104 protein-coding genes, 8 tRNA genes and 2 pseudogenes (2 of these 114 only partly in view) are annotated in these 115343 nt (G+C 40.2%); 44 read left to right on the forward strand and 70 right to left on the reverse strand.

Annotated features, from left to right (window positions below):
* The 7 genes from mfd to KPF51_RS06890 all read right to left on the reverse strand — a co-directional run.
* Positions 1-1872, reverse strand: partial view of a transcription-repair coupling factor gene (gene mfd / locus KPF51_RS06860; RefSeq protein WP_061405895.1) — the 5' portion only. 1566 nt of this gene lie to the left of the window's left edge; 1872 of the gene's 3438 nt are visible here — the first part of the coding sequence; its start codon is at positions 1870-1872; the stop codon falls past the left edge of the window.
* Positions 1873-2013: 141 nt separating this feature from the next.
* Positions 2014-3645, reverse strand: coding sequence for a phosphoethanolamine transferase (locus KPF51_RS06865; RefSeq protein ID WP_005723175.1), 1632 nt, complete (start codon positions 3643-3645; stop codon positions 2014-2016).
* 119 nt (positions 3646-3764) lie between these two features.
* The gene (locus tag KPF51_RS06870) at positions 3765-3956 is read right to left on the reverse strand and encodes a DUF5363 family protein (RefSeq protein WP_005723177.1); all 192 of its coding nucleotides are present in this window, start codon (positions 3954-3956) and stop codon (positions 3765-3767) included.
* A 30-nt stretch (positions 3957-3986) separates the two neighbouring features.
* Complete coding sequence (locus tag KPF51_RS06875; protein WP_005723180.1) at positions 3987-5942, reverse strand: tRNA(Met) cytidine acetyltransferase TmcA; 1956 nt, start codon at positions 5940-5942, stop codon at positions 3987-3989.
* Between the two features lie 18 nt (positions 5943-5960).
* Entirely contained in the window at positions 5961-6689 is a 729-nt protein-coding gene (locus tag KPF51_RS06880; protein ID WP_005723182.1) for a DUF5358 family protein, read from the reverse strand.
* Between the two features lie 116 nt (positions 6690-6805).
* Positions 6806-7282 (reverse strand): rRNA maturation RNase YbeY, encoded by a 477-nt coding sequence (gene ybeY / locus KPF51_RS06885; protein ID WP_005723184.1) that lies wholly within the window; start codon positions 7280-7282, stop codon positions 6806-6808.
* Positions 7283-8401, reverse strand: a complete 1119-nt coding sequence (locus KPF51_RS06890; protein WP_005751777.1) for a PhoH family protein — start codon at positions 8399-8401, stop codon at positions 7283-7285.
* Between the two features lie 193 nt (positions 8402-8594).
* On the opposite strand from KPF51_RS06890, the gene KPF51_RS06895 reads away from it, so the two are divergent.
* Positions 8595-9425 (forward strand): HAD-IIB family hydrolase, encoded by an 831-nt coding sequence (locus KPF51_RS06895; protein ID WP_005723188.1) that lies wholly within the window; start codon positions 8595-8597, stop codon positions 9423-9425.
* 57 nt (positions 9426-9482) lie between these two features.
* Here the strand turns inward: KPF51_RS06895 and gshAB are convergent, their stop codons facing one another.
* The 4 genes from gshAB to dapA form a co-directional block, all read right to left on the reverse strand.
* On the reverse strand, positions 9483-11756 hold the full coding sequence (gene gshAB / locus KPF51_RS06900; protein WP_005723190.1) for a bifunctional glutamate--cysteine ligase/glutathione synthetase: 2274 nt from the start codon (positions 11754-11756) through the stop codon (positions 9483-9485).
* A 145-nt stretch (positions 11757-11901) separates the two neighbouring features.
* On the reverse strand, positions 11902-12810 hold the full coding sequence (locus KPF51_RS06905) for a DMT family transporter (protein WP_005723192.1): 909 nt from the start codon (positions 12808-12810) through the stop codon (positions 11902-11904).
* A 10-nt stretch (positions 12811-12820) separates the two neighbouring features.
* On the reverse strand, positions 12821-13834 hold the full coding sequence (gene bamC / locus KPF51_RS06910) for an outer membrane protein assembly factor BamC (protein WP_064661149.1): 1014 nt from the start codon (positions 13832-13834) through the stop codon (positions 12821-12823).
* 106 nt (positions 13835-13940) lie between these two features.
* Complete coding sequence (dapA, locus tag KPF51_RS06915) at positions 13941-14837, reverse strand: 4-hydroxy-tetrahydrodipicolinate synthase (RefSeq protein WP_061405894.1); 897 nt, start codon at positions 14835-14837, stop codon at positions 13941-13943.
* Positions 14838-15011: 174 nt separating this feature from the next.
* On the opposite strand from dapA, the gene bcp reads away from it, so the two are divergent.
* Entirely contained in the window at positions 15012-15479 is a 468-nt protein-coding gene (gene bcp, locus KPF51_RS06920; RefSeq protein WP_005754548.1) for a thioredoxin-dependent thiol peroxidase, read from the forward strand.
* 50 nt (positions 15480-15529) lie between these two features.
* Here the strand turns inward: bcp and purT are convergent, their stop codons facing one another.
* From purT to KPF51_RS06945, 5 genes are all read right to left on the reverse strand, one after another.
* The gene (purT, locus tag KPF51_RS06925; protein ID WP_005723197.1) at positions 15530-16711 is read right to left on the reverse strand and encodes a formate-dependent phosphoribosylglycinamide formyltransferase; all 1182 of its coding nucleotides are present in this window, start codon (positions 16709-16711) and stop codon (positions 15530-15532) included.
* A 37-nt stretch (positions 16712-16748) separates the two neighbouring features.
* Positions 16749-17255 (reverse strand): S-ribosylhomocysteine lyase, encoded by a 507-nt coding sequence (gene luxS / locus KPF51_RS06930; RefSeq protein ID WP_005723200.1) that lies wholly within the window; start codon positions 17253-17255, stop codon positions 16749-16751.
* A 173-nt stretch (positions 17256-17428) separates the two neighbouring features.
* Complete coding sequence (locus KPF51_RS06935; protein ID WP_005723202.1) at positions 17429-17908, reverse strand: YqaA family protein; 480 nt, start codon at positions 17906-17908, stop codon at positions 17429-17431.
* Positions 17901-18512, reverse strand: coding sequence for a sugar O-acetyltransferase (locus tag KPF51_RS06940; protein WP_005754552.1), 612 nt, complete (start codon positions 18510-18512; stop codon positions 17901-17903). The genes KPF51_RS06935 and KPF51_RS06940 overlap by 8 nt, the downstream gene beginning before the upstream one ends.
* 5 nt (positions 18513-18517) lie before the next feature.
* On the reverse strand, positions 18518-19117 hold the full coding sequence (locus tag KPF51_RS06945) for a beta-phosphoglucomutase family hydrolase (protein ID WP_064972567.1): 600 nt from the start codon (positions 19115-19117) through the stop codon (positions 18518-18520).
* A gap of 123 nt (positions 19118-19240) precedes the next feature.
* Between KPF51_RS06945 and KPF51_RS06950 the strand changes: the two genes are divergently transcribed.
* Positions 19241-19621: a PRD domain-containing protein gene (locus tag KPF51_RS06950; protein WP_005723207.1), complete on the forward strand. Its 381-nt coding sequence runs from the start codon at positions 19241-19243 to the stop codon at positions 19619-19621.
* Between the two features lie 135 nt (positions 19622-19756).
* On the opposite strand, the gene KPF51_RS06955 is transcribed toward KPF51_RS06950, so the two are convergent.
* From KPF51_RS06955 to KPF51_RS06975, 5 genes are all read right to left on the reverse strand, one after another.
* Positions 19757-19833, reverse strand: a tRNA-Arg gene (locus KPF51_RS06955).
* A 65-nt stretch (positions 19834-19898) separates the two neighbouring features.
* Positions 19899-19975, reverse strand: a tRNA-Arg gene (locus tag KPF51_RS06960).
* A gap of 50 nt (positions 19976-20025) precedes the next feature.
* A tRNA-Ser gene (locus KPF51_RS06965) sits at positions 20026-20118 on the reverse strand.
* A 118-nt stretch (positions 20119-20236) separates the two neighbouring features.
* Positions 20237-22252, reverse strand: coding sequence for a DNA helicase Rep (gene rep / locus KPF51_RS06970; RefSeq protein ID WP_005723209.1), 2016 nt, complete (start codon positions 22250-22252; stop codon positions 20237-20239).
* Positions 22253-22259: 7 nt separating this feature from the next.
* Positions 22260-22481 carry a YceK/YidQ family lipoprotein gene (locus KPF51_RS06975; protein WP_005717374.1) on the reverse strand — a complete coding sequence of 74 codons (222 nt, stop codon included), beginning with the start codon at positions 22479-22481 and terminating at the stop codon, positions 22260-22262.
* A 282-nt stretch (positions 22482-22763) separates the two neighbouring features.
* On the opposite strand from KPF51_RS06975, the gene KPF51_RS06980 reads away from it, so the two are divergent.
* The 3 genes from KPF51_RS06980 to KPF51_RS06990 all read left to right on the forward strand — a co-directional run bounded on the left by KPF51_RS06980 (position 22764) and on the right by KPF51_RS06990 (position 26423).
* Entirely contained in the window at positions 22764-24638 is a 1875-nt protein-coding gene (locus KPF51_RS06980) for a PTS mannitol transporter subunit IICBA (RefSeq protein WP_005723212.1), read from the forward strand.
* Positions 24639-24704: 66 nt separating this feature from the next.
* A complete protein-coding gene (locus KPF51_RS06985) occupies positions 24705-25862 on the forward strand; it encodes a mannitol-1-phosphate 5-dehydrogenase (RefSeq protein ID WP_005723214.1) in 1158 nt (385 codons plus the stop codon).
* A gap of 42 nt (positions 25863-25904) precedes the next feature.
* Positions 25905-26423 carry an MltR family transcriptional regulator gene (locus KPF51_RS06990; protein WP_005723216.1) on the forward strand — a complete coding sequence of 173 codons (519 nt, stop codon included), beginning with the start codon at positions 25905-25907 and terminating at the stop codon, positions 26421-26423.
* A 61-nt stretch (positions 26424-26484) separates the two neighbouring features.
* On the opposite strand, the pseudogene KPF51_RS06995 reads toward KPF51_RS06990, so the two are convergent.
* A pseudogene (locus tag KPF51_RS06995) lies at positions 26485-27303 on the reverse strand (5'-nucleotidase, lipoprotein e(P4) family).
* A gap of 246 nt (positions 27304-27549) precedes the next feature.
* Here KPF51_RS06995 and polA point away from each other — a divergent pair.
* Positions 27550-30342: a DNA polymerase I gene (gene polA, locus KPF51_RS07000; RefSeq protein ID WP_061405893.1), complete on the forward strand. Its 2793-nt coding sequence runs from the start codon at positions 27550-27552 to the stop codon at positions 30340-30342.
* Positions 30343-30395: 53 nt separating this feature from the next.
* On the opposite strand, the gene KPF51_RS07005 is transcribed toward polA, so the two are convergent.
* The 4 genes from KPF51_RS07005 to KPF51_RS07020 all read right to left on the reverse strand — a co-directional run bounded on the left by KPF51_RS07005 (position 30396) and on the right by KPF51_RS07020 (position 33747).
* Complete coding sequence (locus KPF51_RS07005; protein ID WP_005717387.1) at positions 30396-31124, reverse strand: TerC family protein; 729 nt, start codon at positions 31122-31124, stop codon at positions 30396-30398.
* A 65-nt stretch (positions 31125-31189) separates the two neighbouring features.
* Positions 31190-31858 (reverse strand): DNA mismatch repair endonuclease MutH, encoded by a 669-nt coding sequence (gene mutH / locus KPF51_RS07010; protein WP_005757181.1) that lies wholly within the window; start codon positions 31856-31858, stop codon positions 31190-31192.
* A 9-nt stretch (positions 31859-31867) separates the two neighbouring features.
* The gene (locus KPF51_RS07015; RefSeq protein WP_064661148.1) at positions 31868-32410 is read right to left on the reverse strand and encodes a methylated-DNA--[protein]-cysteine S-methyltransferase; all 543 of its coding nucleotides are present in this window, start codon (positions 32408-32410) and stop codon (positions 31868-31870) included.
* A gap of 62 nt (positions 32411-32472) precedes the next feature.
* A complete protein-coding gene (locus KPF51_RS07020; RefSeq protein WP_046333826.1) occupies positions 32473-33747 on the reverse strand; it encodes an outer membrane protein transport protein in 1275 nt (424 codons plus the stop codon).
* A gap of 244 nt (positions 33748-33991) precedes the next feature.
* On the opposite strand from KPF51_RS07020, the gene KPF51_RS07025 reads away from it, so the two are divergent.
* Positions 33992-34282, forward strand: coding sequence for a YfcZ/YiiS family protein (locus KPF51_RS07025; RefSeq protein ID WP_005723236.1), 291 nt, complete (start codon positions 33992-33994; stop codon positions 34280-34282).
* A gap of 48 nt (positions 34283-34330) precedes the next feature.
* On the opposite strand, the gene KPF51_RS07030 is transcribed toward KPF51_RS07025, so the two are convergent.
* Positions 34331-35992, reverse strand: coding sequence for a putative transporter (locus tag KPF51_RS07030; protein ID WP_005723238.1), 1662 nt, complete (start codon positions 35990-35992; stop codon positions 34331-34333).
* Between the two features lie 184 nt (positions 35993-36176).
* On the opposite strand from KPF51_RS07030, the gene KPF51_RS07035 reads away from it, so the two are divergent.
* From KPF51_RS07035 to KPF51_RS07045, 3 genes are all read left to right on the forward strand, one after another.
* On the forward strand, positions 36177-37934 hold the full coding sequence (locus KPF51_RS07035; RefSeq protein ID WP_061405891.1) for an ABC transporter ATP-binding protein/permease: 1758 nt from the start codon (positions 36177-36179) through the stop codon (positions 37932-37934).
* 146 nt (positions 37935-38080) lie between these two features.
* Positions 38081-38635 (forward strand): DUF5358 domain-containing protein, encoded by a 555-nt coding sequence (locus tag KPF51_RS07040; RefSeq protein ID WP_005723242.1) that lies wholly within the window; start codon positions 38081-38083, stop codon positions 38633-38635.
* A gap of 197 nt (positions 38636-38832) precedes the next feature.
* Complete coding sequence (locus KPF51_RS07045) at positions 38833-40488, forward strand: phospho-sugar mutase (protein WP_005723244.1); 1656 nt, start codon at positions 38833-38835, stop codon at positions 40486-40488.
* Positions 40489-40577: 89 nt separating this feature from the next.
* On the opposite strand, the gene KPF51_RS07050 is transcribed toward KPF51_RS07045, so the two are convergent.
* The gene (locus KPF51_RS07050; protein ID WP_061405890.1) at positions 40578-41657 is read right to left on the reverse strand and encodes an endonuclease/exonuclease/phosphatase family protein; all 1080 of its coding nucleotides are present in this window, start codon (positions 41655-41657) and stop codon (positions 40578-40580) included.
* 474 nt (positions 41658-42131) lie between these two features.
* Between KPF51_RS07050 and KPF51_RS07055 the strand changes: the two genes are divergently transcribed.
* From KPF51_RS07055 to KPF51_RS07070, 4 genes are all read left to right on the forward strand, one after another.
* The gene (locus KPF51_RS07055; protein ID WP_061405889.1) at positions 42132-42686 is read left to right on the forward strand and encodes a hypothetical protein; all 555 of its coding nucleotides are present in this window, start codon (positions 42132-42134) and stop codon (positions 42684-42686) included.
* A 308-nt stretch (positions 42687-42994) separates the two neighbouring features.
* On the forward strand, positions 42995-43783 hold the full coding sequence (locus tag KPF51_RS07060; RefSeq protein ID WP_061405888.1) for a hemin ABC transporter substrate-binding protein: 789 nt from the start codon (positions 42995-42997) through the stop codon (positions 43781-43783).
* A 12-nt stretch (positions 43784-43795) separates the two neighbouring features.
* The gene (locus KPF51_RS07065; protein ID WP_005757196.1) at positions 43796-44740 is read left to right on the forward strand and encodes an iron ABC transporter permease; all 945 of its coding nucleotides are present in this window, start codon (positions 43796-43798) and stop codon (positions 44738-44740) included.
* Between the two features lie 11 nt (positions 44741-44751).
* Positions 44752-45489 carry an ABC transporter ATP-binding protein gene (locus KPF51_RS07070; RefSeq protein WP_005723258.1) on the forward strand — a complete coding sequence of 246 codons (738 nt, stop codon included), beginning with the start codon at positions 44752-44754 and terminating at the stop codon, positions 45487-45489.
* Between the two features lie 145 nt (positions 45490-45634).
* Here the strand turns inward: KPF51_RS07070 and KPF51_RS07075 are convergent, their stop codons facing one another.
* From KPF51_RS07075 to KPF51_RS07165, 19 genes and pseudogenes are all read right to left on the reverse strand, one after another.
* Positions 45635-48028 (reverse strand): TonB-dependent receptor, encoded by a 2394-nt coding sequence (locus KPF51_RS07075; protein ID WP_231102468.1) that lies wholly within the window; start codon positions 48026-48028, stop codon positions 45635-45637.
* A 500-nt stretch (positions 48029-48528) separates the two neighbouring features.
* Entirely contained in the window at positions 48529-49554 is a 1026-nt protein-coding gene (locus KPF51_RS07080) for a hypothetical protein (RefSeq protein WP_061405886.1), read from the reverse strand.
* Positions 49555-49613: 59 nt separating this feature from the next.
* On the reverse strand, positions 49614-50075 hold the full coding sequence (locus KPF51_RS07085) for a hypothetical protein (RefSeq protein WP_061405885.1): 462 nt from the start codon (positions 50073-50075) through the stop codon (positions 49614-49616).
* A 737-nt stretch (positions 50076-50812) separates the two neighbouring features.
* Complete coding sequence (locus KPF51_RS07090; protein ID WP_061405884.1) at positions 50813-51253, reverse strand: hypothetical protein; 441 nt, start codon at positions 51251-51253, stop codon at positions 50813-50815.
* Positions 51240-51659 carry a hypothetical protein gene (locus KPF51_RS07095; RefSeq protein ID WP_061405883.1) on the reverse strand — a complete coding sequence of 140 codons (420 nt, stop codon included), beginning with the start codon at positions 51657-51659 and terminating at the stop codon, positions 51240-51242. The genes KPF51_RS07090 and KPF51_RS07095 overlap by 14 nt, the downstream gene beginning before the upstream one ends.
* Entirely contained in the window at positions 51656-52300 is a 645-nt protein-coding gene (locus KPF51_RS07100) for a nucleotidyltransferase domain-containing protein (protein WP_061405882.1), read from the reverse strand. Before KPF51_RS07100 ends, KPF51_RS07095 begins: the two co-directional genes overlap by 4 nt.
* Positions 52301-52434: 134 nt before the next feature.
* A complete protein-coding gene (gene purL, locus KPF51_RS07105) occupies positions 52435-56328 on the reverse strand; it encodes a phosphoribosylformylglycinamidine synthase (RefSeq protein WP_061405881.1) in 3894 nt (1297 codons plus the stop codon).
* Positions 56329-56553: 225 nt separating this feature from the next.
* Positions 56554-56853 carry a DNA-binding transcriptional regulator Fis gene (gene fis / locus KPF51_RS07110; RefSeq protein WP_005723276.1) on the reverse strand — a complete coding sequence of 100 codons (300 nt, stop codon included), beginning with the start codon at positions 56851-56853 and terminating at the stop codon, positions 56554-56556.
* Positions 56834-57832, reverse strand: coding sequence for a tRNA dihydrouridine synthase DusB (dusB, locus tag KPF51_RS07115; protein ID WP_014667812.1), 999 nt, complete (start codon positions 57830-57832; stop codon positions 56834-56836). The genes fis and dusB overlap by 20 nt, the downstream gene beginning before the upstream one ends.
* 282 nt (positions 57833-58114) lie before the next feature.
* On the reverse strand, positions 58115-58996 hold the full coding sequence (prmA, locus tag KPF51_RS07120; protein WP_005717441.1) for a 50S ribosomal protein L11 methyltransferase: 882 nt from the start codon (positions 58994-58996) through the stop codon (positions 58115-58117).
* 142 nt (positions 58997-59138) lie between these two features.
* Positions 59139-60572, reverse strand: a complete 1434-nt coding sequence (gene panF / locus KPF51_RS07125) for a sodium/pantothenate symporter (RefSeq protein WP_130561992.1) — start codon at positions 60570-60572, stop codon at positions 59139-59141.
* A complete protein-coding gene (locus tag KPF51_RS07130; protein ID WP_046333819.1) occupies positions 60562-60813 on the reverse strand; it encodes a YhdT family protein in 252 nt (83 codons plus the stop codon). The genes panF and KPF51_RS07130 overlap by 11 nt, the downstream gene beginning before the upstream one ends.
* An 82-nt stretch (positions 60814-60895) precedes the next feature.
* Complete coding sequence (gene accC, locus KPF51_RS07135; RefSeq protein ID WP_005723284.1) at positions 60896-62242, reverse strand: acetyl-CoA carboxylase biotin carboxylase subunit; 1347 nt, start codon at positions 62240-62242, stop codon at positions 60896-60898.
* A 101-nt stretch (positions 62243-62343) separates the two neighbouring features.
* On the reverse strand, positions 62344-62805 hold the full coding sequence (gene accB, locus KPF51_RS07140; RefSeq protein WP_005717446.1) for an acetyl-CoA carboxylase biotin carboxyl carrier protein: 462 nt from the start codon (positions 62803-62805) through the stop codon (positions 62344-62346).
* A 154-nt stretch (positions 62806-62959) separates the two neighbouring features.
* A complete protein-coding gene (gene aroQ, locus KPF51_RS07145; protein WP_005717447.1) occupies positions 62960-63406 on the reverse strand; it encodes a type II 3-dehydroquinate dehydratase in 447 nt (148 codons plus the stop codon).
* 70 nt (positions 63407-63476) lie between these two features.
* Positions 63477-64490, reverse strand: coding sequence for an o-succinylbenzoate synthase (gene menC, locus KPF51_RS07150; protein WP_005723287.1), 1014 nt, complete (start codon positions 64488-64490; stop codon positions 63477-63479).
* Entirely contained in the window at positions 64487-64660 is a 174-nt protein-coding gene (locus tag KPF51_RS07155) for a hypothetical protein (RefSeq protein WP_014667810.1), read from the reverse strand. The genes menC and KPF51_RS07155 overlap by 4 nt, the downstream gene beginning before the upstream one ends.
* Before the next feature lie 82 nt (positions 64661-64742).
* Positions 64743-65600, reverse strand: coding sequence for a 1,4-dihydroxy-2-naphthoyl-CoA synthase (menB, locus tag KPF51_RS07160; RefSeq protein ID WP_005723289.1), 858 nt, complete (start codon positions 65598-65600; stop codon positions 64743-64745).
* 110 nt (positions 65601-65710) lie between these two features.
* Positions 65711-66963 (reverse strand): annotated as a pseudogene (locus KPF51_RS07165) (DUF2254 domain-containing protein).
* Between the two features lie 281 nt (positions 66964-67244).
* Here KPF51_RS07165 and glyQ point away from each other — a divergent pair.
* The 5 genes from glyQ to glyS all read left to right on the forward strand — a co-directional run bounded on the left by glyQ (position 67245) and on the right by glyS (position 71692).
* The gene (gene glyQ, locus KPF51_RS07170; RefSeq protein ID WP_005723293.1) at positions 67245-68147 is read left to right on the forward strand and encodes a glycine--tRNA ligase subunit alpha; all 903 of its coding nucleotides are present in this window, start codon (positions 67245-67247) and stop codon (positions 68145-68147) included.
* Between the two features lie 30 nt (positions 68148-68177).
* The gene (locus tag KPF51_RS07175; RefSeq protein WP_005723295.1) at positions 68178-68441 is read left to right on the forward strand and encodes a hypothetical protein; all 264 of its coding nucleotides are present in this window, start codon (positions 68178-68180) and stop codon (positions 68439-68441) included.
* A gap of 17 nt (positions 68442-68458) precedes the next feature.
* Entirely contained in the window at positions 68459-69082 is a 624-nt protein-coding gene (locus tag KPF51_RS07180) for a glutathione S-transferase N-terminal domain-containing protein (protein ID WP_005723298.1), read from the forward strand.
* Between the two features lie 130 nt (positions 69083-69212).
* Entirely contained in the window at positions 69213-69593 is a 381-nt protein-coding gene (locus KPF51_RS07185; protein ID WP_005723300.1) for a hypothetical protein, read from the forward strand.
* A 29-nt stretch (positions 69594-69622) separates the two neighbouring features.
* Complete coding sequence (glyS, locus tag KPF51_RS07190) at positions 69623-71692, forward strand: glycine--tRNA ligase subunit beta (protein ID WP_061405880.1); 2070 nt, start codon at positions 69623-69625, stop codon at positions 71690-71692.
* Between the two features lie 135 nt (positions 71693-71827).
* Here glyS and aspA read toward each other — a convergent pair whose 3' ends face one another.
* Entirely contained in the window at positions 71828-73246 is a 1419-nt protein-coding gene (gene aspA, locus KPF51_RS07195; RefSeq protein WP_005754612.1) for an aspartate ammonia-lyase, read from the reverse strand.
* 328 nt (positions 73247-73574) lie between these two features.
* Here aspA and KPF51_RS07200 point away from each other — a divergent pair, with 328 nt between their 5' ends.
* From KPF51_RS07200 to modD, 8 genes are all read left to right on the forward strand, one after another.
* Positions 73575-75146, forward strand: a complete 1572-nt coding sequence (locus KPF51_RS07200) for an AbgT family transporter (protein ID WP_005723307.1) — start codon at positions 73575-73577, stop codon at positions 75144-75146.
* Between the two features lie 132 nt (positions 75147-75278).
* Positions 75279-75749, forward strand: a complete 471-nt coding sequence (locus KPF51_RS07205; protein ID WP_005717460.1) for an FxsA family protein — start codon at positions 75279-75281, stop codon at positions 75747-75749.
* A gap of 88 nt (positions 75750-75837) precedes the next feature.
* Entirely contained in the window at positions 75838-76128 is a 291-nt protein-coding gene (locus KPF51_RS07210) for a co-chaperone GroES (RefSeq protein ID WP_005717461.1), read from the forward strand.
* A gap of 95 nt (positions 76129-76223) precedes the next feature.
* Positions 76224-77867, forward strand: a complete 1644-nt coding sequence (gene groL / locus KPF51_RS07215; protein ID WP_061405879.1) for a chaperonin GroEL — start codon at positions 76224-76226, stop codon at positions 77865-77867.
* Between the two features lie 135 nt (positions 77868-78002).
* On the forward strand, positions 78003-78740 hold the full coding sequence (gene modA, locus KPF51_RS07220; protein WP_005723309.1) for a molybdate ABC transporter substrate-binding protein: 738 nt from the start codon (positions 78003-78005) through the stop codon (positions 78738-78740).
* On the forward strand, positions 78715-79512 hold the full coding sequence (locus KPF51_RS07225) for an ABC transporter permease (RefSeq protein WP_061405878.1): 798 nt from the start codon (positions 78715-78717) through the stop codon (positions 79510-79512). Before modA ends, KPF51_RS07225 begins: the two co-directional genes overlap by 26 nt.
* A gap of 1 nt (position 79513) precedes the next feature.
* On the forward strand, positions 79514-80113 hold the full coding sequence (locus KPF51_RS07230) for an ABC transporter ATP-binding protein (protein ID WP_005723312.1): 600 nt from the start codon (positions 79514-79516) through the stop codon (positions 80111-80113).
* A 17-nt stretch (positions 80114-80130) separates the two neighbouring features.
* Positions 80131-80979: a ModD protein gene (gene modD / locus KPF51_RS07235; RefSeq protein ID WP_061405877.1), complete on the forward strand. Its 849-nt coding sequence runs from the start codon at positions 80131-80133 to the stop codon at positions 80977-80979.
* A gap of 99 nt (positions 80980-81078) precedes the next feature.
* On the opposite strand, the gene KPF51_RS07240 is transcribed toward modD, so the two are convergent.
* The 5 genes from KPF51_RS07240 to gltX form a co-directional block, all read right to left on the reverse strand.
* A complete protein-coding gene (locus KPF51_RS07240; RefSeq protein WP_005754621.1) occupies positions 81079-82911 on the reverse strand; it encodes a DEAD/DEAH box helicase in 1833 nt (610 codons plus the stop codon).
* A gap of 107 nt (positions 82912-83018) precedes the next feature.
* On the reverse strand, positions 83019-83915 hold the full coding sequence (gene nlpI / locus KPF51_RS07245) for a lipoprotein NlpI (RefSeq protein ID WP_010907022.1): 897 nt from the start codon (positions 83913-83915) through the stop codon (positions 83019-83021).
* A gap of 83 nt (positions 83916-83998) precedes the next feature.
* Complete coding sequence (gene pnp / locus KPF51_RS07250; RefSeq protein ID WP_061405876.1) at positions 83999-86143, reverse strand: polyribonucleotide nucleotidyltransferase; 2145 nt, start codon at positions 86141-86143, stop codon at positions 83999-84001.
* A 284-nt stretch (positions 86144-86427) separates the two neighbouring features.
* A tRNA-Ala gene (locus tag KPF51_RS07255) sits at positions 86428-86503 on the reverse strand.
* A gap of 88 nt (positions 86504-86591) precedes the next feature.
* Entirely contained in the window at positions 86592-88034 is a 1443-nt protein-coding gene (gene gltX / locus KPF51_RS07260; RefSeq protein ID WP_042742661.1) for a glutamate--tRNA ligase, read from the reverse strand.
* Positions 88035-88217: 183 nt separating this feature from the next.
* Here gltX and KPF51_RS07265 point away from each other — a divergent pair.
* From KPF51_RS07265 to KPF51_RS07285, 5 genes are all read left to right on the forward strand, one after another.
* A tRNA-Val gene (locus tag KPF51_RS07265) sits at positions 88218-88293 on the forward strand.
* A gap of 41 nt (positions 88294-88334) precedes the next feature.
* A tRNA-Val gene (locus KPF51_RS07270) sits at positions 88335-88410 on the forward strand.
* 51 nt (positions 88411-88461) lie between these two features.
* Positions 88462-88537 (forward strand) — tRNA-Val (locus KPF51_RS07275).
* A 63-nt stretch (positions 88538-88600) separates the two neighbouring features.
* Positions 88601-88676 (forward strand) — tRNA-Val (locus KPF51_RS07280).
* A 110-nt stretch (positions 88677-88786) separates the two neighbouring features.
* The gene (locus tag KPF51_RS07285; RefSeq protein ID WP_005723324.1) at positions 88787-89575 is read left to right on the forward strand and encodes a glycosyltransferase family 32 protein; all 789 of its coding nucleotides are present in this window, start codon (positions 88787-88789) and stop codon (positions 89573-89575) included.
* A gap of 85 nt (positions 89576-89660) precedes the next feature.
* On the opposite strand, the gene argE is transcribed toward KPF51_RS07285, so the two are convergent.
* Complete coding sequence (gene argE, locus KPF51_RS07290) at positions 89661-90809, reverse strand: acetylornithine deacetylase (protein ID WP_005723326.1); 1149 nt, start codon at positions 90807-90809, stop codon at positions 89661-89663.
* A gap of 107 nt (positions 90810-90916) precedes the next feature.
* Here argE and argC point away from each other — a divergent pair, with 107 nt between their 5' ends.
* The 3 genes from argC to argH are packed head-to-tail and all read left to right on the forward strand — an operon-like array spanning position 90917 to position 94087.
* Positions 90917-91924, forward strand: a complete 1008-nt coding sequence (argC, locus tag KPF51_RS07295) for an N-acetyl-gamma-glutamyl-phosphate reductase (protein WP_005723328.1) — start codon at positions 90917-90919, stop codon at positions 91922-91924.
* Positions 91925-92698 carry an acetylglutamate kinase gene (gene argB, locus KPF51_RS07300; protein WP_005723330.1) on the forward strand — a complete coding sequence of 258 codons (774 nt, stop codon included), beginning with the start codon at positions 91925-91927 and terminating at the stop codon, positions 92696-92698.
* Positions 92699-92713: 15 nt separating this feature from the next.
* Positions 92714-94087: an argininosuccinate lyase gene (gene argH, locus KPF51_RS07305; RefSeq protein ID WP_061405875.1), complete on the forward strand. Its 1374-nt coding sequence runs from the start codon at positions 92714-92716 to the stop codon at positions 94085-94087.
* A gap of 50 nt (positions 94088-94137) precedes the next feature.
* On the opposite strand, the gene KPF51_RS07310 is transcribed toward argH, so the two are convergent.
* The 3 genes from KPF51_RS07310 to arsC all read right to left on the reverse strand — a co-directional run bounded on the left by KPF51_RS07310 (position 94138) and on the right by arsC (position 95140).
* Entirely contained in the window at positions 94138-94431 is a 294-nt protein-coding gene (locus KPF51_RS07310) for a DUF5377 domain-containing protein (protein ID WP_005723337.1), read from the reverse strand.
* Between the two features lie 4 nt (positions 94432-94435).
* On the reverse strand, positions 94436-94717 hold the full coding sequence (locus KPF51_RS07315) for an alternative ribosome-rescue factor A (RefSeq protein WP_005723343.1): 282 nt from the start codon (positions 94715-94717) through the stop codon (positions 94436-94438).
* A 72-nt stretch (positions 94718-94789) separates the two neighbouring features.
* Entirely contained in the window at positions 94790-95140 is a 351-nt protein-coding gene (arsC, locus tag KPF51_RS07320; protein ID WP_005717494.1) for an arsenate reductase (glutaredoxin), read from the reverse strand.
* A gap of 79 nt (positions 95141-95219) precedes the next feature.
* On the opposite strand from arsC, the gene KPF51_RS07325 reads away from it, so the two are divergent.
* The gene (locus KPF51_RS07325) at positions 95220-96284 is read left to right on the forward strand and encodes an AI-2E family transporter (protein WP_005751840.1); all 1065 of its coding nucleotides are present in this window, start codon (positions 95220-95222) and stop codon (positions 96282-96284) included.
* A 58-nt stretch (positions 96285-96342) separates the two neighbouring features.
* Here the strand turns inward: KPF51_RS07325 and KPF51_RS07330 are convergent, their stop codons facing one another.
* The 6 genes from KPF51_RS07330 to priA form a co-directional block, all read right to left on the reverse strand.
* Positions 96343-99441: an efflux RND transporter permease subunit gene (locus KPF51_RS07330; RefSeq protein WP_005754646.1), complete on the reverse strand. Its 3099-nt coding sequence runs from the start codon at positions 99439-99441 to the stop codon at positions 96343-96345.
* A 9-nt stretch (positions 99442-99450) separates the two neighbouring features.
* The gene (locus tag KPF51_RS07335) at positions 99451-99894 is read right to left on the reverse strand and encodes a GAF domain-containing protein (RefSeq protein WP_005751843.1); all 444 of its coding nucleotides are present in this window, start codon (positions 99892-99894) and stop codon (positions 99451-99453) included.
* Between the two features lie 27 nt (positions 99895-99921).
* Positions 99922-101133: an efflux RND transporter periplasmic adaptor subunit gene (locus KPF51_RS07340; protein ID WP_005751844.1), complete on the reverse strand. Its 1212-nt coding sequence runs from the start codon at positions 101131-101133 to the stop codon at positions 99922-99924.
* A gap of 29 nt (positions 101134-101162) precedes the next feature.
* The gene (locus KPF51_RS07345; protein WP_061405874.1) at positions 101163-101726 is read right to left on the reverse strand and encodes a TetR/AcrR family transcriptional regulator; all 564 of its coding nucleotides are present in this window, start codon (positions 101724-101726) and stop codon (positions 101163-101165) included.
* A gap of 153 nt (positions 101727-101879) precedes the next feature.
* The gene (gene ftsN, locus KPF51_RS07350; RefSeq protein WP_081106277.1) at positions 101880-102689 is read right to left on the reverse strand and encodes a cell division protein FtsN; all 810 of its coding nucleotides are present in this window, start codon (positions 102687-102689) and stop codon (positions 101880-101882) included.
* Between the two features lie 77 nt (positions 102690-102766).
* The gene (gene priA / locus KPF51_RS07355) at positions 102767-104980 is read right to left on the reverse strand and encodes a primosomal protein N' (RefSeq protein ID WP_061405872.1); all 2214 of its coding nucleotides are present in this window, start codon (positions 104978-104980) and stop codon (positions 102767-102769) included.
* Between the two features lie 221 nt (positions 104981-105201).
* On the opposite strand from priA, the gene rpmE reads away from it, so the two are divergent.
* From rpmE to KPF51_RS07390, 7 genes are all read left to right on the forward strand, one after another.
* Positions 105202-105414 (forward strand): 50S ribosomal protein L31, encoded by a 213-nt coding sequence (rpmE, locus tag KPF51_RS07360; protein ID WP_005723499.1) that lies wholly within the window; start codon positions 105202-105204, stop codon positions 105412-105414.
* Between the two features lie 112 nt (positions 105415-105526).
* Positions 105527-106285 (forward strand): LicD family protein, encoded by a 759-nt coding sequence (locus KPF51_RS07365; RefSeq protein WP_005754656.1) that lies wholly within the window; start codon positions 105527-105529, stop codon positions 106283-106285.
* Positions 106286-106308: 23 nt separating this feature from the next.
* Positions 106309-107190, forward strand: coding sequence for a choline/ethanolamine kinase family protein (locus tag KPF51_RS07370; protein WP_081106263.1), 882 nt, complete (start codon positions 106309-106311; stop codon positions 107188-107190).
* Positions 107187-108098, forward strand: coding sequence for a DMT family transporter (locus tag KPF51_RS07375; RefSeq protein ID WP_032851676.1), 912 nt, complete (start codon positions 107187-107189; stop codon positions 108096-108098). Before KPF51_RS07370 ends, KPF51_RS07375 begins: the two co-directional genes overlap by 4 nt.
* Positions 108095-108787, forward strand: a complete 693-nt coding sequence (locus KPF51_RS07380; protein WP_005754661.1) for an NTP transferase domain-containing protein — start codon at positions 108095-108097, stop codon at positions 108785-108787. Before KPF51_RS07375 ends, KPF51_RS07380 begins: the two co-directional genes overlap by 4 nt.
* Before the next feature lie 8 nt (positions 108788-108795).
* Entirely contained in the window at positions 108796-109473 is a 678-nt protein-coding gene (locus tag KPF51_RS07385) for a glycosyltransferase family 25 protein (protein ID WP_005754663.1), read from the forward strand.
* 8 nt (positions 109474-109481) lie between these two features.
* Positions 109482-110501 carry a glycosyltransferase family 9 protein gene (locus KPF51_RS07390; RefSeq protein WP_371743744.1) on the forward strand — a complete coding sequence of 340 codons (1020 nt, stop codon included), beginning with the start codon at positions 109482-109484 and terminating at the stop codon, positions 110499-110501.
* 2 nt (positions 110502-110503) lie between these two features.
* On the opposite strand, the gene mutM is transcribed toward KPF51_RS07390, so the two are convergent.
* The 7 genes from mutM to rpmB all read right to left on the reverse strand — a co-directional run.
* A complete protein-coding gene (gene mutM / locus KPF51_RS07395; protein ID WP_061405870.1) occupies positions 110504-111316 on the reverse strand; it encodes a bifunctional DNA-formamidopyrimidine glycosylase/DNA-(apurinic or apyrimidinic site) lyase in 813 nt (270 codons plus the stop codon).
* 48 nt (positions 111317-111364) lie between these two features.
* Positions 111365-112090 (reverse strand): molybdate ABC transporter substrate-binding protein, encoded by a 726-nt coding sequence (locus KPF51_RS07400; protein WP_061405869.1) that lies wholly within the window; start codon positions 112088-112090, stop codon positions 111365-111367.
* 9 nt (positions 112091-112099) lie between these two features.
* Complete coding sequence (locus KPF51_RS07405; RefSeq protein WP_061405868.1) at positions 112100-112840, reverse strand: ABC transporter ATP-binding protein; 741 nt, start codon at positions 112838-112840, stop codon at positions 112100-112102.
* Positions 112837-113850 carry an iron ABC transporter permease gene (locus KPF51_RS07410; protein ID WP_005757292.1) on the reverse strand — a complete coding sequence of 338 codons (1014 nt, stop codon included), beginning with the start codon at positions 113848-113850 and terminating at the stop codon, positions 112837-112839. The genes KPF51_RS07405 and KPF51_RS07410 overlap by 4 nt, the downstream gene beginning before the upstream one ends.
* Before the next feature lie 14 nt (positions 113851-113864).
* A complete protein-coding gene (locus KPF51_RS07415) occupies positions 113865-114917 on the reverse strand; it encodes an ABC transporter substrate-binding protein (RefSeq protein WP_005754675.1) in 1053 nt (350 codons plus the stop codon).
* 196 nt (positions 114918-115113) lie between these two features.
* Entirely contained in the window at positions 115114-115284 is a 171-nt protein-coding gene (rpmG, locus tag KPF51_RS07420) for a 50S ribosomal protein L33 (RefSeq protein ID WP_005733905.1), read from the reverse strand.
* A gap of 11 nt (positions 115285-115295) precedes the next feature.
* Positions 115296-115343: the end of a 50S ribosomal protein L28 gene (gene rpmB, locus KPF51_RS07425; protein WP_005717521.1), read on the reverse strand. The gene runs 189 nt beyond the window's last position; the window shows 48 of its 237 coding nt (coding positions 190-237); its start codon lies off the right edge, out of view; its stop codon occupies positions 115296-115298.

Below are 115343 nucleotides of genomic sequence, written 5' to 3' on the forward strand. Positions count from 1 at the left end.
GTCCATGGCTTTTGGTTGGCACATATCTGCAATCACCGCGTTAATCGCCATTTCTTGATCTACCGTTTCTTCAAACGGGAACGTCGCTGCAAATTGTTGAAACGCTTCACGATCATAATGGAAAGCAAAGCCTTTTTGAGCTTCACGTTGGGCATACACATCCAACAATTCCGCAGCCACATCACGAATTTTTTCCGCGGCTTTTTGACGTGCACGTACCCATGCATCACTCCCTAATTTATGTAATGGTGCCGTTTCATCAGCCCCCCCCACATAGCGACTAATCAGATGCAAAGAGGATACGGGGACATATAATTTAGATTCATTAGCATAATTTAACAGCAAATATTCGGCCGTAATGCCTCCATTTTCAAGTGTCACTAATCCCGCATAACGCCCTACACCATGATCTAAATGCACTACCGGCTGCCCAATTTTGAGTTCCGCGAGATTACGAATTAGAGTATCAGGATTGACTGATTTACGTTTATCTCGACTGCGCTGCTGTACTCGCTCACCAAGCAACTCGGTTTCCGTCATCACCGCAACTGGCTGATCGTTATCAATAATAAAGCCGTTTTCTAATCCACTTATTAAGACATTAAACTTCTCACTGATATTGGAAAGTGCGGTTAATTTTTGTGGTTTTATTTTGAGTGGCGAGAGTAAATCCAATAAGGTTTCACGGCGCCCTTCGCTTTCCACCGAAAACACAATCTTGCCCTTAAATTGCTCACTAAATTGACGTAATTGCTGTAATGGTTCTTTGTGTTGCGATTGAATAGCGAGTGTGGGTAAAGGTTGCACGGCAAGGTTCTTTTGACGTGCCGATGAACGAACTTTATCCAGTTTGAAACTGATTCTTGGATATTGCTTTAATATCCGATTAATCTCTTCGAGACGTAACCATAAACGATCAGGCGGTAAAAGCGGACGCATAGGATCCACTTTTCGACTTTCATAGCGTTGCTCAGCATCTTGATAAAAACGCGTCCCCTGCTCTTGGATATCGCCTACATCTAACCACAAAGTATTCTTTGGTAAGTAATCAAATAGACTTGCCATCTGTTCAAAAAATAAAGGCTGCCAATATTCAATACCTGAAATTAAAGTACCTTTACTCACTTGCTGGTAGATATGTTCCGGATCACGACGAATTTCACCAAAAGTTTCACGAAATTGAGTACGGAAAAATTCGATGCCTTTCTCATCAGTTGGAAATTCATGCGCGGGCAATAAATTAATGGCTTGAATTTCTTCGAGGGTACGTTGTGTATCCACATCAAAAGTGCGGATCGAGTCAATTTCATCATCAAAAAAATCTAAACGGAAAGGCACCGCACTCCCCATTGGGAAGAGATCTAATAATGCCCCACGCACCGCATATTCCCCATGTTCCAACACCTGTTCTACCGCACGATAGCCCGCACTTTCTAACTGCAAACGCAGTTTATTAATCTGTAAGCGATCACCCTTTTTAACTAACAGCAGATTATGATGCAAAAATGTCGGCGGGCATAAACGCTGCATTAAAGTGCTAATGGGTAAAATGACAATCCCTTTTTGACAATGCTGTAATTGAGATAGCGCACTTAAACGAGAAGAAATAATGTCTTGGTGTGGCGAAAATGCATCGTAAGGTAACGTTTCCCAATCTGGAAAAAAAGTCACGGGTAATGAACTAAATTGTGCCAACACTTTCTCTAAACGTACCGCACTTCGCGTATCCGCTGTGACAACTACGGTCAGACCTGAATATTGCTGCGCAATTTGGCTTATCGCAAGGCAATCTGCGCCCATCAGAACATTACCCAGAATTTTATGATCATTAGCTTGTGTAGGAATCGTGAAATCGAAATATGTGGTTGTCATAACAGCGGTGGTAGTTAGATAAAATAAGTCAAAAAAGATGAGCGATAGTTTAGCCTAAATCGACGGCATTTCCAATGAAAGTCTGTATAAAAAGCCAGTAAAAAAGCCAAGCTTTACTTGGCTTTTATTCAATGTCCTATACTAGCGTATGCGACAACGACGTAAAATATCCATGTCTTGTTGGTAAGTTTCACTCTCCTCCGACATTTGCATCAAACCAAACACGGTACTAAAAAAGTGATCATGCGAATAGGCTTCTTCTTTTGCTTTTTGGCGTAAACAAGTTAAATCCACTTGTTGTGAGGCTTTCCAACGTGGTGAAAACCACATGATCATCGGAATATGTGTCTGCTCTGTTGGGGCAATCACATAGGGCGCGGCATGTAAATAAACACCTTTTTCCCCTAAGGATTCGCCATGATCAGACACGTAAATCACAGCACTCTGTAAGTGTTGGCGCTGTTCTAGCTTGCTGATCACTTGATCAATAAATTGGTCTACATACAAAATCCCATTGTCATAAGTATTCACCAGTTGTTGTTTTGAACAGCGATTGATTTGGTTAGTATCACAGGTTGGCACAAATTGGCGATATTCGGGCGTATAACGTTCATAATAGGTAGGTCCATGATTACCAATAGTATGCAAAACAAGCACTGTATCCTTGTCTGTACTGTCAAGGATCTGATCTACTTGCGTCAGTAAAATATTATCTAAACATTCTCCATTTCGACAGTATTCTGCTAAATTCAATGTTGTCACATTCTGATAAGGAATGTGTTTACAGACGCCTTTACAATCGGAATTATTATTCAACCATTTAATAGCAATCCCCGCGCGTTGCAAAATATCCAGTAAATTATCTTGGTGATCCGCTTGTACATTGTTGAAGTGTTTACGATCTAATCTGGAAAACATACAGGGGACAGAAACTGCAGTTGAGGTTCCACAGCTCGTCATATGCTGAAAGTTAATCACGTCCTCGCCCCGATTTGCTAATAACGGGGTGGTTTGTCGCTCATAATGGTTAAGCCCCCAATTTTTCGCACGTGTCGTTTCGCCAATGATTAAAACGGTGACATGACGATCTTGATCCGTTTTTGCTTGGCTTGCTTTCAAATCAAGTTGCACATAAGGTAAATTCGCCGCGCGTAAATCCTGTATCACATTAATCGTCGCGCCAATGAAATTGGAAGGTACTAATAAATGCGTCAGGCTTTTGTTATTGCGGAAAAAGGCGGAATAATCTTGGTAGAAAAACGCTGCCACACCAACAAATAACAAAACAGAAAGTAAGATCATGCTCAAGCGAACAAGCACTTCTTTCACAACATGATGATAGTTAACACGAGTGAGACAATATAACAGTGCCGGCACAAAACCAAACGCCAACAGCCATTCTAGATAAGTCCATGTGATCAAGCGTGAACCTTCTGCCAGATTACTTTGCACTACGTTTTGCAACATCTCACGATTAAAATAAATATCAAAAAATAACGTGTTATAAGAAATGGCTGCACTGATTACGATCAAACAAGGCATGATGATCTTATGTATGACAGGTATGGCAATGATTTGGAAAGCCGCATTGAGAATCACGAAAATCACCAGTGGCATGGTGTAAATAAAATAATCGGCAGAGGTGTGGGTTAAAGGGTGGATACTCAGTACTTTGGCATAGAAAGGGTAATTTAAAATGACACTAAAGTAGAAAGCGGTGAGGGCAAGTAATTTGCTGGACGATAAAGACCAACGAAATCGTAATTTTTTCATACAACAAAACTCCTAAAAAAATCGACTTCTGTTAGAAACAAAAAAAATGAAAAAGTTCTGCTGTGTTATTTTGTTTGCTTATATAACAAACATGCCAAGTCAGTACTTGGCATGTTTTTTTACGATTTTTGTTGTTCTTGCGCCTTTTTCATTGCGGCTTTTTCTTCTTCACTCCATGTTTCATCAAACTTGACGACGGGAACGCAGCAACAACCGCGACCTCCCCCCTTTTCAACACCAATGTCCTGACAGAATTTGCTATAACCGTCCCACACGCGACGTAATAAACCTTTCTTTTTTGTCTGCTCCATTTTATTGCTCCTTCTCAACACCCCACTTGATTATGATAAAACGGCTGTATGATTTTGCAACAATTTCTTGACTTCCTCACGGCATATTTTTATCCCATTTTTCTTGCCTCCCGCAAATTTCATCTCGTTTGATGACGGTTGTAACAGGGCAGACAATAACGGACAAATGCACCTGTCAGTTTGTGCCAACAAACGTTGTATCGCAGGTAAGGCGGCTGTAAATGAGCCTTGAAAATAAGCAAAATGCACTAATGCACGCCAATCTTGCGGATCTAATTGCCATGTGGTGGGCAAAGAAGGGAATGCCGTCGCGAGGGGGTGTCGCGATAAACTGAGATTACGTTGGAACTGTTGGTACGCTTGCTGACAAAAGCTTATCCCTGCGGACGACAACGGTTTTAAGCCGATTACAGAGTAACAACCGCTACTGGCTTCTTTCTGTTCACCTAAATGCACCAATAAAAAACCGCACTTTTGCCAAAATGCAGCCAGCTTAGTGGTGTAACCAAAACTGACGGACAAAAAATCCACCTGTGCATCTTGGCAAATATTTTTGACTAACTGTTGCCCAATACCTTGCTGTTGCCAATCTGGCTGAACAGCAATACGGGAAATCCGCAATGAGGATAAACGGCAGGCTTGCGGCAAATGCGCTTGAAAACACAGTAATTGAGGCACTAAATTGCCACGAGGACGGCGCAAACCGCGCTCAATCTCACCAATAAGTTGTTCTGATTGCAGACTTCCCTCTTGCACAAGCCAAGCGGCACCAAGAAGATGTTCGTCTTTTTGTGCTAAATAAAAATGTTGATTTGGCGCATCAAACAAACGGCGTAAATCCAGTGGTGACGTACGGTAATGGGCACGCGTCAGTAAACCATAAAGCGGAGCAATTTTTTGTTGCTGATATAATGTATGTTGTGAATAGCGCTGAAATTGAACGCCTTCAGCTGACGCCAATGGGGCAAAAGGCAAATCTTCCGCATGTAGCAATAAGAGATCATCCATAAAGGCTTCTAACTTATCATCAGCTTGCCAACGTAGAGGCTGGTGAAGCTCAAAATGCGCAAAAGTGCGGTCTAAATTGGCTAAAAATTTGAGTAAAAAACCACGCCCGGTCCCTTCATAACTTTGTATCGTAGTGGTACAGAGTATGCCTTTAAAGGTTGATGTCAGCAGTTCTAACAAACTTAAAGGGAGCATAGCCGCTTCATCAATCAATAACCATTTATCAGCAAACGCATGGGGATCTTGTGCAATTTGCTCACAAAGTAAATCTGGTGACTTGAAATCTAACGCCGTATTAGCAAACGCTTGTAAAATCCTGACAGCCGCTTTATTCGGTGCAGTTAATATCAATGTTTGATTTTGTTGCTTCAACTGCCTTGCCCAAAAACCTGCTAGCGCCGATTTTCCTCGACCCCGCTTCGCCGTCACAATCAATACCGCTTCAGTAGCCTTGTTGATACGGTGCAGTAACTGTGCTTGTTCCACTGTCGGTTCTGATTGAAAATCGACCGCACTGGTTGATTTATCCGGCAATGATAGCGAAGGGAAAAAAGTATGATAAACCGGAAAGCCGTAGTCTCGTACTTTTTGTTGAAAATAATGTAGAAAGTGCGGTGTCAAAATAGGATCATTTTCACCAGACCAACGGACGGAGTCAGGATCTTGCCAAGTGCTCAGCATCGCCCATTGTGGTAATAAAATCAGCAACACACCTTCTTGTTGCAAAGTGCCACTGGCGATAGCTAAGGCATCAAGATTCAGCCCTCCCCTTGCATCATAGACAATCAAGGCAAACTCTTGCCCCAACATGTTTTTTGCTTGCTTGAAATCGAAATGAGCAAAAGACAAAAAAGGCGGTAAATCATCGCCAATCCATACCGCACTTTTTATTCCAGATAAGCGTGCGAGTGGGGGAAATAATGTAGCATTCTCCCCCACCCAACATTGCACTTTTCTTTGCTTATTTACCCGATTCATTTCACTTTCATCGTGCTATTACCAACGATCTAACGGGTGTGACCAATCAATACTGATATCGCGTTTAGGTTTATACATCGGCTCTGGCTGACCAAGTATTTTGCGTTCCATCGCTTCTTGTTGTTCACGCATTTTTCGCTCAATAGACATCTGCTGATCACGAATCTTATCTTCGATCGCCTGTTGCTGATCTTGGATACGACGTTCAATTGGATGACCGGATCGATTTTCTAAACCACGTTGCCGTTTGAGATCTTTAAAACGTTGGTTATAACGCTCTTTTAATTGGCGGCACTCTGACTCACGAATATTAGTTAAATCGTGTTTTAATTGCTGATATTTGAACTCAAAATAACCATAAGCATCAGGATCATCATAAATCACTTTCGCAGAAGATTTACCGACAATGTTTTCTAACTGTTCATGAATGATCGCTTTTACTAAATGTTTTTCTAGCGCTGTCAAACGGGCATCTTCTTGCTGCCCTAACTCAGGCAATAAACAATATTCCACATTATTCTTTGCCTGAATAAATTTATTCATGTGTTCGGTTGATATTTTGTAATAACCCTTTTTCTCCTTTGGATAGCTACGCTGAGTTTGCGTTTCGAATGAAGGGGCTAAAGGGGGATCATAGCTTGGTTTTGAGATCGGCTTGCTACGAGGTTGATAATCTGGATATGGATAGTACGCTACGCAAGCTGTTAAACCAAATAACGCAAACACAATACATAATTTTTTCAACATGATTTTTTCCTATACAACTGTGATAAACCTGTCATCTTGGCATCTTATATGCCTAACAAAAATTTTAGACTTCTTTGACCACAATTTAATAAAATGGTTTAAAAAGAAAGCACTTTTTATCCGTGCATTTCTTTTTCGCTCAGATAAGGATCGTCAAAACCCAAAGACTGCATGATTTCCGTTTCTAACCCTTCCATTTCCTCTGCTTCGGCATCCTCAATATGATCATAGCCAAGTAAATGTAAGCAACCATGCACCACCATATGCGCCCAATGTGCCATTAATGGCTTACCTTGTTCTTCGGCTTCTTTTTCCACCACTTGACGGCAAATGACTAAATCGCCTAGCAAACTTAATTCCACTTCATCAGGGCATTCAAACGGAAAGGATAAAACATTGGTTGGCTTATCTTTGCCGCGATAAGTCAAATTCAGGTCATGACTTTCTGCTTCATCCACAATGCGCACCGTCATTTCAACATCGGAAAATTCTGGCCGGATCGCACGATTTGCCCATGCCTGAATTTGTGCTTCACTCGGTAAATTATCCGTGTTTTCGCAGACCAGTTGTAAATCAATTATCACTTGTTTCATTTATGCTTTCTCATGCGCTGTATTTTCTGACCGCACTTTTTCTATATTGTCTTTTTCAGCACGCTCTTGACGACGTTGTGCCGCGATCTCGGCACGGCGAATTTCATCTTGTGCTTCCCAAGCATCATAAGCTTGTACGACTTTCGCAACCACCGGATGCCGAACAATGTCTTTACTTTCAAAGTAGTTAAAACTCAATTCTGGTACACTTTCTAACACTTCAATGGCATGACGTAAGCCAGATTTTTGACTACGTGGTAAATCAATTTGAGTAATGTCACCGGTAATTACCGCTTTCGAATTAAATCCAATACGTGTTAAGAACATTTTCATTTGTTCAACTGTTGTATTTTGGCTTTCATCAAGAATAATAAAGCTGTCATTAAGGGTACGTCCACGCATATATGCTAAGGGGGCGATTTCAATCACATTGCGTTCCATTAATTTTTGTACACGCTCAAACCCCAACATTTCAAACAGCGCATCATACAATGGACGCAAATAAGGTTCGATCTTCTGTCCTAAATCACCGGGTAAAAAACCTAACTTTTCGCCCGCTTCCACCGCAGGACGAGTCAGCAAAATACGACGCACATCTTGCTTTTCGAGTGCTTCCACCGCGGCAGCCACCGCCAAAAATGTTTTTCCTGTTCCCGCCGGACCAATACCAAAACTGATATCATGACGAAAAATATTGTGTAAATACTGCACTTGATTTGGTCCACGCGGTTTAATCAACCCTCGTTTGGTTTTGATCGAAGACGCATATACCTTGCTTTCATCACGTTCAGTTTCTGTTTCTTGCACTAAAATACGGCTTTCTTGAATGGCGATATGCACATCTTCTAAATCCAGTTCACGAATTTGTCCCCGTACAGGCGCGGTTTCCAAATATAACATTTGAATTAATTTGACTGCACTTTGTAACAATTTGGCGTGATGAGGCTTATTTTCTGCCTCATTCGATTGAATCGTAAAAGTAAAATTACGTCGTGAAACGGTTAAATTTAATGATTTTTCAATCAGTTGTAAATTCCCTTCGTACGCACCACATAAGGCTTGTAAACGCGCATTATCTTGCGGTTCAAGGGTAAATGTTTCCGTGAATAACTCCGTCAATGTGAAACCTCAAAAGTGAAAAGAAAACTTACGGTATTGTAAAGAGATTGTGGAAAATTTGCTAGGTAAGATTTCGTCCAGCCGCCACAAACATAGCAGTGCAAAAAACAAGCGGTTTTTCACCTCATGTCGTAGCTTTTCAGTTATGATAGACGAAATTGTTTATGATCAGCACGTGATCTTAGGAGGCATGATGACATTGGCAAAAGACAAACTACCGGCAACCTTTCCACGACCGACTGAAGTACAGTATTTGGTTTGTTGTGATATGGATGAAACCTATATTCCTTATCACCCTGACAATCAAGTGACAAGCGGGATTACCGAATTAGAGCATTTCCTTTTAGAAGAAGGGGAGAAAAAAGGCATCCTGTTAGGTTGGATAACAGGCACAAATAAGACCTCCGCTTTACGCAAAGCAAAGCGTACCATTTCACAAAGTCCACACTTTTTATGTTGTAGTTTAGGAACCGAGTTTTATTGGATAACACAAGGGGAATTAGTGCCATCGACAACTTGGCAACAACGTATTGCTACCTCTGGTTATCAGCAACAAAAAGTTGATCAGATCGTCGAACAAATTCTTGCTCAAGGTATCAGATTAGATAGACAGCCTGAAGATTATCAAGGTCCCTATAAAACCAGTTTTTATTATTTGATCAGAGATGAGATGGAAAAAGACATTGCTTGGATACGCTCACTCGCCGAACAAGCACAACTGAGAGTACTCATCACGAAAGCAAATCCTGCTGCCGGTGATCCTGAAAACAGTTATGATGTGGACTTTATTCCAAAATGCTGTGGTAAAGATCAAGCAGTACTCTTTTTAATGGAAGAACTGAAACTCGACAAACAGCAGGTTTTAGCATTTGGTGACAGTGCCAATGATTTTACTATGTTTGCTGTGGCTGGGAATGGCTATTTGGTAGCCAATGCAGATAAGCATGCGATTGAGCGGTATGGCAAGTGCCTAGATAAGCCTTACTGTCACGGCATCTTGAGTATTCTTCGTCAATTGCCGTAAAAAAGCCCATTATAATAAAGGCGAACTGAGGGTTCGCCTTTATAATGACTTATGCACTTACTCCAGTTCAGGAAAGAGCATCTTAATCACATTCTGAGTTAAACGACGAGATTTACCCGCATAAGGGAAAATATGCATCATCATCATCGGATTAAAATTCGCTTCAATCACGCCCCAAGAACTTAAGTTTGGCGAAGCCGGTTGCTTCAAGTCAGGGATAATTAAATCCACACCACACACCGCCGCGCCCATCGCTTTCGTGATACCAACAGCCAGTTGTTTATAACTCTCGTGCATTTCATCCGTCATATCAATGGAATCACCACCTGTACTAATATTGGAATTGGCTCGTAGTTGTACAAGCTGATCTTTAGCGGGAATGCTATCAATGGTTAAGCCTTGCTCCTTGAGCTGTAACTGCTCAATTTCGCCTAAAGCAATTTTTTTCAATGGTGTACGGCTACCATCACCTCGTAGCGGATGATCATTTTTCATGGCAACAAGTTCTGCCACAGAATGCACACCGTCTCCCACGACATTGGCTGGTACACGCAGTAATACCGCCAATGTTTCATCACCTAATACAAAGAAGCGGTATTCTGTTCCGACTAAATAATCTTCCACCATTACTTCTTTATCTTCACGGAAAGCAATTTCTAGCGCCTTAGCAAAATCCTCACGGTTTTGCACGCCTTGTTGGAAAATGGTGATACCCAAGCCATAATTCGTGGATTTGGGTTTAATCACTACCGCACGGTTTTCAAAAAGTGCATAACTTGCCACCGCTTTCTCAAGAGAAGTAAACTCCACACTTTGCGGTACATTAAAGCCCGCTTTTTGCAATACTTTTTTCGTCACCACTTTATTTTCCATAATTAGCGGTGAAATATAACTGTCGTGTGAGGTCATATTGCCGTTTTTCACATACTCAATATGATCACCATGTTTTAAGCACAAGAATTGATCATTTTCATCCAAAATCTCAGTATGAATCCCTTTCTGGATCACATCAAATAACAACGCTTGGGTAGAAAGCTCCATGTTATCGAATGCAGATAAGGCATAAAAACGTTCAAAGGCTTGGGCTTTATATTGCTGTGCGAGCTGGGCACCTAATTGTTGATCGCTCCCGGCTTGCTCAATTGCGCGTACTAAACGTCCTGCCACTGTTTTGCTTGGATCCGTGAATTGAGTTAATTTCTCTTTCACAATCTCAAATAATTCCGGCTCTGCGCCAATTTGCTCTAGCATCGACAATAATTCTAAGAGCACCAATTCGCCTTCGACGGCATAAGCGGTTTTTTCTAATGGATGCTCAAAAGCCACTTCTGCCAAACGCGCTTTACCTAATTCCACTTCTCCTTGATCAGCAGTGTGATCCATCCAAATCATGAATAAGGCGAACACGTGGATAAACTTCGCATCTTTTAGGCTAATCCCGTAAATCTCAAACGGATTTAAGTCAAATAAACGGAACTCCAGATATTGAATACCCGTTGTCAAAAATTCGCGCGCTTTCTTTGCACCACGCAAACGCACATTAGAATAAAATTCTTTTTCTGCAATCAATTTCCCCGTTGATACCCAATGTTCTAAGCTTTCAACATACTTTTCGACACTATCAAAAGAAACGTTAATTTCGGGATCATTCACATAACCATATTGACTTGAACGTAAACTACGCACGAATTGCCCTTTCGCTAACGGGGATCCATCTTTAAAATAAGCGGATTCAACCGTTGGTGTTGCCGCTAATAGATACAACAAAATCCATTGATAACGTAAGAAGTTTTTTGCCATTTTCAGATATAAATCATTCTGAAAATCGACCGCACTTTGATACTCATTCTGCAAGTGGAATAAACGTGTGATCAAGTCGGGGGAAAGCTGAAAGTTGTAGTGAATCCCGCTGACCATCTGCTTGTTTTTACCATATATTTTCACTAAATATTCACGATAAGCCACGTCTTCTGGGTTATCTAATTGTGCCACACGAATTTGCTCTTCTGCTGGCAATCCCGCAGGCATACTCAATGGGAAAATATATTCTTCTTCGGGTAGCGAACGTTGTACCACTTCATGAATAGCAGACAACCAACGAAACGTATCTTCTAACTTTTTAGTTGGCGGGGTAATCAGCTCAAGTTGGCTCTCAGCAAAATCTGTTTGAATATAAGGATGATAACGGCGATTACCAAACACCGCAGGATGAGGAGTCGTTACAATTGCACCATCGGCAGTCACGCGCTGACTTTCTTTTTCTAACCCGAATGAGCCTTGTTGAAACAATAATCCTAATTGGTTTTCATGAATGATATGTTGAATTTTCATTTGCTTTCCTTCAAATAAATACGGTTAACCGGCTTGAACAGATGAAACTTAATCAGTGAAATAAAGGGTTGGTTTGGCATTGTAGCCTAATCAAGCGAGCAGCAGAAGAAACAAATTGCACTAAAGCATAATAGAAAAGGCGATGTCAAGTACGGATTCTTAAACATAAAATACAGCCTAAAAGCACACATAGTGCGCCTATCCCTTGGTAAACGTTCATCACTTCGCCTAACGTAACATAGCCAACTAACGCTGTGGAAATGGGCACTAATAATTGAATCACATTAAATCTCACAATCCCTTGTGTTTTCACAATAAAAAAAGCCAATAACATGCCTGTCATCATGCCATATACGCCCGCCAGACTTAGTTCAACGAGTGCGCCAATACTCACTTCAGCTAAACGAAAAATGATCTCACTTTTCAACGCCCAAACCAAGTATATCATGCCAGACAAAAATGCCGTGAATGCACTCAACACGACCACATTGGTTCCTCTCGCGACCTGCTTCACTACTAAATTTTGAATAGATTGGATGAAAATAGCCAGCGTTAAAAAAAGCGAACCTAACAAGAAATCGCTGTCTGATGCGCTTTGTTGACCATAAAGTACAAACAACAGCGACCCCAAAATCAAAATACAGCTCCCCACGGCAAAAGGGATCTGCATGACTTTTTTTCTTTCATCTTGATAAATGATAGCTGCCATGAAAATCGAAAGGGGCATCGCCAGCACCCCAAAAATACTGCCAGACAAAGCTGATGTATATTTCATTCCATTGATAAAAAAATACATATTCGCGGTCATAAAACAGGCTAGAAGTAAAAATGATAAAAGTAACTTCGGCTGATGAAAAACACGCGTTAACTCAGCGCGATAATAAAAAAAACAGGCTAAAATAAAAACGCTGCCCCCTGAGAGAAAGCGAACAGCGTTATTATTTAATGTATCAAAATGAATACTCATATAACGCATAATGGGAAAACCGAATCCCATTAATGCGACATAACTCAAACAAATCAAGTTATCGCGCTGGATACTGAGTTTAGTCATCTTGACTGTATTATTTCGCTAAGAGATTTTGTAATGCTTGATAAAGCACCTGAGCTTGCTCCCCAGATAACGCATTGCCATCATCATCGGTCATCACCACCGCACTTTGCTTCCCTAAGGCGCTTAACTGCATAAAATAGGTACCTGTTTTCAGTCCGCTACTGCCTTCAGCACGACCAAATGGCCACCACCAACTTTTTGCCCCAGCTGGCCGGTATTTTAACTCCCTTACCCCGCGACCAATAATTTCATCTTTAATATCAAATTCAAGCTGCGGTAAAACTTGTCCTAGTTTTGTCCACGCATGATTAAAGGGTGCGCCTAACACGAGAGCAGTACGCCCATTACTGTCCGTACCTAATACAGACTGAATTGGCATCAATCCGCTGTTATTCAAATCACGGACTTGTTTACGATAAGACGCATCTAATTCACCAACAAGTTGGTTCAAGCGATCAGAACTATAACGTTGTTTATCCGCTAAATGTGGACTAAATACCACCTCATTACGTTTCATCTGTAAAATGGAGACAAACAGTGCGCTATAATTGCCAGAACTCACTTGCTCAATTTCATAACGTACTTGCGTATCCCCAATCTCATCCGCACGTCCCGTTGGAGCCCAATCTGTTACAATTTTCTCATTCGTTAACTGATAACCAATCCCCTGCTCTTTTAATAAACGTGCGACTTGTTGCAGGTTATAAACCTCTCTTTTATCAATCGGATAAGCAATTAATGCCCGTTCACCATCAAACTGTGCAATAGAATTTTGAATAATCGCTAAAGGCGTTTCTGGGGGGCGAATATCCACCTGATCCGCTTTTTTCACTTTCACTTGAGGAAGTTGATAAGTGGTATCCTGCTTTGGCAAGCTCACGCCAGCGGTGTTCAAAGGGGCGAAAAGCGGTAAGGCCGCATCTGATTTTTGATAAGTATCATTGGCTTGCTGTTTACTTTCATTGCTCACTGAGCAACCTGCCAAGGTTGCAACGAAAGCAAAAGGGAATAACCACTTTTTCATAACTATTTTCCTTAATAATAAATTTTTTTCAACGCTACCGCACTTTGACAATAAGGCGAAACAAAAGTTTACTCGACTTATTGTTGTACAACCTCAGTGTATCTTATTACAACAAACCCGCGATTTTTAATGCGTCTTCGACTTTAGGTTGTAAATGTTCACTCAGCGTTGTCAACGGTAAGCGTAAAGTTGGTGTATCAATCAAACCTAAACGGTAAGCTGCCCATTTCACAGGAATTGGATTGGATTCGACAAATAAATTTTTATGTAATGCCATCAAGCGCTGATTAATTTGTTCAGCTTCCTCAAATTGTCCATTTAGTGCAAGATGACACATTTTTGCCATGTCCGCGGCCGCCACGTTATTGGTCACAGAAATTACACCTTGCCCCCCTAATTTAATGGACTCTAACCCTGTTGCATCATCACCACTTAAGAAAATGAAATCCTCTCCCGACAATTCTTTAATTTTGGCGACACGACTAAGATCACCGGTTGCTTCTTTAATAGCAACAATATTGTTGATTTTCGCCAAACGGGCTACTGTTTCTGGCAACAAATCGCTTCCAGTACGACTTGGCACGTTATATAAGATTTGTGGCAAATCTGTACATTCTACAATGGCTTTAAAATGCTGATACATACCTTCTTGGGTTGGCTTATTATAATAAGGCACCACAGAAAGACAGCCTGCTACACCACTGTCATTTAAGAGTTTAGTCATTACAATGGCTTCGCTAGTGGCATTAGCACCGGCTCCCGCAATCACAGGAATACGTCCATCAGCAAACTCGACCGTTTTTAAAATGGTTTTAACGTTCTCATCAATGCTTAATGTTGCAGCTTCACCAGTTGTGCCTACTGAGACAATCGCATCCGTGCCCGCTGCGATATGATGTTCAACTAAACTTTTCAATCTGACAAAATCAATTTCGCCAGAACTGTCCATTGGGGTCACGATAGCAACGATACTGCCCGAGAAGAGATAATTGTTTGCTGACATACAGCCTCCTGAAAATATTTATTAATTATAAATAGCTGTCATTTTTAGAATGAATTCACTATATTGATGTTGAGTTTGCTTGTAAATTTCGATTTAAGATCGCTAAAATAGCTTGGATTTGCAAGTAATTTTTTCAATTTTTTCGATAAACTTATTTTTCAACAGAGGATTTTCATGAAAACCTTATCCATCGGCGAAAGTGCACCACAATTTAGTTTGCTTAATCAGTGCAAAGAAAACATCACACTAAATCAATTTGCTGGCAAAAAAGTCCTTGTTTATTTTTACCCTAAGGCCCTCACACCGGGCTGTAATACTCAAGCTTGCGGATTACGAGATAGCAAAACTGAATTAGAAAAGCATGGTGTGGTGATTTTAGGTATTAGTCCTGATAGCCCAGAAAAATTAAGTAAATTTAGTGAAAAAAAAGCCCTTAATTTTCATCTGTTAGCAGATGAGGATCATCAGGTGGCAGAACAATTTGGTGTGTGGGGAGAAAAGAAATTTTTAGGCAAAACTTATGACGGTATTCATCGCATCAGTTTTTTAATTGACGAACAAGGTAACGTTGAGCAGGTTTTCCGCCAATTCAAAACCTCAAACCATCATCAAGTAGTGTTAGATTATTTAACTCAAAAATAAAGGCAAAAACGACCGCACTTAACAGCGCGGTCATTGCTACCACAGAACCTTTACAGTGTAATCTCAAGCTTATCATAAGCACGGCGTGCTTTTTCTAATGCTTTCTCAACAGAAATATCACGTGCTAAAATCACGCCCATACGACGGTGACCATCTACTTCGCCCTTACCAAATAAACGAAGATTCGTATGCGGTTCAGCAAGCACCTCAGCCAATTGACCAAATACGACTTGCGTGGATTTCCCCTCAACCACAATCGCTTTGGACGCTGACGGGCTAATAAGTGTAATGTCCGGAATTGGCAAACCTAAAATAGCTCGTGCGTGTAACGCAAACTCAGACAATTCTTGTGAAATTAAGGTCACCATGCCAGTATCATGAGGGCGTGGTGAAACCTCATTGAAAATGACTTCATCCCCACAAACAAACATTTCCACACCAAAAATACCACGTCCCCCTAACGCACCAGTAATTTTTTCTGCAATCGCCTGCGCTTTTTCTAATGCCACTGCTGACATGGCTTGAGGTTGCCAAGATTCGCGATAATCCCCATCAATTTGAATGTGACCGATTGGTGCGAGAAAAGAAGTGCCATGGACATGACGTACTGTTAATAACGTAATTTCATAATCAAATTTGACAAAACCTTCCACAATGACACGTCCTGCCCCCGCACGCCCACCTTGTTGCGCATATTCCCACGCGGACGGTATCTGTTCGACTGATTTCAAAATACTTTGTCCATGTCCTGAAGAAGACATAATCGGCTTAACCACACAAGGGATCCCAATTTTTTCCACTGCGCGTTTGAAATCATCAAAATTATCAACAAATTGGTAGTTTGACGTTGGTAACCCTAACTCTTCTGCTGCCAAACGACGAATACCTTCACGATTCATGGTTAATTGGGTTGCTTTCGCCGTTGGAATCACAGTAAACCCTGCCTGCTCTAATTCCACGAGCGTTGCCGTCGCAATCGCTTCCACTTCTGGCACGATGTAATCTGGCTTTTCTTTCTCCACTAAGGCTTTTAAAGCCTCGCCATCAAGCATAGATATCGTATAAGCACGATGTGCCACTTGTTGTGCTGGCGCATTAGCATAACGATCAACAGCAATCACCTCAACACCAAGGCGTTGTAGCTCAATCACCACTTCTTTACCGAGTTCGCCTGAACCTAGCATCATCACTTTTGTGGCTTTCGGCGTAAGTGGGGTACCAATTGTTGTCATATGGATTTCCTTCTGGACGGTTGTGTTTTATAAATGCTTAAAGAGATAATAATTGTTCGTCGAGTAATAAATCTTCATTTTTATTCACACTCACACCACGCTCAAGTACATTGTGTGCGATTTGTTGTGCTTCGGCTAATGAGTGCTCGGTGTAAGTCCCGCACTGGAAAGCATTTAATTCCGGGATCTGTGCTTGATCTTTGACCAATAACACATCTCGCATTGAGGCTAACCAAGCGTCTGCCACCTGTTGCTCATTGGGTGTGCCAATTAATGACATGTAAAACCCTGTACGACAGCCCATCGGGGAAATATCAATAATTTCTACTTCTGTCCCATTTAAATGATCGCGCATAAAACCCGCAAAAAGATGTTCTAAAGTATGAATCCCTTTTGGGGAGAGAATCTCTTTATTTGGTATGCAAAAACGTAAATCAAATACAGTAATGTTATCGCCCTTTGGGGTAGTCATGGTTTTCGCAACGCGTACTGCTGGCGCTTTCATACGGGTATGGTCAACTTTAAAGCTATCAAGTAATGGCATAATATGTCCTTAAATTTTCAAGTTTTCGCAAAATGCAGGTAAATTTTTTTGAACTTTTTTTAAACGTATCAGTCTTAGGATACAGCAACTTGCAGTTGTTTTTAATAAAATTGGTTCCTTAGGTTATTCACCACCCATCTTGGGTGGTGTTTTTTTTAGCATGTGAGATATTACTAGGACATCACTTTCATCGTCAGCAACAGTAAAAAAAGATAACGTACCCATTTTCCAACAAAAATCAGCACACATGCCCCGAGTATATTCAATCTTAACCATCCAGCAACCGCGCAAAATAAATCACCAACTATCGGTAGCCAACTAAACAGCAGACTCCAAACACCGTAGCGTTGCACTTTTTGCATGACCCACTTAAAACGAGGATGCTGTTGCTGTTTTTCGGATAAACGAGGTAAACCGTAACCTAAGTAATAAGTTGTCATGCTACCTAAACTGTTTCCCAATACTGCCATATGGAATAACCACAGTACATCATCAGAGAAAAGCCCTTGCTGATTAAGTTGCAAAGGGGCGAGTAATGTAACAAACACGATTTCTGAATTACCGGGTAAAAGCGTAGCACTCAAAAAGGCACTAGCAAACATAAACCATAAGCTATGTTGTTGCCAAAAATCCCATGTCCAAAAATCAATCATTCCAGTCTGGTTTAAAACGTTGTAAATAATCCTCTCGGTCCTGCGGGCTAATCATTCGTTGTACTTTACATGGATTGCCCACGGCTACACAATTTGCCGGAATATCTTTTGTGACCACAGAACCCGCCCCAATCACAGTATTGTCACCAATAGTAACGCCGCCTAAAATCACCACATTGCCCCCAATCCACACATTATTCCCAATCACAATGGGTAGTGCTTGTTCCCATTCTGCCTTACGCAATTCAGGATCAATTGGATGCCCTACGGTGTATAAACTCACATTCGGAGCAAATAACACATCATCGCCAATCTTCACGCCTCCTGTATCTAGGATAGTACAGTGATAATTCGCAAAAAAGTTTTTTCCGACTTCAATAAATTGCCCGTAATCACAGTAAAAAGGCGCATTAATGTGAGGTGTATTCGCAGCTTTACCAAGAATAGATAAGATCAAACGGGCTTTTGTTTGTTTATCTGAAGGGCGAGTTAACACATTATATTCATGCAATAATTCTTTATTACGTAAGCGCATCTCTGCCAATTCCGGATCATAAGGCTGATGCGCTAAACCTAAATGTCGTTTTTCTTTGTCTGTCAACATCGTTGTTACTCTGTGATTAATGTATGGGTTCTGACATCAAAAACATGCATACCTGCTGCAAGTCCTGCTTGCACACCTAAATCAGCATCTTCAAATACCAGGCAAGTTTGAGGATTTACTCCAATTAATTCGGCACAACGCAAAAAAGTATCGGGTTCGGGTTTATGTTTCGCCACATCCTCTGAAGTAACCACTGCATCAAAGCAATGTGCGATCTCCAATTTATTTAATAACTTATGTGTGATTTCACGATGCGACCCAGTGCCTAACGCCATGGGTTTTTGATTATGATAGCTTTTCACAATTTCCGCAGCAGGTAACAATATAGCTTCCGCCATGATTAAAGCATGACCAAATTGACGTTTTAATTTCATGACTTCCTGTAATTGTGTTAATGGCATATTCGCACGCAGCATCATTTCCTGGGCAATAGTGCGAAGAGGCGCACCTGCGAGTTCATACATGACAGACGGTGATAACGGATATCCCACCTTGTCAGCCACCTTGAGCCATGCACGCTCATGACAAGGCATCGTGTCCACTACCGTCCCATCCATATCAAAAATCAACCCAGCATATTGCGCTAAAATCTTCACATCTAACATACGTCACTCTTTCTATTATCAACTCAAAGCTAGGCATTATTTTGCGACAAAATTGTGATCTCTGCACTATTTAATTTTAAGAAAGTAAGCTAGACTGCAAAGCAACGTGTCGCAGGGGGAAACATGGATATCCAATCTCACTTAAAAATGTTACAAGTGCGAAAGTTAATTGATGAGCAAATTGTCGAGATTGTATTTAATGCGCAAGATCATTTGGCTCAACACTGGCATGTTGATGTCAACACGATGCAAGTACAAACCCTGCTGGTTCACTTAGCCAATGCATTAGGTCGGATTAAACGACAACACTGTGCCTCTCCCTTGCATAAAGATTTTCAGATAAAGATTCAAAGTGCGGTCTGTTTTCCCGTTGTTTCTGCTATGCACCAAGATATTTTGGATCTGATTCCTTTCCCTATTCCCGATAACGAACAAACTTATTTTCTAGCAAATTATTATTCGTTATTGTTAGATCAACCCGATATTCTAAAAAAATTCAATTAGCTGTTGTCGGCTTAGACACACCAACAGAATAGGATGTTATTCGTTTGAGATTTTCAACGCTTTTGCCTAAAACTCAAAAGAGAACGGAAAGTTATTTGTATTTGATAAAGTGAAGAGATTGATAAGAGAATGAAATGGCGCACCCGAGAGGATTCGAACCTCTGACCGCTCGGTTCGTAGCCGAGTACTCTATCCAGCTGAGCTACGGGTGCGTATTGATATGCGTTGATCTTATTTACTTGCTTAAACCAGTTTAATCAGTAGAGTCTAATTAAAATGGCGCACCCGAGAGGATTCGAACCTCTGACCGCTCGGTTCGTAGCCGAGTACTCTATCCAGCTGAGCTACGGGTGCAGCACGATTTTACTTCCGCCAAAGTAGACTTTGTAAAATACTTGAGTAAATGGCGGTGAGAGAGGGATTCGAACCCTCGATGGAGTTTTTGACCCCATACTCCCTTAGCAGGGGAGCGCCTTCAGCCTCTCGGCCATCTCACCGCAATCGGTTTGTGGGCGGTATAATACGTTTTTCTAAAAATAAGTCAAATCATTTTTACAAAAAAATTATTCAGTTGACTGATTTCTCTACAAATTCAATAAAATACCTACTTAAAAACTATTTACCCCGCAAAATCGCACGTAAGTTCGCCAATTGTGTGGCGGTATTCTCGCGAACTTGTTCCTGTGTTAAAGGTGGCTTATCGCGCTCCCACTGCACATCATCGGTGGGTAGTTCAGCCAAAAAGCGACTTGGCTCAGGCTTTAGTAACTCACCAAACTGGCGTCTTTCTTTGCATAACGAGAAGGTTAATGTTTGTTGCGCACGCGTAATGCCTACATAGGCTAAACGGCGTTCTTCTTCCACATTATCCTCATCAATACTGGTCTGATGCGGTAAAATCCCTTCTTCCATCCCAATTAAAAAAACATGCGGAAATTCTAAGCCTTTAGAAGCATGTAGCGTCATTAATTGCACTTGATCACTTTCATCATCCTCTTCTCCTCGCTCCAACATGTCACGTAATGTCAAACGTGTCACTACTTGATTAAGCGTCATTGGTTCGTCAATGTCATTTCCCTTTAACATCTCCGCGACCCAATCAAACAGTGTCGCCACATTTTTACTTTGCATTTCCGCTGCTTTAGGGCTGGTCGCATATTCGTATAAGTATTCTTCGTAATGAAGCTGTGCGAGCATGCTACGAATCGCGCGTTCAGGTTCTGAGCGAATTACCTCATCACTTAATTGCACGATCCACTGTCCGAAATGTTGCAATGCATTATAGGCTTTAGGTGTAATTCGTTGAATTAACTCAAAATCAAAGATTGCTTCAAATAAACTACAATGTTTTTCATGGGCTAACTCGCCTAATTTTTGTAACGTCACCGTCCCAATTTCGCGCTTAGGCGTATTCACAATACGTAAAAACGCGGCGTCATCATCTTGATTTACCACTAAACGTAAATACGCCATCATGTCTTTAATTTCTGCACGCGAGAAAAAGGAGGTCCCCCCTGAAATTTTGTAGGGAATACGGTTTTGCATTAACACCTTTTCCAACAAGCGCGATTGATGATTACCGCGATATAAAATCGCATAATCTTTATACTTGGTTTTGCGCATAAATCGGTGTGCGATTAATTCCCCTACCACACGTTCCGCTTCTTCTTCTTCATTTTTTGCTTCGATAACTTGTAGCTTTTCCCCTTGATCTAGCGTTGAAAACAGTTTTTTAGCAAACACATGATCATTATTATCGATCAAAATATTGGCACAATGTAAAATGCGTTGTGTTGAACGATAATTTTGTTCTAATTTCACGACGTTTAAGTGAGGAAAATCGGTTTTCAACCGCATCATATTTTGTGGCTGCGCGCCACGCCAAGAATAAATTGATTGATCATCATCTCCGACTACCGTAAAGCAAGCGCGCTCCCCGACTAATAATTTGATCAATTCATACTGACTGGTATTGGTATCCTGATATTCATCGACTAATAAGTAGCGGATTTTCTGTTGCCACTTCGTGCGAACCGCATCATTTTGTTGTAATAATAAGGTCGGCAACATGATTAAATCGTCAAAATCCAATGCATTGTATGCACGAATTTGCTGGTTATAACGATCATAACACTCTGCAAACATTTGTTGCTTGTGATCACGTGCAAGCTGTTTTGCCTGTGGTGGCAAAACTAAATCATTTTTCCAACGAGAAATGACCGAAATTAATTCACGTAATAAATCCTTGTCCTCACACAATAAGTCCGCTGTTAACTCTTTTAATAGCGCATATTGATCATGTTCATCAAACAACGTCATATTCGCTTTAAAGCCTAATTGCTTATATTCACGTTTAATCATATCAAAGCCTAAAGTGTGAAACGTGGATACAATTAGACCACGACTGGCTTCTTTACCAATTGAGTAGGCAACACGTTCTTTCATTTCCCGTGCAGCTTTGTTCGTAAAAGTCACCGCCGCAATCTGGCGCGGAACATAGCCACATTTGGCAACGAGATAAGCAATTTTATTAATGATAACCCGTGTTTTACCCGAGCCCGCCCCAGCGAGCACTAAGCAAGGTCCAGTGACATATTCCACGGCTTGTTGTTGCTGTTTATTTAATTTCATGGGTCATTTATTCGGTTTCTTGAGTCCAGACATAAGGCAATAATGCGGTATCCAATATAAAAGAGAAAGGCAAATCTAAAATAGGAAGTCCCCAGCGCTTTGCCATTTCAAGATCATATTTTGTGCCAGCATACGAAGAATAAGACTCCGTAGGGTCAATTAATTTCACGACAGTACCACAGCCATTTAAGCCTAAAAGTACGATTAAAAGTAAGCAAAATTTTTGCATTTGTTTCCTTGTTTATTATAGCTAACTAATCCTCGCGACAATATTAAAAAATGCCATAAACATTTCTACATTTTGAATACGCCAGACCACACAGAAATGCGATATATATCACACTTTACAATTAACAAAATATATTTTGTGATATATATCACATTTTCAAACAAATAAAAGAAAAAAACATTGTGATGCTCATCACATATTTAATATGAAAAATTTTAGATTTCAGTTTCGCTATGCTATTTTGACAGTTGAAAATTGGTCATTTTATCGACGAGGTTAACTATGCTTTCAGCAAATGCAAAAGTCAAAGTACAAAATTTTGGTCGTTTCTTATCCAACATGGTGATGCCCAATATTGGTGCATTTATTGCTTGGGGTTTTATCACCGCACTTTTCATTCCAACGGGTTGGCTACCCAATGAAACGTTAGCCAAATTAGTAGGACCGATGATCACCTACTTATTACCACTCTTAATTGGTTATTCTGGTGGTAAATTGATTGCTGGTGAGCGCGGTGCGGTGGTCGGCGCGATTGCTACTGCGGGGGTCATTGTAGGTACTGACATCCCAATGTTTTTAGGCGCCATGATCGCGGGTCCGACAGGGGGCTGGGCAATTAAACGTTTTGATAAATGGGCTGATGGTAAAATTAAAAGTGGCTTTGAGATGTTAGTCAATAACTTCTCTTCAGGTATCATTGGTATGATCTTGGCTATTTTATTCTTCTGGCTAATTGGTCCTGCGGTGAAAGCGTTGTCCACTATGTTAGCTGCTGGTGTCGATATTTTAGTAAAAGCGCACTTACTGCCGCTCACCTCTATCTTTGTTGAGCCAGCCAAAATCCTCTTCTTAAACAACGCAATTAACCATGGAATTTTCTCCCCACTTGGTATTCAGCAATCGCAAGAATTTGGACAATCCATTTTCTTCTTGATTGAGGCCAACCCGGGTCCGGGCTTAGGGGTGTTACTTGCTTATATTATATTTGGGAAAGGTACAGCAAAACAAACAGCAGGCGGTGCCACGATCATCCATTTCTTTGGGGGAATCCACGAGATTTATTTCCCTTATGTTTTAATGAATCCGCGTCTCTTACTGGCCGTGATTGCAGGTGGTGTATCTGGTGTATTCACATTAGTATTATTTAATGCAGGTCTTGTGGCACCCGCTTCACCAGGTTCGATTATTGCGGTTTTATTAATGACACCACAAAACGCTATCGTTGGTGTTCTCGCTTCTGTTGCCATCGCGGCAACGGTATCTTTCGTTATCGCTTCATTCTTCTTAAAAATTCAAAAAGAAGAAAATGGGCATTCATTAGAGAAAATGCAAGCCGCATCAAAAGCGATGAAATCCGGTGTACAGTTCAATACACCAGCCCGTTATCAAGGAGTACAAAAAATCTTTGTTGCTTGTGATGCCGGTATGGGATCAAGTGCAATGGGCGCAAGCATGTTACGTAAAAAAGTCAAAGAAGCAGGGTTAGCCATTGAAGTGACAAACTGTGCAATTAATGATTTACCGGAAGACGCGCAATTAGTCATTACGCATCAAGACTTAACATTACGTGCCAAAAAACATACGCCAAATGCTATGCATTTTTCCTTAAACAATTTCTTAGATGCCCATTTCTACGATAACCTCGTTCAAGATTTGAGCAATACAAAGGTGTCTGATTTAGCAAAGGTCAACACGCTTGAGCCACAAGAAGCGCCTCAAACTGCATTTGTACTCACAGAAAAACAAGTCTTCTTAGGCTTAAAAGCAGCAAATAAAGAAGAAGCCATTCGATTCGCGGGTGAACGTTTAGTTGAATCAGGTTTTGTGTTACCAAGTTATGTTGATGCGATGTTTGAGCGTGAAAAAATGGTTTCCACTTATTTAGGTGAAGGTATTGCGGTACCACATGGCACAATCGAAGCTAAAGATGCGGTACTCAAAACAGGTGTTGTTGTCTGTCAGTATCCAGAAGGTGTCAAATTTAATGAGGATGAAGAAGACAGTATCGCAAAATTAGTGATTGGGATTGCCGCCAAAAACAACGAGCATCTGCAAGTGGTTTCTGCCATTACCAATGCACTAGATAACGAGGATGCCATTCGCATTTTATCGGAAACGGATGATGTCGAAAAAGTCTTAGCGTTATTAAAAGCATAATCTTCTTGGGCAGATCATTATCTGCCCATGTTTATTTAAACTCTTTTCTTATTTTTGGAGTAAGCGATGAAAGCATTACATTTTGGTGCGGGTAATATTGGACGTGGATTTATCGGAAAATTATTAGCTGATAGTGGTATTCAAGTCATCTTTGCCGATGTCAATGATCATGTTATTGAGCAACTCAAAACACAACGGGCTTATCCAGTCAAAATTGTTGGCGATCGCCTGAATGTGATTGAAACCGTGTCAAACGTCACAGGAGTCAATTCTAAAAATGAGGCGGATATTATTGCATGCTTTACTGAAGTTGATTTAGTGACCACCGCGGTGGGACCTAATGTATTAAAAATCATTTCAAGCACTATTGCAAAAGGCTTAAGCGCACGTTTTCGTGCAGGAAATACCCGCCCATTAAATATTATTGCATGTGAAAATATGGTGCGAGGTACCAGCTTTTTAAAAGACAATGTGTTCTCTTATCTCACCCCTGAAGAACAGCAACAAGCGGAAACACAGATTGGCTTTGTTGATTCTGCCGTTGATCGCATCGTGCCGCCAGTACAGTTTGATCCCGCCAACCCGTTATTAGTGACAGTTGAAGAGTTCAGTGAATGGATTGTAGATAAAACCCAATTTAAAGGTACAATTCCAGCTATTACTGGTATGGAGCAAACGGATAATTTAATGGCATTTGTTGAGCGCAAACTGTTTACATTAAATACTGGACACGCCACTACCGCCTATTTAGGCAAATTAAAAGGTCACCAATTTGTCAAAGACAGCATTGATGATCCAGATATCAGGGAAGCCGTTAAAGCCACGATGCAAGAAAGTGGTGCCGTATTAATTAAACGTTATGGTTTTGATCCTCATGCCCACGCGGCTTACATTGAAAAAATCCTGAAGCGTTTTGCCAATCCGTATTTACAAGATGATGTTGATCGTGTGGGCAGAGAACCTTTACGAAAACTCAGCTATAACGATCGTTTAATCAAACCATTACGTGGCACCTTAGAATATGGATTACCAAATCAACATTTAATTCAAACCATTGCTAGTGCCTTAGCCTATCGCAATGAGAGTGATCCACAAGCAGTTGAATTAGCTCAACTTTTACAGCAAGATGCGCTCGAAAGTGCGGTGAAAAAAATCACTGAACTGACAGAATCAAACATTGTGCAACAAATCGTAACTGCTTATAATGCCTTGCAAAAAAACTAAAGTGCCAATGCGGTCTTAATTCGGTCTAGAAAAGGATAACGAGTGCAGTCAGTCGATCCCATTTATGAAAAACTCAATGAAGCCACCTCAATTCGTGGTTTCATTACGGCTTCTGTCGCGATTTTTGACGAAGCGGTTGATCAACTTATTAATCGCGTTTTTCGTAAAACAGATTTTGCCGTCAAATCTGTAGTTGACTCATTATTATCTAATTCTGGACCGCTCTGCGATTTATCGATTCGTTTAAAAGTCTTATTAGGTTTAGGGATTATCGAGCATCATGTGTTTAGCGATATCAGCCATTTTATTGAGATTAAAGAAAAGCTGAATAACGATGAAAAAGAATACGATTTTGCCGATCTTATTATTATTGATTTTATCCAACAGTTAAGCTGTCAAAATGATAAATCCTTGCTCAATTTTCCGATGGAAAAAGACGAAAACCCCGACTCACTGCTCTATCAAGTCAAAGCCTTACGTCGAGAAAAATTGATTCGTTCTTATCTCACCTTAGCAATCACTGAAATTTACGAGCAACTCCAAATCGAAAGTCCATTGTGAAGCAAACATAAAAAATGCGATGAATTCATTTCATCGCATTTTTGTTCAAAAGAAATGAAAATTATTTACCATCCCAAGCATGAATTGCTTTAGCACGGACATCTAATTTACTTTGTGAGTCGCCTTTGAAGTAGTTCTTATCTAAGCCACCTTCCCAGTCACCATATTAGGTATTTGGTAACACGATGAATTTTTTACCAAAGGCTTTGCTATTTTTCGCTACGAAATCACGGCGCTCTGCATTGGATTTTTTGTAAGTTGCATCACCAAAATCGTTTAAGTTATCGCCCACAAATAACACGATGTCATAACCCATATCTTCAACTTGTTTGAAACGTACAGATTTGTTGGATTTATCTTTTTTCAACAACAAGGTTTTATCATTCACCCCAGTGAAACCAAGACGTTTCATATCATCCACTGTCCCTGCTTTTTCTACATCATCACGACGGTTAGAAACGAAGAACATCGTACCGCCATTGGCATTGACATAATTAGAGAACTCCACTGCGCCCGGAATCGCTGCGGATTGTCTCGCGTCAACCCATTTTGTCCATGTTTTCGGTGAAAAACCTTGTCCACTTTGTACTTGCCACCCTGCATAAGCACTGTTATCAATCATGGTTTCATCTAAATCCACCACCACGGCTTTTTTCTTACCTTTTTTCGCTTTTGCATGGTCAAATGCCATTTTGGCAGAGTTAAACGCTTGGTGTGCTAATGCTGCATATTCGCCCGACTGTTGCGTCCAAATTAACCCCATTGCCACTTGTTGCTGTAATTTTGCTTGATTGGCTTGCTCGACTGCTTGTTGATTTGAACAAGCCGCTAATAAAACGAGCGAACTCACGGCAATAACTGATAATTTAAATTGCTTCATTGTATTCTCCTTGAAAATTCCATTCTGACGATGAGGTTATTAATGTAACAAATTCATTCTCCTATTGTCATAAATCAGCGCGTTGAATGTGACTAAGATCACATATTTTTTATTCAATGTGATTATTTTTACATCCGCTACTGCAACATCAACCACACGAAATCGAAAAGCTTATGCTTTTTGAACGCCTTCTTGCTGTTTTACGTTATAATGGCAACCTCTTTTCATTAAATAAACGGATAATTTATGGCAAAAATCGCAGAAAACCCTTTAGTCTTAGTGGATGGTTCTTCGTATCTATACCGCGCATTTCACGCATTTCCGCCTTTAACGAACTCATTAAATGAGCCAACTGGCGCAATGTACGGTGTATTAAATATGTTAAAAAGCCTCATTTCACAAGTACAACCAAGCCATATTGCCGTGGTTTTTGATGCGAAGGGCAAAACCTTTCGTGATGAAATATTTGAACAATACAAATCTCATCGTCCCCCAATGCCTGAGGAATTACGCAGTCAAATTCTGCCACTGCACAATATTATTCGGGCCTTAGGCATTCCTTTGTTAGTGGTAGAAGGTGTGGAAGCCGATGACGTCATTGGTACCCTTGCGGTGCAAGCCTCTCGTGCCGGAAAAAAAGTCTTAATTAGTACCGGTGACAAAGACATGGCGCAGCTTGTTGATGAGAATATTATGCTCATTAACACCATGAACAACACTTTATTAGATCGCGAGGGAGTACTTGAAAAATATGGTCTGCCTCCGGAATTAATCATTGATTACCTCGCGTTAATGGGCGATAGCTCAGATAATATTCCGGGAATTCCAGGCGTAGGTGAAAAAACGGCGTTAGGTCTGCTACAAGGCATAGGTAGCATGGCTGAGATTTATGCAAATTTAGACAAAGTCGCCAGTTTATCCCTACGTGGCGCCAAAACATTAGGAGCAAAATTAGCCGAGGCAAAAGATCTCGCTGATTTATCTTATCTACTCGCCACCATTAAAACCGATGTTGCACTGGATGTCAGTCCAGAACAACTGACTTTTGGTGTTGCGAATAAAGATGCGTTAATTGAATATTTTGCTCGTTATGAATTTAAGCGCTGGCTTAACGAAGTGATGAATGGAGGAGAAAGCTCCGTCACCAATGGATCGGAACAGGCAGTGAAGATCAATCCTTACCAAGCCACTCCAAGTGCAAATGAGAGAGAAAATACCGTTTCTGTCCAAATTGACCGTAGCCAATACCAATGTCTTCTCGAACTCAGTGAATTGAAGCGCTGGATAGACAAGCTTAATCAAGCCAAATGTATTGCAATTGATACTGAAACAGACAGTTTAGACTATATGGTGGCTCATTTAGTCGGGGTATCTTTTGCGTTAGAGAATGGTGAAGCTGCTTATTTACCATTACGCCATGATTATCTTGGCGCACCTCAGCAAGTAGATTTTCAGACCGCACTTTCTTTGCTTAAACCTGTTTTAGAGAACCCTGAAATCCATAAAGTAGGACAAAATATTAAGTACGATTTAAGTATCTTTGCTCGTCACGGTATTGAAGTACAAGGCGTGAGCTATGACACCATGTTACTGTCTTATGTGTTAGACAGTACTGGGCGCCATAATATGGATGAATTAGCCAAACGTTATTTAGGTCACCAAACAATTCACTTTGAAGATATCGCGGGTAAAGGCAAAGCTCAGCTCACCTTTAATCAAATACCACTTGAACAAGCGGCGGAATATGCGGCAGAAGATGCCGATATTACCATGAAATTACAGCAGGTCTTATGGGAAAAAGTGGCAGCACAGCCTGAATTAGTGAAGTTATATCAAACCATGGAACTGCCTTTAGCTTCGGTGCTTTCACGTATTGAACGTCATGGCGTGCTCATTGATAGTGACGCACTGTTTAGTCAGTCGCAACAAATTGGCGTAAGATTGACCGCACTTGAACAACAGGCGTATGAATTGGCTGGACAACAATTTAATTTGGCCTCAACCAAACAGTTGCAAGAGATCCTGTTCGATAAATTAGGCTTACCTGTCTTGAAGAAAACGCCTAAAGGCGCGCCATCAACGAATGAAGAAGTCTTAGAAGAGCTTGCCTACGAGCACGCCTTGCCAAAAATTCTTGTGGAGCATCGTGGATTAAGTAAATTAAAATCCACTTATACTGACAAATTACCGCTCATGGTGAATAAAGACACGGGACGTGTACATACTTCCTATCATCAGGCGGTAACCGCCACAGGCCGTCTTTCATCGAGTGATCCCAATTTACAAAATATTCCGATTCGCAACGAGGAAGGGCGCCGCATTCGTCAAGCCTTTATTGCACCTGAAGGCTATCAAATTATGGCCGCGGACTATTCCCAAATTGAACTGCGAATCATGGCTCACTTATCGCAAGATAAAGGGCTAATTAACGCATTTAATGAAGGAAAAGATATTCACCGTTCAACAGCGGCAGAGATCTTTGGCATTCCATTAGCGCAAGTTAGCAGTGAACAACGTCGTAGCGCCAAAGCCATTAACTTTGGTTTAATTTATGGCATGAGTTCATTTGGACTTTCTCGTCAATTAGGCATTCCACGTCATGAAGCACAAAAATACATGGACTTGTATTTCCAACGTTACCCCGGTGTACAAGCCTTTATGCATGACATTCGCGAAACAGCCAAAGCACAAGGTTATGTAACAACCTTGTTTGACCGACGCTTATATTTACCTGATATCCAATCTTCCAATGCCATTCGTCGCAAAGCGGCTGAACGGGTTGCCATCAACGCGCCAATGCAAGGGACAGCGGCAGATATCATTAAACGTGCAATGATTACTTTAGATCGTGAAATCGCAGGACAACCTGACATTAAAATGATCATGCAAGTACACGATGAATTGGTCTTTGAAGTACGCACAGATAAAATCGAACACTTTCGCACGATCATCAAAACCACGATGGAACAAGCTGCTCAACTTGTGGTACCGCTGATTGTAGATGTGGGTGTGGGTAAAAACTGGGACGAGGCACATTAACCTCACCCCAAATAATATGGCAAGCGACTCGGGCTTGCCATTTTTGTGTTCTCTCACACACTCGGTTTTTTAATGAGCTTTTTACGCATTTTAATGTTGATCATTTCAACCACCACGGAGAAGCCCATCGCAAAGTAAATATAACCTTTCGGAATGTGGAAATCTAAACTCTCCCCAATCAATGCCACACCAATTAAGATTAAGAAAGACAGAGCAAGGACTTTCAAGGTTGGATGCGTTTCAACAAAATCCCCGATTGGTTTCGCTGCAAACATCATTACCCCAACAGCCATCACAATCGCCACAATCATCACGCCCACTTGATCTACCATGCCTACTGCCGTAATCACCGAATCCAGTGAGAACACAATATCCAAAATCGCAATCTGCGTTAAGATGCCTAAAAAGCTTACTGTTTTTGGTTTCTCTTCCTCATTTTCTTCTTCTGGCATCATGGCATGGTGAATTTCATGGGTACTTTTTGCTACTAGGAATAAGCCACCAATCAATAAAATTAAATCACGCCCTGAGATCGCCTCCCCTAATACGGTAAATAAGGTCGCCGTCAACGACATGACCCAAGAAAGAGAAAGCAATAATAAAATTCGCATTCCCATTGCCAAACCGAGCCCAATCAAGCGTCCGGATTGGCGTTGATGTTCGGGTAAACGCCCAACCAAAATACTAATGAAAATGATGTTATCAATCCCTAACACAATTTCTAAAGCAGCTAAGGTAAAAAGTGCAACCCAAGCCTCCGGACTCGCAAGCCATTCAAACATAGTCTGTTCCTTTTTTCATAAAAATGAGATAAATCATATCATTTTGTGCAAAGACACCAAGTCAATTACCCCGTGCCAAGCAAAAATTGTTGTAAAATTTCCGCAGTAAAGGTTTTACGTAAATAAAAGCCTAAAGGTAACGTATCAATCATTTCACCGTGTTTGCCAATTCCACGGGTCAACGCTTTACTGTTTGCCCCTTTCGGACGAAGCTGTAGCACCTCGCCTAAGGTCGCATTAATCTGCTCAAGCTTGCCTAAGCTAATATATTCCATTAGCTCTTCCCAATCTCGCTTTAAGCGCAATTCTTGCTGTGCTGAAGGCTGCCATAAAATCGGCTGCCCAACACGCCGTTCAGACAACGGAATCTGTCTTTCCCCCTCAACTAAAATCCACAGTACCTTACTGAGCTTATGCCTAACATGTGAGTTTTCCCAACTGACCCCCACATTCTGCGTTAAGGGCGCTAAGCTGACAAAAGTGGTTTCTAACGGCATCCCCTGTGCATTAATCGGGAGCGTTTTTAACTCAATCCCCAAGTGCGCAAAATCTTGCTCAGCTTTACTGCCTGCGGTTGCACCGAGAGCGGTTTCAATTAACATACCCACCCAGCCTTTATCTCGTTTTAAGTCAGGTGGAACCGGCATATGCAGGCTTTGTGCCAGATCGGCAAAGCGTAAGCCTGCAATCGCCTGTGCCCGTTGTAATAATTCTTGCTCAGTTTGAGGTGTCATAAAGTGCGGTCATTTTTGCTGATATTTTTTGAGGTGTTTAGGTTTTACAAACTCTACCCCGTGATCCACATAGTCAATTTGTTCTAATTGCAACAAATGGCGTTTGATGGGTAAGCCTCCACCAAAACCGGTCAATTCACGTTGTTTACCTAAAACACGATGACAAGGAATTAGAATGCTAATTGGATTACGACCAACGGCCCCACCAACCGCACGCACCGCCTTCGGCTGACCAATTCGTTGAGCCAGCTCGCCATAAGTCGTGCTTTCACCATAAGCTAACTGTTGTAATGCAGACCAAACGCGTTGCTGAAATGCCGTACCTTTAGGCGCGAAAGGAATCGAGCCAAAGCACACGCGTTTCCTAGCAAAATAGTCCCGCAAGGCTTGCTTAACCTGTAAAAAGAGCGGTCGATTTTCATCTAAAATCCAATCGGGGCGAGGGGCAACTTGCGTGACAACAAAATCAAGATGCGTAAGTTTCTCCGCTTCACACAGCATCAATAAACGCCCAACCGGAGAATCCTCATAGCAATAATAAACAGGTGACATAACATCCTCTAAAGAAGAAAAGCGTACCGAAGTACGCTTTATTATGCTTGATTTTTTGTCAATTAGAAACGGTAATTCACGTTTAAACCATAAAGGTTCGCACTGGCTTTGCTAGTAAATGGAACCCCTTCTTCTTTAAAGGTATTCTTCTTGCCTTTTAAGTGTGCAAAACCGGCATCAATAGATACATTTGGCGTAAAGTGGTAAGTGGCCCCCACACTAAACCAAGTACGATCGGTATCTGGAATAGAAATAGTGTTATGCTCATCTGCAGCACTTTCATCATACGCAATACCCGTACGTACCGTTAATGCATCGGTTACATCATAGCTCGCACCAAGGGCAATACGTGAAGAATCACGAAACTCTTCTGTTTTGCTAAATAAGGTCTTACCGTCCGTACCTTTTGCACGTAATTCTTTAAATTTGCTCCATTGCGTATATTTATAGCTATAGTGCATTGCAAAACGATCGGTCATTTTGTGATAACCAGAAATTTCCCAGTAAGCCGGTAGCGGTAAATGTAAGGTACCCGGGATTTCTTTGCCACCTGTCGCAGTAATGCCTGCAGCTTGTAATTGCTGAGCTGCAGCTACAGGGAATTGGTTTGAATACTGCCCTTTAAAGTTAATATCCACTTGTGAATGATAGGCAACACCAATACGGTTATGTTCATTAAATTCATATACCAAGCCGGCATTCCAGCCAAAGCCCCATTTATCGCCTTGTAGCTTTGAAATGATGCTATTTTCTTTCATACCAAGTTGCTGAAATTTTTGTTTTGCTAACGCCCCCGCATAACGCTCAAGTTTCGCTTTCGCATGCACCGCGTTTAAGCCTAAGCCAACGCTGAACTTCTCAGTAACACGATAGGCACCGCTTAAGTTAAAGTTAATTGCGGTTAAATCGGTTTTACCGCCTAAAAAGCCGCCCGCATATTTGTCATCAAACTCGGTGGCTAAACCATAGTTAACATTCAATCCACCGCCCACAGCGAATTTTTCGTTAATTGGATACACACCATACACTGTCGGAACTAACGCATTCGGCGCAATATTTTTATAGGCGAACCCTGGCATTGGTGAAGTTAAATTAATATTTGGGTCCACATAAATTGCCCCAACAGAAATTTCAGGTTGTTTCAATAAGCTCATTAATGCTGGGTTCGTGGCAACCACTGCCGCATTATCTGCAATCGCGGCTTCCCCCGCATAAGCACGCCCTAAACCGGATGTTGACACTTCTGCTAGTTGGAAAGCGGCAGCAGAAGCGCTACCCGCGACCACCGCTAACGCGGAAGCAAGAAGAGTTTGAGTAAATTTGCTAGTTTTCGCCATAATTATGAGACCTTTGTTATTTAAGTTATTTGTATAATAAAACATTTGTAATAAAACGTTTGGATTCTAAAGAAGTATCTAGAGGGGTGCAAATGTATTTGCTCGATTTAGCAAGAGTTCAGACCAGTCAGATAGATGTGTGAATGATTGATTTTACCTTACAAAAACCAGGGTTAAATTTTACGAGCCCGCGGAACAGTGATAAAATGTGCTAAATATTTCATCAAAATTAGAAGGAAAAGGTATGAGTAAATTAAAATGCAATCCAGAAGAAGCCAAAGCCTGTTGCTGTGTTGATGTGGGTACTATTATTGATGGTTCTGACTGTACGGTAGAATTTGAACAAGTATATGCCTCGCAAGCACAAGCCGAAGAAGCACTGGCTTATTTAACTGAAAAAGCAAAAGCCGCAGAAAGCGATCCTTGCGAAATCACAAGTGATATTTCAGCCGTAGAACAAGGAGCCTTGCTTAAAGCACAATTTGTGTTTAGCTGCCAAGCAGAAGCCATGATTTTCCAACTTTCGACACGATAAAAAAGAAACGAAAAAAAAACCGCACTTTGATGTGCGGTTTTTTGTTGATTACAGTAACGTCCACAGCAATATAGCTAACAGTTGAGGCGAAATAATCCGTAAGAACATCACAAGCGGATAAACCGTTGCGTAGGATAACGCAGATGCACCACTTTCCTCTTTAATCGCATTTGCAAAGGCTAGTGCTGGCGGATCGGTCATCGAACCCGCCAATAAGCCACACAAACTTAAATAGTTCATTTTCGCGTATAAGCGTGCCACGATACCAACAATCATCAATGGTACAAAGGTGATAAAAATCCCATACACCATCCATTCTAGCCCACTTCCATTAACTAAAGTATCGACAAAATTTCCTCCGGATTTTAAGCCCACTACTGCAAGGAATAACACGATCCCAATTTCACGCAATGCTAAGTTAGCGCTAGGTGGCATAAACCAATACAGTTTACCAATGCTCCCAATACGCGCCAAAATCAACGCAACCACTAATGGTCCACCGGCTAAACCGAGCTTAAGCGGCACTGGAAAACCGGGAATATGGAAAGGAATGGAACCCAGTAATACCCCTAAGCCAATCCCAATAAACACAGGCAACATTTGGACTTGTTGTAATTTTTGTTGCGCATTGCCGAGAATTGAAACCGCTTGGTTTAATACTTCACTGCGCCCAACAACATGTAACACATCACCAAACTGTAATGCGGTATTCGCTGTCGGCACCAACTCAACCCCTGCTCGGTTTAATCGTGAAATCACGACGCCATATTTCTGATGAATACCTAACGCGCGAATTTTCTTGCCTAAAACTTTTTCATTGGTGACCACAATACGATCGGAGCGTAAATCCCCAGTAAAACTGGATAAAGGCACATCGACTTCTTCACCTAACACCAATTTGATTTTACGCAATAAAGGAATTTCACCCACCAAATGTAACAAGTCACCTTTCTGGATAATCGTATTGGCTTGCGGCACACTAATATGCTCGTCCCGTTTTAAACGCGTACACACCACATCTCTTTTTTCATCAAAACCGGGAATATCCACTAAACGTAGCCCATCTAAATTCGGATTGGTGACTCTGACATTTATCGAACCAAGGGTTTCTTTATCTTGCCCACTTTCTTTCAGGAAATTTTTCGCTTCATCATCAATTTTAATGCGGAAAAATAAGCGGATTAACCACATACTCAGTAAAATCCCGCAGATACCAAATGGATAAGCCATCGCATACGCCATCCCCATAGTTGACGTGGTTTGCGTAAGCCCTAATTCAGAAAGAATTTGTTGCCCTGCCCCTAACGACGGCGTATTCGTCACTGCACCTGAATAAATCCCGAGAATAATATCCAATGGCACATCAGCAAGCTTATGGATCACAATCACCGCCAGTGAACCCAGCAAAACAATTAATGCTGCAAAGCCATTTAACTTAAGACCAGATTGACGTAATGAGGCGAAAAAACCGGGTCCCACCTGAATCCCAATCGTATAAACGAATAAAATTAAACCAAACTCTTGAATAAAATGCATCGTATGTGCATCTAGCTTTAAACCATATTGGTTAGTAAAATGGGCGACAATAATCCCGCCAAATAATACCCCGCCAATACCTAACCCCACGCCTCGAATCTTCCAATGTCCTATCCACAACCCAATGACAGCAACCAGTGCAAGGAGGCTTATCGTGATGGCGATATCACTCATATTGACCTCTATATCAATTTTAAATTTAACAAAAATAACTAAAATGAATTATAGCAATCTCTTTTTTTAAAAACTTGAAGAAATACTAAAAATTTAACCGTAATCACATTTTTCTTGCTAAAAATGTCAAAATTTTTAACAATACTGGCTTGTTTTTTAAACATTATTTCAATTTGGAACAGCTATGGATTGGTCACAAGAATTATATGATTCTTTTATTTGGTTACTAAAAAGCCTTTCATTGACAACGTTACTCTTTCCTCTCACCGTTTATATCTTGGCAAAAACCACGCAATGGGGTCGCCAGTTTTGGCTTTTGGCGGAAGACTATTTCCACCCCAAACACAATCTCTTACCACTGTTTTATTTTATGATTATTGTGTTTTTCAATTTGCTTTCAGTGCGTATCGATATTTTGGTATCAAACTGGTACAACGCGTTGTACAAATCATTACAAGACATGAATGAAACCGTCTTTTGGCAGCAAATGGTGGTATTTGCCGTGATCGCCAGTTCAAGTATTACGAACGCTCTACTGACTTACTACTTGAGTAAACGTTTTTTGATCCACTGGCGAATGTGGCTCAACAATAGAATGCTCAATAAATGGACAGAAAATCAGGCGTATTACAAAACGCAATATGTAGAAGCCCAATTAGATAACCCCGATCAACGTATTCAACAAGACGTGAGTTCCTTTGTGTCGACCAGCTTAGATTTTGCGACGGGGTTAATTTCTTCTATCGTTTCAATCATTGCGTTTACTATTATTTTATGGAATCTCTCTGGACCGATGACCATTGCCAATATTGAAATTCCTCACGCGATGGTCTTTTTGGTCTTTATTTACGTGCTGTTTAGCAGTATTGTGGCATTTAAAATCGGTCGCCCGTTAATTCAGCTCAATTTTGCCAATGAACGCTTAAACGCTAACTACCGTTATTCACTTATCCGTCTGAAAGAATATGCTGAAAGCATTGCCTTTTATCGTGGTGAAAAAATGGAAAAACGTCTATTGACCACACAATTTAATCAGGTGATTGATAACGTTTGGCAAGTAATCTACCGCACCTTGAAATTATCCGGTTTTAACTTAATCATTACGCAGATTTCGGTGGTTTTTCCGCTGGTGATTCAAGTGACACGTTATTTTCGTCAACAAATCACACTGGGCGATTTAATGCAAACCTCCAGTGCTTTTGGTCGAGTACAATCCTCGTTGTCTTTTTTCCGTAATTCCTATGATGACTTTGCCGCTTATCGTGCGGTGTTAAATCGTTTAACCGGCTTTCATAGCGCGATTAAAGCGGCTAATCGCCCAAGCAAATTAGTGTTCACAGAAAGTCGTCATGATATTGGTTTTCATGATCTCAACGTAGAGACCCCGCAAGGAAAAACCTTAATTGACAAGCTCAACCTACAATTTCCTCTCGGTACATGGTTATTAATTCAAGGACATTCTGGTGTAGGGAAAACAACCTTGTTAAGAACCATTGCGGGACTATGGCCTTATGCCAGTGGGACAATTCAACGTCCACAACAAGATACTCTGTTTCTTTCTCAAAAACCTTATTTGCCACAAGGTCGCCTACTTGATGCCTTATTTTATCCTGAACTGGCGCCTGAAGACGTGAATGAGCAACAAGTTATAGACATACTCGCGAAAGTACAACTCGGGCATTTAAGCGATAAACTAGAACAAGAAAATGATTGGACACGGGTACTCTCTTTAGGTGAACAACAACGTCTGTCGTTTGCTCGCATTTTATTGCATAAACCTACTGTTGTTTTCTTAGATGAAGCCACTGCCAGCATGGATGAAGGACTGGAAGATGCGATGTACCGCTTACTGAAAGATGAACTGCCTCAGATTACTGTGATCAGTGTTGGACACCGTTCGACGTTAATTCCGCACCATTCACAGCAATTACACATTCAATAACAAGACAGGGCGTTGTGGAGTCAACGCCTTATGAAATAAAGCAAAAACTCACCGCACTTTTGCCCTCATATCGAAATGAAAAACTTTGTTAATTGCCTGATTATTGCTACAATCGCGCGCAATTTTTATCCTGTTTAAGGTGTAATATGTTAAGACTATTGATTTTACTCATGACAACGCTTTCGCTCTCGGCATGTTTATCTACAAAACCTACGACATTTCCTGCCGAATTTGCCAATCTTGATTATGAGCTTTCTGATCAAGATGCCAGACGTTGGGCAATCGCCAGTACGCAAGTAGAACAATGTATTTACCCAAATTTAACTCGTATCCAACGCGAACATTTTTCCAAAGAAGACGCCTATATCCATTCGCAATATGTCTTTTTCTATCCACTCGAAGAAATCATTGGCGAACAATATGTCAAAATGATCCAAGCAGATGAAAAGTCCATGGGTTATGCCATATTACAATACAAAAAATTTAAGCAACGACAAGAAAAACCGTTAGAAGAAGAACCATGTCGTGTATTGAGAATGCAAGCAAAAGACGATCTTGCCGTCGTCAAAGGTCAATATAAAAGTGGCATGGCTGAAGAAAATCCACTTAACCAAGATAAACACAACCCTGACGGTGTTGCGACCAACCAAAATAAATTCTTCTTTGACATCATTAAATGGGGTGCCGCCTTGTTATTATAAGGCGACATCACAGAGAGGATCATCTCCTCTCTGTCTCCCTTTTCTTTGCCTGCCTCTTCCACACAAATAAAAACATAATCGATTGCAAAGTGACTCAGTTCAAATAATTTGAGTTTGATCATTTTCATTTTGCTTTTTTTCGGCTAGTCTAACTATGTTATATACCGCATAATTTTTAATAAAATTAAGGAGAATTTATGTCAATCTTTACCCTTGCTCAACATTGGTTAGCACAAGATCCTGATCCTGAAACACATGCAGAACTTACCGCACTTCTTGACGCGGCAAAAACGGGGGATGCGAAAGCAAGCACAGAATTAAATGCACGCTTTGATGGCCGTTTACAGTTTGGTACTGCAGGCTTACGTGGTCGTTTACAAGCCGGACCAATGGGGATGAACCGCGTGTTAGTTGCACAAGCAGCGGGGGGCTTAGCCGATTATTTAAAAGACTATGATAAAACCCCTTCCATTGTCATTGGCTATGACGGGCGTAAAAATTCAGATGTATTTGCACGCGATACTGCCGAAATTATGGCAGGCGCAGGCATCAAAGCCTACTTATTACCACGTAAATTGCCAACCCCAGTCCTTGCTTATGCGATCAAATATTTTGATACCACAGCGGGGGTCATGGTGACCGCAAGTCATAACCCACCAGAAGATAATGGCTATAAAGTCTATTTAGGTAAAGCCAATGGTGGCGGTCAAATTGTTTCTCCAGCAGACCAAGACATCGCTAAACTGATTGATAAAGTGGCGGCTGGCTCCATTAAAGATTTACCACGTAGCCAAGATTTTATCGTACTGGATGACGAAGTCGTTGATGCCTACATTGCGAAAACAGCTAGCCTTGCCAAAGAACCCCAAACAGACATTAATTATGTCTATACCGCAATGCACGGTGTCGGCTATGAAGTATTGAGCAAAACGTTAGCTAAAGCAGGTTTACCACAACCACATTTAGTGGCGGAGCAAGTGTGGCCAGATGGCACGTTCCCAACAGTAAACTTCCCGAATCCAGAAGAAAAAGGCGCATTAGACTTAGCCATTAAAGTAGCGAAAGAGAAAAATGCCGAATTTATCATTGCCAATGACCCAGATGCTGACCGCTTAGCCGTCGCGGTACCAGATGTAGAAGGCAACTGGAAACCGTTGCATGGTAATGTGGTCGGTTGTTTCTTAGGTTGGTACTTAGCGAAACAATATCATGCACAAGGACAAAAAGGCATTCTTGCTTGTTCATTAGTTTCTTCGCCAGCACTGGCTGAGATTGCGAAAAAATACGGTTTCCAATCAGAAGAAACACTCACTGGCTTTAAATATATTGGTAAAGTCGATGGGTTATTATTCGGCTTTGAAGAAGCATTAGGTTATTTAGTTGACCCAGACAAAGTCCGTGATAAAGACGGTATTTCTGCCGCTATTTCGTTTTTAGATTTAGTACGTTACTTGAAAAAACAAGGCAAAACACTCGCCGACTATGCCGATGAATTCACCCAAGAATTTGGTGCTTATGTGAGTGGACAAATCTCGATTCGTGTTGATGACTTATCTGAAATTGGCAAATTAATGAGTGCACTGCGTCAAAATCCACCAAGCGATATCGGTGGTTTCAAAGTCGCACAATTCTTGGATCACACCAAAACCGATCGCCAAAGTGATATTTTAGTGTTCGTTCTTGAAAATGGTAGTCGTTTGATCGTACGCCCATCTGGTACAGAACCAAAAATCAAGTTCTACCTCGATGCGAAAGGGAAAGATCCAAAAGATGCTGAGCAAGTGTTAGCCCAATTTGATGAAAGTGTTCGTCACATTTTACGTCAAGATGAATTTGGTAAGCAGGATTGCTAATCTGACTTAAGCTACAAAATGGCACAGTACACTGTGCCATTTTTCTTTACGCAGCTTAAGATAAACAGCGATTCAACGTCCCTTCACATTTAATATTTTTCAGCAATCACTTTTTTCTCTGGCTCTGCCTCAGCAATTTTTTCTTGCGCTAATTCATGATCTGTCTCCTCTACCTCAGGCTCAGGTTGCGCAACCTCAACACAAGGATGATATTGAAAACAGCCATAAACAGGGAAATGATCAGAGCCAATCTCTGACAGCACACGAATATCACGCATCATGAAGTCATTACTGTGATAGATATGATCCAATGGCCAACGTAAGAAAGGATATTTGGCATGAAAGGTACTGTATAATCCTCGTCCCACACGCGGATCTAATAAACCACTGGTTTTCTGAAATAAGCGTGACGTTGTCGACCATGCGACATCATTTAAATCGCCAAACACCAATACCGACTGATTATGGTTACTGATCTCTTGTCCCACAAGCAACAACTCGGCATCACGTTGGGTTGAGGTGGCACTTTCTGTTGGCGTCGGTGGCATTGGGTGCAAACAATACAAATGAATCCATTCTCCAGAAGGTAAACATGCCTCCGTATAAATGGAAGGAATGTCCTCTTGTACCCAATGGCGAATCTCTGTATTACGCAAAGGCAAGCGGCTGTATAAATGCATACCGTATAAATTATCAAGCGGGATTTTCACCGTGTAAGTATAATGCGCTTCGAGCGAAGCCAGCTTTTCCTCCCACCACAGATCTGTTTCGAGCGTTAATACGACATCGGGTTGCCATTGTTCAATGAGTGATAATAATTTATGCACCTGACGATTTGGGGTAAGCACATTGGTCGTGAGTAACGAGATACTACGTTGATCGCGTTCGCCTTGATATTGTAAGACTTGCGGACGTGCTAAACGCGTATAAGCCAAAATTTCCCAAATTTGATAGCCCATGCATGTCAAATTCAATAATTGTAAGATGACCAGTAACCAGCGTGGTTCCGGCAAAGCGACCCAACCTATTACGAGGCAAAGAAAATTGAGGATCGCAATTTGTAAACGCGGAAAATCAAAAATACGCACCGTCCAATGATTAAACGGCAAAAAAGGCAATAATGTGGCAATAATCGGTATGCTTAAAAAACTAAAAAGTAACCCATCCATTGTGCAAGTAAATGTCAATAATTTGTTAAAAGTTGAACAATAGTAGCACTATTTAACAATGGAGGAAAACGGCACAGTGCAAAAAGTGCGGTCTGTTTTTATCAATTTTCTTTTCAACTTAAACACGATCAGCACTCTCAGGCATATGTATTATATCAATGCCACAATCGCAAACCACCTTGCTCGCTGTAAAAAGCGTTGTTTATCATCTTGTTTACACAAAAGAGCGTATTGTGACTGGCACTTTCCTAAGCGTAAAGAGATGAACAACAGCATGTGATAAAAGACAGCATGAAGTATCTTATATACAGAATGCTTAATAAGCTGAAAGCATCGCTTCTCTGATTTAATCATAAACAGGTAACCTCTTTTGCTTTTTGAAAAAAGCACTACTAAAACATAATTTGATATTTTATAATCAATTCAAGCAACGACAAATCAAACAACAATTGCCGTTTCAAAAAGGAAATCAAGATGAAAAAAATCACACAACTTAGCTTAGTTACCTGTTTTGCTTTAAGCCTTATCGCCTGTGATAATGCCAGCAACACGCAAAAAACGACCGAGCCCGCCCCCAAAGCAGAAATCACCCTCTCTCCACAAGAGCAATTCCGCAAAGATTATGAAGCCTTTGAAACATGGCAAAACACGACCGATCAGAGAATGAATAAAGAAGTCGATGGTTTACAGCAAAAAGTCGCACAAATAGAAAGTGGTAAACAATTATCTCCAGAAGAAATTAACACATTAATTTCAAATTTACGGACTCAAATACAGGCAAGCAGCGCAGAACTCGATGGATTACAGCTGAAAGATGCTGATGTATTACTCTTAGCTGAAAAAACGAAAGCAGCACATAGTGCAGCAATAGATATGCTTGAACTCGTGGTCAAAGCAACGGCAAATCCACTTGAAAAAGCGCAAAAAGATTTGGCTTCGCTTGAAGCAAAATTGAATGAAATGGATAAGTTACATGCTGAAATGGAAACACAAAAAGAAAAACTAAAACAACAATACCAACAAAAATAATCCCTTAAACAATATAGCCAAACAGCCTTGTTTGGCTATTTTTTACGCTCTTATCACCGCCATTTCATTTGTGTTCTATCGCCTTACTTTCCCCTATTTTATTGCGTTTTTCCTCAAATAATCACAAGGAAAAAACAAGATAATTTTATAATGATAATTGTTATTATTTTGTTAACAGTATAGAATGGCGAAGTTTATGCACATCGCTCAGATAGAGTCAATCCTACTCTCGTCATGACTGACGGATCGCTGGCGAAACCAAATACACACTGAAATTAACAGTCAAACTCATATTATAGGACATGATTATGAAAAAACTTCTTACGCTTCTGTTTTTATCTGCGTTAACCCCGTTTGCCTATGCACAAAAAATTGTTACTTTGACGCCTGATGTGGCTGACATTGTGGTGGCATTAGACGCTCAAGATAAGATTGTGGGACGTGATCAAACTACGATGAACCCTGCCTTAGAAAAAGTCGCCGTGATTGGTATTCATCGTAAACTCGCTGTTGAGCCGATTGTGCAAAGCAAGCCGGATTTAGTCTTAGGTTCTTATATGGCAATGCCTGCAACGATTTTCGATAATCTGACGCAACTTGGTGTAAAGGCTGTCAATGTTTTACCCGAAGATCATATTGATGCCTTTGGTAAAGCGATTCTTGAAGTGGGTCAATTAATTGGTAAGCAAGACAAAGCAAACCAAGTGGCAAGCCAATGGGAAGCCGGTATTCAAGCATTACCAAGCACAGGCAAACGTTATTTATTAACCTATGATGGTCGCGTAGTGGCAGGCAAACATACTGCAGCAGATGAATTAATTCGTCGTGCAGGTGGGGTAAACGCAGCAGTAGATGTAGAAGGGATTAAGCCACTTAATCGCGAAGCCTGGTTAGTGGCACAACCAGATGTCATTATTGTGGCAGAACACCAAAAAGAAGTGATTGGCGGAGTAGAAAAATTATTAGAACGCCCTGAAATTGCCAATAGCCCAGCGGCAAAATCAGGTCATATTTACTTCTGGTCTGCTAATGATTACTTACGTTATGGATTAAACACCCCTGAAGTGTTAAAACGTTTACATGATTTAGCGAAGTAATCTGCATTCCGAATGAAAAAACTGTCTGTCTTTTTTGCCATATTGGGAACCGTATTACTGATTTGGTTTTCAACTGGCGTGGGCTTTGGTGGTTGGCAGCCACCAAACGCCCTTGATCCCATCGTTTTTGATATCCGCATTCCTCGTATTCTCAATGCCTTACTCGTTGGCGCAGCACTCGCGGCAGCGGGTGCCGGGCTGCAAGCCTTATTTGAAAATCCCTTAGCCGATCCCAGTTTGATTGGCACCTCTGGCGGTGCCGCGTTAGGCGTCATTTGTGTACTGGCATTTGGAAGCCTTGGCATTGGCGTACCTCTTGCCGCCTTTGTCGGTGCGTTAGTAGTTTGCTTAGTGATATTATTCGCTCATCACGTATTCGGGGGCGGTACGTTGGGTTTGTTAATCATGGGGTTTATCCTCAGTGCCTTTTGTTCCGCTGTGGTAGGGCTTATCCTATTTTTATCCGATGATCTTGTGCTACGCAGCGCCACCATTTGGTTAGCTGGTAGCTTATCAGAAGCCGGCTTTACCCCTATTTACTACCCTTTCGCCATTATGTTGATTGGCTTAGTTTGGATGGCTATTTTAGGTCGCCAGCTTGATTGCTTGATGCTTGGTGAAGACACTGCCTTTACCATGGGTATATCCGTATCCAAACTCCGCTTACAAACTGTCATTGCTGCCGCTTTATTAACCGGTGCTGCTGTTTCTTTATCTGGTATTATTGGTTTTTTAGGCATGATGATCCCGAATATTTTAACGACTGTCATCGGCGGGCATCGCCGTAAACTGATTTTATTATCCGCTTGGGTGGGTGCTGTATTTTTATTAGCGGTGGATAGTGCTTCTCGTCTTATCACTTATCCCATTGATCTGCCTGTGGGCATTGTGATTGCCTTACTTGGTGGTCCTTTCTTCTTCTGGATCTTTATCCAATCAACACAACGTAAAGTGTAAGGAACCGTTGTATGCAAGCACTCTTTGAATTACACCCCTTATCCCTAAAGGCAAATGAGCGGGTAATTTTACAAACTGATCAGTTAACCATTCCACAGGGCAAACATACCGCGATTATTGGTCCGAATGGCGCAGGCAAATCCACCTTATTGCGTGCTTTATTAGGCTATTTTAATGCACAGGTCACCCTCAACGGACACCCTGTGCAAGAACAAATCAGAGCAGGAAAATTAGCCTTTGTGGCACAAAATGGGCGCTATGGTATGCCGTTAAGTGTGGAAGAATATGTCAAATTAGGACAATTCAACCCGACTCTTTTCTCCGCCAGAAAAGTGAATCAACAACATTTATCACTATTATTAGATCAATTTGAACTCAGTCATTTACGCCATAAACGGATCAATCAACTTTCCGGTGGTGAACAGCAACGCGCCAATATCGTACGTGCGTTAATGCAAAATGCGCCTGTGATTTTATTAGATGAACCTTGTAATCACTTGGATATTCGTCACCAACAAAGTCTTATGCAATTTTTAAAACAGCATAAGACCCAATTTAATGCCGTCATGGTATTACATGATTTAGATCTCGCTGCCAGTTACGCCGACCACATTATTTTAATGCAACAAGGTCAAATTATCGCTCAAGGTAAGGTAGAAGACGTGATGCAAAGCGAACGCTTAAGTGCGGTCTACCGCTGGCAAATTTTGCAGAAAAAAGATGAAAGTGGGATTTTCTTTCGGGTTTAAAAAATGAGAAAGCGCTCGCCTGTGACCAGCGCTTAAATGCTGAAAAAAGCGCTCGTGGGAACACGAGCGCCATGGAAAGATTAGTTAAAATTAAACGATGTTTTTGACATCTCTATAGTAAGACGATTTATTTACGTATTCATCCTTAGAATTTAAAATTCATTCCCACATTAAGACCTAGACCACTTTGCGGAATATAGGATAAGAACGAAGTATGATTATAGACTCTACTATTTAGCACATTATTCACATTGGCAAATAAAGTATACTCATTATTGCCCATCTTACCATCATAACTCATACCAAGATTCAACATGGTATGCCCCTTCGTTGGTGTTTCTAGTCGTGCCACTTTGTTTTGTGCAAAGACTCGATAAAGCTGCGTATTGAAACTTATGCCGTTGTCAAAATACGCATTCCATTTTATGCCTAAACGCATTGGTGACATACGAGGTGCATTACCATCAGGTTGTTTTTCCCAACCCGTTGGTTGTACACCAACCATGTCATAATTTTCGTTATAGATATATTTATATCCAATCGGGAGAGACGGAAGGTCTTTTAACTTACCCCGCACGTAATCACCAAAAACGGACACACTGTGTGTTGAGGAAATTTGATAGCTCACTTCGGCTTCCAACCCATAAATCTTTGCTTTCGCTTGATTGTAGCGATATAAGCGTAATGGATAATCATCGCTTAATGAACGTAAACAACGGGAATTAGGTCGCCACGGACAGCTTGTTTTGTTATTTAAAATAGCGGCATAAATATAGTTAGAAAACTGTTGATAGTAGCCACTTAATTTGATCCCTAATTTTTCCCCTGTATACCCCCAACCTAATTCGACATTATTCGAGCGTTCTTTTGTCAGATTTTTATTTCCCGCTTCAAAAGAATTGGTGGCTAAGTGTTTCCCATGCGCATATAGCTCTTGCGCATTTAGCAAACGTTCTTGATGCGAAACAATCATATTAAACTGATGTTGTTCATTTAATTGATAATTTGCCGATAAAGCATAAGAATAGGCTTTCGATTTATGTGGTCGAGTCAGCTCTTCCGGTGGCTGCTCATCTTTTGGCACATTAAAATGATATTTCATCGCAATGCGTTGTTTTTCCACACGCCCACCAATATCAAATTGCCATTTACCTAATTCAACATGCTCCATTAAAAAGAGGCTTTGCTGAGCCGTAGTATGATCAGAAAGGAGATTTTGTTTACGATATTCAAGTGTATGATTATCTAACGCATAGCTATCTTGATATACATGACTTAAACCAATTAACCCACTGACGCCCGCAATCGGCTGATGAAGGAATTCAACACGTGCTGAATAGCCTTTATTTTTAAATGAATTGTCTGAGATCGCCCCTGATTTTTCATCGTGGCGATAACCAACTTTGGCAATCGAAAAACGGACTTTATCTAAGCCTTTTACTGGATTTTTCCATTCGCCACGCAAATCCCAACGTTGCGTGTTTAACGCAATATGCGGATCGGCATGCGCGTGATGATCGTGACTATGTTGCCCATTTCCGTGATGAGCATGACCGTGATTACACAGATGCCCATGGCTATGCCACTCTTTTTTTATACAATCAATACCGGGATTATTATAATCAATGTCAGTTTCTTCCATTAAAAATGGATAATGTTTTAGATAGGGCTTACGCCAATGTGCATCGGATAATAAAACATGCATGTAGTATTCATCGTAGAGATGTGAATGCGCAGGTAACCCATATTTGTCTTTACGTTGGCTATACGCAACACCTAAATAACCTTTATCACCCACCCAAGAAAATCCAACACTGCCACTTCGATTATCCACAAAGCTATTTGCCAATTTATGATGCGTGCTCCCCTGATACTGATAAGAAGGTGTGCGATAATCACCGGCTTTTTTGTGCAAACCTTCAAGGTGTAACGCAAAATGTTTTGATAATCCCACATCTAATGCCACATTCACCAGACGTTCATTGTCCGCACTGCCCGTTCTTAAGCCGACTTCGCCCTCAACTCCGACAACCTCGGCGGTAGGAATTTTATTATCAACCACATTGACTACACCTGCCGCATTGCCTGAACTATACAACAAGGTATTTGCACCACGTAAAATTTCAACTTTTTTAGCTAATAGACTATCCACTGCCACAGCATGATCAGGCGACATAGCAGACATATCCAAGGTTTCATTACCACTGCTCAGCACTTTGATCCGCTTACCTTCTTGTCCACGGATCACAGGCGCAGACGCCCCACCGCCAAATTGACTAGCATGAATACCCAGCTCACTCGATAGCGCATCACCAAGATTACTGCCGCGTTGTTTAAGGCTATACGCTAGAATAATTTTTTCACTTGCCATTAAACGCCCACCAAGTGGCGCACCTTCTCTGCTCTCAATCAGCGTATTTACAAAGATCGGTTCAAGTTCAATATGCTCAGTTGTATTTTTTAGTGGGCTTTGAGCAACAGCCAGTTGGCTATAAAGTGCCGAAATAACACACAATGATAAGTACGAAATTTTTCTCATAAAAAACATATTAATTTTTAAAGTTAATAAAGGCATGTATTACTAAAAATACGCATTCAAGCCCTGTCTTTACGTCAGTCTGCAAGATGCTATAAGTAACTGACTGTACGGAATACACGCGCTAGGTGTGGCATCCTAATAACGACTTGTCCGTTGTAATAGGATCGTGCGCGATACCTAAAGCTGATTCGGTTAAGCTATGCGGTACATTAAAATTAGCGCTAAATTATTGTCTATATATCGATCAATGACAAGTCTTTTTTTACTGCGTAAATTATCATGATGATATTTACTCTTTTTTAACGATAGAGAGGCTGATAGCTTTTTTAACGGCAGCGCTCGTCTGTAGCCTAAAGACAGTGCTCATCTGGGACGGGTGCTTTAACTTGAGAAAATGAAAAAGCACTCGTGAGAACACGAGTGCCAGCGTAAGTGCGGTCATTTTGAGCCAACTTTTTAACATATGAAAAATAAGATTACGTTTATCACTCTCTTTCTATTTAAAAAGGAACAATAGCAAAATCTAACATTCTTGCTAGCTGTAAAATGCGTTTTTTATCTTTTTGTTTACAGACAAATAAACTGTATGAATCTTGTTCCGTTTCAATATTTAACAAAGTATAGTCGCTCTTTTTCTCTAAGCGTTCGACAATTTCATAAGGTTCGAGGGCTTTTTGGGGCAGTTTGAATTTCTTGCCAATGACGCTTGATAAATATTCGCTTAATTCTTCATTATCAATGCGCCAATCCGTATCAAACGAATCTAACATGGGTTGCAATAAAAAACGATAACTCAAAAATGCCAATTCAGGTTTATCGCCTTCCTCTGCATAGCCTTGTTCAACTAAATCCAATAGGCATTTTTCAGGCGCCTCTTGAATTTGTTGATAACGTTTTATAAATTCCTCTTTATCATGAATATTTAATAAAGTAGTGAAGTCATGTAATGCTTCTGTAATGTCAATTGGTTCTGGTGCATCAATATCTAATTTTTCGCACATAAAATCGACAGCTTCTTCAAGTAATTGAAGATAAGCTTGATCAACTTCACAGTTTGGATCAAGTAATTGGCTATTGCCCATTTCTTTAAACAGATTGCCCGTTGTCGGTGAGGTATAAAGCAATTCCATACTATCCTGACCTTCATGATCTTGGCAAGGTATGCAAATAAAAGTGACATATTCTGTATTATAGTATTTTTTCAATGCTGGATTTAGCGGAGAAAAGAAATTGAATTTAATCGCAAAAAATCGCCAATTGCCTCCCTCAATCATCTCCGCAGGACTAGGTGGCGTGATATTCGCTTTGCTCATCAGCGCTTCAAGGGGCGTATAAAAATCTTCATAGCCTGCTTGCGTTAAAAAATGATTAGCCAAATTTTTCGTCGCTTCTGGAATATCTTCAGGGTAATAATAATATTGTGCCCTTAACGCCATACCAAATGGTGATTTGGCGAAATAAAAACGATATTGGCAATGTTGTAAAACATAGTCTTCAATCTTTTTTAGCTTTTCGATGAGTGCCATGTTGCTCTCCGTTAAAAAGTGCGGTCAAATTTACAGAAGTTTTATTGCATCTTACTCAACTAAAAAAAGATATCAATATAATCCACTACTGAATCACAGGGACTATCCATCTGTTGTAAACGCCAATATTTGCGCTTATCGGTTGCACGAAATTCATAAGTACCATGGCGAGTACAGGCTTTACCCTTGTTAACGTGATAGACAATAGTGACAATTTCACCGGTAAAAAGAAATGCGCTTTCATCAATCACCTTAATTCTGCCAAACAATGATACTGAATTGCCATCCAACTCCTGTTCTCCTTTGATCACTAACCCCGTTGCATCTCTTGAAATCTCAGCAGTACCAAATTTATCCCAGCTGATCCACTGTAAAGCAAATTTGTGTTCCCCAATCAATTTATTTTCAATTTTGGTCATTTGTTCTGGCGTGAATAACTGAGATTGAGCCTTAACACTTAACCAACAAAGACTTCCCAAAAGGGCAACGCCGAGGGATTTGAAGTACTGCTTTTTTTTCATAAATACCCTCCTCATAAAAGTGAAAACTGCTTGTTTATTATACGATAGTATTGATTAAAAACGGTTATGTCTGAAATACGTTATTGATAGAGGGTGTTAATGTTGTGGTTTGTGAGGAGTATTCTGAAGAGCGCCCAATCTTTGGTGAGTGCTTTAACTAAACTAGAGATGAAAAGGTGATTGTGAAAACACGAGTATCATTCAGGAGAATATGATTTGGCATAATGCAATACCCATAAAAAATCATTCCTTTTTCTTTACAACAAAACGCAAGTGCCTGAATAATCCCTCCAAAATATCTTTCTCTAACAAATACCTCTATCCAATAAATCGTTGTGAAACTACAAAATAAATTCCCACTGGATTATTTATTTTATATTTTCTGTACATTATCCTTATCCTGATAAAAATTAATTATAACTCTTTTCGTTTACCTACTTCTTCCTACTCACAAAATAAAAATGAAATAGCTAAGAAAGATTGTACTCGTCTGTTAAGAACACTTAGACTAAATTAGACATGACAAGACTCTCGTATGAACAAGAGCGCCATCGGGAGAAATAAAAAACAAATTTAAATAGCTGCCTGATTTTATTTCCCGATATAATTCACAAAAATAAAAACGCCAGAAAATTAAAAAAAGGACAGCGTTCATCGGTGATGAGTACTTTTAACTGAATTAGGTATTAAAAAAGGGCAGTCGTGTGGACACGAGCCCTATAGGAGGGAAATAGTTGTCAAGTTAAAAAGAATAATATGATTAAATTAACAATAAACAAGATGATATAAGGTCCCCATACAGAAAAGCGTTGACAATTTAGAATGATTTGTATATCTGAAAAGGATGTTTTAGAAATATCAGTTCTAATTCCCTCCTCCGAAATATGTAATGAATCACCACACAAAACTTGATTTAACATGTTTTCTATATTATGTGACTTTTGAATCATTTTATATTGAATTATACGAATGTTAACTTCAAATATAAAAACAAGTAATATTATGAATATATCATATAGTATAATTGATACGTTGCAATGTTGAAAACCAAATGCTATTAATGCAGACCAGATTGAAATTCCCCACATGCGTATATTCCAAGCAGTTTTATCATTGTTTTGGCTTATATTTTGCACAGTTTCCCATGCTTTAATAAGTATATCTTTATTGTTTTCCATTGCTAATTACCTTCTTTAGATAACTAAATAAAGCATTTGCATCGCAACTTTTATTATCAATAATTTCCAAAATGGATAGAATAAATGGTGTTAGGTATCTTGTAATAAATTTGTTCAGATCATGCTTTACATAGTAAGTATATGTAGGCTCATATAAAACTCGGTTGTTTTCTAGACAGCTCTTCATTGAGGATACAACTTCTTTATATAGAGGAGGCGATTCTAATTGATTTAAATTTAGATTGGTGTCCATTAAATTTCTATATTCTTTTTTAAATATTTCTGAATAGATTTGCTCTACAATATTTTCAAAATATAATTTAATTTCTTTCCTGTCGGATGTATTTTTCTCATAAAAATTATAAAATAAAACTGAAAGATTTCTACACATATCATCATTAATCATACAAGATCCTTTTTTATTAAAAAATATACTGTTAATATTAGTTTTTTAGCCTCTAGAGAATTAGGTTTTATTGTTAGGTTTAATGAAATGTTTCTTGTACTATAATCATAGAACTGTTGTAGTTCTAAGAGTTTTTTTCTTAGTTGCTCATTCTTTACTGCTTCTATTATACACTCTTTCTTATTAAAGATATAAATTCCTTTGTTAGCTAATTTAAAAATACAATAATTTTTTAATAGAGGATATATATTATCTAAGACAGATAAATAGAAACCATTAGAAAAATCTAGATTCCTATATAAACTAATATCAGATTGTATTTTTTTAATTTCATCAATAAAGCTAGACTTTACTCTGAATTCTCTCTTTAATTTATTCCAGAGTTGCATATTGCCATAAATAACTTTTCCTTCTAGAAAAATATGATGAAGAAATAAACTTCCTTCTATATGGAATTTATAAAATGTATCATAATTATATTCTATATAATTATGAGGGTAATTCGGTAGTTTGTACTGTCTTAATATATTTTCTGATTCATATATATCTATATTTATCAATAATATATCTAGATCGCTGTTTATATTATCATCTCCTCTTGCCACGGAACCAAAAAGAACAATAAATTGATTTTTAAACATTATGATGTTATCTCCGAGGAACTACTAACAAGCCAAATTGAAAGTATTATTAATTCAAATATCATTTGTTGAATTATTTACTATAGTTATAAAAGCAGTTGATAAGTAATTATCAACTGCTTTTACTTAAATCACTATTTTAAGCTCACCCTAGCATTCCTAAAAATCCGCATCCATGCCCCATCTTCGCTCCAATCTTCTGGGTGCCATGAGTTAGAAACTGTACGGAATACACGCTCTGGGTGTGGCATCATGATCGCAACACGACCGTCTTGGTTAGACAATGCTGTGATGCCTTCTACGGAGCCGTTTGGGTTGGCAGGGTAGATTTCCGTTGGGTTGAGGTTGTTGTCGATATATTGTGCCACGATTAAGTTTTGATCTTTTAACATCTGTAACTGTTGATCGTGTTTAAACTCAACACGTCCTTCACCATGCGACACCGCGATTGGCATATGTGAACCTGCCATACCTTGGAACCAGAGTGAATTTGTCTCATTAATACGCACTAATGCAGCACGGGCTTCGAAACGCTCGGATTTATTACGCACGAAACGTGGCCAAGCTTCTGTACCCGGGATAATTTCAGCAAGGTTAGAAACCATTTGGCAACCATTACACACCCCTAAGGTGAGAGTGTTTGGATTAGCAAAGAACTCGCTAAATTGATCACGTAATATTGGATTAAATAAGATCGATTTCGCCCAACCGCCACCCGCACCAAGCACGTCTCCATAAGAGAAACCACCACAGGCTACTAAGGCATTGAAGTCTTTTAAGTGGTGACGTGCATTGTGTAAATCGCTCATATGGACGTCAATGGCGTCAAAGCCTGCACGGTCAAAGGCCGCTGCCATTTCGTAATGGCTGTTAACCCCTTGTTCACGTAAGATTGCAATGCGCGGTTTCTTGCCTGTGGCAATGTAAGGTGCGGCAATATCTTCGTTAATGTCGTAGGTTAAATGAGCGGAGAAACCTTTGTTTTCAGGATCTTTCTTCGCTGCAAACTCTTGGTCGGCACATTCTGGATTGTCACGTAAACGTTGCATTTGGTGGGTTAATTCTGCCCAGATGCCACGTAGTTCAGAACGTTTTTGGCTGAATAATAATTTGGTACCACGAGAAATTTCGATACGATCTTCTGTGGTCACTTCCCCTAACTCTTTGGTTAAATGGATTAAACCATGTTGTGATAACACATCACGTACATAGCTTAAATCACTCTCACGCACTTGAATCACCGCGCCTAATTCTTCATTGAATAACACGGCAAGATCGTTATCCCCTAATGCACTGATATGGATCGATAAACCACAGTTACCCGCAAACGCCATTTCGGCAAGGGTGGCAATTAAACCGCCGTCTGAACGGTCGTGGTACGCCAAGAGTTTTTGCTCTGCCACCAACGCTTGCATGGCATTGAAGAAGTTTTTCAAGCTTTCAACGTTCACCACATCCGCAGGTTTATCACCAAGTTGTTTATACACTTGCGCAAGTGCGGTCGCACCTAAGCGATTTTTGCCTTCGCCTAAGTCAATTAATAATAAGCGACTGTGTCCTTTGTCGGTGCGTAATTGTGGCGTGACTGTTTTGCGTACATCTTCCACACGTGCAAAGGCACTAATCACTAAAGATAATGGTGCCGTCACGGTTTTTTGTTCACCGTTTTCGTGCCACGTGGTTTTCATTGACATGGAGTCCTTGCCCACAGGAATGGTTAAGCCAAGTTGTGGGCAAAGCTCTTCACCTATAGCTTTCACGGCTTGATATAAGCCTGCATCTTCGCCTTCGTGACCTGCCGCTGACATCCAGTTCGCTGATAATTTAATACGTTTAATATCACCAATGTTCGTTGCTGCAATATTGGTGATGGATTCAGCCACGGCTAAACGCGCAGACGCGGCAAAATCTAATAATGCCACGGGCGCACGTTCACCCATTGACATAGCTTCACCGTGATAGCTGTCTAAACTAGCTGTGGTAACCGCACAGTCTGCCACAGGAATTTGCCATGGACCGACCATTTGGTCCTGTGCCACCATACCAGTCACAGAACGGTCACCAATGGTAATTAAGAAGGTTTTTTCTGCCACCACAGGTAAGCGTAACACACGGTGAAACGCTTCTTTTAAGTCAATTTGAGAGTGATCTAACGCGCTACCTTCTACCGTTTTTGATTTCACATCACGGGTCATTTTTGGCGTTTTACCCAACAACACATTCATCGGTAAATCGATTGGGTTATTATCGAAATGATCATCGTGTAAGGTTAAATGTTCTTGCTCTGTGGCTTCACCAATCACCGCAAAGGGTGCACGTTCACGTTCACAAAGTGCGGTAAATAATTCTAATTTTTCAGGGGCGACCGCTAACACATAACGTTCTTGTGATTCGTTACACCAAATTTCTAATGGACTCATCCCACGCTCATCACTTAAGATCTTGCGTAGTTCAAATTTCCCGCCACGACCGCCATCATGTACGAGTTCTGGCATCGCATTGGATAAACCACCTGCCCCCACATCGTGAATAAAGAGAATTGGGTTGTCCTCACCTAACTGCCAGCAACGGTCGATCACTTCTTGGCAACGACGTTCCATTTCTGGGTTATCCCGTTGTACCGAGGCAAAATCTAAATCTTCTTTTGATTTACCAGAAGCCATAGAAGAAGCTGCTCCACCGCCTAAACCGATGTTCATGGCAGGTCCACCTAATACAATCAGTTTTGCCCCGACAGGAATTTCGCCTTTTTGTACATGTTCTGCACGGATATTGCCAATCCCACCCGCTAACATGATCGGTTTATGGTAACCACGTACTTCTTCACCCGCAAAGCTATTGACTTTTTCTTCATAAGTACGGAAATAACCTAATAACGCAGGGCGACCAAATTCATTGTTAAATGCTGCACCGCCTAAAGGTCCTTCGATCATAATATCGAGTGCTGAAGCAATACGATTGGGTTTCGACACTGGATTTTCCCAAGGTTGTTCAAAACCTGGAATCACTAAGTTAGACACCGAGAAGCCCACTAAACCGGCTTTTGGTTTCGCACCACGACCGGTTGCGCCCTCATCACGGATCTCACCACCAGAACCGGTTGCAGCGCCTGGGAAGGGCGAAATCGCAGTTGGGTGGTTGTGAGTTTCCACTTTCATTAAGATATGCGCATCTTCATTGTGATAGCGATATTGCCCATCTTGATCCGGGAAGAATCGTCCCACTTTTGAGCCTTCCATCACCGCCGCGTTATCTTTATAGGCTGAAAGTACGTGATCTGGGGTTTTCTCAAAGGTATTTTTAATCATTTTAAACAAGGATTTTTCTTGTTTTTCGCCATCAATGATCCAATCCGCATTAAAAATTTTATGACGGCAGTGTTCAGAGTTTGCCTGTGCGAACATATACAGTTCAATGTCATTTGGGTTGCGACCTAGTGCGGTGAAATTTTCGACTAAATAATCAATTTCATCTTCTGCGAGCGCCAGACCTAATTCCACGTTTGCATTTTCTAACGCTTGACGCCCACCGCTCAAAATATCAACAGTAGTAAATGGTTTTGGTGCTTGTTGGTCGAACAGCACTTTGGCTTCTTCAGGGGTATGAATGATGCCTTCTAACATTCGGTCATGAATGTGTGAAACCAAGCGTTGTTGCTCTTCAGACGATAACGTGCGGTCAAATTCAAAATAAAATGCTAATCCACGCTCTAAACGATTCACTTTGTTTAAGCCACAGTTGTGCGCAATATCGGTTGCTTTAGATGACCAAGATGAAATAGTGCCAATACGCGGAATCACGATAAAACAGTGACCAACAGGATCATGCTCCGCAAGAGTGGGACCATAGTGTAATAGTTGGTCTAATTTTGCGCTTTCATCTTCTGTTAAGGTTTCAGATAAGTCAGCAAAATGAATATATTCCGCATAACACGCGCTCACGGGAAGATTGGCTTTTTGAAAACGCACAGCAAGTTGATTTAAACGAAATTCAGAAAGTGCGGGAGAACCACGAAAAATTTGTAACATAGGATTAGCCCTGTTTAGTTAAATAATTAAAACGAAAAACGGGGCTATTATAAAGGGAAATCAGAAAAAACGAAAACGTTTGCGTTGATATTTACACTTTGATTTTTTTGCAATCTGAGGCGTAAAAATCATTGTTTTGAAAAAGGAAAGGAAATGAAAATTAAAAAGGCGAACCTAAGTCCGCCCTTCTATAACCAAAACTAGTTTAAATACTACAATGGTCCGTTAACCCATACCGTACTTTTTTAATTTCTTACGTAAAGTGCCACGGTTAATCCCTAACATTGTCGCTGCACGAGTTTGATTTCCACGTGTATATTGCATAACCATATCTAACATAGGATGCTCAACTTCTGCTAATACTAATTCATAAAGCTCATTGACATCTTGGCCATCTAACTGCGACAAATAATTTCTCAATGCTTGTTTCACAGAATCACGCAATGGTTTATTTGTGACTTGAGATTGTGAATTTAACACTGATACAGTTAGTGCATCAGCAGGATTACGTTGTTGTTCTAACATTTTTTTCTTTATCCATCAGAATCAAATTAAAAAAACCTTCTAAAGCAATTAATTGTTCTTTGGGATCAGTAATTGCATTAAAAGCCTGTCTAAAAACGGGATTAGGTTGGATTCCCTGTAAATACCAAGCAACGTGTTTACGTGCAATACGACATCCTTTTTCCGCACCATAAAATTGATGCAGTTCTTGGATATGCTGTAAAATCACATTACATTTCTCGTTTAAACTTGGCTCTAAAACAATCGAGTCTTTTTCAATTAAGCTTTCCATAACTCGGAAAAGCCACGGATTGCCTAATGAACCACGTCCGATCATTATTGCATCTGCGTTGGTATAATCAAGAACATACTTTGCTTTTTCAGCGGAAGTAATATCGCCATTGGCAATAATCGGAATAGAAAGTTGCTCTTTGACCGCCTTGATATTGTCATATTCAGCCTCCCCCTCAAACATACAACTCCTTGTTCGTCCGTGGATGGTCAGTGCTTGAATACCACATTGCTCTGCAATTTTAGCGATTTCTAAACAATTTCGGTTGTCTTTATCCCAGCCTGTTCTTATCTTTAATGTCACTGGTACAGTAACAGATTTCACAACTTTATTAAGAATTTGTTTGACCAAATCAGGATATTGTAACAGCGCAGAGCCCGCCATTTTACGATTCACTTTTTTGGCTGGGCAGCCCATATTGATATCAATAATTTCTGCCCCATATTCTACATTGATTTGAGCGGCTTTCGCCATCTCATCGGGATCACAACCAGCTATTTGCACAGCATTAATTCCTGCTTCTTGATGATGAGCCAAGCGCAGTTTCGATTTTTCGGTATGCCAGACTTGCGGATTCGTTGACATCATTTCAGAAAAAGTTAAACCTGCCCCATAATGAGTGCAGATTCGCCGAAATGGTTGGTCAGTGATGCCAGCCATAGGAGCAAGAAAAATGCGATTTTTAAGCTGATAAGAACCTATCCGCACTGTCATTACTCCTTTAACATCCAAATCCTATTTTATCGGTTAAACATACCCGGACCGATAAGGGACGCTATAATACGCACTTTTAAGCCATTTGGAAAGCATATTTTTTATACACAAAGTGCTTTTTGAACATTTTTTGATTTATATTAAGAAAGCAAACGGTTTCCTGCTCAAAAATTATTTAACAATCGTTTATTTATTGTCCAATACACTCCATTTGCTCATAAAATAAGCAAAATAATTTTTCTCACTTTTATATTTCCGCTAAATGACGCGGTTCCTCTATTGCAATTTTCCCGTAATACGGCACCATTCTTCGCGTTCTTCTACAGGTTCAAGGACAAAAGATTGCGCGTAGGCATCACAAACGGACGATGCTTGAGTTGCTAAAATGCCTGATAGTCCTAGAACACCATTTGGTTTCACTAATTGGCGAATCACTGGATAAAGTTCTTTTAATGGTCCTGCAAGAATATTGGCTACCACCACATCTGCTTTTAAATCAGCCGGCTTATCTTCAGATAAGAATAATTGCAGTCTGTCGGCTACGCCATTTTGCTCCGCATTATTGCGGCTGGCTAAAATCGCTTGTGGATCAATATCAATGCCCACCGCACTTTTCGCGCCCAGTTTTAGGGCGGCAATCGCTAAAATGCCCGAACCGCAACCAAAATCAATCACGGTTTTATCTTGTAAATCAAGGCTATCTAACCATTCTAAACACAATGCGGTCGTTGGATGAGTACCTGTACCAAACGCCAAACCAGGATCGAGCATTACATTGGTAGCGTTTTCATCTGGTACCTCACGCCAACTTGGACAAATCCATAAACGTTTACCAAATCGCATAGGATGAAAGTTATCCATCCATTCTCTCTCCCAATCTTTATCTTCGATTTGTTCAATTTTATATACAGAACTTTCAACGAGATATTGCGCTTCTTTGAGTAAATCCACAATCTGTTGCATGTCTGTTTCTGCATCAAATAACGCCACCACATCCGTATTCCCCCACAAACGAGTTTCCCCTGGAAGCGGTTCAAAAATAGGAGTATCTTGGCTGTCCATAAATGTCACCGACACCGCACCAATTTCGGCTAAGTAATCGCTCATCTGTTCTGCTTGTGTATTAGTACTATTAATACGAATTTGGATCCAAGCCATAATCAATTTTCCTCAATCTGTTAATAAAATCATAACCTGTCGTGTATTGTATCGTGTCACGACACATTGTTGCAGGTTTTTACGCAAAATAATAAGGGCAGACACTCAGGTCTGCCCTCAAATCATGTCATAGTAATGTCACTTAGTGCTGAATCTTACGCTCACCGTATTGGTTACCAATTAGGAAAGCGATCAAACCAAATAATAAAGCAGGCACAATCGCATGAAAATCCAATAATTTAATTGAAGCCGCAGTTAAGGTCACATAAGAGCCCAAACCAACTATCATGGAACATACCGCACCATATGCATTCGCTTTCTGCCAATATAAGCCTAGCAACATCACCCATAAGAACGTTGTTTCTAATCCCCCTAAGGCAAATAAGTTTAACCAAATCAGCATATCCGGTGGATTTAATGTCGCGACAGTGACTAAAACCGTCATGAATAATGTAGCGACTGTCGATAAAATTTTGACCCGTCGCTCATTACGAATTTGCTCAGGTTTAAAACGTAGATATAAATCTTTAATTAACGTCGAAGACGCTTGAATAAGCATCGAGTCAATAGATGACATAATGGCTGCCATCGGCGCCGCTAAGAAAATCCCAGCAACCACGGGTGGAAGCACTTGAATCATCAAAGTTGGAATAATTTTATCCGTAACTGATAATTCTGGTACCACCGCTCGTCCTAGTGCGCCAGCTAAATGCATCCCTAACATTAATAAGGCAATCACCACAGTACCAATCACAATTCCACTATGTAACGCTTTACTGTTTTTATATGACATCGCGCGGATAACCGTATGTGGAAGCCCTAACAATCCAAAACAAACCAACACCCAGAAAGACGCCATAAAAGTAAAATCAAGCGGTCTTGCTTCAATGCCATAAGGCGTAATCAAACGTGGATCAATCGTTTCTAATATATCTATGATTTGACTGACTCCGCCACCAGCATAAATCACACCAAATAACAGTAGGAACGTACCAATCATCATGATGAGACCTTGAATCGTGTCCGTTAATACTACCGCTCTAAAGCCACCAATGAAAGTATAGATTCCCACAGTTGTGGCAAAGATTAATACAGAAAGACGGTAGTCAATATTCAATGTGGTTTCTAATAAACGTCCAACACCAATGAATTGTACTGCCATCATAATAAAGAAGGAAAATAACAAGGATAAACTGGCTAACAACACAATGGTTGGGCTTTTATAGCGAGAAAATAAAATGTCATTAATGGTTAAACTTTTATGTTCTCTTGCCCACATGGCAAATTTTTTCCCCAATACGCCAAGGGTAAAAAGCACCACTGGGACTTGAATCATCGCCAATAAAACCCAGCCTAAACCAAATTTATACGCGGCACCCGGTCCACCAATAAATGAACTCGCCCCTACATAAGTTGCCGCCGTCGTCATCGCCAACACAAAACCAGACATAGAGCGATTTCCAACATAATATTCACTTAAAAAGCTCCCCTTTTGTCGTTTAGCATAGGCATAATAAGCCACTGCAAACACAAAGCATAAATACAGGAATAAAGGAATAAGAATGCTATAGTTCATTTTCATTGTCCTCTAAATCGATATCACAAAAGACAAATTTAATACAAATATAAATGATAGCTGTGAAGAGGATTGGCAAATAAAAGCAGGAAAATTCAAACCAGAGTGGGAAGTCAAAAAATCCTTTTGTATTTGGTAATCCATAGGCAAAAACACACCAACCAACCATATATAAAATGGTTAACCCAAACGCCCATAGCGCTTCATTTGTTGCTTGCTTATAGCGGGAATTAAGATTCATTTTATAAATTCCTTGTAAAACTGATATAAGAAAAGTGGATAAATCCACTTTTCTCGTTCCTTCGTTAAGTGACAGATTTTAATTAGTCACGCATGCCAAGTTTTTTCTCCAGGTAATGGATATTCGTGCCACCCTGTTGAAAATTTTCATCTGCCAGAATCAATTCGTGCAGAGGAATATTGGTTTTAATACCGGTTAAAATCGTTTCACCCAGTGCATTTTGCATACGACGAATCGCGACTTCACGAGTATCACCATAAGTAATCAATTTTGCAATCATTGAATCATAATGTGGTGGGACGGTATAACCCGCATAAACATGTGAATCCCAACGCACACCTAATCCACCCGGAGAGTGTAAATGATCCACCTTACCCGGTGAAGGCAAGAAGGATTTAGGATCTTCTGCATTAATACGGCATTCAATCGCATGACCACGCACTTTCACATCTTCTTGCTTAATGGAGATCGGCAATCCGGCTGCGATACGCAATTGTTCTTTCACCAAGTCCACACCCGTGATCATTTCTGTGACTGGATGTTCTACTTGAATACGGGTATTCATCTCAATGAAATAGAACTCCCCATTTTCATACAAGAACTCAAACGTACCTGCCCCACGATAACCAATTTCTACGCATGCTTTGGCACAACGTTCACCAATATCACGACGAACTTCATCGGAAATACCCGGTGCAGGGGCTTCTTCTACCACTTTTTGGTGGCGACGTTGCATTGAGCAATCACGCTCCGCTAAATAAATGGCATTACCATGGGTATCGGCTAAGACTTGAATTTCAATATGACGTGGATTTTCTAGGTATTTTTCCATATACACCATATCGTTATTAAAAGCCGCTTTTGCTTCTGCTTTGGTCATCGCGATAGATTCTTCTAAAGAGGCCTCATCACGCACTACACGCATACCACGACCACCACCGCCGCCTGAAGCTTTAATAATCACAGGGTAACCTATACGTTTGGCGATTTCTTTGTTTTTTGCCATATCGCTACCCACAGGACCATCAGAGCCCGGTACACAAGGTACACCTGATTTCTTCATTGCTTCAATCGCAGAAACTTTGTCACCCATTAAACGGATCACGTCTGCAGTGGGACCAATAAAAATAAATCCAGAACGTTCAACTTGCTCCGCAAAATCTGCATTTTCAGATAAAAAACCATAACCAGGGTGGATAGCATCCGCACCTGTTACTTCAGCCGCTGCAATGATAGCCGGAATATTAAGATAACTTTTCGTTGAAGGCGCAGGACCAATACAAACAGTTTCATCTGCAAGTAAAACATGTTTCAATTCACGGTCTGCTGTGGAATGCACCGCAACAGTTTTTATGCCTAATTCTTTGCAAGCACGCAAAATACGTAGCGCAATTTCACCACGATTGGCAATAACCACTTTCTCTAACATAAGAAAATTCCACTTTGTAAGTAAATAGTGAGCTCACTATCTAGCAATAGATTGATATGAAAAATAAGCGATATCACATCGCTTATTACAAATTTAGTTGATTATTCAATGATGATAAGTTTTTGATCAAACTCAACGGCTTCACCGTCATTGACTAAGATTGCCTTCACCACGCCGGCTTTATCTGCTTCAATACGGTTCATCATTTTCATTGCCTCAACGATACAAAGTGCATCACCCACTTTTACTGCCTGCCCAATTTCAACAAATGGTTTGGCTTCTGGACTTGGACTACGATAAAAGGTCCCTACCATTGGTGAACGAATAAAGTGACCAGACACTTCTTCTGCATTGACTGGCGCAGCTGGCGCCGATACGGCTGGTGCAGTAGGGGCTGCAACTGGTGCTGGAGCAGCTTGTACAGGTAGGCTATATTGCACCGCACTTGGTGCAGCTGAACCACGATTAATACGAACGGATTCTTCCCCTTCAGAAATTTCCAATTCCATAATGCCCGATTCTTCTACTAATTCGATCAGCTTTTTAATTTTACGAATGTCCATAATCTATGTCCTAACATATTATTTCTTAACGACCCTTTAGCTATCAAACCACGATAGTTAAAGTGCCAACTGGTTAATTCTACATCTCGTGCGAGAGATTACCTGAAAATCGACAACTTTGCGATAAAATTCTGTCAATTTCTTTAATTTATGCCTATTTTTTCAGGAAACTGACCGCAAACTGTAGCGCAAATTCATACCCTTTTGCGCCTAAACCGCAAATCACACCTTCAGCCACATCACTAAAATAAGAGTGATGACGGAAAGGTTCACGTTTATGCACATTCGATAAATGCACTTCTACAAACGGAATCGCCACAGCCAAAAGCGCATCGCGTAGTGCCACACTGGTGTGAGTAAATGCCGCAGGATTGATAATAATAAAATCAATCTGTTGAAAACTTTGGTGAATTTTCTCAATTAATTTTTCTTCACTGTTTGCTTGGAAACAACTCAATTCAACAGCATATTGTTGTGCCAATGACTGTAAATCTTGCTCAATGGTTTTTAAAGACAGGCTGCCATAATGGGTAGGCTCTCTTACACCTAACATATTTAAGTTCGGTCCATTTAATAGCAAAATTCGTTTTGGTTGCGACATAATGCCTTCCTCATTAAAAGTTGAGAATTATAACTATTTTTTCTGAAATAACAGCCTTTTTGTGGTCTTATCAGTCCAGCTTAATGGGAACAATATATTCTGAATCTAAGTCAATCAGTGGTAACGTTGAGCTTGGCCACGGGCGTATCACTTGGTAATCCATCAAATCTAGCGTATCCAGTCCCGGCACCGTATTTGGGGTATATTGTTGCGCAAGACGTGCTAATTGCGTTAACCCTAGGCTACTTTCAATGGAAGAACTGATTACCGCTTGTATTCCATGCGCATGTGCTTGCTTAATCAATTCAACACAGCGTTGTATAGAACCCACTAACGTTGGCTTGATCACAATGGCTTTCACTTGAGGCGTAAAAAAGTGCGGTGGATTTTGTTGAAATTCTGCGTCACGTACTGTTTCATCCCAGGCTATCGCAATACCGGTTTCTTTTGCAAATTGCAGGCTTTCTGCTGGCGTTTTACACGGTTCTTCTAAAAATTGAATGCGTGCACGATGTTCTGGTTTGACATATTTCGCAAACATCTGTGCTTTGCTCGGCGTCCAACTGCGGTTCGCATCAAGGCGTAAATGTAAATCAGGAATGGCTTCAAGGAGCATATCCGCAATTAGCCCATCGCGATTAGCTTCATACATCCCCACTTTAATTTTGGCGACTTTTTCACCTTGCATTTGGTTGAGGGGATCATATAACTCATCAGGATCACCATAACAAAGCGGTGCCACTTGATAATTGCCTTCTTCATTTAGTAACCCCTTCATTTCCGCTAACGCACAGCTTAAACCAAATGCCACAGAAGGAAATAAATGCTCTAAAGGCAATTTTCCGGCTGAACCATCACTGGCAGACCATTCTTCTAACCATGCTAATGCTTGTTCACGCGCCTGCTCTAAAGTTTCTTGGCTAAACTCAGGTAGGGGGGCAATTTCCCCCCAACCTTGTGCATCATCACAGCAAACTTGCACGAGCAACCCTTCACGCTTTTTTAAGAAACGATTGCGTAAAATGAGTTGGCTATCGACGGGAATACTGTATTGATATAACTTAAATTTTCTTATCATGGTCATTTTTCACATATTTTTGTTGCATCGTCATAACGTCCACCATAATCTAAACAACGGTCTTTCGGATCAAGCGTTAACAGCGCCATACCGACAAAAAATACCGCGACAGCGAAGACAAAGATCGATAATACCGCTATCACACCTTTAAAGAGGACTTTCTTCCAAGAAAACATAGACATCTTCCTTATGTATTTACTTCATGTTAAACAATGCAGTTCACTCGCAACAAGCTCACCACTTACAACAATACTTGGATCAGGGATTACGTTTAAATTTACTGAAGTCAGGCGCACGTTTTTCATTAAACGCATTGCGCCCTTCTTGGCCTTCTTCTGTCATATAGAATAACATCGTCGCATTGCCCGCTAACTCTTGTAAGCCCGCTTGTCCATCACAGTCTGCATTTAATGCAGCTTTTAAACAACGTAATGCAATTGGACTATTACGCAACATTTCACGGCACCAACGCACGGTTTCTTTTTCTAACTCCGCGTAAGGCACGACTGTATTCACTAACCCCATTTCCAAGGCTTCTTTGGCGTCATATTGACGACATAAGAACCAAATTTCACGCGCTTTTTTCTGACCAACGATACGCGCCATATAACTTGCGCCCCAACCACCGTCAAAGGAACCCACTTTAGGTCCTGTTTGACCAAAAATCGCATTGTCTGCAGCAATGGTTAAATCACAAATCATATGTAATACATGCCCACCACCAATCGCATAACCCGCCACCATGGCGACCACTGGTTTTGGACAAGTACGAATATCACGTTGAAAATCCAATACATTTAAATGATGTACACCGCTCTCATCTTGATAACCGCCATAATCGCCACGCACTTTTTGATCGCCACCAGAACAAAACGCTTTTTCACCTTGCCCTGTTAATACAATCACACCAATTTGTTCATCAAAACGCGCATCGGCAAAGGCTTGAATCATTTCTTTCACGGTTTGGGGACGAAATGCATTACGTACTTCAGGGCGATTAATGGTAATTTTCGCAATCCCATCGAGCGATTTATGATAAAGAATATCGGTATACCCTTCACTGTGGTCTTGCCATTCAATCGGCGCATAAAGTACGTCATCTTTTGGATTTTGCATGATAAATTCCTTAAATTTGAGTTCTCTTGTTCTAAAAAGTTCGTCCATTATAGCGGATGTTTTATCAATCGGTGATAAATTCTTAGCTCTGCCTATTGCATTGGGCAAACTTAACGCACCGAATGGAATAATTGGTTATGTTTTTCGCGTAATTGTTCTCTCTCTGCCTGCAATACTAACGCTTGCTCTGCCCTTGCCAATGCTTGCTCTGCCATAAGTAAGGCGGCATTTGAAACGGCTTTTTCTGGTACATTACGCCAAATACTGGCGAGCACTTTTTGCATCACCACGTTGACCTCTAAAATCCCCGCGCCATCACGGGAAATAGGAGCAAAGGCATCACGTATCCATTCTGCACAATCTAATTGAGCGATAGATAACCGATCATATTCCACTACATCTGCTTCCGATTGGGGTTCAGGCTCTTGTACAAACAAATTCATCATGATTGCCATAATATTAATCGCCGTTCCCGGATCATTCACCGCGGGGGAAAGAGCGCGTTGCGCAGCTTCACTTAAGACAATAAAGCCCCAGTTAGGATCTTGCTCATACGTCCGTCCTTTTGCTAACACAAAATACTGACGCAATATTTCTTCTTCAACGTCCTGTTCAGTTTCTAACGCACAAATCACTGTATCCGGTGAAATCAGTTCGCCAGGTCGAACATAAATATGAATATATCCCTCAAGTGCTTGTGCCTTTTTTGTAGCCCTTGCATATCAATATGGGTTAAATAGCCACTTTTTCTTGCCTCAATTTTTTTTGCCACTGAGCTGAGCTGTCGTGTTGATACCGCGTTCATCTGAGGACAGTGACGGTATTGCTGCAACGCGTTGCTTGTCACTTGTTCAATTTTTTCTAACGTATTCCCCAAACGTCCGAGTTGGGATAAGGTATAAACCCAACGGATTAGAGTAATAATTAAATACAACAGAACGGCTACCGTACTAATAAATAAAATAAAACGTCCATTTTGTGCGTAAAACGCCATACCTAACGCCGTTTTGGCAATAATGGCGTAAATAAAAGCACAAATAAAACTGGTAATCGCAGTGCGTGTGGTACTGTCTCCCATCACCAAATCCGTGGCTCGTGGGGTTGCCCCATTCGAGGCAGAGGCAAACGCCGCTACCATAATTGACAACGAAAACGTCGTCACCGCTAACATACTGGAAGCAATCACATTTAATAAACTTTCTAATGTCTCTTGCTTAATATCCGGTAAACTTGCCACCTCTAACGTTCTTGCCCCTAAACGGAGCGAAAGCACAAAAATAACGGTGAGCAATGCCCAGCTCGCAGCGCTAACCCATAATTTATTACTTGGTTTTTTTAATACCAATAACCATTGATATAGCATTCCACAGGCTCCCTACACTTAACTTTAAAATACGTTCAAGTCTAACCAAAATAGGGAAAAAAGTAAGTACGCCAGATCACATTTAAAAACAAAAAATTGCGAAAAAACCACCGCACTTTAACACGCGTCACATAACCAATCCGCATTTTTATTTTTCTGTTTTTCTCGCAAAATGAAAAATCAAGTCAAACAGAGATTATTCTTTATCCCGCTTTGACTTTCCCCTATAATAAGGCGTATTTTTCTCTCTCTTTTTCAACTTATTTTATAAAGACATTATCATGACAAAATTTAATGTAAAAACCTTCCAAGGCATGATCCTTGCCTTACAAGATTACTGGGCAAACCAAGGTTGTGTCATCGTTCAACCCTTCGATATGGAAGTAGGTGCTGGCACATCGCACCCAATGACTTGCTTAAAAGCTTTAGGTCCTGAGCCAATGGCAGCAGCCTATGTTCAGCCATCACGCCGACCAACAGACGGTCGCTACGGCGAAAACCCAAACCGTTTACAGCACTACTACCAATTCCAAGTGGTAATCAAACCGTCACCAGATAATATTCAAGAATTGTATTTAGACAGCTTAAAAATGCTCGGTTTTGATCCAACCCAAAACGATATTCGTTTCGTGGAAGATAACTGGGAAAACCCAACGTTAGGTGCATGGGGCTTAGGCTGGGAAGTGTGGTTAAACGGCATGGAAGTGACCCAATTTACCTATTTCCAACAAGTGGGCGGTTTAGAATGTAAACCGGTGACTGGCGAAATTACTTACGGTTTAGAGCGTCTAGCCATGTACATTCAAGGTGTGGACAGCGTGTACGACCTCGTTTGGTCTGATGGTCCATTAGGCAAAACTACCTACGGCGATGTATTCCACCAAAACGAAGTGGAACAATCGACCTATAACTTTGAATACGCTAATACTGACTTCTTATTCTACTGTTTCGACCAATACGAAAAAGAAGCCAGTGAATTGTTAGCCTTAGAAAAACCGTTACCATTACCGGCTTACGAACGCATTTTAAAAGCAGCACATAGCTTTAACTTGCTTGATGCACGCAAAGCGATTTCCGTGACCGAACGCCAACGTTATATCTTACGCATTCGTGCCTTAACCAAAGGCGTGGCGGAAGCCTACTATGCAAGCCGTGAAGCCTTAGGGTTCCCAGGCTGTAAATAAAGTGCGGTTCATTTTTCAGGTATTTTTACGATGAGCAAACCCGTTTTATTCTTCGCTAACCTCTGCCCTGATACCGCCCCGTTTGTAGCAGAATTAGCGCGCTTAGAAGTGGACTATGAAAGCGTAGAAATCATGTCTTCTATGGCAAATTTCAAACGTTTTTTAACACTGCGTGATCAGCATCCCGCTTTTGAACAAGCAAAAGGCAATGGCTATATTGGCATTCCGGCATTGTTATGGGCAGACGAGCAAGTGGTTCTCGATATTCACCAGTTAAAAGACATTTTCGGCTAACAAGTAAGGAGCAAAAAATGAAACTCTGGCATTCCAACACCAGTCCTTATGTACGCAAAGTGATGGCGGTGATTAAACATCATCAGCTTGAGGATCAGATTGAATTACACACCATTCAATCATCCTTTGATCCCAACTCACCGCACAACCAAGACAATCCACTTGGACGAGTGCCTGCGTTACAACTGGATAACGGTGAATGGCTGTATAACAGTCATGTAATTTGTGAATACCTTGATCATCTTGGTGCACAAACTCAGTCAGAGAGTCATTTATTGCCTCGTAACAGCCAACGCTGGAAGGTATTGCAACTGCACGCCCTAACTGACGGCATTATGGAAAATACCTTGCCGATTATTTCCGAGCGTTTGCTCCGCCCTGAAAACGAATGGTGGACTGCACGTCATCAACAATTAACCGAACGCAATATCCGCAGTTTCAAAGAGTTAGAACGTTATTTAGTACAATTCGGCGATGAACTGAATTTAGGCACGATTTCCGCCGTTTGCTTGATCGACTGGTACGCCTTACGTGGTGAAAAACTCGGTGTGAATTTGAAAGACATCGCACCGCACTTAGTGCAATGGGCGGTGGAGATGAATGACAAATATCCTGAGCTAAAAGAAACACAGCCTAAGTGAATGATAGAGAGATAGCGCTCGTCGGGAAACGAACATAATCAAATGAAACGTCACTCTTTTTAGTTATATTGAAGATTTCGCAAAATCAAAGTGCTATAAATATTAATTTATGTCGACAAGGAGCAAATAAATGTTAGTCATTAACATTAAGGAAGACCTTGAAAGAGCGTTGAAGAATAAAGAGCCGAGTTTCATTATTAAAGGTGAATTAGCCGAAAAAATGAAAAAGGCCCAAAAGATTACAACAATTGACAAATGGATTTTAGGCGCACTTGCTTTCGTCTTTGCTGTATCATTCTTCCCATCAACGAGTGACGGACTATTTGGAATAATAATGAACAAAATATTAATAGCTATCGGCATATTCGCAACATTTGAAATCGCGATTATATTGGCTGTTATTTTGGGTGGAATGACTTTAGCAATGATGCTTTATAAAAATTATCATGCGGAATTTGGAACTGATGTTAAAACAGAAAAAATAACAATTAAATGTACGATAAAGAAATAGAATCTTGATATTTTTTAAAGAGAAACAAAATGACAACACAAAACTTCCTCGCCGAGATCGGCACTGAAGAGCTGCCACCGAAGGCGCTCAAAAAATTAGCGACTGCGTTTGCAGAGAATATGGAATTGGAGCTAAACCAAGCCGGTTTAGCCTTTGATAAGGTGGAATGGTTTGCGGCACCGCGTCGTTTAGCGGTGAAAGTGTTAGGTTTAGCAACGAGCCAACCAAGCAAGCAAATTGAAAGGCGTGGTCCAGCGGTGTCTGCGGCATTTGATGCAGAAGGTAAACCAACCAAGGCAGCTGAAGGCTGGGCGCGTGGTTGTGGGATCAGCGTTGAGCAAGCTGAGCGTGTTGCCACTGACAAAGGTGAGTGGTTAGTGCATCGCGCCACAATCGAAGGTCAACCGACCAAAAACTTATTGAAAGACATGGTGGCGAATGCGTTGGCGAAGTTGCCTATTCCAAAACCGATGCGTTGGGCGGACAAAACTGTGCAATTTATTCGTCCTGTTCACACGGTGACGATGTTACTAGGCGATGAGCTGATTGAAGGCGAAATTTTAGGCGTAGAAAGCGCTCGTACCCTTCGTGGTCACCGTTTCCTTGGTGAGCGTGAATTCCAAATTTCACACGCGGATCAATACCCTGCGCTATTAAAAGAAAAAGGCTCAGTGGTGGCTGACTTCAATGAGCGTAAAGCGTTAATTTTGGCGAAATCGCAAGAAAAAGCGACCGCACTTGGTGGCGTAGCAGATATTGAAGACGATTTACTTGATGAAGTCACCTCATTGGTAGAATATCCAAATGTATTAGCGGCGAAATTTGAAGAACGTTTCCTTGCTGTCCCAGCGGAAGCCTTGGTTTATACCATGAAAGGTGACCAAAAATATTTCCCAATTTATGACAAAGACGGCAAATTATTACCGCACTTTATTTTTGTGTCGAACATCAACCCTGACGATCCAAGCAAGATCATTGAAGGGAATGAAAAAGTGGTGCGTCCACGTTTAACCGATGCGGAATTTTTCTTTAAAACCGACTTAAAACAACGTTTAGAAGATCAATTACCACGTTTAGAAACCGTATTATTCCAACAACAGCTTGGTACCTTGCGTGATAAAACTGCTCGCATTGAGCAATTAGCAGGCGAGATTGCGAAACAAATTGGTGCTGATGAAGCTAAAGCCAAACGTGCTAGTTTATTATCAAAATGTGACTTAATGACCAACATGGTGTTTGAATTTACTGACACGCAAGGTGTCATGGGGATGCATTATGCTCGTCACGATGGTGAAGATGAAGAAGTAGCAGTAGCATTAAATGAACAATATATGCCACGTTTTGCTGGCGATAAGTTACCAAAATCCTTAGTCGCCAGTGCGGTAGCATTAGCCGATAAATTCGATACGCTCACCGGAATCTTCGGGATCGGTCAACAACCAAAAGGCAGTGCAGACCCGTTTGCCTTACGTCGTGCCGCATTAGGTGCATTACGCATTATTGTGGAGAAAAATTTACCGCTAGATTTAGCCGAAATTGTGAAAAAATCGAGCGCCCTTTTTGGAGATAAGTTAACCAATACTAATGTAGTGGAAGATGTGGTTGAGTTTATGCTCGGTCGTTTCCGTACTTGGTACCAAGATGAAGGGATTGCCGTGGATGTGATCCAAGCAGTGCTTGCTCGTCGTCCAACTAAACCATCAGACTTTGATGCTCGTGTACGTGCGGTGTCACACTTCCGTACCTTAGAAGCAGCAGAGGCTTTAGCGGCAGCCAATAAGCGTGTAAGCAATATTTTAGCGAAAGTTGAAGGGGAATTACCAGCCAATATTGACACCACATTATGTGCAGAAGCAGCAGAAAAAGTGTTAGCTGAACAGGTGATTGCGTTACAAGCTGAGCTTGCGCCACTATTTGCTAAAGGCGAATACCAAGTGGCACTGGATCGTTTAGCGGCATTGCGTGAGCCCGTGGATACTTTCTTCGATAATGTCATGGTGAACGCGGAAAATCCACAATTACGCCAAAACCGTTTAGCAATCTTAAATAACCTACGTAATCTATTCTTACAAGTGGCAGATATTTCCCTCTTACAATAATAGATAACCGCATCACGAAATGGCACTGTAAAGTGCCATTTTTTCTTGTCGAGGTATAACAAAGAAAATTTCCAAAAAAGAAACCGCACTTTAAGCAAGCTCAAAGTGCGGTTAAATTAACAGTTATTTTGCAAGTTATTTATTCAACTTCGCTTTATAGGTTGGATTCATTAAGTTCTCCACTGAGAGAATATCATCTAATTCTTCTTCTGTGAGGAGTCCTTTTTCGAGTACGACCTCTTTCACTCCGCGCCCTGTTTTCGCACAGATTTTACCGACTAAGTCACCATTATGGTGTCCAATAAATGGATTTAAATAAGTCACGATACCGATAGAATTAAAGACATAGTTTTCACAAGTTTCTTTATTCACCGTAATGCCATCAATACATTTATCGCGTAAATTCACACAAGCATTGGTCAAAATATCAATAGATTCAAACATCGCTTGTGCAATCACTGGCTCCATGACGTTTAATTGTAATTGTCCAGCCTCTGCGGCAAAGGTAATGGTAGTATCGTTCCCCATCACTTTATAGCAAACTTGGTTAACCACTTCGGGTACCACTGGGTTGACTTTTGCTGGCATAATCGATGAACCCGCTTGTAATTCAGGCAAATTAATCTCATTTAACCCTGCACGCGGACCCGAAGATAATAGACGTAAGTCATTACATACTTTTGATAGTTTCACCGCAGTACGTTTTAATGCACCGTGTACCATCACATACGCCCCACAATCCGAGGTAGCTTCGATTAAGTTTTCAGCTAATACACAAGGTAATCCTGTGACTTCAGACAGGTATTTGACCGCTAATGGCGCATACCCTTTTGGTGTATTTAAGCCCGTACCAATTGCTGTCGCACCTAAATTAACTTCTAATAAGTATTCTGCTGTACGTGTTAAATTGCGAACTTCTTCATCTAATAAAACAGAGAAGGCTTTAAATTCTTGTCCTACTGTCATTGGCACAGCATCTTGTAATTGCGTGCGTCCCATTTTAAGAATGTGCGAAAATTCTTTTGCTTTATTTTCAAAACCTTGTTGTAAATAAAGCACTTTTGCCACGAGCTTCATAATACTGTTATAGACAGCAATACGGAAACCTGTTGGATAGGCGTCATTGGTTGATTGGCTAGCGTTAACATGATCCATCGGATCTAAATATTGGTATTCCCCTTTCTTATGTCCTAATAACTCTAACGCCAAATTCGCCACAACCTCATTGGTATTCATATTCACTGAGGTACCTGCACCGCCTTGATAAATATCTGACGGGAATTGATCTAAGCATTTGCCTGTGGTTAAGATTTCATCACAAGCAGCTACAATCGCTTTTGCAATTTTATCAGGAATCGCCCCTAATTCACCGTTTGCTAAGGCGGTCGCCTTTTTCACCATCACCATACCGCGTACAAAATCAGGCACATCTGAGATAACGGCATTTGAAATATTAAAATTTTCTACCGCTCTTAAGGTATGAATTCCCCAGTATGCGTCTGCTGGTACTTCACGTTCTCCGAGTAAATCCACTTCTTTTCTTGTTACTGTCATTATTACCCTCCATTTCGAGTGATGAACAAGTTAATGCCTATTATAATGGAAATAACTTTGCTAAATATTTGATCGCCGTCACATTTTACAGATTGCCCCCACGACATATTTTTATTATTCGGATTAGTTTTACTTATCCGAAATACCTCGCAAAATAAAAATTGATACGTAGGGCGTTAATAGGTTAACAGAAATAGAAAAGAAATAATTTGATCCTGTTAACACTTTGTTAAAAATTTTATTTGAATGTGACATATATCGTGTTAGATTGCAGTTGGGCGAAAAATGAGCATAGCCCTTGTATCATTAAAATATAGAAGGACTACACATGACTACAACACAACAACAAAAGAAAGGCAGTAAATTTCTTCATACGGTGGAATGGCTCGGTAACATGTTACCTCACCCCGTTACCCTTTTTATGATTTTTATTGTTTTATTATTAATTACTTCTGCATTAGGGGAATATTTTGGTCTAGCCGTTGCAGACCCTCGTCCGGAAGGCGTTAAAGGACGTGCGGCTGACGGGATGATTTACGTCGTCAGTTTGCTAAATGCCGAAGGCTTAAGCAGAATTTTGACTAATTTGGTGAAAAACTTTACCAACTTTGCCCCATTAGGCACAGTATTGGTGGCATTATTAGGGGTCGGTATTGCTGAAAAAGCAGGGCTTCTTTCTGCCGTTATGCGTTTATTGGTCACCAAATCACCACGTAAATTGACAACGTTCACTATTGTTTTTGCGGGGATTCTATCGAACACAGCCTCTGAATTAGGTTATGTTGTCCTCATTCCTTTAGCTGCCATTATTTTTCACTCATTAGGTCGCCATCCATTAGCGGGTCTTGCTGCTGCATTTGCGGGGGTATCTGGTGGTTACTCCGCCAACCTCTTATTAGGTACGATTGATCCATTACTCGCAGGGATCACGCAACAAGCTGCACAAATTATCGATCCAACTTATACGGTAGGTCCTGAAGCCAACTGGTTCTTCATGGCTGCCAGTACCTTTGTGATTGCGTTTATTGGTTATTTCATTACAGAAAAAATCGTTGAACCACAATTAGGTCCTTATAACAGTCATCTTTCACAAGAAGAACTGGATTTACAGCACTCGAATGAAGTCTCACCATTAGAGCGTAAAGGATTAAGATACGCGGGTTTAGTCTTCTTAATTTTATGTGCACTATTAGCTTGGACTGTGGTCCCTGAAAATGGCATTTTACGTGATCCAAAAACAGGTTTAGTCACTGGTTCACCATTCTTAAAATCGATCGTTGCCTTTATCTTCATTCTCTTTGCTATTCCGGGTACGGTTTACGGAATTGTGACAAAAAGTATTCGTAGCGAAAAAGATGTGGTCAATGCGATGGCTGAAGCCATGAGTACATTAGGACTATACCTTGTGATTATCTTCTTCGCGTCACAATTCGTCGCCTTCTTTAACTGGACCAATATTGGTCAATATATCGCGGTAAAAGGCGCTAACTTCCTAAATGAAGTAGGCTTACATGGCGGTATCCTCTTTATGGGCTTCATCTTGATCTGTGCCTTCATTAACTTAATGATTGGTTCTGCCTCTGCACAATGGGCTGTTACTGCACCGATCTTTGTGCCAATGCTGATGTTAACCGGTTATTCACCTGAAATCATTCAAGCAGCTTACCGTATCGGTGATTCCGTAACCAATATCATCACCCCAATGATGAGCTACTTTGGCTTGATCATGGCAACCGTATTGAAATATAAGAAAGATGCGGGGGTCGGTACGCTTGTGTCAATGATGTTACCGTACTCTGTTGCCTTCTTGGTGGCATGGTCTGCGATGTTCTTTATTTGGGTCTTCGTGTTAGGCTTACCGGTCGGTCCTAACTCGCCAATGTTCTACCCAGCGCAATAAGTGCAAAATTAAAAATAAAGCTCACAACCCTGTGAGCTTTATTTTTTTATGCTAAAGTGCGGTTGAAATTTGGCTAATTTGCTCCCATTTATAACAACATCTCACAAACGTGCATACAGCGAGGAAACAACAATGCCTCTGGTTCTCTTTCTTTTTATCGCTTTTTTATTTATCTATACCGAATTGTCACTTTTAGTTTGGATAGGATCGAATATTGGCGTATTGAGTCTCATTCTGTTACTCATTTTATCATCGCTTTTCGGGCTCTTCATGATCCGAGCTCGTGGTTGGTATACCTTATTAAATGTACAAAAACAATTATCCCAAGGCGAAATCCCGACACGTGCGTTATTAAAATCTGGCATTTGGATTGTAGCCGGTATCCTTTTCTTTATTCCCGGCTTTTTGACCGATTTAATCGCATTATTTTTATTAATCCCGATCACTAGCCTCTGGATTGAAAAACTGATTACCAACAAGATCCATATAGTGCGTAGCCGTTTCTTCCGCTACAGCCAGAAAGCGAATCACAGCCAATCAGAAGGCGAAGTGTTTGAAGCCGAATACGAAAAACAAGTGGATGAAGATAAAAGAATAAAATAATTTTATTTTCCCCCTTGAAACAGACAAATTTTCCCTCATATTAGGGAAACGTTTCATCAAAAACATAATTTAATTAAGGAGTAATTCAATGAATATTCGTCCATTACATGACCGTGTGATCATCAAACGTGAAGAAGTGGAAACCCGCTCAGCAGGGGGGATTGTGTTGACCGGCTCTGCTGCAACAAAATCAACACGTGCCAAAGTATTAGCCGTGGGTAAAGGTCGCATCTTAGAAAATGGTACAGTACAACCTTTAGATGTGAAAGTCGGCGATACCGTGATTTTCAATGACGGTTATGGTGTGAAAGCAGAAAAAATTGATGGCGAAGAAGTGTTAATTATTTCTGAAAACGATATTTTAGCCATTGTTGAATAATTTTTATCAACAACACGAAATCGTTATTTCTATAAATAAACAAACTTAAAATAGCAATTTGCATAACAAGATTCGAAATGAGAGGAAGATAAAAAATGGCAGCAAAAGACGTAAAATTTGGTAATGATGCACGTGTCAAAATGTTAGCGGGTGTCAATATTCTTGCGGATGCAGTAAAAGTTACCTTAGGTCCTAAAGGTCGTAATGTCGTATTAGATAAATCTTTCGGTGCACCAACTATCACTAAAGATGGTGTATCAGTGGCGCGTGAAATCGAATTAGAAGATAAATTCGAAAATATGGGTGCACAAATGGTAAAAGAAGTGGCGTCAAAAGCGAATGATGCGGCAGGTGACGGTACCACGACAGCAACCGTTTTAGCACAAGCTATCGTCAATGAAGGCTTAAAAGCGGTGGCAGCGGGTATGAACCCAATGGATTTAAAACGTGGTATCGACAAAGCGGTAACCGCAGTGGTTACAGAATTAAAAGCCCTTTCAAAACCTTGTGAAACCTCAAAAGAAATCGAACAAGTGGGAACAATCTCTGCTAACTCAGACAGTATTGTTGGTCAAATCATTGCACAAGCGATGGATAAAGTAGGTAAAGAAGGCGTGATCACCGTTGAAGATGGCACAGGTTTAGAAGACGAACTTGCCGTTGTAGAAGGGATGCAATTCGATCGCGGTTATTTATCACCTTACTTCATCAACAAACCAGAAACAGCAACAGTTGAATTAGACAATCCATTTATTTTATTAGTGGACAAAAAAGTGTCCAACATTCGTGAATTGTTACCGGTCTTAGAAGGTGTAGCAAAAGCGGGCAAACCATTATTAATTATCGCAGAAGATGTCGAAGGTGAAGCGCTTGCAACCTTAGTCGTGAATACAATGCGTGGAATTGTGAAAGTGGCAGCAGTGAAAGCACCTGGCTTTGGTGACCGTCGTAAAGCCATGTTACAAGATATCGCGATCTTAACGGCTGGTACGGTTATTTCTGAAGAAATCGGTATGGAATTAGAAAAAGCCACACTTGAAGATCTTGGTCAAGCAAAACGTGTAGTCATCAACAAAGACAACACCACGATTATTGATGGTATCGGTGACGAAGCACAAATCCAAGGTCGTGTGGCACAAATTCGCCAACAAATCGAAGAATCCAGCTCTGATTACGACAAAGAAAAATTACAAGAGCGCGTAGCTAAACTCGCTGGCGGTGTCGCAGTCATTAAAGTGGGTGCGGCTACGGAAGTAGAAATGAAAGAGAAAAAAGCGCGCGTAGAAGATGCACTCCACGCAACACGTGCGGCGGTTGAAGAAGGTATCGTTGCCGGTGGTGGTGTTGCCTTAATCCGTGCAGCTAGCAAAGTCGCTGGTCTTCAAGGTGATAATGAAGAACAAAATGTGGGAATCAAACTTGCCTTACGTGCAATGGAAGCCCCATTACGTCAGATCGTAGCCAACGCGGGTGAAGAAGCGTCTGTCGTAGCAAGTGCAGTGAAAAATGGCGAAGGTAACTTCGGTTATAACGCAGGTACAGAACAGTACGGCGATATGATCGAAATGGGTATCTTAGACCCAACAAAAGTTACCCGTTCTGCATTACAATTTGCGGCTTCTGTTGCTGGCTTAATGATCACCACTGAATGTATGGTCACTGACCTACCAAAAGAGGATAAAGCCGACTTAGGTGCTGCTGGTATGGGTGGCATGGGTGGTATGGGCGGTATGATGTAATCTTCCCCCCTTTTCACATACGAAAAAAGGATTGAGTATAACGCTCAATCCTTTTTTATTCGTTAAATTCGATATATTACATTTTATATAATGATTATGTTATAGTTATCCCATTTTTATGCAAAGGAGATAACCATGAAAAAATTGATTGTACTTTCAACTCTTATCACAGCGACATTTTCAGCACAAGCCGCTGAGCTTTACCTTTATGCTGGTGCCGGCTTAAAAGATCCTGTTGAAAAAATTGTCAAACAATTTGAAAAAGAAACTGGCAACAACGTTACGATTGAATACGGTGGCTCAGGACAATTATTGGCACGCTATAACACGGTAAAAACGGGCGATCTCTATTTACCCGGCTCAAGTGATTATGTAGAAAAATTGGAAAAAACAGGTGACGTGAAAGAATCGGCGCCATTAGTGCTGCACATTCCCGTAATGGCTATTCGTAAAGAAAAAAGCGCTGGAATTGATTCCTTTAAAGCCCTTGCCGAAAGCAATCTGCGTTTAGGGATTGGTGATAGCAAAGCCATGGCGCTCGGTAAAGGGGCAGAAAAAATACTTGAACTCTCGGGTTATCAAGCACAATTGAATGACAAAATTGTTGTTAAAGCGGCGACGGTCAAACAGTTGATGCTCTATTTATTAAACGGCGATGTGGATGCTGCCGTAGTCGGACGTTCTGGTGCGTGGAAAGTACGTGATAAAGTCGATTTATTACCAAATCCAGCAGGTACACCAGAAGAAAAAGTCACTATTGCCCTGCTTGCTTCCACTAAACATCCGAAAGAAGCCAAACAGTTACTTGATCTTTTTAACTCAGAACAAGGTGTGAAATATTTTGTCGATGAAGGTTTCTTACCTATTAAATAAAAGTCTGAGTTTAAAGCTTGCACTGCTCCCTTTACTACTTTTATTGCTCGTCGTCATTGGGTCTGTGCTTGCTCTGATAAGCCAGCTCAACTTTTCCTTTTTTCTGCTGGTTCTCACTGATCCTGAGCTACATTTTGCGCTATGGATGTCTCTTGCGACATCCATACTGTCTTTACTGCTGGCTATTTTTATTTCAATCCCATCAGCATGGGTCATGAGCCAAGTGCGATTACCTTTGCAAAAATTGATTGATACTTTTCTTGATTTGCCCATGGTATTACCGCCGTTGGTTACAGGTTTAAGCCTACTGCTTTTATTTAATTCACAGGGCATCTTGAGCCAATTCATTCCCATTATTAGCCAATGGATATTCAGCCCGCTTGGTATAATTGTGGCACAAACTTATATCGCCAGTTCCATTATGTTACGTAATGCTCGCGGTACTTTTTCTAGCTTAGATTCAGGCTATCGCCTCGCTGCATACAATTTAGGTTTGTCACCGCTTCAAACCTTGCTCAAAATAGAATTACCAATGTGTTGGAAACCATTACTTTGTGGCGCGATTTTGGCTTGGTCCCGAGCAATTGGGGAATTTGGTGCAACGTTGATGTTAGCGGGTGCTACGCGTTTTAAAACAGAAACCTTGCCCATGGCGGTCTATTTAAATATTGCCAGTGGTGATTTTGAGATTGCGGTAGGCGCATCACTATGGCTTTTATTCATTGCTGCTTGCTTACTGTTAGTCTTACGTACACTCAATAGGAATATCTAGGATGCTCAAGATTGAAAATTTATCTGCGGGTATTTTACGTCATATCCATTTACACGTTAGTAAAGGAGAATGTGTCGCTGTAGTAGGACAATCTGGTAGTGGAAAAACTACCTTACTCAATAGCATTGCTGGTTATCTTGATTATCAAGGTCATATTACCCTAGCACAACAACCCATTGATAACCTTGCGCCATGGCAACGTCATTGTCGCTACCTTAATCAACGTTTGTATTTATTTCCACACAAAACCGTATCTGGTAATTTACGCTTAGCTCAGCCCAACGCAGATTGCGAAGCACAGCATAGGCTACTGGCTAAGCTCAAAATCGCCCATTTACGTGATCGTTATCCTCATCAGCTCTCAGGCGGTGAACAACAACGCGCTGCACTGGCCCGTGCATTAATCAATCCTCCAGACTTGTTATTACTTGATGAGCCTTTTTCCTCGTTAGACTGGGAAACCAAACAACATATTTGGGCAATCTTAAAGGACTTAATGCAGTCATATCACATGACCACGTTATTAGTCACACACGATCCCAAAGAGGCCGATTACCTTTCTCACCGGCAAATTCGATTACACCAAGGACAACTTATTTAATTGATAAGGACTGCACTATGCTTTATTTTTCAGATAACGAACTCGATGACTTTTTATTAGAAGATATCTATCGTGGTGATCTCACCACCCATGCATTAGGATTAGAAAGTATCCCCGCTGAGATTTGCTTTAAACGTAAAAATGCCGGCATCGTCGCGGGTATCAGTATTGCGGAAAAACTGCTCCGAAAACTCGACATCCACCCACAAGTGTATGTGAAAGAAGGAGAATTTGTCGAAGCCGGAAGCTTATTATTAAGCGCCAAAGGCAGTGCTGATAAGCTACATCAAGCGTGGAAAGTGGTTCAATTGGTCTTGGAATGGTCATGTGGGGTTGCACAATATACCGCTGAAATGATTAGCAATGCGAAAGCCATTAATCCTGTTGCTGTTGTTGCTTGTACACGTAAAAGTATTCCTAATACGCGCAAATTAGCCACAAATGCAGTCTTAGCCGCAGGCGGACATATTCACCGTCAAGGATTGAGCGAAACCCTCTTGGTATTTACCAATCATCGTAATCTCCTCTCTGATCCAGAAGATTGGCAAGGCATCGTGACAAGACTAAAGCAACAAGCACCAGAAAATAAAATTACACTGGAAGCTGATAACTTAGTGCAATTTGAACAAATGTTGACAGCCGATCCTGATATTATTCAATTAGATAAATTCACGCTGGAACAAGTCAAACAAGCCTTGCATTTATTAGCGTTAGCCAATAAAAACATTACCTTATCTGTGGCAGGTGGTGTTAACAAGCATAATGTGGCAGAGTATGCGAAACTCGGGATCCAACTTTTCATTACATCAGCACCTTATTATGCAGCGCCAGAAGATATTAAAGTGATTATCGAAAAACAAGTATAAATAAGACAGTAAAAAATTGCGCCTAAGGGACACTTAGGCGCAATCATACTGTTTATCAACGAATAGGTACGCAACCGCCTCGTTTAAACTCATCTTAACTTACTTTTGGCGTTCACGTCTTTCTCTGCGTGGGCGATCATTAAAAGTGCGCTGACTTTTTTCTTTAAATTTACGATCTTCACGCCCAAAACGTGGTTCATCGCCGCGTCCTTTACGTTTTCCACCACGGCGGTCAGCGAAATCATCGCGATCACGGCTTGAACCTGCATTAGACGCTCCCACAAATGACATCTGCATTTGTTTGTTCATCACGCGTGTTTTCGCAAATACACCTAATAATTCTTTCGGCATACCTTGTGGTAATTCAATCGTGGTGTAATCATCATATAATTTAATATGACCAATATAACGACTATTGATATCACCTTCATTGGCAATCGCCCCAACAATATGACGGACTTCCGCGCCATCTAAACGTCCTACTTCAATACGATATAAATCCATCGCCTGCGGTGTACCGTAACCACGACGCTCTGCTGAACGTGGATTTTCACGTCCACCACGTTCACGACGCTCGCCACGATCACCACGTGAAGTTTTACGATCAATAATTGGATCGGCTGGTAAAATAAGCTTTTGTTTACCTTGCAACAACATCAACATCGCCGCCGCAATATCTTCCTGATCTTGATCCGCGGTGAACATATCTTCTAGTAAGCTACGATAAAGCCCTAAATCATGATGCTCTAATTGGACTGTAATTTTGGCTTTAAATTTCTCACGGCGACAAGCTTGTAGTACCTCATGATTTGGCACTTCGACTTCCGTAATCGGTTTTTTAGTTAATTGTTCAATATTGCGTAATAAACGACGTTCTCTTGGTTCAACAAATAACAATGCACGCCCTGTACGTCCTGCACGCCCTGTACGACCAATACGGTGAACATAAGACTCAGCATCTAATGGAATATCATAGTTCACCACGAGGCTAATGCGTTCCACATCTAAACCACGCGCCGCCACATCGGTTGCCACAAGGATATCTAAACTACCATTTCTTAAACGATCAAGCGTTTGTTCACGTAATTGTTGTGTCATATCGCCATTTAATGCTGCGGCACGGAAACCATGTTTTTCCAACAATTCCGTTACATCTAATGTCCCCGTTTTAGTACGAGTAAAGATAATCGCGGCATCAAATTTTTCTACTTCTAAGAAACGTAATAAGGCATCATTTTTACGGAAACCATGCACATACCAACAACTCTGTGTAATATCTGGATTCGTCGTTTGCGTCGATTTAATTTTAATCTCTTTCGGATCTTTCATAAAACGCTTAGTAATACGACGAATTGGATCTGGCATGGTGGCTGAGAAAAGTGCGGTCTGATGTTGTTCTGGTAATTCTGCCATCACCGTTTCAACATCGTCAATAAAGCCCATACGTAACATTTCGTCCGCTTCATCTAACACCATAAAACGTAAATTAGACAAATCTAAAGTGCCACGACGAATGTGATCTAAAATACGACCGGGTGTCCCCACCACAACCTGAGCACCTTGGCGTAAAGCACGCAATTGAATGTCATAGCGTTGACCACCATAAAGGGTAACAATATTGGTATTTTTCGCATATTTGCAAAAGTGCTCACAGGCATCTGCTACTTGGATGGCTAACTCACGTGTCGGTGCCATCACTAACATTTGTGGATATTTTTTATCTAAATCAATTTGTGCTAATAAAGGGAGTGAAAAGGCGGCGGTTTTACCACTTCCAGTTTGTGCCATACCTAGCACATCATGCCCATTTAACAGGTTTGGGATACAACTTTGTTGAATTGGAGAAGGGGTTTCAAAGCCTAAGTCAGAGACGGCGTTAAGAAGAAATTCAGGCAAGCCTAAATCATTGAAAGTCATTGTTGTTTCAGTCATTAAAGTACTCGAATATAAAAAAGAAATGCTCACTATGCTGGTGAGCCAGTGTAATCAATGTTGCGCGTTTTCACGTTTTACAACAGCCTATGGCATAAAGCATGCCACTATGGTTTTGAACTTTGCTTCAATTTCAAGAGTTCAAACAGCGCAAAACGATACTCAACGAAGTTATACACTTGGTTTGCGATGGCCAGTTTAAATAGCGTTTCCGCCTCATTAATTTGACCCGAATTGAGTTTTAGTTTTGCTAAATAAAAGTAGGTTTCAGTTAGAATTTCTGCATATTTTGCACGATTCATTTGCGCAAATTGCTGTGCTTGAGCAAATAATGCCTTAACTGATAACTTTCCCAAATAATATTGGACTAAATACGTACCCCAATATTCATCAGAAAGCCCCATTGCTCGTTGAGCAAGATTTTTAGAAGCATCCTGTGGATTATGCTTTAATTCATTTAAATAAAGCCATAAAGTGCGGTATGGATCTGATTTATCGGCTTGATAAAATTGAAGAAAATCCCGCTGAGCTAATTCATAACGTCCGACGTAATAAAAATTTAGCCCTCTATTTAGGAATGCATACTCATATTGAGGATCAAGTTCAAACAACACATTAAAGATATCTAGAGATGCGCTGTAATCTTCCTCTAACAATAAATATAAACCTAAATAATTAAACGCTGCTGCCAATTTTGGATACAACGCTAATGTTTGGTCAAAATCATAACGCGCCAATGCCCACAATCCTAAGCTATCGTACAGCACGCCTCGCTCAAAATGTAAAATCGCACGTTCTTCTTTTTTTAACCCTTTAACAAGTAACAATTCGCTAATTTGCGCAACCATCACCTCATGCTCAAGATGATCATTCGGATGTTGCTCTGCTAACATTAATTTCTCTTTTGAAAGAAAAACTTGTTCATGATTAACACAAGCTGTTAAACAACATACCCAAAATGGGAAAATTAGCAGGCACTTTAACCACGGATGAAATTGCTTCATTTCGCTTCGCCTTAAAGCACAAATTGTACTTATCAATATGCACACCAACGCCCTTTATCACGAAGGGCGTTGGTGTTTATTGCTTATGCGTTTTCTTCTGCGGCAACGTCTGCGACAACAGAATCAACGTGTTCTTGCTTTGGTGCAACTTCTTTCATGGTTAAACGAATACGACCTTGACGATCAATCTCAACCACTTTAACAGTCACTTCTTGTCCCACCGCAAGATAATCACTCACTTTCTCAACACGCTCTTCCGCGATTTGAGAAATATGCACTAAACCTTCTTTGTTACCTACGATAGAAACGAAGGCACCAAAATCAGCTAAACGAGTAACTTTGCCTTTATACACTGCACCCGCTTCAACTTCTGCAGTAATATCTTCAATACGCGCCATCACCTCTTTTGCTGAATTGCCATCAACCGCAGCAATCTTCACTGTACCATCATCATCGATATCAATTGAGGTACCTGTTTCTTCTGTTAAGGCACGAATGGTTGCACCACCTTTACCGATCACATCTTTGATTTTCTTCGGATCAATTTTCATGGTGTAAATACGCGGTGCAAAATCAGAAATATCTGCACGTGGCGCAGGGATCGCTTGCTCCATCACACCTAAAATGTGTAAACGTGCGCTTTTCGCTTGGTTTAACGCAATTTGCATGATTTCTGCTGTGATACCTTCGATTTTGATATCCATTTGTAATGCCGTTACACCAGTACGTGTACCCGCCACTTTGAAGTCCATGTCACCTAAGTGATCTTCATCACCTAAGATGTCTGAAAGCACCACAAATTTTTCGTCTTCTTTGACTAAGCCCATTGCAATACCTGCAACCGCCGCTTTAATTGGTACACCCGCATCCATTAATGCTAAAGACGCACCACAAACCGATGCCATAGAAGAAGAACCATTTGATTCTGTGATTTCAGAGACAACACGTACCACATACGGGAACTCGGCAAGTGTTGGCATCACTGCAGCCACACCGCGTTTCGCTAAACGACCATGACCAATTTCACGACGTTTTGGTGAACCAATCATACCGGCTTCACCCACAGAATATGGCGGGAAGTTGTAGTGGAATAAAAAGTGATCTGAACGCTCACCGGTTAATTCATCAATAATTTGTGCATCACGTTCTGTACCTAAAGTTGCAACCGCAAGGGCTTGCGTTTCACCACGGGTGAAAATCGCAGAACCGTGTGTACGTGGTAAAACACCAGTACAAATATCTAATGCACGAACAGTATCCACTGTACGACCATCAATACGTGGTTCACCAGCAATGATACGGCTACGTACGATTTGGCTTTCAAGTGCGGTGAAAATATCGACAATTTTCCCTTCACTGATGTCTTCGCCTTCTGCCACTTCAGCTGTGATTTGTGCAATCACATCAGCTTTAATCGCATCAATTTGTTCATAACGTGCTTGTTTTTCAGTGATACGGTATGCTTCGCCTAAACGCGCTTCTGCAATCGCTTTCACTTTTTCAATTAACGCGGTATTTGGTTCAGGTGCCACCCAATCCCAACGCGGTTTACCGGCTTCTGCGGTAAATTCTTTGATCGCGTCAATCACCACTTGTTGTTGCTGATGACCAAACACCACCGCAGCTAACATTTGTTCTTCAGTTAACACATCGGCTTCAGATTCCACCATTAACACCGCTTTATCTGTTCCCGCGACAACCAAGTCTAAACGGCTTTGTTTTTGCTCGTTCATGGTTGGGTTTAACACAAATTGATCATCAATAAAACCAACACGTGCCGCACCGATAGGGCCATTAAATGGCACACCTGATAAAGAAAGTGCCGCAGATGCACCGATCATTGCCACTAAATCTGGACAAATTTGCGGATTAACAGACACCACTGTCGCCACGATTTGAATTTCGTTATAAAAACCTTCTGGGAAAAGTGGACGAATTGGACGGTCAATTAAACGAGCAATTAAAGTTTCGCCTTCAGAAGGACGACCTTCACGTTTGAAAAAGCCACCAGGAATACGGCCTGCAGCATAAGTACGCTCTTGATAGTTAACAGTTAATGGGAAGAAGTCTTGACCTTCTTTCACATCTTTTTTGGCAACCACTGTGACAAACACAGTAGTATCATCCATACTTGCCATCACTGCTGCCGTTGCTTGGCGTGCAATTGCACCCGTTTCTAGCGTAACAGTATGTTGACCATATTTAAATTGTTTAACAATTGGATTCACGAGAATGTTCCTTTTAAAATGGCTAATGAAATCAACAATTTCATTAACTTGTGAATAAAAAAATGGCTCTATTTTCCAATTGCGACTAGCAAAAATAATCTCACTTTCCAACCGCACTTTTGCTTTTCAGTACTGTTCGTAAAATCACTTTTGATAGCCGCACGCGTTAATACAGAAAATAAAGCTCGGCTATTATACAGGCTTTAATGCAGGATTGGTAATTTATTTTCAGACTAAACAAAGAATAAGCTTTAAAAGACGAATTAAAGACTTAGAAGATGATTTGGTGGAGATAATCGGGATCGAACCGACGACCTCTTGCATGCCATGCAAGCGCTCTCCCAACTGAGCTATATCCCCACATCAGAAATGTCGTGGCGGTAATAATAAATTCCGCCACACAAACTGTCAACCTCAAATTGCTGATATTTAAACAGAAGCCTAAATATTAGACATTTTGACTTTTAATAAAATCAATCGCTTTTTGAATACGTTCGAGAGTACGTGCCTTGCCAATGCCCACTAGAGTTACATCCATAGAAGGTGATTGACCAGAACCAGTTACCGCAACACGCAATGGCATCCCAACCTTGCCCATCCCCAATTCTAATTCAGCGGCAGTCTGTTCAATGGCTTGATGCGTGCTGTGTAAATCCCAGCTATCAAGTGCGGTCAATTTTTCTTTAACTTTCTCAAGTGGCTCAATCGCGGCGACTTTGAAATGTTTTTTCACTGCGGCTTCATCAAAGCTGTCGAAATCTTCGAAGAAATAACGGCTTGCGGCAGCCATTTCTTTGAGTGTCTTACAACGTTCAGCCAACATTTTTACGATGTCTTCTAATGCAGGTCCATTGGAGGTATCAATGCCTTGATCCTGATAGTGCCATGCTAAATGTTTAGCCACATATTCTGCTGGCAATTCACGTATATAGTGATGATTTAACCACAATAATTTTTCCGTATTAAACGCGCTGGCTGATTTACTCACACTTTCAAGCTCAAATAACTTGATCATTTCTTCTACGGAGAAAATCTCTTGATCGCCATGTCCCCAACCTAAACGCACCAAATAATTTAATAACGCTTCAGGCAAGTAACCATCATCACGATATTGCATCACGCTCACCGCGCCATGACGTTTGGATAATTTTTGTCCATCATCACCTAAAATCATCGACACATGGGCGTAAGTTGGAATGGGTGCGCCTAAGGCTTTTAAAATATTAATTTGACGCGGCGTATTGTTGATATGGTCTTCACCGCGCACCACATGCGTGATGCCCATATCCCAGTCATCCACCACCACACAGAAATTATAAGTCGGTGAGCCATCGGTACGGCGAATAATCAAATCATCTAACTCTGCGTTACTGATCTCAATACGTCCACGCACTGCATCTTCAAACACCACGGAGCCTTCCGTTGGATTTTTGAAACGCACCACATGCGGTTGTTCTGGTGAGTGCTTATGATCACCTAAACAATGACGATCATAGCGGGGTTTTTGTTTATTCTGTTCTTGTGTGTTGCGTAAATCTTCTAAACGTTCTTTTGAACAATAACAACGGTAAGCTAACCCTTGTTCGATCATTTGATCAATCACTTGGTTATAACGATCAAAACGCTTGGTTTGAAAATATGGACCATGTTCCCAAGCTAAATTTAACCACGCCATTCCTTCTAAAATGGCAGCAGTCGCTTCTGGTGTTGAGCGCTCTAAGTCAGTATCTTCAATACGTAAAACAAATTCGCCTTGGTGATGTTTTGCATAGAGCCAAGAATAAAGTGCCGTTCTAGCGCCCCCTACATGTAAATAGCCCGTTGGACTTGGCGCAAAACGGGTGCGCACTTTCACACCAGGATCTAAATCAAATAATGCTTCTGCTTTCATCTTATAACCTTTTCTCTTACCTTAAATTACATCAAAAAATTTGTGCCATATTGTACTATGAGTTTCCATATTTCCGAATAAAAAATGTGATTTTATGCCTACTTTTAAAACAATTAACGCTTTTTTTGTAAAAACTTGTTGACTGAATAGAAGTAATAATTATAATGCCACCTCACAACATTTGGGCGATTAGCTCAGTTGGGAGAGCACCTCCCTTACAAGGAGGGGGTCACTGGTTCGAGACCGGTATCGCCCACCACTTTTCAACAAAGTGTCCAATGTTGTGATTGAATTTTATGCGGGCGATTAGCTCAGTTGGGAGAGCACCTCCCTTACAAGGAGGGGGTCACTGGTTCGAGACCGGTATCGCCCACCACTTTTATGTGTTCCAATCCATAAAATTCACCCAATATTTTAAGTCTCAAGTGGGCGATTAGCTCAGTTGGGAGAGCACCTCCCTTACAAGGAGGGGGTCACTGGTTCGAGACCGGTATCGCCCACCACTTAGACTTGAAATAACGCTTCATAACTTTGTCATTTTTCCTGTTAAAAAGACAAAATCTGAAGGGCGATTAGCTCAGTTGGGAGAGCACCTCCCTTACAAGGAGGGGGTCACTGGTTCGAGACCGGTATCGCCCACCACTTCTTTTCTAAAAATCTTTTTTCATTTCATACAAGCCTTTTGTTCTTTCTTACATAAAATGATAAAGTATCCCAAATTTCCCTCTATTTAAAGAAAACGGACTTTTGTCATGTATAAACCTGTTAAAAATAAACACCTCATTCTGATAACCAATGGTATGACTCGCCTACTCGGGAATATCGTTAAAACTTTAAGTTATCCTTTTCATGCATTATTTCCTAAAATGCGTTTCACCATTCCCGAATTTAGTCCTGCTAAACGCCAATCCCATAAAAAAACCAAAATTAATCGTGTAATTTGGCAAACCAATTACAGTAATAAAGTGACATTACCCGTTTACTGTAACTATCTCTTTAACCGTTTATTATCGTTAAGTTACGATTATCGCTATGTCAGTACGGAAGCCCGTGCAGACTACATCAAAACCCATGCAGATGAACGTACTTTTAACGCTTATAGCAAGCTGACCGATGGGGCAGCACAAGCGGATTTCTGGCGTATATTCACCCTCTATCATGAAGGTGGTATCTATATGGATATTGATGGACACTTAGTGTGGTGCCTTGACAGCATTATTGATGAAGAGGATAGCGAAGTGGTCATTTCTCGCCGAGGTCGTTATACCAACTTCTTTTTAGCCAGTGCCAAAGGCAATCCTTTCTTAAAAGATACGCTTGAAATCATTATTAGCAACATTGAACAAAAACGGATTGAGGGCGGTGTATTTTGCTTAACAGGTCCCGAAACGCTGATCAAAGCACTAGAAAATAAAGAGGTGAATTCCCGTCTAGATAAGCTCACCTGTTCACAAGGCACCTTTACCAACGAATATTTCCAATATATAGATAAAAAACGCGGTAAATGGATTCATGCGAAAAATGAAGATTTATTAAAATAACTACTCAAAATACGCATCCAAAGTGCGGTCTGTTTGAGAAAACTTTTTTAAAACAGACCGCACTTTTTCGATCTTGACCTAGCATTTAGCCTGTACAAAACTGCCCAATCAGTTTGGTCAATAACTGGCGAGTTGGATCAATAAATTCGGCAGATAAAAATTCATCTGGTTGATGCGCTTGCTCAATGGATCCCGGACCTAATACCAAGGTCGGACAAAGCTGTTGAATAAAAGGCGCCTCCGTACAATAGTTCACCGTCTCACATTGCTCACCTAATAATTTTTCCACCACCTGCACCACTTGTGCCGAATGCGCACATTCATAGCCTGGAATAGGGTCATGTAAAGCTTGTAACGAAATACGATCCCCCCATTTTTCAAACATCGGGGCTAATTTTGCTTGTAACATTTCATTCAGATCCGTTAAACGTAAATTCGGCAAAGGGCGAATATCAAAATGCAATTCACAGCAAGCACAAATACGATTCACCGCATCTCCCCCTGAAATAGCGCCAAAATTCATCGTTGGATAAGGGATATTAAACGCGCTGTGATGATATTTCTGGCGTAATTCATCTCGCATTTGCATTAAATAACCCGTTGCCTCGTGCATTAATTCAATCGCATTAATCCCCTTGCTAGGATCGCTCGAGTGCCCACTTTTTCCTGTAATTCGTAACGCTTCACCTACATGCCCTTTATGCGCACGAATAGGCTTTAATGATGTTGGCTCACCGATAATCGCACAATCAGGACGAATATGGTTATGTTGAATAAAAGTTCTTGCCCCTAACATGGTAGTTTCTTCATCCGCCGTCGCCAAAATGCGCAAGGGTTTTGTCAATCTCGTTAAATCCAACTGGCTTACCGCATCAATGACAAAAGCAAAAAACCCTTTCATATCTGCCGTGCCTAAACCATAAAACTTACCGTCTTTTTCAGTAAGTTTAAACGGATCAAACTGCCAACGCCCCTCATCAAAAGGCACAGTATCTGTATGTCCCGCTAAGAGTAAACCGCCTTCCCCTTCACCATAAGTCGCTAATAAATTAAATTTATCACGACTCCCCTCTAGAGGAATAACCTCTGTTTTAAAACCAAGGGAACTCAGCCAATTCGCTAATAATTCAATTAAGGTGCGGTTAGATTGATCAAAATGTGGATCAATACTACTCATTGTTGGTGAAGCGATCAGTGCGGAATACATTTGCAAAAAAGAAGGAATTTTTTTCATCGTTTTTCCCTTGATAAACAGAAAGACATTGCCTTTTAAATATTTATGCATAATAATAGCATAATTAGTCATTTAAAAATTTATCTTATTATAAGGCACAAAACAATATGCAAAAAGCGATTATCATTGGTGCAAGTGGTTATACGGGGGCTGAACTTGCCCGTATTTTAATCAAACACCCCAAGTTTGAGCTCACCGGACTGTACGTCTCTCGCCAAAGCCAAGATGCCAATAAATGCATGAGTGAAATTTATCCACAACTCAAACATCTTGTGGATTTACCTTTACAGCCACTGCCTGAACAATTAACTCAACTTGCACAACAAGCGGATCTGGTGTTTCTCGCCACCGCTCATGAAGTCAGCCATGACCTTGCCCCCATTTTCCTACAAAATCAATGTAAAGTCTTTGACTTATCTGGCGCATTTCGTGTGAATAATGCGGCATTTTATCGCACGTTTTATGGTTTTGAACATCAACATCCTGAATTGCTCACACAAGCGGTGTATGGTTTAGCGGAATGGAATGCACATCAAATTAAACAAACGGATTTAGTAGCCGTCGCGGGCTGTTATCCAACCGTTTCTCAATTAAGCCTTAAACCCTTAATTGCACACAATTTATTAGATTTAACCCAATTACCCGTGATTAATGCCGTCAGCGGAGTCAGTGGTGCCGGTCGCAAAGCAACCTTAACAAGCAGTTTCTGTGAAGTCAGTTTAAATGCGTACGGTGTGTTTAATCACCGTCATCAACCCGAAATCGCGACCCATTTGGGGACAGAGGTCATTTTCATACCACACTTAGGTAACTTTAAACGCGGTATTTTAGCGACAATCACAGCAAAACTAAAAACCGGCGTGAGTGACGAACAGATTCGTGTAGCTTATCAACACGCCTATGCTGACAAACCATTAGTCCGTGTTTATGAACAAGGTTTACCAAGTATCAAAGCCGTCGAATTTACTCCTTATTGTGATATTGGCTTTGCGACTAAAAATGGTCATATCATTATCATCGGCGCAGAAGACAACTTATTAAAAGGGGCGGCAGCCCAGGCAGTACAATGTGCTAACATTCGTTATGGTTTGACTGAAACATTAGGATTACTTTAAATGAAACCTTTAGTGATTAAATTAGGTGGTGTCTTACTTGATACACCTGCAGCAATGGAAAATTTATTTACGGCGTTAGCAAATTACCAACAAAACTTTGATCGCCCGTTGGTCATTGTGCACGGTGGTGGCTGTATTGTTGATGAGTTGATGCAACGTTTACATTTGCCAGTACAAAAGAAAAATGGTTTGCGTGTCACGCCAAGTGATCACATTGAGATTATTACGGGTGCGTTAGCCGGCATTGCCAATAAAACTTTAGTTGCGCAAGCCGCCAAATTTCATTTAAATCCCGTCGGACTATGTTTGGCAGACGGGAATTTAACCTATGCAACGCAATTAGATCCAGAACTTGGACATGTGGCGACTGTGGTTCCTAAAAATCCCGCCTTATTAAACAATTTGCTTGGTGAGGCATTCTTGCCTATTATTAGCTCAATTGCGGTCGATAAACAGGGCTTATTAATGAATGTGAATGCAGATCAAGCTGCCACAGCTATCGCCGCGCTCATCCAAGCCGATTTAGTCATGTTATCTGACGTCGATGGCGTATTGGATGCCAACAAACAGCGCTTACCAGAATTAAATGGTACGCAAATTGAACAATTAATTAAAGACAACGTCATTACCGATGGTATGGTTGTCAAGGTGAATGCCGCATTAGACGCTGCTAAAATGTTAAATCAGGGCGTCGATATCGCCAATTGGAAATATCCAGAAAAACTCACCGCACTTTTTGCTGGTGAAATCATTGGCACAAGAATTAAACCATAAAAATAAGAGGATGTTATGGCACTTTGGGGTGGACGTTTTACACAAGCCGCAGATAAGCGTTTTAAAGATTTTAATGACTCATTACGTTTCGATTATCGTCTCGCAGAACAAGATATTGAAGGTTCCATTGGCTGGTCAAAAGCTTTAGTCAGCGTTGGGGTATTGACCGCACAAGAACAACAACAGTTAGAAAGTGCACTGAATACTCTCTTAATTGAAGTGCGATCAAATCCACAAGCGATTTTGCAAGATGACGCTGAAGATATTCACAGCTGGGTCGAAAGTAAATTAATCGATAAAGTCGGGAATTTAGGTAAAAAATTACACACGGGACGTAGCCGTAATGATCAGGTTGCACTGGACATTAAGATGTGGTGTAAACAACGTGTGATTGAACTGCAATCCTCGCTTCACGCTTTACAATGCAAACTTGTCGAAACAGCCGAAAATAACCAACATGCGGTGATGCCGGGTTATACACACTTACAACGAGCTCAGCCGATTACTTTTGCCCATTGGTGCATGGCTTATGTGGAAATGCTTGATCGTGATTATTCCCGTTTAACCGATGCTTACCAACGCATGAATAGCTGCCCACTCGGCAGTGGTGCCCTCGCTGGCACCGCTTATGCGATTGATCGTGAACAATTAGCCCTCGATCTCGGCTTTGACGTTGCTACACGCAACAGTTTAGACAGTGTGTCAGACCGCGATCATATCGTTGAACTGCTTTCTACTGCCTCACTAAGCATGGCACATCTTTCACGTTTTGCGGAAGATATGATCATTTTTAACAGTGGTGAATCTAACTTCGTGGAACTTTCCGATCGCATGACTTCTGGTTCTTCCTTGATGCCACAGAAAAAAAATCCCGATGCTTGTGAATTAATTCGAGGTAAAGCAGGTCGTGTAATGGGCGCATTAACCGGTATGCTAATGACCTTAAAAGGCTTGCCGCTTGCCTATAATAAAGATATGCAAGAAGACAAAGAAGGGATTTTTGATGCCCTAGATACTTGGCAAGACTGTATCGACATGGCGGCTCTTGTGTTAGACGGCATTCAAGTCAATGTAGAACGTACCAAAGAAGCTGCTTTAAAAGGTTATTCCAATGCCACTGAACTGGCCGACTATTTGGTCGCCAAAGGCGTACCATTCCGTGACTCTCACCATATTGTGGGCGAAACCGTTGTTTATGCCATCCAACAGCACAAAGCGCTTGAAGCACTCAGCGTTGCTGAATTTAAACAATTTAGTGATGTTGTCGAAGAAGATGTGTATCAGATCCTATCTCTGCAATCTTGTTTAGATAAACGCTGTGCCAAAGGTGGCGTATCACCACTTCGTGTTGCAGAAGCCATCGCTGAAGCGAAAGCAAGGCTCAGTTAAGCTGAGTAACAAAAAACGCAATCGTAAGATTGCGTTTTTTTATACTGTATTTAGGCTTTAACACCCAAATTCCCGATTTTAATCCCTAAAAATCCCATGCTAACAGGGTCAAGGTAATCACCAAGGAATTTGAAAAGCTCACTTAAGTCAGTAAAAGTGCGGTGAATTTTAACTTGTTCTTCGACCTTTCTTGTAAATTCATAAGAAATATTCGAGCCATCAATATGGGCGACTAAGGTAATATAAATAGTTTCAAAGAAATGGCTATGTGCCCCTTCTTCGCCCGGATCGCTGATTCTAACATTCCAATTATTACTAAAAAGGATTTCCGTTTGCACAGTCATAAATTTACCTCGCTGAGTTTAAATGAGTTGCATTGTTGTAAAATATCGTTAAGAAAAACCCGATTATAAAATCTTTCAAATCAAAAATCTTATAATCGGGCTTTTCAAAATATTTCCCTACATGCTTGGCTTTGCGTTGATAACTGCCTTTTCCTTTCCTTTTTTTCTCAATACGTTGACGAAACAACGGATCATGTAATAATGCACAAATTGCATTATCGCGAATAACACCACGGCTGTGCTGATAAGGCTGTGCACTGAGTGGCTGTTTTTGCTTTTTAGCCATATTTTTCCTCATAAGTTGTAATAAAAAATTGCCCATTTGTGTGAAACAAACGGGCGTCATTATAAAACGAAATTACAGAATCTCAAGTACGGATTCTGGTGGACGACCAATTTTTGCTTTGTCACCATGAATAACGATTGGACGCTCCAACAAACTACTATGTGCAACCAATGCTTCTAACAGTTGTTGTTCGCTGACTTCCGGCTTATCTAAGCCTAAATCACGATAGAGTTCATCTTTTGTGCGCATCATCTCTCGGAAACTGGTTACTCCTAATTTTTGCGCAATTTGCTGTAGCTGTGAGGCAGAGAATTGTTGTTCTAAATAAAGTTCAATTTTCGGTTGACCGTATTTCGCTTCGAGTAAGGCTAGCGTTTCACGGCTCTTAGAACAACGTGGGTTATGATATATAGTCACGCACATAGAATTTCCTCGCTTAATGATATGATCTTATTAGATTTTACCTTATAATCGCTCAAAATGCCTAAATTAAGGATATCTTATGATCGAAATGTTGAAAAACTGGTATAACAACCGTTTTAGTGATCCACAAGCCATGGGGTTGTTTGCCATCTTACTCTTTGGTTTTATATCCATTTATTTTTTTAGTCACCTCATTGCGCCACTCCTCATCGCTATTGTATTAGCTTATTTATTGGAATGGCCAATTCGCGTTCTCACAGAAAAACTCAAGTTTCCACGCCTACTCTCAACTGCCATTATTTTTGGTGGTTTTTTAGGGTTGATCCTCGTTATCGTATTGGTCTTCATTCCAACGTTATGGACTCAAACCTTGAATTTAGTGACTGATTTGCCACATATGTTTAATAAACTCAATGAGTGGTTACTTTCTCTACCTGAACATTATCCCGAGCTAGTGGATTACCAAACCATTGATTCTGTATTAAGTACTGTCCGCTCCAAAATTCTTGGCTTTGGTGAATCCGCCCTCAAATTCTCCCTGACCTCGTTATTAAGCCTAGTCACCCTAGGGATTTATGCGTTTTTAGTACCTTTAATGGTGTTCTTTTTATTAAAAGATAAAACAGAATTAATCGCCAGTGTAAGCCGTTTCCTTCCGCGTAACCGTACGCTAGCCTCGAGCGTTTGGAAAGAAATGCAACAACAAATTGCGAATTATATTCGCGGTAAATTATTCGAAATCATCATTGTCACCGCCGTGACTTATGCGATTTTCGTCTTCTTTAACTTAAATTATTCGTTATTGTTAGCTGTTGCGGTAGGGCTATCCGTGCTCGTGCCTTATATTGGTGCCGTCCTTGTCACGATTCCTATTGCCCTCGTTGCCGTCGCGCAATTTGGCATCACTCCTACTTTTTGGTATATCATTACTGCCTACGTCATCAGCCAAATTTTAGACGGTAACTTATTAGTCCCATTCCTTTTTTCTGAAGCCGTCAATTTGCACCCTCTAACCATTATTATTGCAGTATTAATTTTTGGTGGACTATGGGGCTTTTGGGGCGTTTTCTTCGCTATTCCATTAGCCACTTTAGTCAAAGCTGTGGTGAATGCATGGCCATCAACCGAACAAGATACACGTTAATTCTGTTTTTCACGCAAAAAAATACCGCACTTTTGTGCGGTATTTTTTTATGTTGAAATTAATGTGCGCTATTATCCGTTAACGGTTTTATGCTTTCATCAAATTCCGGTAGTGGTTTATGTTCCGTTGCAATATAGCTATAAATCACAGGTAACACAAACAGGGTAAATAATGTCCCAATCGCTAAACCTGATACAATCACAATCCCAATACTAAAGCGCGACACCGCACCTGCGCCCGAAGCATACAAGAGCGGGATAAGACCTGCAATCATTGCAGCGGTCGTCATAAGAATCGGGCGTAAACGCACTTTCGCTGCTTCAGTAATCGCTTCAATACGATTTTTACCATGCTGTAATTGCTCTTCTTTTGCCACTTCACACATCAAAATCCCGTGCTTAGTAATTAAACCTACTAGCGTGATTAAACCAACCTGTGAGTAAATATTCAGACTGGTTCCAGGAATACGGAAGAAGCCTAAGAAATTCAGCATTAATAGCGCCCCACTCACGGCAAGTGGCACCGAAATCATAATGACTAACGGATCACGAATTGACTCAAATTGAATCGCTAAGACCAAGAAGATAATCACCACAGCAAGTACAAAAGTAACGGCTAATGCATTACCTTCTTGGACTAACTGACGCGCTTCACCAGTAAAGTCATAATTATAGCCTTGCGGTAAATACTCTTTTGCTGCCATTTTTAACCACGCAATCGCCTCACCTGTACTTTTGGTTGGGAGAGGAACTGCACTAATGACCGCTGAATTAAGCTGGCTAAAACGAGGTAAAGAAGTTGGCTGTGATTCTAACGTCATGGTTAAGAAACTGCTTAATGGTACTGATTTCCCGTTACTTGCCGTCACATAATAGTTGTTTAAACTTTCTGGTGACAAACGTTCACCCCGTTTAACTTGCATGATGATTCGATAAGCACGTCCATCAATATCAACTCGTTCAATCGTGGCGGCAGACAAGAAACTCCCTAATGTGGCACTGATTTGTTGCATTGTGACACCATAGGTACCTGCTTTTTCTTTATCGACTTTAATCCGCATCTGCGCCGTATCAAATTTTAAATCCAACGCGGTATATACAAAGTGACCGGATTTTTTCATTTCTTGTAAGAAGTTTTCTGCCACATTGGCTAAATCTTCATAGCCACTCGCAGTACTGATCACAAAACCAATTGGTGGACCTTGCTCTCCCGTGTTGATTTCTGGGAAGTTAAATCCCGTCAACGCCACTTCTGGAATATGCGCCGATTTTTTATTTAACTCCGCTAAGATTTCCGCTTGGCTACGGGTACGTTCTTTCCAATCTTTTAATGTCACCACACTAAAGGATTGGTTACTCCCCATTGCCCCTGAAATCACCATGGAAAAATCCACTTCCGGTGTGTCTTTCAAAATCTGTTCATACTCATGCATTGCTTCTTGTACATAATCCACATTGACATTGGACGGTGCACGACCAATCACCATGAATGCCCCTTTATCTTCTGCTGGGGTTAACTCACTCGCTAACCCATTAAACAAGAAAGGCAGCGTAGCAAAAATAACCGCTGCAAAAGCCAGCATACAACGACGGCTTGCCATCACCAGATTTAAAGCATAGTTATAGCCATGATTAATGGTGGTGAGCATTTTTTCGATGCATTGTTCCAACTTACTTGGGTCAGTATGCGGTTTAAGCAACTTACTGCTCATCATCGGTGAAAGGGTTAACGCCACGATCCCAGAAATAAATACCGCACCAGCCAAGGTTAAGGCGAACTCTTTAAACAAAGAACCTGTAATGCCATCCATTAATGCCATTGGCGAGTAAACTGCCATGAGGGCAATGGTCATCGAAATCACGGGCACGGCAATTTCACGTGTACCAATAATGGCAGCACGGAAAGGTGTTTCGCCTAATTTAATGTGACGATCCACGTTCTCAAGCACCACGATGGCGTCATCCACAACGAGTCCGATCGCCAAAATTAAGGCAAGTAAAGTCATTAAATTAATGGAGAAATCAAACGCCTGTAACAACATTATTACGCCGATCAAAGAAATCGGAATCGTAATCACAGGAATGAGAATTGCGCGCAATGAACCAATAAATAATGTGATCACCACTAAAACAATGATTGTCGCCTCTAAAATGGTTTTGATCACTTCATCAATTGAGCTATTAATTGCTATCGTGGTGTCATAAAGAATTTCTGCCTGCATACTATCTGGCAAATTTTGCTTAATTTGCTCATACAATGGACGCACATTTTCTGCCACAACAAGTGGGTTGGCTGAAGAGGTTGGATTGATTGCTAGCACCACAGATTCAAAACCATTAGCAACCGCTCTTGAGCTATCACTCGATTTATTTAATTCTACGTCAGCGATATCACGTAAACGCACTAACTTATCGCCTTGTGAGGAAATAATCAGATTGCCCAGCTCTTCCACTGATTTGGTGGTTGTCTCCACTTTATTTTTATAGGTGACATAAAAACCATTGTCATTCCCCGCCGCCGTTTGCACATTATTCGAAGATAACGCATTTCTGACCGCCATCGCGGATAAATTCTGTGCGGCCATTTTGGCAGGATCTAACCAAATCCGTAGCGCATAATCCGATGCACCAAAGATTTGTACTTCCGCCACCCCTTCAACCGTAAAGAATTGAGGTTTAATCACACGTTCAATGTAGTCTGTTACCTGACTAGCATCCAGTTTAGTGGAGCTAAACTGGATGTACATCATCCCCGTTCCCCCCGTCGAAGACGTAATGACCGGATCATCAATCCCCCGTGGTAATTGCGAACGTACAGAGTTCACTTTCGCTAACACGTCTGCTAAAGCCCCGTTCGGTTCGGTATTTAGCTTCATTTTAATTGTAATTAACGAGTTATTTGGGCTACTTTTTGAAGATAAGTAATCAATGTTATCGGCTTGTGCAACAGCTTCTTCTAGTTTTGAAGTAATAAACGCTTGGATAAGACTTGCATCTGCCCCCGGGTACACCGTAGAAACATTAATCACCGTTGTAGTCATTTTGGGATATTCTCGCACAGCTAACTTCGCAATCGCTTGTAATCCTAAAATAATAATCAGCAAGCTAATAGAAACCGCTAAAACAGGGCGTCGAATAAAAATATCGGTAAATCGCATGGTAATTTCCTATTCCTTAATACAGATAAGTGCCGCACAGTTTTCTAAAAAGGCTACATCTTCTGCGGAAAAACGGGCTAAACGAGGTGAGTCGACATCCAATTCAGCAATCATCTCTCCCCCTTGAAAAATCGGTACTACAACTTCTGATTGTGATGCGCTATCACAAGCAATATGCCCCGCAAATTGATGTACATCATCTACGACGGTCGTTGTGCCCGTTTGCCAAGTATAACCACATACTCCTTTACCAAAGCCAATATCAGAACAGGCAACTTTACCTTGGAAGGGACCGACTTTGAGTACCCCATCTTTGACAAGATAAAATCCGACCCAGTTTAATTCCGGCATGTGCTGATACAAAAAAGCAGACGTATTTGCCATTCTTGAAATGATATAGGTTTCAGGTTCTAGAATTTGTTCAAGTTGTTTTAATAATAAGGCGTAGTTCATCAAATTTTTCCTCTTTGGAACCGCACTTTATAGGTTATTTTTTACAGCAGGTTGCATGGTTCCCACCCCAGCTTTATCAGCGACGAGTACTAAACTGCCATTACTTAAATTTTGTTGTCCGCCGGTTACAATTTTATCTCCGGGTTTAATTTCTTCCCCTTTTAACTGGGCATAAATCCCTTGGCGATCTTGGGTAAATACAGTGACTTGTTTAACCCGATAGGCATTATCAATTTTTTCGCGGTCGAAATCCTGTCGTGCGACTAATGTTTCACGCTCTTCTGCAGAAAGTTCGCTAAGAATATAAGCAATTTCTCCATACATGTTGTAATTAATCGCGACTTGTGGCACAACGACTTGATCATATTTTGTCGGCAAAGCAACCCGTAAGCGAGTAAACATACCAGAAAGGAGTTTACGTCCATCTTCTGGTTCAAAGGTGGCTTGTACATCAATTAACCCTGTTGTTGCGCTGATCGCAGGTTCAATGGCAGTAATCTTTGCCGCAAAGGTTTCACCACTACGCGCATCAGCAGTCGCTGTCACTTTTTGTCCAACATGTAAGTGTTCCAATTCCGTTTGTGAAAGGGCGAAATCAATTTTCATACTACTGGTGTCTTCAACACGCACAATTTCCATTCCTGGATTGACATATTGCCCGACGTTGACTTTCACAATACCGGTTTGTCCATCAAAAGGCGCCAAAATCTGACGACGTGCAATGCCCGCTTTTAAAGCAGCGATATTTGACTCTAATGCTTCATAAGCAGATTTCGCATTATCAAGTTCTTGTTGCGACACGCTCTTGGTTTTATACAAACTTAAATAACGTTGGTATGTAGCTTTCACAGATAAAAGTTGAGCTTGGGATGCTTTCAAATTCGCTAGTTCTACTGAACTGTCTAATACCACTAACACCTCGCCTTTCTTCACGTGCTGTCCAGATTGAACTAAGACTTGCTGTACTGTACCTGATGTCTGTGCACTTAACATCGCACCCTGATTAGGACGCACAATGCCAGTGGTTTCAATCACGGGTGTCCATTGCTGAGGCTGAATAGTCATTGCGGTTACGGGATAAATTTTTTCCCCTGCACCCGCAATAAATTTTTCAATCATTTTGCCTTTGATCACATTAAAAATAATGACCCCAGCAAAAAGTAAGACAATAACGCCGAGAATGATTTTCATGGCAATCGAATGAGATCGTTTTGGTTGATTTGCTTGAGTCACACTCATACAAAAACTCCGTAAAATTAAAAGATAAATTATTTTTGAATAGCACACCATGTCAGTTGAATCACAGATTCCAGCAACTCAACAGAGAACGTTTCTTTAAAATAAATTTGTTTCCAAGCAATTTTTATTGCACTTTCTAGTCCAAGTGCAAAAAGAATATTGATGGGTAAATCACATACCTCACCGGCTTGCTGTGCTCTTTCGCAAAACAATGTCCAGTGGCTACGATCCCACGATTTAATCACCTTATCAAACCCAGGTAGGGATTGATATTGGTGCATATTTAACAAAATATTTGGGTTTTCCAACAAAAAATGCCAAATGTTCCACCACATTTGGCGGTATTGTTCAAAGAATGGCTGACGGTCGTCATGATTCTTTTCTAATGCACGCTGAAAACGTGCGAATACTTGCTGAGCAAATTGTTCTAGCAATTCCTCTTTACATTTAAAATAAATATAAATGGTCCCTGGTGAAATTTTGGCAGCCTTTGCAATTTTATGCATAGAAAGATTATGTAACCCTTCTTTCGCCATCAGGTGATCGATTGCTATAAAAATATGCTCAGTCATGTCTATATCAGATTGACGCATAATAAGTTCACTAAATGAATGAAATAAAAAGTCAGAAATAGATCTGTATTTCTGAAATGAACGATCGTTCATTTTAAGACTTTTTAATATTTAAGCAAGTGTAAAAACAAAAAAACGTGGGAGAATCCCACGTTTTTTTTACATACACCACATTTACATACCAATCACCACACATTGTGCGATTGCTTTCGCTTTTTCTTGAGCTTTCAAGGTTGAGGCACGATCACCTACTGGTCCGATTACTACTCGATTCCATTCTTGATTAGAATTGACCCTTGCATTGAGCCCTAACATTGCTAAACGCGCTTGCAAGTTTTCTGCTTGCGTTTTGTTTTTAAATGCACCACATTGTAAGCCATATTTTTTCTCACTCGGTGCCGCATTGATAACCTCGACTTTTTTAGGCGGTTCCACTTTAACCACCTCTTTCACTGGCTCTCCCTTTTTCACTTCAATCACAGCAGGTGTAGTTTGTGGTTTATTGACTGCCTTAGTTTGCCCATTTTGGGTTTCATTTGTTTTTATCAGCGTTGCGCTATTGTCTTTTTTACTCTCTTCTTTTTTATTCTCTTCTATTTTACGCTGTTCTTCTTGTTGTTTTAAACGCGCCTGTTCTGCTGCTTTTTGTTCTTGTTCCATCGCCAATAAAATTTTTCGTTGCTCTTCTGTCAAACGCATATTCTTATCTAAGATTTTTGGATCATCCGTAACAGGTACAGTACGCGTTTCTAATGCTTGAATATAACTCCAAACTTCTTCTGGACGATTTGGTAGTACACTTTTCGTTGATTGATTTTCACTTTTAGGAAGCGCCACAATTTCCTTTGACGTTTTCTCTTTTATCAACATCAACACAGATAGGAAAACGGCAATGATTACCCCCACTAACAGTAATAATACCATTTTGCTTGTTCCTTTCTTTTTCTTTCTACTGCCACGACCGGCGTAATTTCGTCTTGCCACGCTAAAACCTATTCCTAAAAACATTCATAAAAATTGGCACAATTCTACTGAAAAATCCCTTATAACTCAAACACAAGCTAATTTAAATCAATGGGATCCACATCTAATACACAACGTACTGAACCAAATTTAATCGTTGATGTTGCTTGAAATGCCGATAAGGCATGGTGTAACTGGGCTCTGGAAGGATGTTGTAGCAATAATTGCCAACGATATTGACCAGCTTTTTTACTGAAAGGTGCCGCAATCGGTCCTAAAATTTGTATCGCACACTGCGAGCTTTGATTCCAAGTGTAAAAATACTCAGCAACTTGCTGCAAGACTTGCTCGGCGTCTTCTGAATGCCGGCTTTGTGCTTTAAACAATGCTTGTGCACTAAACGGTGGCAAGCCCATTTTTTGTCGTAATTGTAACGCGTACTCTGCAAAATCTGCATAACCTTGCTGCAACAAACGCTGTAATAATGGATGATCTGGGTAATGGGTTTGTAGCACCACTTCCCCTTGTTTCTCCACACGACCTGCACGACCTGCCACTTGTACATAAAGTTGTGCCAAGCGCTCTTCTGCACGAAAATCTAAAGAGAATAAGGCACTATCTACGTTCACTAACGCCACCAACGTCACATTAGGAAAATGGTGTCCTTTTGCGAGCATTTGTGTACCAATCAGAATCTGACTTTTCCCCTGTTGAATGTCAGTGAGATAATCCTCTAATTTGCCTTTTCGTGCCGTACTGTCACGATCAATACGTGTAATTTGATATTGTGGAAAACGACTTGCTAAAGTTTGCTCTAATTGCTCAGTTCCCAACCCAGTGGTGATCAAATGTGTGGACCCACAATGCTCACATTGCCGCGGAATCGGTTTTTGTGCCGCACAGTGATGACAGCGTAAAGCACGCTGATGTTGATGATAAGTATAAGGTTTCTCACAATGTTGGCATTCGGCAATCCACCCACATTCATGGCATAACATCACAGGAGCAAAACCACGCCGATTTAAAAAAAGTAACACTTGGTTACCTTTTTGTAGGTGCTTTTCCATTCGCTGTAACAACGCTTCAGATAAGCCATTACGCACAACTTGTTGCTTTAAGTCGATCACAGAATGACGTAGTAATGCAGCATTACCCGCTCTGTTTGATAGAATAATATGGCGATACTTGCCATTATGAACATTATTTAGACTTTCTAAACTCGGTGTCGCTGACCCCATTAACACTGGAATATTTAACCGTTTCGCCAATACAACCGACAAGTCACGAGCATGATAACGGAAATTGTCTTGTTGTTTGAAAGAGGCATCATGCTCTTCATCAATAACAATCAATCCTAAATCAGCAAATTGCGTAAATAATGCGGATCTTGTGCCGATGACAACCGCACTTTGTCCAGTTCTTGCACGCTGCCATACTGCCAAACGTTGGGTATCATTTAGATTAGAATGCAATACATCAATCACCACCTGAAAACGAGCGACAAAACGTTGTACTGTTTGTGGTGTTAAGCCAATTTCAGGCACAAGCACTAATATTTGTTTGCCTTTTTTCAACACCTCTTCAATCAGTTGCAAATAAATCTCGGTTTTTCCTGACCCCGTTACACCATCGAGTAACCACACCGCAAATCCTTGATGAAACACTAATTGGCTGAAAGCTAATGCTTGTTGCTTATTTAGCCGTAATCGATTTTCGTCATTCACCATCGGTTTATCGGTGAAATCGGTCTGCCATGCGTGTAACTGCGGTTGAACCTCAACGTCTTCTACGTAATCTTTTTGTTTAAGAGTTGAAAAAATCGCGCTATTAAACGGATTATTGCCTTTTTCTAGTGGGGTTTGAGATAACGCGATGAGAACCTCAAGCTGTTTTTTTGCCCGCTTAAACTCCCCGCTGTCAGTGTGTTGTGCCAATGCTTGCCGACCACGTTCGGTCAATTGCCAAAAAATTTTCGCTTTTTCAACCGCACTTTCCCCCTGCCTAAGTTTGACAGGCAACGCTTGAAATAACACTTCACCCAATGCAGTTTGATAATAGCCAGCAGCCCAATGCAATAACTGCCACATATCTTGATTAAACACGCTTTGAGTATCCAACACCTCAATTACTGACTTTAATTGCGCCGTTTCAACCTCTGTTTCCACAGGCAATGCCACCACAATCCCAACACGCTGTTGCCTACCAAAAGGCACAACGACACGTCCCCCAATCACGGCATCAAGCTCGGGAGGTAAAAGATAATCAAAAAAACGATATAACGGCACTGCCAGCGCCACACGGATGAGTTGCATGGTTGGTCGGTTAATGAATGGGTTGGTCTCCGTATTATTGATGAAATATAGCATTCATAGGCATATTTGTCTAATTAGGTGATTTGGCTTGAATATTCTGCTTTTTTTTTGTAGAATTTGCCACCTTACATACAAACTGCTACTTATGTGGCGTAATATTAATTACATGCGGTGTCAGTCTGTGTACTCGATAGCGGCATGGCTTCAAATTGAGGTTTTCTATGAAACAAGGTATTCACCCTAATTATGTGGAAGTTACGGCAACTTGTTCTTGCGGTAATGTTATTAAAACTCGCTCAACAGTGGGTAAAGATTTAAACTTAGACGTTTGTGGTAACTGCCACCCATTCTATACAGGTAAACAACGCGTTGTTGATACTGGTGGTCGTGTAGAACGCTTTAACAAACGTTTCAATATTCCAAGTACAAAATAATTTTGAAGTTTTAACCCCACATTCGTGGGGTTAAATTTGCATCATATACTAATAACTCTTGACCAATTTTATTTCCCCCTTGAAAAATCAAATCTACATGTAAGGAGACTTCATGAAGTTTAATTTATATGACTATACATTTTTCATCAGTTTATTCCACCCGTTTAATAGACAAAAAAGACATGAACTAAGAAAAATCTTTAGAGAAAAAGAACATCAAAAATATTTAATTGAGTTTCATAAGTCTGCTCCTCTTGCATTAAAAAAATTCATTGATGCTATAAATGCCTATCCTAAAGAAGTAAAAGTATGGATAGAATTCGGCACTTTACTTGGTGCTTATAGAGATCAAAAGTTAATTCCTCACGATAGTGATATGGATTTTGGCATTAATGAAGAAGATATGAGCCAAGATCTAATAGAACATCTTAAAAAATATGATTTTCACCTTTATAAAAAATATATCATAGAAAGTAATAATAAAGACATTAACGATTTCACTGCTGAATATACTTTTCAATATGGAAAATATGTAGCAATAGATTTGTTTGTTTTTAAAACTCTAAACAATCAAAAAGTCTGTTTCTCTTTTGATGCTGAAGAAGGATTAAAATATGGAGAAACATTAAAAAAATATAATAATAAATTAAGAACAATACAAATAAACCTATCTAATTTCAATCTAAAAAAAATATCATTTATGAACAATGATGTTTACATTCCAGATAATACACCCGATCACTTAGCTGAAATTTATGGTGAAGATTTCATGATACCTAAAGTATATAGTTATGGAGATAGAATTAAAGACTTTGAAATTTTATTAGATAACCAAACTCTAGGAAGAAAAGTTGAATTCCGTCGTAAATAACATACTTATGAATATACAAAATTATGATAAAAGAACAAATTATTGACTTAATAAAAAATGAATTAAAAACAAATGATATAAAAATAGAAACGTTAGGAGGAATGACTAACAGAAACTTCCTAGTAGAGGGAGATAATAATAAAAAATATGTTCTTCGTATACCTGGCAATATGACTTCCAGCTTAATAAATAGAAAATATGAAAAGCTGAATAGCTTATTAATGTCTGAACATAATTTCAATGTAAAAACAAAATATTTTAATGATGAGAGCGGTATAAAAATAACTTATTTCTTAGAAAACAGTTTTAGCCTAGATCATAGTACTATAAAAAATGATATGTATTTAAAAATGATCGCAGAAAGATTATATAAACTGCATAACTCTAATATTAAATTAAGTAATAAATTTGATGTACTATTAGAATTTAAAAAATATTTAAGTTTATTAAAAGAACCAAGTAATTTTTATGATTTTAATGAGAATATAAGAGAAATTTGTATTTTCTTTGAAAAGACATCTATCTACTTAATAGATAAATATAATAAACTTGTACCTTGTCATAATGACTTAGTACCTGAAAACATATTAATTAAAGATAATAGGATTTATTTTATTGACTGGGAATACTCTGGCATGAATCATCCATTATTTGATATAGCTGCATTTTTCCTAGAATCAAGGTTATTACAAGAACAACAAGAATCATTCTTAAAATATTACAATAACAATATTAACTTTAACCTAATAAAAAACGATATCATTGCATTTCAATTCACGCAAGATGTTTTATGGTTCTTATGGACAATTATAAAAGAAGAAAATAATGAGTTTTTTGATGGTTATGCCAAAGCTAGAATAGATAGAGCATACCAAAGTATGCTAACCTTACAAAAGGTATTATGATGAAGAAAGGTTACATCTTAGGATTATCGTCAGGATTTTTATGGGCTATTTCAGGAATAGTATACCAAATACTATATAACAATTTTCCAAATCTTGATACATTATTATTCAGTATATTTATATTATTTTTTATTGAATTTATTTCATTGGTAACAATTTCTTCATACTTATATAAAAATAAGAAATTTCCTTCAATAAATAAAAATAACTATTTTGCTATCTTTTCAGGGTTACTAGGTGCTCCAATTGCAATGTTTTGCTATTTGAAAGCTATTCAAATTATCGGTGTGAATTATGCCGCTGCAATTTCTTCTACTTACCCTATACTAGCTGCATTATTGTCAATAAAAATTAATAAAGAGAAAAAAGAAAATGTAATATTATTTACATCTCTCATTCTAATAACAATATTATTAAATATAGAATTAGAAAGTGATATAAGTATAATTGGAATATTCCTTGCAATATTTGTTTCTATTTCCTGGGCAAGTGAGATCACTTTATCCAGTTATGCCATGCACAATAAGAAAAATAAAGCAGAAGATATCTATTTCATAAGACAATTATTTTCTGTACTAGGATATATAATAGTAATACTGTATACAACATTAACAACAGACAACATGAAAAATATAGAAACCATAGAAAATATAGATTATAATAATACTTATCTAGTTATTCTTGTAATTTCACTCACGATATCATCTGGATTATCATATTTCTTATACTATAAAGCCATTGAAATATTAAAGCCAATTAGAGCCATGGCTCTAAACATAACATATACTGCATGGTCAATTATTCTAAGTCATATATTAATGATAGACAGAATAGATATCAAATCAATATTAACTTGCTTTATCATATTTACATTTGTCACTATATTAAGTAAGGAAAGAATCAAATGAATGCTATCATATTAGCAGCGGGTCTAGGTAGCCGTTTTAAAGATGTTACAAAAAAAATACACAAATCCCTTCTTCCAATAAATGGTATACCAAATATAGAAAACACTATTCAAAACCTTATCGAAGCAGGAATTGATGATATATATATTGTAACAGGACATCTGTCAGAACAATTTTCTTATTTGAAAGAAAAATATAAATGTAAAATACTAAATAATGAAAAATACAAAGAATTTAATAATATATACTCTTTCTATAAAGCTATAAATCACTTCGGTGATAGCTTTGTTATTGATAGTGATGTCGTAATCTTCAAAAATATTTTCATAGGTAGACCTAAAACTAGTCTATATTTTCTAATTACTAGACCCAAAAGTAATAAAGAAGAATGGATACCCATAATAAAGAAAGATAAAATTGATAATATTATTGTATCAAATGATTATTTACCTAGCCTACTAGGCATATCATATTGGTCAAAATCAGACGCTGAAAAAATAAAAGAACATATCCATAAATTTATGGCAAAAAATATATTGTTAGATAACTCATTATATTGGGATAATATTCCCATGCAAATCCTCAGTGACTTAAATGTAGGATATAAAGAATTATCTATACATGATGCTTATGAAATTGATAGTATAGAAGAATATCACTTTGCGTTAACTTTAAATCATAAAAATTAGGAGAATATATGAAATTACCTAAAATTATAGTAATTAGCCTTAAAAATTCCCCTAGAAGACAAATAATTTCTCACAGGTTATCTGGATTAGGGTTAGACTTTGAATTCTTTGATGCCGTTTATGGAAAAGATCTAACAAAAGAAGAACTAGAAAAGATTGATTATGAATTTTTCCCAAAATACTGTGGCTCAAAAGGAGCTCTAACACTTGGTGAAATTGGTTGCGCTATGAGCCATATTAAAATATATGAGCATATAGTAGCAAATAATCTCGAACAAGTTATTATTCTGGAAGATGATGCTATCGTCTCTCTATACTTTGAAGAGATTGTACTCGCAGCATTACAAAAACTACCTAACAGAAGAGAAATTCTTTTCTTAGATCATGGTAAAGCAAAAGTATATCCATTTATGCGTAACTTACCAGAAAGATATCGCTTAGCTCGATATAGAAAACCATCTAAACACTCTAAACGTTTTATAGTCAGAACTACAGCTTATCTAATCACTCTAGAAGGTGCTAAGAAGCTACTAAAACATGCCTATCCGATCCGTATGCCGTCAGACTTTTTAACTGGATTATTACAATTAACGCATATCAATGCCTACGGAATCGAGCCTAGCTGTGTTTTTGGTGGAGTTGAGTCAGAAATAAACGAAATGGAGAGAAGAGCGGGTTTGAAATGATAAAAAGCATGCTACAAAAAATCAGATTAAAACTAGGTAAATTATTACTTGATAAAACAAATCTACCAAATAGTATAATCAACATTGATATTCGAAGCATCCTCTTCCTCCGCCAAGACGGAAAAATTGGGGATTATGTGGTGAGCTCATTTGTATTCCGTGAGATAAAAAAATTTAATCCCCACATTAAAATTGGTGTAATTTGTACCAAACAAAATGCTTATCTTTTTAAACAAAATCCATATATCGATCAACTTTACTATGTAAAAAAGAAAAGTATTTTGGATTACATCAAATGTGGTCTAGCAATTCAAAAAGAACAATATGATTTAGTGATTGATCCGACGATTATGATTCGTAATCGCGATCTTTTACTTTTACGCTTAATCAATGCCAAGCATTATATTGGCTACCAAAAAGCCAATTATGGTTTATTTAATATTAATCTGGAGGGACAATTTCACTTTTCGGAACTCTATAAACTCGCCTTAGAAAAAGTGAATATTACGGTACAAGATATAAGCTATGACGTCCCATTTGATGAGCAAAGTGCGGTCGAAATTTCTGAATTTTTGCAGAAAAACCAACTAGAAAAGTATATTGCTATTAATTTTTATGGTGCTGCAAGAATCAAAAAAGTAAACGATGACAACATCAAAAAATATTTAGATTATCTCACGCAAGTTAGCGGGGGAAAAAAGCTGGTGCTATTAAGCTATCCTGAAGTAACAGAGAAATTAACACAATTGTCAGCCGATTATCCGCATATTTTTGTCCATCCAACAACCAAGATCTTTCATACCATTGAATTGATTCGCCACTGTGATCAATTAATCTCTACAGACACGTCTACTGTACATATTGCTTCAGGTTTTAATAAGCCAATTATTGGTATTTATAAAGAAGATCCTATTGCATTTACACATTGGCAACCCAGAAGTCAGGCAGAAACGTACATACTTTTCTATAAAGAAAATATTAATGAGCTCTCGCCTGAACAAATTGACCCTGCATGGCTTGTCAAATAGTCTTATCTCTTCTGACACTTGGGGCAATAGAAACTATTTCGTTGCCCTATCACTAAACTTTCTATTTTTGTGCCACATGTTGGACAAGGCTTATCCTTATTACCATAAACCCGCAATTCTTGGACAAAATAACCTGGACGCCCATCCGGTTGGAGAAAATCTTTTAGCGTCGTACCACCTTGTTGGATTGCGTTAGACAGCACTTGTTTTATTTGTTCTACTAACTGCCCACATTGTGCCTTAGTTAAACTCCCTGCTGTTTTTTGCGGATGTAGGTTACAAAGAAATAACGTTTCATTCGCATAGATATTCCCAACGCCAACGACGACAGCATTATCCATTAAAAAAGTTTTAAGTGCGGTCTGTTTTTTACGACTTTTTTGCCACAAGTAATCAGAATCAAATTCCTCAGACAGAGGCTCTGGACCTAATTTCAGAAAAAGAGGAAATTCGTCCAACTTCTCTGTCCATAACCACGCGCCAAAACGACGAGGATCGTTATAACGCACAACTTTTCCGTTATTCACTACGATATCAAGATGATCATGTTTATCAATAAGATCCCCTTTCTCCACAACTCTCAATGACCCTGACATCCCTAAATGTCCAATCATATAGCCTGTTTCAAGTTGGATAATTAAATACTTCGCACGGCGACTTAATGCGATGACTTTTTGTTGTGTAATTTGTGCTAATTCTTCGCTTACCATCCAGCGTAATTTCGGTTGGCGAACAATAATTTTTTCAATGATAGCCCCTTCAAGATAAGGGCTAATTCCATTTTTTGTGGTTTCAACTTCAGGTAATTCTGGCATAGGTTATGTATCCATAAATCTTATAATTGATAATATCCAAACTATTCATCAGGTATGATTGGCAGGCAAAAAGCCGCAATCGCGTAAATATTTTTGTCCGCAAGTCAAACAAAGCAACGAGTCCACAAGGCGTAATGCTTCCGCAGTAAAAGCTGCTAATGTATAGTTCGCCCTCACATTATACTCATCAGGAATATCCAAAACACAAATATCAGAATGTTGACGCAAAGATTGATGATTACTCGCATAACCAATGAAAAGATCAGCATAATTCTGCTCAAAAAGCCACTCTGCGGTATTTCGTCCTGTTGGAATAGTGATAGAATCCGGACCACCAACTATTGCCATTGCTTTTTCTTTTAATTCCGAGCCATAGCCCATATGCCGTTTTTCAATATTCGAAAATAATGCCAAAGTATAATCTCCACAAGGATCTGCCTTAGGTGTCGATACTCCTAAGCGTAAGTGGGGCGACATCAATAATGTCAACCAATTCTCATCATGGTGAGTAATCACCGATTTCTTTGCAATTAAACATAAACGATTCGTAGCAAAAGGCACAAGTTGAATATGAGGATATCGCGCTTGTAAATGCCTAGGATGCGCATCATTGGCAGAGGCAAACAAATCCACTTTTTCCCCTTGCTCAATGCGTTGGCACAACAACCCCGCCGGTCCAAATTCAATTTCGACTTGTAATTGATACTGTTGGATTAATGCTTGTTGCCATAACGTAAAAGGCTGGCGTAAACTCCCTGCGGCTAAAATTCTCATGCGATGTGTTTACTGTATGGTAAAGATGGGGACTAAAACCTGCTGTTCTTCAATCATAGAATATTTAATCGGTACATTATACGCTTGTTTCAAATGAGATTCCGTTAAAATTTGACTGGCTATTCCATATTTCCATTGTTGGTTAGGCAATAGCAATAACACATTATCTGCCACACATAAACTGTGATAAGGATCATGAGTGGAAAAAATAATGGCCATTTTTTGTTCCGTTGCAAGAAAACGTATAAGTTGTAACACACGCTGTTGATTATAAACATCCAATGCTGCTGTAGGTTCATCTAAAATGAGGACCTGACATTCTGTCGCAAGTGCACGAGCGATGAGCACAAGTTGGCGTTGACCGCCCGAAAGCATATTGATATTGCGCTCAGCTAAATGCAGGATGTCCAAGCGCGCCAACATCTGCAATGCGACTGTTTCATCCGCTTTACTTGGTAGGTTAAATGCACCGATTTTGCTTGCTCGCCCCATTAAAACAATCTCTAACACGGAATAATCTGGCGACGAAAAAGACTGTGGCACAAAACCAATATGACCTTGTTGCCTAATCTGTCCAGACATAACAGGTAACACATGAGCAAGAGAATGCAATAATGTGGTTTTACCTTTTCCATTTGTCCCAAGTACCGAAATAACCTCTCCTTTCTTACATTGGAAAGTAAGTGGTAAATACAACGGCTTATCATAACCAAATAACAGCTTATCTACATCTAAACTCAATTCATTCATAATGACTTCTTTCGATAAGTTTTTAATAAGAGCAAGGTAAAAATGGGTGCTCCTAAAAGAGCGGTGATAATACCTACAGGAATTTCTGCAGAAGTTAACGTACGTGCAAGTGTATCAATAACAATCATGAAAATCCCACCAATCAAAAAGGAGGCGGGCAATAGATAACGGTGATCACTTCCTACAAAAAAACGTGTCAAATGAGGAATAACAAGCCCTATCCACCCAATACTCCCACTAACAGCGACTTGTGTTGCTACAAGCAATGCACAAAGTAGCAAAACAAACCAACGCGTTTTCTTAATGGAAACGCCTAACATTTTTGCTTGCATATCACCTAGCGATAACACATTAATATGCCACCGTAAACGAAATAATAAATAAGCTGCAATAAAAACGCAGGGTAACAATATAGCTAGTTTTGCCCAACTAGCGGTGGCAAAACTTCCTAATAACCAAAATACAATGCTCGGCAGAACTTCTTCTGCATCCGCTAAATATTGGATTAAGCTCACTAGAGCGCTAAAGAAACCGCTTAAAATGACACCCGCTAAAACTAATACAATACGATTTCCTTTTCCGATGAACATCGTGGTTACATAGATCAAGAATAATGTCAATAAACCAAAAGAAAATGTGGATAGAATCAATAAATAAGATGGGAATCCTAATAAAATTGCTAAACTGCCTCCAAAAGCTGCCCCTGATGTGACACCAATAATATGAGGATCAACAAGGGGATTATGAAAAACGCCCTGTAGTGTTGCACCACTCATCGCTAAGATCCCCCCTGAAAAAAATGCCATAATGATGCGTGGTAAGCGTACATGCCAAACAATATGGTATTCCATGGGTGTAAAAGACGCGTGTTGCGAAAGAAAAGGCTTAGATAAAATAGAGAGCACTTTTCCGGTTGATAACGAAAAAGTGCCAATATTTAAAGTGAACAATACGATGATAAACAAGATAAAAATCAGCGATGTTATAAAACCTCGCTGATTTGCTAACATAGACTTCATCGTTATTACTGGTTATATGGCATACGATAGAACAGTTTATAGTATTGGTTTACTTTTTCCTCTAAATCAACATCTGCAAACAATTCAGGGTAAAGTTGTTTTGCTAACCATAATTCACCAATCGCTAATGCTTCAGGCATTGGATATCCCCACGCTTTTGCATATTCCGGCATTAAATAGATACGTTGATTTTTCACCGCATCAATAATTTGCCAAGAGGGATCCTTTTTAATTTGCTCGATAACCTGAGGATAACGTTCCTGTACGAAGATAACTGCAGGATTCCAATGAATCACTTGCTCAATCGAAACTTGTTTAAAACCTTTTATTGTTTCAGCTGCCACATTCTTCGCTCCAGCATGAAGCATCATTAACCCTGTATATTTTCCAGAACCATAAGTCGCTAAATCTGGATTTGCAATATAGACCCTAACACGCTGCTCATCAGGCACCTTACTTAAACGTTGACTCACTAATTCACGCTGTTCAAAAGTGTAAGTAACTAGCTTTTTGGCTTGCGCTTGTCGATTAACTACTTCACCAATTAAATAAATGCCTTGTTTCAAGCCATTATTATAGGCAACTTCTTCATCTTCCATTTCTGGGTTGACTTTTCCTTCTTCACCTTTTTTATCTTCACGCAAAGAAATGGCTACAACAGGCACACCAGCCTGTTCGATTTGCTCAATCATTTCTTTTGGTGCATAGTTTGCCACAAACACAAGTTGAGGTTTTAAAGCAAGTAGACTCTCAATATTCACTTGAGTTAAATCACCTGGTTGTGGCATCGTTTCTAACTCTGGCATAAAACGTGAATAGTTTTTCCCTAATTGTTTTTTCCAACTTGATAACACCCCGACTACACTTTCCTTTGCATCAAGCTGGACAAGGAGATTTAAAGTCTGATGCTGTAAGACAACAACACGATTAACTTCATCTGGGATAGTGACCTTTCGTCCTAATTGATCAGTAATAACACGTGCTGCAAACGCATTATTGATAAAACCTAAGAAAAGTAATAAAGCAATACTGACTATTTTAACGTAGCGTTGAATCATAAGAGTCCCTTAATATCATTATATAAATAAATATATAATACTCTTATTTAGCTCATAAAGTAAACAGAAAACAAATTTGTCGTCATGAACAGAGCGATAAAAAGGGAACTTGAAATAATGAAGAGAAGGAGCACAAATAGATTATCAGAAATAAAAAAACCCGAACAATGTCGGGTTTTTCAAAATAGGACTAAAATTATTTGATTTTAGCTTCTTTATAAACAACGTGTTTACGCACAACTGGATCGTATTTTTTGATTTCCATTTTTTCAGGCATATTACGTTTGTTTTTTGTTGTAGTGTAAAAATGACCAGTTTCTGCAGTTGAAACTAATTTGATTTTCTCACGAGGTCCTTTAGCTGCCATGTTTTAGCTCCTTAGATTTTCTCGCCACGAGCACGGATATCAGCTAAAACTGCATCAAT

It is taken from the genome of Pasteurella sp. XG20, from assembly GCF_018968665.1.
GTDB lineage: Bacteria > Pseudomonadota > Gammaproteobacteria > Enterobacterales > Pasteurellaceae > Pasteurella > Pasteurella multocida.

Bases quoted from the DNA above. Each gene is read 5' to 3' on its own strand.
- KPF51_RS07080 (WP_061405886.1), bottom strand. From the start codon at position 49,554: ATGGCACTCATCGAAAAGCTAAAAAAGATTGAAGACTATGTTTTACAA.
- KPF51_RS07340 (WP_005751844.1), bottom strand. From the start codon at position 101,133: ATGAGTGTGACTCAAGCAAATCAACCAAAACGATCTCATTCGATTGCC.
- KPF51_RS07375 (WP_032851676.1), top strand. From the start codon at position 107,187: ATGATGAAGAAAGGTTACATCTTAGGATTATCGTCAGGATTTTTATGG.
- KPF51_RS07035 (WP_061405891.1), top strand. From the start codon at position 36,177: ATGGATTGGTCACAAGAATTATATGATTCTTTTATTTGGTTACTAAAA.
- KPF51_RS07040 (WP_005723242.1), top strand. From the start codon at position 38,081: ATGTTAAGACTATTGATTTTACTCATGACAACGCTTTCGCTCTCGGCA.
- KPF51_RS07415 (WP_005754675.1), bottom strand. From the start codon at position 114,917: ATGATTCAACGCTACGTTAAAATAGTCAGTATTGCTTTATTACTTTTC.
- dapA (WP_061405894.1), bottom strand. From the start codon at position 14,837: ATGTCAGCAAACAATTATCTCTTCTCGGGCAGTATCGTTGCTATCGTG.
- KPF51_RS07405 (WP_061405868.1), bottom strand. From the start codon at position 112,840: ATGAATGAATTGAGTTTAGATGTAGATAAGCTGTTATTTGGTTATGAT.
- argC (WP_005723328.1), top strand. From the start codon at position 90,917: ATGCAAAAAGCGATTATCATTGGTGCAAGTGGTTATACGGGGGCTGAA.
- KPF51_RS07045 (WP_005723244.1), top strand. From the start codon at position 38,833: ATGTCAATCTTTACCCTTGCTCAACATTGGTTAGCACAAGATCCTGAT.
- KPF51_RS07380 (WP_005754661.1), top strand. From the start codon at position 108,095: ATGAATGCTATCATATTAGCAGCGGGTCTAGGTAGCCGTTTTAAAGAT.
- KPF51_RS07100 (WP_061405882.1), bottom strand. From the start codon at position 52,300: ATGTTTAAAAATCAATTTATTGTTCTTTTTGGTTCCGTGGCAAGAGGA.
- KPF51_RS07095 (WP_061405883.1), bottom strand. From the start codon at position 51,659: ATGATTAATGATGATATGTGTAGAAATCTTTCAGTTTTATTTTATAAT.
- mutH (WP_005757181.1), bottom strand. From the start codon at position 31,858: ATGACACCTCAAACTGAGCAAGAATTATTACAACGGGCACAGGCGATT.
- KPF51_RS07385 (WP_005754663.1), top strand. From the start codon at position 108,796: ATGAAATTACCTAAAATTATAGTAATTAGCCTTAAAAATTCCCCTAGA.
- arsC (WP_005717494.1), bottom strand. From the start codon at position 95,140: ATGTGCGTGACTATATATCATAACCCACGTTGTTCTAAGAGCCGTGAA.
- KPF51_RS07240 (WP_005754621.1), bottom strand. From the start codon at position 82,911: ATGACTGAAACAACAATGACTTTCAATGATTTAGGCTTGCCTGAATTT.
- rep (WP_005723209.1), bottom strand. From the start codon at position 22,252: ATGAAATTAAATAAACAGCAACAACAAGCCGTGGAATATGTCACTGGA.
- gltX (WP_042742661.1), bottom strand. From the start codon at position 88,034: ATGAAAGCAGAAGCATTATTTGATTTAGATCCTGGTGTGAAAGTGCGC.
- KPF51_RS07365 (WP_005754656.1), top strand. From the start codon at position 105,527: ATGAAGTTTAATTTATATGACTATACATTTTTCATCAGTTTATTCCAC.
- KPF51_RS07055 (WP_061405889.1), top strand. From the start codon at position 42,132: ATGAAAAAAATCACACAACTTAGCTTAGTTACCTGTTTTGCTTTAAGC.
- glyS (WP_061405880.1), top strand. From the start codon at position 69,623: ATGACAACACAAAACTTCCTCGCCGAGATCGGCACTGAAGAGCTGCCA.
- KPF51_RS06975 (WP_005717374.1), bottom strand. From the start codon at position 22,481: ATGCAAAAATTTTGCTTACTTTTAATCGTACTTTTAGGCTTAAATGGC.
- KPF51_RS07400 (WP_061405869.1), bottom strand. From the start codon at position 112,090: ATGAGAATTTTAGCCGCAGGGAGTTTACGCCAGCCTTTTACGTTATGG.
- KPF51_RS07335 (WP_005751843.1), bottom strand. From the start codon at position 99,894: ATGAACTACGCCTTATTATTAAAACAACTTGAACAAATTCTAGAACCT.
- KPF51_RS06870 (WP_005723177.1), bottom strand. From the start codon at position 3,956: ATGGAGCAGACAAAAAAGAAAGGTTTATTACGTCGCGTGTGGGACGGT.
- KPF51_RS07330 (WP_005754646.1), bottom strand. From the start codon at position 99,441: ATGCGATTTACCGATATTTTTATTCGACGCCCTGTTTTAGCGGTTTCT.
- KPF51_RS06875 (WP_005723180.1), bottom strand. From the start codon at position 5,942: ATGAATCGGGTAAATAAGCAAAGAAAAGTGCAATGTTGGGTGGGGGAG.
- KPF51_RS07030 (WP_005723238.1), bottom strand. From the start codon at position 35,992: ATGAGTGATATCGCCATCACGATAAGCCTCCTTGCACTGGTTGCTGTC.
- KPF51_RS07020 (WP_046333826.1), bottom strand. From the start codon at position 33,747: ATGGCGAAAACTAGCAAATTTACTCAAACTCTTCTTGCTTCCGCGTTA.
- KPF51_RS06895 (WP_005723188.1), top strand. From the start codon at position 8,595: ATGACATTGGCAAAAGACAAACTACCGGCAACCTTTCCACGACCGACT.
- KPF51_RS06935 (WP_005723202.1), bottom strand. From the start codon at position 17,908: ATGATTGATTTTTGGACATGGGATTTTTGGCAACAACATAGCTTATGG.
- argH (WP_061405875.1), top strand. From the start codon at position 92,714: ATGGCACTTTGGGGTGGACGTTTTACACAAGCCGCAGATAAGCGTTTT.
- rpmE (WP_005723499.1), top strand. From the start codon at position 105,202: ATGAAACAAGGTATTCACCCTAATTATGTGGAAGTTACGGCAACTTGT.
- KPF51_RS07015 (WP_064661148.1), bottom strand. From the start codon at position 32,410: ATGTCACCTGTTTATTATTGCTATGAGGATTCTCCGGTTGGGCGTTTA.
- KPF51_RS07205 (WP_005717460.1), top strand. From the start codon at position 75,279: ATGCCTCTGGTTCTCTTTCTTTTTATCGCTTTTTTATTTATCTATACC.
- gshAB (WP_005723190.1), bottom strand. From the start codon at position 11,756: ATGAAAATTCAACATATCATTCATGAAAACCAATTAGGATTATTGTTT.
- KPF51_RS07230 (WP_005723312.1), top strand. From the start codon at position 79,514: ATGCTCAAGATTGAAAATTTATCTGCGGGTATTTTACGTCATATCCAT.
- panF (WP_130561992.1), bottom strand. From the start codon at position 60,572: ATGAACTATAGCATTCTTATTCCTTTATTCCTGTATTTATGCTTTGTG.
- rpmG (WP_005733905.1), bottom strand. From the start codon at position 115,284: ATGGCAGCTAAAGGACCTCGTGAGAAAATCAAATTAGTTTCAACTGCA.
- KPF51_RS07090 (WP_061405884.1), bottom strand. From the start codon at position 51,253: ATGGAAAACAATAAAGATATACTTATTAAAGCATGGGAAACTGTGCAA.
- nlpI (WP_010907022.1), bottom strand. From the start codon at position 83,915: ATGAAGCAATTTCATCCGTGGTTAAAGTGCCTGCTAATTTTCCCATTT.
- priA (WP_061405872.1), bottom strand. From the start codon at position 104,980: ATGCAACTCATCCGTGTGGCGCTGGCAGTGCCGTTATATCGTTTTTTT.
- KPF51_RS06880 (WP_005723182.1), bottom strand. From the start codon at position 6,689: ATGTTGAAAAAATTATGTATTGTGTTTGCGTTATTTGGTTTAACAGCT.
- aroQ (WP_005717447.1), bottom strand. From the start codon at position 63,406: ATGTCGCAACCAAAACGAATTTTGCTATTAAATGGACCGAACTTAAAT.
- KPF51_RS07050 (WP_061405890.1), bottom strand. From the start codon at position 41,657: ATGGATGGGTTACTTTTTAGTTTTTTAAGCATACCGATTATTGCCACA.
- KPF51_RS07200 (WP_005723307.1), top strand. From the start codon at position 73,575: ATGACTACAACACAACAACAAAAGAAAGGCAGTAAATTTCTTCATACG.
- KPF51_RS06985 (WP_005723214.1), top strand. From the start codon at position 24,705: ATGAAAGCATTACATTTTGGTGCGGGTAATATTGGACGTGGATTTATC.
- KPF51_RS07225 (WP_061405878.1), top strand. From the start codon at position 78,715: ATGAAGGTTTCTTACCTATTAAATAAAAGTCTGAGTTTAAAGCTTGCA.
- KPF51_RS06940 (WP_005754552.1), bottom strand. From the start codon at position 18,512: ATGTTGACAGACAAAGAAAAACGACATTTAGGTTTAGCGCATCAGCCT.
- KPF51_RS07310 (WP_005723337.1), bottom strand. From the start codon at position 94,431: ATGACTGTGCAAACGGAAATCCTTTTTAGTAATAATTGGAATGTTAGA.
- KPF51_RS07025 (WP_005723236.1), top strand. From the start codon at position 33,992: ATGAGTAAATTAAAATGCAATCCAGAAGAAGCCAAAGCCTGTTGCTGT.
- KPF51_RS07315 (WP_005723343.1), bottom strand. From the start codon at position 94,717: ATGGCTAAAAAGCAAAAACAGCCACTCAGTGCACAGCCTTATCAGCAC.
- accB (WP_005717446.1), bottom strand. From the start codon at position 62,805: ATGGACATTCGTAAAATTAAAAAGCTGATCGAATTAGTAGAAGAATCG.
- KPF51_RS07005 (WP_005717387.1), bottom strand. From the start codon at position 31,124: ATGTTTGAATGGCTTGCGAGTCCGGAGGCTTGGGTTGCACTTTTTACC.
- KPF51_RS06980 (WP_005723212.1), top strand. From the start codon at position 22,764: ATGCTTTCAGCAAATGCAAAAGTCAAAGTACAAAATTTTGGTCGTTTC.
- purL (WP_061405881.1), bottom strand. From the start codon at position 56,328: ATGTTACAAATTTTTCGTGGTTCTCCCGCACTTTCTGAATTTCGTTTA.
- purT (WP_005723197.1), bottom strand. From the start codon at position 16,711: ATGACAACAATTGGTACCCCACTTACGCCGAAAGCCACAAAAGTGATG.
- groL (WP_061405879.1), top strand. From the start codon at position 76,224: ATGGCAGCAAAAGACGTAAAATTTGGTAATGATGCACGTGTCAAAATG.
- prmA (WP_005717441.1), bottom strand. From the start codon at position 58,996: ATGGCTTGGATCCAAATTCGTATTAATAGTACTAATACACAAGCAGAA.
- KPF51_RS07065 (WP_005757196.1), top strand. From the start codon at position 43,796: ATGAAAAAACTGTCTGTCTTTTTTGCCATATTGGGAACCGTATTACTG.
- accC (WP_005723284.1), bottom strand. From the start codon at position 62,242: ATGTTAGAGAAAGTGGTTATTGCCAATCGTGGTGAAATTGCGCTACGT.
- KPF51_RS07155 (WP_014667810.1), bottom strand. From the start codon at position 64,660: ATGTTTTCTTGGAAGAAAGTCCTCTTTAAAGGTGTGATAGCGGTATTA.
- KPF51_RS07075 (WP_231102468.1), bottom strand. From the start codon at position 48,028: ATGAGAAAAATTTCGTACTTATCATTGTGTGTTATTTCGGCACTTTAT.
- KPF51_RS07410 (WP_005757292.1), bottom strand. From the start codon at position 113,850: ATGTTAGCAAATCAGCGAGGTTTTATAACATCGCTGATTTTTATCTTG.
- KPF51_RS07370 (WP_081106263.1), top strand. From the start codon at position 106,309: ATGATAAAAGAACAAATTATTGACTTAATAAAAAATGAATTAAAAACA.
- KPF51_RS06905 (WP_005723192.1), bottom strand. From the start codon at position 12,810: ATGACTAAACTCAGTATCCAGCGCGATAACTTGATTTGTTTGAGTTAT.
- KPF51_RS06865 (WP_005723175.1), bottom strand. From the start codon at position 3,645: ATGAAAAAATTACGATTTCGTTGGTCTTTATCGTCCAGCAAATTACTT.
- menB (WP_005723289.1), bottom strand. From the start codon at position 65,600: ATGCAAAATCCAAAAGATGACGTACTTTATGCGCCGATTGAATGGCAA.
- argB (WP_005723330.1), top strand. From the start codon at position 91,925: ATGAAACCTTTAGTGATTAAATTAGGTGGTGTCTTACTTGATACACCT.
- glyQ (WP_005723293.1), top strand. From the start codon at position 67,245: ATGACAAAATTTAATGTAAAAACCTTCCAAGGCATGATCCTTGCCTTA.
- KPF51_RS06945 (WP_064972567.1), bottom strand. From the start codon at position 19,117: ATGTTAGATGTGAAGATTTTAGCGCAATATGCTGGGTTGATTTTTGAT.
- KPF51_RS07070 (WP_005723258.1), top strand. From the start codon at position 44,752: ATGCAAGCACTCTTTGAATTACACCCCTTATCCCTAAAGGCAAATGAG.
- aspA (WP_005754612.1), bottom strand. From the start codon at position 73,246: ATGACAGTAACAAGAAAAGAAGTGGATTTACTCGGAGAACGTGAAGTA.
- polA (WP_061405893.1), top strand. From the start codon at position 27,550: ATGGCAAAAATCGCAGAAAACCCTTTAGTCTTAGTGGATGGTTCTTCG.
- KPF51_RS07210 (WP_005717461.1), top strand. From the start codon at position 75,838: ATGAATATTCGTCCATTACATGACCGTGTGATCATCAAACGTGAAGAA.
- KPF51_RS07060 (WP_061405888.1), top strand. From the start codon at position 42,995: ATGAAAAAACTTCTTACGCTTCTGTTTTTATCTGCGTTAACCCCGTTT.
- modD (WP_061405877.1), top strand. From the start codon at position 80,131: ATGCTTTATTTTTCAGATAACGAACTCGATGACTTTTTATTAGAAGAT.
- KPF51_RS07285 (WP_005723324.1), top strand. From the start codon at position 88,787: ATGTATAAACCTGTTAAAAATAAACACCTCATTCTGATAACCAATGGT.
- KPF51_RS07185 (WP_005723300.1), top strand. From the start codon at position 69,213: ATGTTAGTCATTAACATTAAGGAAGACCTTGAAAGAGCGTTGAAGAAT.
- bcp (WP_005754548.1), top strand. From the start codon at position 15,012: ATGAAAACCTTATCCATCGGCGAAAGTGCACCACAATTTAGTTTGCTT.
- fis (WP_005723276.1), bottom strand. From the start codon at position 56,853: ATGTTAGAACAACAACGTAATCCTGCTGATGCACTAACTGTATCAGTG.
- luxS (WP_005723200.1), bottom strand. From the start codon at position 17,255: ATGCCATTACTTGATAGCTTTAAAGTTGACCATACCCGTATGAAAGCG.
- modA (WP_005723309.1), top strand. From the start codon at position 78,003: ATGAAAAAATTGATTGTACTTTCAACTCTTATCACAGCGACATTTTCA.
- KPF51_RS07180 (WP_005723298.1), top strand. From the start codon at position 68,459: ATGAAACTCTGGCATTCCAACACCAGTCCTTATGTACGCAAAGTGATG.
- KPF51_RS06950 (WP_005723207.1), top strand. From the start codon at position 19,241: ATGGATATCCAATCTCACTTAAAAATGTTACAAGTGCGAAAGTTAATT.
- KPF51_RS07345 (WP_061405874.1), bottom strand. From the start codon at position 101,726: ATGCGTCAATCTGATATAGACATGACTGAGCATATTTTTATAGCAATC.
- KPF51_RS07325 (WP_005751840.1), top strand. From the start codon at position 95,220: ATGATCGAAATGTTGAAAAACTGGTATAACAACCGTTTTAGTGATCCA.
- KPF51_RS07175 (WP_005723295.1), top strand. From the start codon at position 68,178: ATGAGCAAACCCGTTTTATTCTTCGCTAACCTCTGCCCTGATACCGCC.
- KPF51_RS07085 (WP_061405885.1), bottom strand. From the start codon at position 50,075: ATGAAAAAAAAGCAGTACTTCAAATCCCTCGGCGTTGCCCTTTTGGGA.
- argE (WP_005723326.1), bottom strand. From the start codon at position 90,809: ATGAAAAAAATTCCTTCTTTTTTGCAAATGTATTCCGCACTGATCGCT.
- mutM (WP_061405870.1), bottom strand. From the start codon at position 111,316: ATGCCAGAATTACCTGAAGTTGAAACCACAAAAAATGGAATTAGCCCT.
- KPF51_RS07130 (WP_046333819.1), bottom strand. From the start codon at position 60,813: ATGAATCTTAATTCCCGCTATAAGCAAGCAACAAATGAAGCGCTATGG.
- bamC (WP_064661149.1), bottom strand. From the start codon at position 13,834: ATGAAAAAGTGGTTATTCCCTTTTGCTTTCGTTGCAACCTTGGCAGGT.
- menC (WP_005723287.1), bottom strand. From the start codon at position 64,490: ATGACCATGATAAGAAAATTTAAGTTATATCAATACAGTATTCCCGTC.
- KPF51_RS07390 (WP_371743744.1), top strand. From the start codon at position 109,482: ATGCTACAAAAAATCAGATTAAAACTAGGTAAATTATTACTTGATAAA.
- ybeY (WP_005723184.1), bottom strand. From the start codon at position 7,282: ATGAAACAAGTGATAATTGATTTACAACTGGTCTGCGAAAACACGGAT.